Genomic DNA, 114896 nt, shown 5'->3' on the forward strand with positions numbered 1-114896 from the left:
GGGACAAGGCCCGAAGGGCCGCCGATCCGGGGCCTACCCGCATCGCAGCGAGCGTCAGGATCGCCATTTATATCAAAGCCTTGCGACAAGTCGCCCACAGAGTGGGTCCCGGCTCTCCGCTGCGCTCCGGCCGGGAATGCGGCCCTTCGGGGGCCCGTTCCAGCCGGCCGAAGGCAGTGCGGATTCGGCAGTGGGCAGTGGGCAGTGGGCAGCGGAGAATCTGATACTGGAGCCCCCCTGCCGCAATCTCCCGGCGCATCCCCGGACAAGGCCCGAAGGGCCGCCGATCCGGGGCCTACCCGCATCGCAGCGAGCGTCAGGATCGCCATTTATATCAAAGTCTTGCGAAAAATCGCCAACAGAGTGTGTCCCGGCTCTTCGCTGCGCTCCGGCCGGGAATGCGGCCCTTCGGGGCCCCGTTCCAGCCGGCCGAGGGCAGTGCGGATTCGGCAGTGGGCGGTGGAGCGCCTGATGCTGGAACCCCTGCCGCAATCTCCCGGCGCATCCCCGGACAAGGCCCGCAGGGCCGCCGATCCGGGGTCCACTCGCTTTTCAACACGAAATTTTTCAATAGTTTACCAGATTATCCCCATGCCTGACGCCCGTTAGTCCGCCTTTTCCCCACTGCCCACGCCCGCCGCCCCGCCACGATGCCGGCCGAATTCCCCCGCACACCGAAGGCCATGACGCTGATCGCGCGACGTCTTCTGCTCGGTTTCGCCCTCCTGTTCCTGCTGCCGCTCGGCGCGCATGCGCTCTGGCATTGGCAGCGCGGCTGGCCGGCGAGTTGGACGGCGGCCGACTGGTCGTCGACTGGGCTCCTGCCGGCGGCCACCGCCGAAGCACCCGCGCTGGTGCGCATCTATGCGGCGCGGACCGGCCGCTGGCGCGGCATCTTCGCGGTCCACAGCTGGATCGTGGTCAAGACCGCCGGCGGCGCCTACGAGCGCTACGACAAGCTCGGCTGGGGCCGACCGATCCGCGTCAACGCCTACGCGCCCGATGCCCGCTGGTACGGCAACGATCCCGAACCGGTCTATGCCGCCGACGGCGAAGCCGCCGCCCGGCTGATCCCCGAGATCAGGGCTGCGGTGGCCGCCTACGGCTACCAGCGCCTCGGCGACTACCGTCTCTGGCCCGGGCCGAATTCCAACACCTTCGTAGCCAGCGTACTGGCCGCCGTCCCGGCAATCGAGGCCGCCCTGCCGCCGACCGCGATCGGCAAGGACTTTCCCGCCGACGGCCGCTGGTTCGGCCTCACCCCCACGGGCCTCGGCCTGCGGCTCAGCCTCGCCGGCTATCTCGGCGTGACCATCGGCTGGATCGAGGGCCTCGAGATCAACATACTCGGCGCCGTCGCCGGCCTCGACATCCGCCGCCCCGCCCTGAAACTGCCCGGCTGGGGCCGGATCGGGATGTAGGCGCGGACCGCGAGGCCCAGGGGAGCGGCAGCTTTATGTTCTGTACGGACCGCGCGGAGGGATCACCGGGTCTCAGGACGGCTCAGGCGCCCGCAGCCGAACCGGCCAGGCGTCTTTTGATTTCGAGAATATATTCAATACCTTGTCGAATTCGCGAGCAGAGTGGGTCCCGGCTCTCCGCCTTCGGCTGCGGCCGGGATTGCGGTTTGAGTGTGCGGTTGGGAGACGCAGTCATCCACCAAAGGGCCCGCGGTCGCATCCCCGGACAAGGCCCGAAGGGCCGCCGATCCGGGGCCTACTCGCCTCACCGCGGCATCAAAATGACCGGGTCGGCGCAAAAACCTGCGCTACATGCCAGGGAAATAATGCCAAGCCGATCCTCACGACGGCCATGGTTCACGCTCCCGTCAATGCGCTTCGTCCCAGTTCCGCGCCGCGCGGGCGTCGACCTGCAGGGGCACGCCGAGGGTGACGGCGGGGTGCGGGGCCTCCTCCATCACGCGGCGGACGACCGGCAGGGTCGCGTCGACCTCCGCTTCGGGCACCTCGAAGATCAGTTCGTCGTGGACCTGCAGCAGCATCGCGGCCTTGAGGCGGGCGGCGTCGAGGGCGGGCTCCATGCGGATCATGGCGCGGCGGATGATGTCGGCGGCGGAGCCCTGGATCGGGGCGTTGATGGCGGCGCGCTCGTTGAAGGCGCGCACCGACGGGTTCTTGGCGGCGATCTCGGGATAGTGCGCCTTGCGGCCGAAGATGGTGGTGACGAAGCCGTCGCGCCGGCAGGCAGCCTTGGTCGCCTCCATGTAGTCGCGGATGCCCGGGAAGCGCTCGAAATACTTCTTGATATAGGCGCCGGCCTCCTCGCGGCCGATGCCGAGCTGGTTGGCGAGACCGAAGGCCGAGATGCCGTAGATGATGCCGAAATTGATCGCCTTGGCGCGGCGGCGGACCATCGGATCCATGCCGGCGACGGGCACGCCGAACATTTCCGACGCCGTCATGGCATGGATGTCGATGCCGTCCGCGAAGGCGCGCTTCAGGGCCGGGATATCGGCCATGTGGGCGAGCACGCGCAGTTCGATCTGGCTGTAGTCGGCGGAAACCAGCGCGAAGCCCGGCGCGGCCACGAAGGCGGTGCGGATCTTGCGGCCTTCCTCGGTGCGCACCGGGATGTTCTGCAGGTTCGGCTCGGAGGAGGAGAGCCGCCCGGTCGTGGTGGCGGCGAGCGCGAAGGAGGTATGGACCCGCTTCGTCTCGGGATGGACGTAGCCCGGCAGCGCGTCCGTGTAGGTCGAACGCAGCTTGGAGACCTGGCGCCAGTCGAGGATCTTGCGCGCCAGTTCGACGCCTTGCCCAGCCAGCTCCTCCAGCACGTCGGCGCCGGTCGCCCAGGCGCCGGTCGGCGTCTTCTTGGCGCCCGGCAGGCCCATCTTGCCGAACAGGATGTCGCCGAGCTGCTTGGGCGAGCCGAGATTAAAGGCGCCGCCGGCGAGTTCGTGCGTCTCGGCTTCGAGCCGCGCCATGGTCTGCGCGAAATCGCCGGAGAGCCGCGACAGGATCTGCCGGTCGATCGAGATGCCGCGCATCTCCATCCGCTTCAGGACATCGACCAGCGGCCGTTCCAGCGTCTCGTAGACGGTCGCCATGCGTTCCGAGACCAGCCGCGGCTTCAGCACGCGCCACAGCCGCAGCGTCACGTCGGCATCCTCGGCCGCATAGGCGGTCGCGCGGTCGAGCGGCACCTTGTCGAAGGTCACCTGCGCCTTGCCGGTGCCGGTCACCTCCTTGTAGGCGATCGGCTTGTGGCCGAGCAGGCGCTCGGACAGGTCGTCCATGCCGTGGGTGGCGCGGCCGGCATCGAGCACGTAGGAGATCAGCATGGTGTCGTCGGCGCCGACGATCGGCGCCCCGTGCCGCTCCAGCACCATGGCGTCGTACTTCAGGTTCTGCGCCACCTTCAGGATCGAGCGGTCGGCGAGCAGCGGGCGGATCGCCGCGATCGCGTCGGCGACCGGGATCTGCTCGGGCCGGGTCTCCTGATCAAACAGGCCGGCGCCGCCGGCCGTGTGCAGCAAGGGCACGTAGCAGGCCTCGCCGGGGGCGACGGCGAGCGAGAAGCCGACCATGTCGGCCTGCATGGAATCGAGCGAATTGGTCTCGGTGTCGATCGCCACCACGCCGGCCTCGACGGCGCGCTCGACCCAGCGCTGCAGATCCTCCAGCCGGGTCACGCAGGCATAGCGGTCGGTCGCGATCGGCCCGACATGTCCAGCCTCGGCGCGCGCGGCCGCGAGTGCGGCGGGCGTCATGCCGGTCGCGGCCGGCGCGGCGGCGGTGGATGCGGACGGAGCTGATGCAGGCGGGGCGGGGGCGGCCTTGGCATCTTCGGCGGATCGCCCCTCGGCCTGCGCCCCGGCGTCGGCCGGCACGGCGGCCGGATCGGCGCCCTCCCCGGCTGCGGCGCCGCCCGGCGGCCAGTGCCGGATGGAGACCGGCGACGGTGCGATACCGGCCGGCTCGCAGCCGGTCGCCTCGGCGACGCGGCGGGTCAGGGTGGTGAATTCCATGGTCTTCAGGAAGGCGATCAGCTTGGCGCCGTCGAGCGGTGCCACGGCCAGATGGTCGATCGGATGGTCGAGCGGCACGTCGTCGCGCAGCGTCACCAGGACCTTGGAGATGCGCGCCTTCTCGGCATTCGTGACCAGCGCCTCGCGCCGCTTCGGCTGCTTGATCTCGCCGGCCCGCGCGAGCAGGGTTTCGAGATCGCCGTATTCCTCGATCAGCTGCGCCGCGGTCTTGATGCCGATGCCCGGCACGCCCGGCACGTTGTCGACCGAATCGCCCGCCAGCGCCTGCACGTCGACGACCTTCTCGGGGCCGACGCCGAATTTCTCGATCACCTCGGCGCGGCCGATCCGGCGCTCCTTCATGGTGTCGTACATGATGACCCGCGGCCCGACGAGCTGCATCAGGTCCTTGTCGGAGGCGACGATGGTCACGTCGGCCCCGCAGGCGACCGCCTGGCGGGTATAGGTCGCGATCAGGTCGTCGGCCTCGAAGCCGATCTGCTCGATCGAGGCGACGTTGAAGGCCTCGACCGCCTGGCGGATCAGGCCGAATTGCGGGCGCAGATCCTCCGGCGGCTCGGGCCGCTGCGCCTTGTACTGGTCGTAGAGCGCATTGCGGAAAGTGACCGAGGAGGCATCCAGCACCACCGCCACATGGGTCGGCTTGACCCCGACCTCGGTCTTGTCGGCCTCGCGCAGGAGCCGCCAGAGCATGTTGCAGAAGCCCGACACCGCACCGATCGGCAGGCCGTCGGACTTGCGCGTCAGCGGCGGCAACGCGTGATAGGCGCGGAAGATGTAGGACGAGCCGTCGACCAGGAAGACATGGTCGCCGGCCTTGACGGCACAGGGTTCGGCACCGTTGCGCAGCGGGGCGGCGGCGCCCACGGGCGCGACGGGAGCGGGGTCGGAAGGAGCGTCGATCATGCCCGGATCATAGGGGCGCCGGCGCGGATTGGAACCCGGGGCCGCGCCGGCCGCATCCTTAACCCCCCCTTAATTCGCCATCTTTAGCGTTCACCTGACCGCGCCCGCGCCGACCTCCTCTCCTGCGAGACGGAGGCCGCCAGCGGGCGGGGCGACACCGACAGCCGGCGCGGCACGAGACTGGCCGAGCCGACGGGGAGGGGCGGACGGAAAGACGCGAGGGGAAGATGGTCGCGCGACGCATCGAGCGGCAGGCGGAGCCGCTCTTCGACGACCCGGGCTACGAGCCCGATCGCCTCGACCTGCGCCTGTCCTCGGAGGATCGTCCCTCGTCGGTCGGCCCCGGCGCCGTGCGCCGGCGCGCCCCGCGCGAGGCCGGCTCCGGCCGCCTGGAACCCTCCGTCTCGTCCTACGATACCGACGTGGTCGCCCAGCGCGACGGCGGCCGCAGCCGCGGCGGCCAGCGATCCAGAAGCCACGACGACGCCGACGATCGCAACGAGGCCCCGCCGCGCCGGCGCCCGCCTTCGGGTGGCGCGGGCGGAAGTTCCGGGGGCGGCGGCGGATCGGGTCCGCGCAAGCCCGCCGCGCGCCGCCGGCGCAGCCTGATCGGCGGCATCGTCTACTGGTCCTGCGTGATGGGCATCTGGGGCGTGATCGGCGCCGGCGCCATCGTGCTCTATTACGGCTCGCGCCTGCCGCCGACCACCGAATGGGCCGTGCCGAAACGGCCGCCGAACATCCGCATCGTCTCCTCCGACGGCACGCTGATCGGCAATCGCGGCGATACCGGCGGCGAGGCCGTGCGGCTCGCCGACCTGCCGCCCTATCTGCCCAAGGCCGTGATGGCGATCGAGGACCGCCGCTTCTACAGCCATTTCGGCATGGATCCCTGGGGCCTCGCCCGCGCGGTCGCCGTCAACCTGACCTCGCGCGGCGTGGCGCAGGGCGGATCGACGCTGACCCAGCAGCTCGCCAAGAACCTGTTCCTGACCCCGGACCGAACCTTCGGCCGCAAGGTGCAGGAGGTGATCCTGTCGCTCTGGCTGGAGCGGGAATATTCGAAGGACCAGATCCTCGAAATGTATCTGAACCGGGTCTATATGGGCGCCGGCTCCTACGGGGTCGATGCCGCCGCCCGGCGCTATTTCGGCAAGTCCGCCAAGCAGGTGAACGTCATGGAGGCGGCCATGCTGGCCGGCCTCCTGAAGGCGCCGTCGCGCTATGCCCCGTCCAAGAACCCGCAGCTCGCCCGCGCCCGCGCCGAGACCGTGCTGGCCAGCATGGTCGATGCCGGCTTCCTCGCGCAAAAGGACCGCGAGGCCGCGCTGAAGGCGCCGCAGACCATCTTCGACCGGCCCAATACCGGCACCGAGAATTATGTCGCCGACTGGGTGATGGACCTCCTGCCCGCCTATGTCGGCTCGATCGACCACGACATCGTGGTCGAGACGACCATCGACCAGAACCTGCAGCTGATCGCCGAGGCGGCGCTGCAGGGCGGGCTGGCGCAGTATGGCGACGCCAAGGACGTGAACCAGGGCGCGCTGGTCTCGGTCGACCCGTCCGGCGCCGTGCGCGCGCTGGTCGGCGGCGTCGACTACCAGAAGAGCCAGTACAACCGCGCCGTGACCGCGCGCCGGCAGCCCGGCTCGGCCTTCAAGCCCTTCGTCTATCTGGCCGCCGTGGAGACCGGCCTGACGCCCGAGACGGTGCGGGTCGACGAACCGGTCAGCTTCAAGGGCTGGAGCCCGAAAAACTACGAGAAGGGCTTCCGCGGCCCGATGCAGCTGAAGGACGCGCTGGCGCAGTCGATCAACACCATCGCGGTCAAGCTCGCCGTCGAGGTCGGGCCGAAGAAGGTCGTCTCGGTCGCCGAACGGCTCGGCATCACCTCGCCGCTGCAGCCGACCGCCGCCATCGCGCTCGGTTCCTACGAGGTGACGCCGCTCGAGATCACCGCCGCCTATGTGCCCTTCTCGAACGGCGGCTACGGCGTCAGCCCGCATGTCATCCAGCGCATCCGCTCGCAGGGCAAGGTGCTCTACGAGCGGCGCGGCTCCGGCATCGGTCGGGTGATCGACCCGGGTCCGCTCGCCGCCATGAACACGATGCTCTCGGAGACGCTGATCACCGGCACCGCCAAGAAGGCGCAGATCGCCGGCTGGCCGGCCGGCGGCAAGACCGGCACCAGCCAGGATTTCCGCGATGCCTGGTTCATCGGCTACACGGCGCTCCTGACCACCGGCGTCTGGCTCGGCAACGACGACGGCACGCCGACCAAACACGCGACCGGCGGCTCGATCGCCGCGACCGTCTGGCAGCGTTTCATGCTGGAGGCCCATCGCGGCAAGCCGGTCGCCGACATCCCGGGCACCTGGCGGCGCAACCAGCCGATGGCGACCGATTCGGTCGTGACCGGGGCCGTGCCGACCGCTCCGTTGCCGGGCCTGCCCGCCGCGTCGGGATATGCACCGACCCCGACGGTCGCACCGGCCCCCGCCGCCTATGCGCCGGCACCCGCGGCTCCCTATCCGCCCGCCCCCTATCCGGCGCAGGGCTATTCGAATCCGAACCCGAATCTGGCCGGCCAGGGCTTGCCGCCACCCCCCGCTCCGGTGCCGCAGCGGACGCAGCAGCGCCCGCCGGCGCCGATGGGCGGCGTCGACGACTTCCTGAAGCGGATGTTCGGCGGGTAGGCGGGCGCGCCGCCGCGGGCGGCGGCCCCTCTACTGGCGGACGACGTCCTCAGCCGCCTCCATGTTGAAGGCGGCGGCCATCAGGGCGCGCGTATAGGGGGTCGACGGGCTGGAGAAAATCTGCTCGGACGGCCCCTGCTCGACGACCTTGCCGTCCTTCATCACGATCACCTCGTTGGCGAGCGCGCGCACGACGCGCAGGTCGTGCGAGATGAACAGATAGGCGAGGCCGTGCCGCCCCTGCAGGTCGCGCAGGAGATCGACCACCTGCGCCTGCACCGACATGTCGAGCGCCGAGGTCGGCTCGTCGAGCATGATGAATTTCGGCTCCAGCACCAGCGCGCGCGCGATCGAGATGCGCTGGCGCTGGCCGCCGGAGAATTCGTGCGGGTAGCGGTGGCGGGTCTCCGGGTCGAGGCCGACCTCCTGCAACACGCCGACGACGCGGGCGTCGCGCTCGGCCTCGGTCAGGTGCGGCATGTGGATGTCGAGACCCTCGCCGATGATGTCGGCGACCGACAGGCGCGGCGAGAGCGAGCCGAACGGGTCCTGGAACACCACCTGCATGTTGCGCCGGAGCGGCCGGACCGCGGCCGAGCCGAACCCCTGGATGTCGCGGCCCATCACGACGATGCGGCCCGTGGACGAGATCAGCCGCAGAAGCGCGAGGCCGAGCGTGGTCTTGCCCGAGCCGGATTCCCCGACCACGCCGAGGGTCTGGCCCTCGCGGATCGCGGCCGTGACGCCGTCGACCGCCTTGATGTGGCCGATGGTGCGCCGGAGCAGGCCGCGCCTGATCGGGAACCAGACCTTGAGGTCCTCGACCGCGGCGACGACCGGCTTGGAGCGGTCGGTCGACGGCGGATTGCCGCGCGGTTCGGCCGCGAGCAGATGCTGGGTATAGGGATGCTGCGGATTGGCGAAGACGGTCTCGACCGGCCCGGCCTCGACGATGCGGCCCTTGGTCATGACGCAGACGCGCTGGGCGTATTTGCGCACGATGCCGAGATCGTGGGTGATCAGCAGCACCGCCATCTCGGCGCGCGTCTTGATGTCGTCGAGAAGCTTCAGGATCTGCGCCTGGACGGTCACGTCGAGCGCGGTGGTCGGCTCGTCGGCAATCAGCAGATCGGGCTCGTTGGCGAGCGCCATGGCGATCATGACGCGCTGGCGCTGGCCGCCGGACAGCTGGTGCGGGAAGGCCGCAAGCCGCTTCTCCGGTTCGGTGATGCCGACCTTGGCGAGCAGGTCGAGCACCTTGGCGCGCGCATCCGCCTCGCCGAGACGGCCGTGCAGGCGCAGGATTTCGGCGACCTGCTGCTCGACCGTATGAAGCGGGTTGAGCGAGGTCATCGGCTCCTGGAACACCATGGTGATCTCGTTACCGCGCACCGCCCTGAGGTCCGCCTCGCTGGCGGCGAGCAGGTCGCGGCCCTTGAACAGGACCTTGCCGGCCGGATGGCGCGCCGCCGGATAGGGCAGCAGGCGCGGGATCGACAGCGCCGTCACCGACTTGCCGGAGCCCGACTCGCCGACCAGCGCCAGGGTCTCGCCCTTGGCGAGGTCGAACGAGATGCCTTCGGCCGCGACCGTGTCGACGCCGTTCTGGCGGAACACGACGCCGAGATTGCGCACGGACAGGAGGGGAGCGGTCATGGTGGATCCTCTCGCGGCCGTCACTGGAAGGTCTTGCGCGGATCGAAGGCGTCGCGCACCGCCTCGCCGACGAAGAGCAGCAGGCTCAGCATGATCGAGATGACCGCAAAGGCGGTCATGGCGAGCCAGGGCGCCTGCAGGTTGTTCTTGCCTTGCGACACGAGCTCGCCGAGCGACGGCGAGCCGGGCGGCAAGCCGAAGCCGAGGAAGTCGAGCGAGGTCAGGGTGGTGATCGAGCCGTTGAGAATGAACGGCATGAAGGTCAGCGTCGCCACCATGGCGTTGGGCAGGACATGGCGCCACATGATCGCGACGTTTCCGGCACCGAGGGCGCGGGCGGCGCGGACATATTCGAAGTTGCGCGCGCGCAGGAATTCCGCGCGCACCACGCCGACCAGCCGCGTCCAGGAGAACAGCAGCAGGATGCCGAGCAGGATCCAGAAATTCGGCACGAACACGGAAGCGATGATCAGCAGCAGGTAGAGTTCCGGCACCGACGTCCAGATTTCCAGGAAGCGTTGGAACAGAAGGTCGGTCCAGCCGCCGAAATAGCCCTGCACGGCGCCGGCTGCGACGCCGATGATCGACGAGATGATGGTCAGGATCAGGCCGAACAGCACCGAAATCCGAAACCCGTAGATCACCCGGGCGAGCACGTCGCGCGCCTGATCGTCGGTCCCGAGCCAGTTCCAGTTGCCGACCACGCAATTCGGATCGTCGGCGCCCTTAATGTAGCGCGAGCAGCGCTCCTGGCGGTCATACATCCAGGACGGCTTGGCCGGCGCCGGATTCGGAATGTCGCCGTTGACGGTGTTGTAGGAGTAGCGGATCGGCGGCCACAGGGCCCAGCCGTTGTCCGCGATCTCCTTCTGGATGTCCGGATGGCGATAGTCGGTCTTGGCCAGGAAGCCGCCGAACTTCTCTTCCGGATAATCGACCAGCACCGGGACCAGAACCTCGCCCTTGTAGTGAACCAGGATCGGCTTGTCGTTGGCGAGAAACTCGGCGAACAGCGTCACCACGAACAAGATCGAGAACAGCCAGAGCGAGACGTAGCCGCGCCGGTTGCGCTTGAAATTCTCCCAGCGGCGGCGATTGAGCGGGCTCAGGCGCGCGCGCGCCGGTGCGGCGGTCGGCCGGGAGACGGGGATGGCGGCGGGGGTCCGGGCATCCATGACTCAGACCTCCCGCGATTCGAAATCGATCCGCGGATCGATCCACGTATAGAGCAGGTCCGAGATCAGCGAGACGACCAGACCGACGATCGAGAAGATGAACAGCGTGGCGAAGACGACCGGATAGTCGCGGTCGACCACCGACTGGAAGCCGAGCAGACCGATGCCGTCGAGCGAGAAGATAGTCTCGATCAGGACCGAGCCGCCGAAGAAGGCGCCGATGAACGCGCCGGGAAAGCCGGCGATGACCAGCAGCATGGCATTGCGGAAGACATGGCCGTAGAGCACGGCACCCTCGGACAGTCCCTTCATGCGCGCCGTCGTGACATATTGCTTGCGGATCTCGTCCAGGAAGGAGTTCTTCACCAGCATCGCCGACGAGGTGAAATGGCCGATCGCCATGGCGGTGATCGGCAGCACCAGATGCCAGAAATAATCGGCGATCTTGGCCGGAACGCTGAGCGAGGCGAAATTGTCGGAGGTCAGGCCGCGCAGCGGGAAGACCTGCCAGAAGGACCCGCCCGCAAACAGCACGATCAGCATGACGGCGAACAGAAAGCTCGGGATCGCGTAGCCGATCGCCAGCGCGGCGCTGGTCCAGATATCGAAGCTGCTGCCGTCCTTGACCGCCTTGTGGATGCCGAGCGGGATCGAGACGGCGTAGCCGATCAGCGTCAGCCACAGCCCGAGCGATATCGACACCGGCAGCTTTTCCTTGATCAGCTCGAGCACCGAGATGTTGCGATAGTAGCTCTCGCCGAAATCGAAGCGGATATAGTTCCACAGCATCAGGACGAAGCGCTCGTGCGCCGGCTTGTCGAAGCCGAACTGCTTTTCGAGCTTCTTGATGAACTCGGGATCGAGGCCCTGGGCGCCGCGATACTTGTTGCCGCTGTCGCCACCGGCGCCCGGCTGCCCGCCGCCGCCCGGCTGGCCCTGGAAATCCGAGCCGCCGCCGGAGATGCGCGAAGTGGCCGAGACATCGGTCCCGGTCAACTGCGCGATCACCTTGTCGACCGGCCCGCCGGGGGCGAACTGCACGATCACGAAGGTGACCAGCATGATGCCGAGCAGGGTTGGGATCATCAGCAGGATGCGTCTGAAGATGTAGGCGGCCATTCAGAGTCCCTTGCCGAGCGTTTCGGCCTTGTCGCGGTTCACCCACCACGTGGTCTCGATGCCGCGAGCATAGCGCGGTTTTACCGATGGGCGATCATAGAGGTCCCACATCGCGATCCAGTGCGACGCCTTGTGCCACTGCGGGATCCAGTAACGCCCCGCCCGCAGCACCCGGTCGAGCGCCCGGCAGGCGACCGTCAGCTCCGCACGGGTTTCGGCGCCGAGCGCCTTCAGGATCAGCGCATCGACCGCCGCGTCGCGGATGCCGCCGATATTGCGCGAGCCCTTGCGATCGACCGATTCGGAATGCCACGCCTGACGGATATCCTCGTCCGGCGTCGGCGGAAACGAACTGCGCCGCGTGATCACGTCGAAGTCGAACTCGTCGACGCGCTTCTGATATTGCGACGGATCGACCACGCGCACGCTGGCATCGACCCCGAGGCGCTTCAGATTTTCGAGATAGGGGCCGGTGACACGCTGAAAGGACGTGTCGCTGTCGAGAAACTCGACCGTCAGGCTTTCGCCGGCCGCATTGCGCAGGACGCCGTCGCGGGCGGTCCAGCCGGCTTCGGCGAGGAGTTTCGCGGCCTGGCGCAGCAGGGTCCGGTCGCGCCCGGTGCCGTCGGTGACCGGCGCCGTCCAGGGTTCGCCGAAGACCTCGTCCGGCACCTTGCCGCGGAACGGCTCCAGCAGTGCCAGCTCCTCCGGCGACGGCGGGCCGGAAGCCTCGAACTCGGTGTTCACGAAGAAGGACGAGATGCGCCGGTAGCTGCCGAAGAAGACGTTCTTGTTGGTCCATTCGAAATCGAACACCAGCCCGAGCGCCTCGCGCACGCGGCGGTCGGCGAATTTCGAGCGGCGCATGTTCAGGTACCAGCCCTGCGCGCCGGACGGCGAGCGATCCTCCAGTTCGAAGCGGACGACCTTGCCGTCGGCGAGCGCCGGGAAGTCGTACTGCGTCGCCCAGACCAGCGAGGTGAACTCCTCGCGCAGGAAGTAGAGCCCGGCCTTGAACGCCTCGAAGGCGGCGGTGCGTTCGCGGAACATCTCGTAGCGGACGATGTCGAAATTGTTGTGTCCGGCCGCCACGGGGAGATCGCGGCCCCACCAGTCCGCCACCCGCTCGTATTCGATGTAGCGCCCGGGCTCGAATCGCCCGACCCGGTAGGGACCCGAGCCGAGCGGCGCCTCCGTGGTGGTCTGCTCGAAGTCCCGGGTCGCGTACCAGGCCTTGGAGAGGATCGGCAGGGTGGCGACGATCAGCGGCAGCCCGCGCGAACGGGTCGGCGCGAAGCGGACCACCACGGTATCGGCCGCCTCGGCTTCGACCTCGCGCATGTCGCGCAAGGCGAGCGAGACCGACGGGTGCCCCTTCTCCTTCAGGGTCGTCAGCGAAAAGGCGACATCCTCGGCGGTGATCGGCGTGCCGTCATGGAAGCGCGCCTCGGGGCGCAGGCGGAACACGAAGGTGGCGCCTTTGTTGCGCACCGTGGCACTCCGCGCCACATAGCCGTAGACCGCATCGGGCTCGTCGAGCGCGCGGGTCATCAGGCTGGCAAAGGTCCGCTCCATGCCGACCGGCGCGTCGCCCTTCAGGATCAAGGTATTGAGCGTGTTGAAGGTCGACGGGTTCTGGTTGTAGGCCCATTGCGACGGCACGGTCACCAGACGCCCGCCCTTCGGGGCCACCGGATTGACGTAGTCGAAAGACCGGAAATCGGCGCCGTATTTCAGATCGCCGAAGATCGACAGGCCGTGGGTTTCGATCTCGTCCGCCGCCCAGGCCCAGGGCACCGGAACAAGCGCGGCGCCCGCCGCCGCCGAGAGGCCGGCCAGAACGCCGCGCCGGTCCCATCCGCCGCCCATCAACGACCACCCGTCTTGGCGGCCTTCTCGGCGTCCCACCACCAGATGGTCGGGAATTGCGGCTCGGCATAGTAGGGCAATGTCTCCGGCCGCGAGAAGCGGTCCCAGCGCGCCATGCGGCTGAAGCGGTAGGTCCAGCCGGGCACGATATAGTGGTTCCAGACCAGGAGCCGGTCGAGCGCCCGGGTTGCAGCCTCCAGTTCGGCACGGTCCTTGGCATAGATCACGCGCTGGATGACATAGTCGATCGCCGGATTCCGGATGCCGGCATAGTTCCGCGACCCTTCGCGATCGGCCGCACCGGACGAAAAATACTCCAGCTGCTCGTTGCCGGGAGACAGCGACTGGCCCCAACCCGTATAGATCATATCGTAGTCGCGCGAGCGAAGCCGGTTGATATATTGCGATGAATCGATGTATCGGACCGCCAAGTCGATGCCGATCTTGGATAGCTGCTGACGATAGGGCACCGCAAAGCGCTCAGAGCTCGGGCTGTTGATCAGGAACTCGATCTTGAGCGGCTCCTTGGTCTTGCCATCGACCAGGCGCGTGCCTTCGGTGACGTAGCCGGCCTCGCGCAACAGGCGGACCGCCTCGCGCAGGTTGTTGCGTTCCTGCGCCGGATCGTTGGTCACCGGATTCGTGAACGCCTTGGTGAAGACCTCCTCGGGGACGGGTCCCTTGGTCTTGGCCTCCTGGAGAATATCGAGTTCACTCCCCGCCGGGACGCCCGACGCCGCCAGATCCGAACCGAAGAAATAGCTGTTGATGCGCTCATACTGCCCGAAGAAGACCGTGCGGTTGATCTCCTCGTAGTTGAACGCATAGCTCAACGCCAACCGCACGCGCGGATCCTGGAACTTCGCACGCCGAAGGTTCATCACGAAGCCGACGCCGACGCCGCGACCGCGCTCCTGGAACTTCTCCAGGATGACGCGGTTCTCCCGCACGGCCGGGAAGTCGTAAGCCGTCGCCCAGTTCTTGGCCACGTTCTCGAACCGCACGTCATACTGGTCGCCCTTGAACGCCTCCAGTTCGACAGTGTCATCCCGATAGTATTCATAGCGGATCTCGTCGAAATTATTCTGCCCGATGCTCACCGGAAGAGACTGGGCCCAATAATCCTTGACGCGTTCGTAAACCACCCGCTTGCCAGGATCGAAGGACTTGATCTTGTAGGCGCCGCCACCGAGCGGCGGCTCGAGCGTCGTCTTGCCGATATCCCGCTTCTGGCCGTCCGGACCGACACCTTCCCACCAATGTTTCGGCATCACGGACAACTGCCCGACGATCTGTGGCAGCTCGCGATTGCCCTTTTCGTCGAAGCGGAAGGTGACTTCGCCCGGACCGGAGGCCTCGGCCGAAACCACATGGCGATAGTAGAAGGCCTGTTGCGGCGAGAATTCCTTGAGCTTGTTGAAGCTCCAAACGACGTCCTCCGCCGTCAGCGGCTGGCCGTCGTGCCAGCGCGCCTCTGGACGCAGCCGGAAAGTGACCCAAGCGAAATCGTCCGGATACTTCACCGCCTCGGCGATCTGCCCGTATTCGGTCGAGATCTCGTCATAGGCAGAGGTCATCAGACTGTCGTAGATCAACCCGATCCCGGCGGCGACATTGCCCTTCGGCAAGATGGCGTTGAAGCTGTCGAAGGTGCCGTCGGTCCCCATGCGCAGCACCCCGCCGCGCGGCGCCTTCGGGTTGACATAGTCGAAATGCTTGAAATCGGCCGGATATTTTACGCTGCCCATGAGCGACAGGCCATGCCGCCATTGCGGCTCCTCCGCGTGCAGGGCGGGCGCCGACATCAGGCCGGTCGACAGAACGGCGCCGAAGACCAGGAGACGCAGGGCGGTCACCGGAGACCGCGGGTGACGGACGGGGGCGGCGAAACCTGCGGCGATCTTCGACTGGCGCATCGGCGAGGGGCACTCCGTTCGGTCAGGGCGGGTCCACGGCGCCGGTCGGATACCGCGGAACGATGCATGGGATATTAGACGCCCCGGCACCGTTTCCACATGGGGTCACGACATTATGACGAATTTTCGCAGCCTGCCGCGGCACCCGGCCGCTCCGGGCCGCTTCTCGACCGCCGCCTGCACGAAGCCGATGCGCCAGAAGGCGCAAAAATAGAAAAGGCCGGCACGACGGCCGGCCTTTCGCATGACGTCCGTGGCCGCGAGGCCGCCGGCTCAGGGCAGCGGCACCGGATTGTCCGACAGCGAGCGCAGATAGGCGATCACGGCGGCACGCTCTTCCGGCTTGGGCAGGCCCTTGAAGCTCATCTTGGTGCCCTTCACGACACCCGCCGGATTGGCCAAGAACTCGTCGAGATGGGCGAAGTCCCACTTCTGGCCAGCCGCGGCGCCTTCTTTCATGCCGGCCGAATAGGCGAAGCCGTCGGCATGGCCGAGCGGCCCGCCGACGACACCCCAGAGATTCGGGCCGGTGCCGTTCTTGCCGCCCTTTTCGGGGTTGTGGCAGGAGCTGCACTTGCCGAACACCTTCTTGCCGTCGTCCGCGGTCGCGGTCTTCAGCCGTTCGGCGATCGGGGTGGCGGCCACGGCCGCGCTTTCGGCCTGTCCGCCGCCGGCGGCGGCGCCGGCCTCGGCGGTCGCGACCTCGAAACCCGCCTTGGCCGGAACCGGCGAATCGAAAATCACGTCGGAGAGCACGCCGAGGCCCAGGGTGAACAGGCAGGTGCCCAGCACGGCGCCGGCGATCTTGTTAAGCTCGAAGGAATCCATCGGATCGAAGCTCCGGTCATCCGGTCGGGGTCTTGAGGGCCGCCCAGGGGCGGGCGCGCGACAGCGGGCACCGCCGGACGGCCCGGGTTCCAGGGCGGGCGGAAACTACCAGCTTTCCCGCCGGCCTCTCCATACGTATAAAGCGGCCGCGGGTCCAGACCCAGCGACACTTCCGTCTAACCGTTCTGCGCCGAAAGCGACCCTTCATGTCCGACCGCGCCGTCGTCCTGATCCCCTCCCGCATGACCGCCACGCGGCTGCCCGGCAAGCCGCTCGCCGACATTCTCGGCACGCCGATGATCGTGCATGTCTGGCGGCGCGGCGTCGAGGCCGGCATCGGCCCGGTCGTGATCGCCTGCGACGACCAGCGCATCGCCGATGTGGTGATCGCGGCCGGCGGCGAAGCCGTGCTGACCGATCCCAACCATCCGTCCGGCTCGGACCGCATCTTCGAGGCGTTGAACCGCTACGATCCGGACGGGCGTTTCGACGTGGTGGTCAACGTGCAAGGCGACCTGCCGACCATCGAGGCCGCCGCCGTCAAGGCCGCCTTCGCGCCGCTCGACGATCCGGCGGTCGACATCGCCACCATCGCGGCGGAGATCACGGTCGAGGAGGAGAAGACCAATCCGAATGTGGTCAAGGCCGTCGGCACGCCGATCGGGCCGGATCGCCTGCGCGCGCTCTACTTCACCCGCGCCACCGCCCCGACCGGCCCCGGGCCGCTCTATCACCATATCGGCCTCTATGCCTATCGCCGCACGGCGCTCGAACGCTTCGTGACGCTGCCGCCCTCCCCGCTCGAGAAGCGCGAGAAACTGGAGCAGTTGCGGGCGCTGGAGGCCGGCATGCGCATCGATGTCGGCATCGTCAACACCGTGCCGCTCGGCGTCGACACGCCCGAGGACCTGCACAAGGCCCGCGCGCTGCTGTCGCGCTGACCGTCTCCGATCCCCTATCCAGCATCGCAGTACCCGGAGGACTCCCCGATGACCGGCCGCAAGAAGATCGTTTTCCAGGGTGAGCCCGGCGCCAACTCGCACATCGCCTGCCGCGAGGTCTATCCGGACTACGAGGCGGTGCCGTGCCAGACCTTCGAGGACTGCTTCGCGGCGATCCAGTCGGGTGCGGCCGATCTGGGCATGATCCCGGTCGAGAATTCGATCGCCGGCCGCGTCGCCGACATCCACCATCTGCTGCCGCAGTCGATGCTGCATATCATCGGCGAGTATTTCCTGCCGATCCGCCACCAGCTGGTCGGCCTGAAGGGCGCCCGCCTCGCCGACATCGTCTCCGCCCAGAGTCACCCGCAGGCGCTCGGCCAATGCCGCCAAAGCCTGCGCCAGCTCGGCCTCGCCGCCATCGTCGGCGCCGACACGGCCGGCTCGGCCCGCCAGATCGCCGATGCCGGCGACCCCACCCGCGCCGCCATCTCGTCGCGGCTCGCGGCCGAGATCTACGGCCTCGACATCCTCAAGGCCGATATCGAGGACGACCAGCACAACACGACCCGCTTCATCATCCTGTCGCCGGAGGACCTGCGCGCCGCGCCGGGCGTCGGGCCGATCATGACCACCTTCGTGTTCGAGGTGCGCAACGTGCCGGCCGCGCTCTACAAGGCGCTCGGCGGCTTCGCCACCAACGGCATCAACATGACCCGGCTGGAAAGCTACATGGTCGGCGGTACCTTCACGGCGACCCAGTTCCTGGCCGACGTGGAAGGCCATCCGGACGAGATCGACCTCGGCCGGGCCCTGGAGGAACTGTCCTTCTTCGCCTCCGCCCGCATCCTCGGCGTCTACCGGGCGAGCCCGTTCCGCGCCCGCGTCAAGGATATCGAGAGCGCCCGCCTGCGGCCGGCCGTGCGCGGCATGTGACCGGCCCGAACGACGGGCAAGACGGCCCGGCCCGGGGCGCCCGGACTGGGCGGCTCAGCGGCCGGTGCCGTTGAGCGGGTTGTCCGGGTCCCACCGGTAGCGCACCGTCTCGAAGCGCAGCGCGCGGGCGTCGAACATCAAGAGCCGGCCGACCAGCGGCTCGCCGATGCCGGCGACGAGCTTGATCGCCTCCAGGGCCTGCAGCGACCCCATCGTGCCGGTCAGGGCGCCGAGGATGCCGGCGACCGCGCAGGACGGCACCAGGCCCTCCGGCGGCGGTTCGGGGAACAGGCAGCGATAGGTCGGGTTCGGCCGGCCGTCCGGCCCGGCACGATGCGGCATCAGCGTGGTGAGCGAGCCGTCATATTCGGACACGGCCGCCGTCACCAGCGGCCTTCCCGCATGGAAGCAGGTGTCGGAGACCAGGTAGCGGGTGGCGAAATTGTCGGAGCCGTCGATCACCAGGTCGTAGGCGTCGACCAGCGCCGGCGCATTGCCGGCATCGAGCCGCACCGCATGGGTCTCCACATGGACGTGCGGGTTGACGCGCCCGATCGCCGCGGCGGCACTTTCCACCTTCGGACGCCCGACATCCGGCGTGGCATGGATCACCTGGCGCTGCAGGTTGGAGAGGGAGACCGCGTCGTCGTCGACAATGCCGAGCGTGCCGATACCGGCGGCCGCCAGATAGAGCAGCACCGGCGCGCCGAGCCCACCGGCGCCGATCACCAGGATGCGCGCCGCCTTCAGCTTCTGCTGGCCCGGTCCGCCCAGGTCGCGCAGCACGATGTGGCGGGCATAGCGCTCCAGTTCCTCCGGCTCGAACATGCGGCCTCCCTTCCCGATGGGGTCCGATCGCCGTGCGGTTGCCGGCGGCCTCGCGCCTCCCCTGACTGCATCTCCCGAGGACGCTGCCGGAATGGCACCGCCGACAGTTCCGCACGGCCCGACGGGCGAAGCCCGAAGCCCAGCGTTCAGTCCGCGCTCCGCGGCGCCTCGAAGCGCGCACCGAGACCGGTCATCAGACCGAGGAAGGACGGGAAGCTGGTCGCGATCGTGGCGGTGTCGTCGACCGTGACCGGCGCCTGCCCGGCCAGTCCCATGACCAGGAACGACATGGCGATGCGATGGTCGAGATGGGTCGGCACGGTACCGCCGCCGATCCGGCGGGTGCCGCCGATCACCTTGAGGCTGGTCTCGCCCTCCTCGACCGGGACGCCGTTGGCGGCCAGCCCATGGGCGACGGCGGACAGCCGGTCGCTTTCCTTGACGCGCAGTTCCTCGAGCCCATCCATGAAGGTGTCGCCCTCCGCGAAGGCCGCCGCAACCGACAGGATCGGGTACTCGTCGATCATCGAAGGCGCCCGCTCCGGCGGCACGGCGACCCCCTTGAGCCGGCTCGACCGGACGCGCACGTCGCCGATTCTCTCGCCGCCGGTGACGCGCTCGTTCTCGATGGTCAGGTCGGCGCCCATCTCCAGGAGCGTGGTGAAGAGACCCGTGCGCAGCGGATTGAGCAGCACGTTCTCGACCGTGACATCCGATCCCGGCACGATCAGGCCCGCGACGATCGCGAAGGCGGCCGAGGACGGGTCGCCCGGCACGGTGATCGTCTGCGGCTTCAGGCTGGGCCGCCCCTGCAGGCGGATGACGCGCTCGCCGGCCGGACCGGCGGTCACCTCCAGCGACGCGCCGAAGCCGACCAGCATGCGCTCGGTATGGTCGCGGGTCGCGACCGGTTCGATCACGGTCGTCACGCCGGGCGAATTCAGGCCGCACAGCAGCACGGCCGACTTCACCTGCGCGGACGGCACCGGCACGCGGTATTCGATCGGAATGACCGTGTCGGGACCGCGCAGCGTCAGCGGCAGGCGGTCGCCCTTGCGGGCGATCACCTCGACGCCCATGCGGCGCAGCGGGTCGAGCACGCGGCCCATCGGCCGGCGCGACAGCGAGGCGTCGCCGACGAAGGTGGCCGCCACGGCATGGCCGCCGACGAGGCCCATGGTCAGCCGGGACCCGGTGCCGGCATTGCCGAAATCGAGCACGGATTCCGGTTCCAGCAGACCGCCGACGCCGAGCCCGGAGACGCGCCACAGCCCCTCCCCGTCGCGCGTCACCGTGGCGCCGAGCGCCCGCATGGCGGCGGCCGTGCCGAGCACGTCCTCGGCCTCCAAGAGGCCCTCGATGCGCGTCTCGCCGACCGTGACGGCGCCGAACATCAGCGAGCGATGCGAGATCGACTTGTCGCCGGGGACGCGGATGCGGCCGGTCAGCGGGCCGGAGGCCAGGGCGGAAAGAGGCGTGCCGGCAGAAGCATGGGCCATGGTCGGCTCCGGAAGGGCGCGTGGGTCGTCGGGATCGGGCGCCGTCCTATCATGCCGGCCCGGCCCCGTCATCCGCCCGCTGCACACGGGCACCGGCCCGACGCAGCGGCAGGCGGCTGCGGCGGACGCCGCACGGCCGGCGTCGCGGGGGCCGGGGCCCGGACATGCCGGCAGCCTCGGCGGAGTTTGCACGCGGCATTCGGCATCGCCGATCCCGGCCGCGGATTTCCGCGCATTTCCGTTTTGACAGGGCGCCTGCCAGCGACTATGCCGTGATTTCCTTTTGACCACCCGACATCCCGGAGAGACGATCCGTGGCCAAACCCGAGCTCGGAACCAAGCGGCTCTGCCCGAACTGCGGCACCAAATATTACGACCTGAACCGCGATCCGATCCTCTGCCCGAAATGCGGCACCCTGTTTACCGTGGCGGCCGTCGTGTCGCGCGCCAAGGCGGCCCCGGCCGTCGAGGAGGCCGAGGAAGAGGTCGACGAAGCCGCCCCGATCGAATTCGTGCCGCTTGAGGAAGCGGAAGCGGACGAGAGCGCGGACGAGGCGGTGCCCGGCATCGAGGACGAAGAGATCGCCGATATCCCCGACGACGAGGACGACACCTTCCTCGAGGCGGAGGAGGACGACGAGATCGACGGCATCGACATCGATGTCGCCGGCGAGGACGAAGAGCGCTGAGCCCGGGCGGGGCCAGAGGCCCCGCTCCGCCGACCACGGCGGCCGGCCATGCCAGGTCTGCCGGTCCTGCCGGCTGCCCTGATCGCCATGGCGGTCCCGCGGGCGAACACGGACGACGGATCGCGTGCGGACCAGATGGCGCGTGATCCGGGTATGGCAGCCGGAAAGCCTGTGGAAAACTCCGGACACCGCAGCCGGCACCGGACGGCAACGGCCAAAACCGAGGCATTCCGCGCCGTTCCGACGCTTCGAGCACCCGCTTCCCGGCCGGATCGGGTTCGAAACCGCCCTTCGGAACGGGCTCCTCGCCTGAGAAATTCCGGCAAAGTGAAATAACCTCTTGATCGACGGCGAGCTTCGGCTTACACACCGCGCCGTCAGCCGGGCCCACCCAAGACCCGGTTCGAGAATGTGGGGCCATAGCTCAGTTGGGAGAGCGCTTGAATGGCATTCAAGAGGTCAGGGGTTCGACTCCCCTTGGCTCCACCAATTCTCCAGACAAGCATCAGATAGATAACTCCGGTATCTAGAACCGTCGCGGCGGTCGCTAACGACGGGTCCGATCGCGATAGTGTGCTCGGAATCACGAAGCCTGCCTTGTCGAGCCTCAGCGCAGTTGCAGTGCTATCCATGACGGGCAGTGATCTGCCCGAGGCCATGGTCCGGGGCGCGAACGGCTAGATCCCCACAGCGGCTGTCGTCGCAGCGTCCGATGGTGCCGTATCCCCGGTCTCCTCCTACGCCGGCGATTTCGACCGCGTCTATGCCGTGCTGTCGAGCCGGTCGCGACAGTACGTACCCGATCTGCCGCTGCAAGCATCGCGCATCACCGCGGCGGTCAAAGCGGCCCAATTCGCTTGCTCGCGTTTGCGGCGCTATTGATGCGACTGCCCAGTTCCGTCGATCGGCAGTTCTTGCACTGCCGCCCCCTCCCGGCCCCCTTTCGAGAATGTGAACGGAACTTTTGCTGCGCTGCAGCATTGTCGCATTGCGTTTATTTCGAATATCCCTCACAATCGTTATCGTCAGGGAGCGAACGATGACCGTACCAGCAACAGCCACAGAACTTGGCGCTCGCTTGCCCAACGCAGGAGAAAAGGCAGCCGCCAACCAGCTTCGGAAAATTCTTGCGGCCAAGCTTGCCGCGGGAGAGGAAGGCGCACGCCTGAACGTCATCGACGAGGGCAAGCGTCTCGACATCACTCTGACGCCTGCGCTTTCAGGCCTGCTGATGGATCTGCTCCGACATGTCGGAAGCGGGAATGCCGTTACGCTGGTGCCTGTAAGCCAGATGCTCACGACTCAGCAGGCAGCCGATATCCTCAATGTATCTCGACCTTTCTTCATCAAGCTGTTGGAAGAAGGGCAAATCCCTTTTGAACTGGTCGGTCGCCATCGGCGGGTAAAAGCTGAAAACCTATTCTCTTACAAGGCGCGCCGTGACCAGAAGCGAGGCGAAGCGCTGTCGGCCCTAGCCGAGATGGATTCGGAGCTGATTTAACGCATGTTTGCGAACCGGTTCACCGCATTCATCGACGCCTGCACACTGGTGAGTGCGCTGAAACGGAATCTGCTCCTAACCCTTGCGGAAGCCGAGTTCTTCCGAGTTCGATGGTCCGATACCGTTCTTGACGAGACGGAGCGGGCATTGGTGGCAATACACTCGAAGCGCGGAATCGAAAATGCTGCCGAGCGCGCAAAACGTGCTCGTGAGGCTATGGAAAATGCATTTGAGGACGCAAACGTAGGAAAATTTGATAATCTCCGCCTGCCTTGCATTAGCTTGCCAGACCCTGGCGATACTCATGTGCTTGCCGCCGCAGTCAAAACCCGCGCAGACGTGATAGTTACTGAAAATCTGAAGGATTTTCCAGAAGAAATACTTGAACCACTTATGATCGAGGCCCGGTCGGCTGATGCCTTCATTGCTGACACGATTGCCCTCGACCCCGGTCGGGCGGTGGCAGCAATCCGAACGATGCGGATGCGGCTTAAGAATCCAGCAAAGACAGCCGAGGTTCTGTTGATTGATATGGAATCGGAGGGACTTGTGGAGACAGTCGACGTTCTACGTCCGCATGTTGCCTCGCTATAAAAGGTGGGGTGATGACCACCCCTGAATTGCCGATGGACGGCTTCCATCGGCGCCGAACCGAGCAGGCCGAGCCGGTCCGCGACGAGCCGCCCTACCGAAAGCCGGGGTGCATGTCGGTTTACAGGAGGACCTTCGACGAGCACCAGCCGCGACGTCGTTCGAGACCGGGCGGGGGACCTCGACCGCTGGCGAGAGTTGGGCCTGGACGGCAGGGGAGGCGGCAACCGTCGGGATTTCCAGAGGCTGTCCCCTGCCCGCAGGGGTCCGCTCTGAAATCTCCAGGGCGGATTGGTATCTTAAAACGTCCGCGGAATGGTCGTCACCGTTGCCTTGAGGTTCGGCGTTCGGCTTTCCATTCCCAATTCTCCTGCTCGGTCGCGCTCCCCGTTCGGGCGACAAGGACCACATCGTGCCGACCGTAGAGGTAGGCCTCGACTGCAGGCAGGAATCATCTGCTCGTCAACGGGGTCGATTTTCGGGAGACCTTTCACCCCCGGCAAAGAGGCGAATGCCGGCCACTCCCGCGCCTGGAAGGTCCGAAAATGCGGATGGCGATTTCGGCTTCACTGGGATGGCGATGCGTGTTGTCGCATGTGCCGTTCCGCCTGCCCGCCACCCTTGGCCATCTCCGCAGAACTGCCGATCCTCGTGAAGATTGACGCACGAGGGAACAGTTGCCAGCGGCATCCTATGCCGCACGCACCCTTGGTGAAACTGACCCATAGCGCTTTCTTCCGGCCGAGGTAGCAGACTGCCCCCTCAAGGCCCGGGATCAAACACCTACCCGCCGCCGGCGAGATCGTCGAACAGGGTCGGCTGGCCCATCTGACCGCCCTTGAGCATGATTTCCAGACCGTCCATGTCGGCCCGGTCGGCATGGGTGCGGCAGAGGGCGGCGCCGGGGCCGAGCGTGGCGATATGCGAGAGGCCCCAGAGGCCGAGCGCCTGGATGGCGAGGCTCGACGTGTCGCCGCCGGCGATGCAGGTGCGGGCGGGGCGGATGCGGTTCAGGACGGCTGCGGCGAGGCGCGCGGTGGCCTCCGCGACCTGAAGCGCCCCGAGCCGGGGCTGAGGATCGGTGCCGACCTCTGCAGCCCCCGCGCCCGCCTCGGCGGCCTCGGCCTCGGGCAGAGCGGTCGCGGCGAGCATGTGGCGGCCGGCGGCGAGGCCCTGCGCAATACGGGCGGCCTGCGCGTCGCGATAGGCCGCCTCGGCGATGAGCCGGGCCACATCCAGCGCGACCGTCTCGTAGCGCGTCGCCTGCGCCGTCTGGGCCCGGGTGACCGGCGACAGGCTGCCGACCAGCACGAAGACCGGGCCGGCCGCCGCGGAGGGGCCGGGTATGGGCGGGCTGAGCATGGGCGGGTTGAACATGGGCGCCCCGCGGGTCCCGGCCCAGGCTGCCGGCCAGGCGGCGGCGAGCGCACGGGCGACGCTGCTGGCGCCGACGGCGACCAGCGGGGCCCGTCCGGCCCAGTTCCACAGCACTTCGCCGATGGTGGCGAGGTCCTGCTCGCGCGATACGTCGAACAGCAGGTCCGGATGCGTCGCCGCCAGCGCCGCGACCCTGTCGACCGCCTCGGCGGACGGCAGCGCATAGGTCGGGTAGTCGACGAGACCCAGCCTGCCGAGGCCTTGGCGGGCGAGATGCCGGCGCAGGTCGGCCTCGTCCATCGGCGTGACCGGATGCCGGCTCATCGTCGGGTGCCGGTCGATGCGATAGGCTTCGCCGCTCGCCCCGGCAGTGGCGAAGAGCTGGCCGAACAGGCAGTAGCGACCGAGATTCGGCTGGCCGCCGACGATCGGCAGGTTCGGATGCGGAAAATGCGGGCGGAGTGCCGACACCGCCGCGCCGATGCTGCCGACCTGCGGCGCGCTGTCGAAGGTCGAGCAGCATTTGTAGTGCAGCACATCGACGCCGAGGCCTGCGAAGAAGCGGCCGGCCGGGTCCAGTTCCCGCGCCATCGCGATCGGGTCGAGCGACCGGGTCGCACCGGCCAGGCCGACCGCGTCGAGCGGGCCGAGCGCGGCGAGCCGCTCCGGCTCGGGAATGCGGGTCAACAGGACGGCCCGGAAGCCGCGTTCGGCCCAGGTCGCCAGCGTATCGCTGGCGCCGGTGAAATCATCCCCGTACCAGCCGACGCGCGGGTTTCCCGCCGACCGCGCCTCGTCCGTCATCCGCGGGCTCCGCCGAAGAACGCCAGCGCGCGCCCCAGTTCGGCATGCTCGCATGCGGCCTCGTCGAGCGCGCGGCCGGCCGCAACCGCCGCCCAGGCCTGGCGGATGCTGGCCACCCCCGCGGCCGGGCCGTCCGGATGCGCCATGATGCCGCCGCCGGCCATGAACAGAAGGTCGGCATGGCCGACCGCCGCGTGAGTCGCGGGCGCCGTGCCGGCCCATTGGCCGGACGAGAAGGCCGGCAGGACGCGATCGTCGGCGCCGTCGGTCAGCGGTGCCACGCAGTCGCGCGCCGAGCCGACGACCTCCTCGTCTTCCTGCGCGAACTTGCCCTGCAGGCCGTGGACATGCATGTGATCGACGCCGGCCAGCCGCCAGAGCGTCTGATAGGCCTGGAACGAAATGCCGAGCAGGGGATGCCGCGAGACCGCGCCGTAGCCGTTGCGGTGGCCGTGGACGACCAGATCGGTCGAGCGGCGCAGGGTCTCGATCGCCGAGAAGCCGCACCAGTTGAGGCTCGCCATCACGCAGGTGCCCTCCTCCCGGGCGACCAGGTCGGCATGGCGGCGCATCGCGTCGGTTTCGTCGGTGATGTTGAAGGCGACCATCACGGCCTTGCCGGTGCGGTCGCGGTGGCGCCTGACGGCCGCCATGACGGCCGGGATGCGCTCGGCGAGCGGCGCATGGTCTGGATCGGCGGCGATCTCGTCGTCCTTGATGAAATCGAGTCCGGCCGCGCAGAGCTGGCCGACCAGGGCGCCGGTCTCCGCCGCGCTCAAGCCGACATTGGGCTTGATGATCGAGCCGACCATCACGCCCGCCGGCACGCCCGTCAGCCGCCGGGTGCCGGCAATGCCCTGCGCCGGCATCGGAAAGCGCCGCCGGAACGACCAGGGCAGACGAAGGCTCTCCAGGCGGAGCCCGGTCACCTCGCCGAGATCGTAGAGATTGCCGGCAACCGTTGCGGCGAGCGTGGCCAGGTTGGCGCCGACATTGGCGACCGGAAAGGACAGCGTCACCCGCGCCCGTCGCCAGGGGCCGCCGATGCCCTTGCGGCCGAGCCAGGCATTGGGCAGGCTCGGCGCCGCCGCCGGTTCAAGCTCCTCGACGCCGATGATCGCCGCGCGGGCCCGGTCGCGCAGCGCGTCGGTCTCGCCCTCGACACGGATGAAGGTGCCGCAGCTCTGCTCGCCGGCCATGATCCCGGCAACTGCCTCGGGATCGAGCGGCGTCTCGATCAGGTAGCGCGCCTCGAAGCGCTCGGATGCATGCGGCACAGGCGGCGCCCTCAGAGCTTGGAGAGGTCGGGGAAGGGCCGCACCGGGTCGCTGCCGTCCCAGGCCTCGGAGGCCTCGCGGATCAGGCGGAACATCTCGCCCTTCGGTCCGGCGACCTCCGACAGTTCGATCACCGTGCCCGGATGATACTCGGTATCGAAATAGACGAAGCGGCCGCGCGCGCCGACTTCGCCGCTCATCACCGCCTTGAAGCCCTGCGCGGTCAGACGTTCGAGGTCGGCGTCATAGTCGGAGGTCCAGTAGGCGACATGCTGCAGGCCGGTATGGCCGGCGGCGCGGAAGTCGCGATACATCGACGGCACATCGTTGCGGCACTGGATCAGTTCGATCTGCAGCGGGCCGGAATTGGCCAGCGCGACCGAGTTGTGCGGCTCGTAGGCGACGCCGCGATACTGGTAGTTCCGGATCGGAACCTTCGGATTGTAGAAGAACGGGCCGACCCCGAGCACGCGGCTCCAGTAGTCCATGGCCTTTTCGATATCCGGCACGACATAGCCGGCCTGGCGGATATGGCCGAAGAAGCGACTCATCGGGAGATGCCTTCCAAAGAGGGAGCCGAGGGGGAGCGGATCAGAATTTCAGGAAGCCGGTCGACAGCCACGGCACGGCGGCGACGACCAGGAGGCCGAGGATCAGGGCCAGCATGTAGCCGCCGATATGCCGGAGGCCTTCGTCCGGATTGACCTTGGAGATCGCGCAGGCGCCGTAGTAGCCGACGCCGAAGGGCGGGGCGAAAAGGCCGATGCCCATGGCCAGGATGACCACCATCGCGTAGTGCACCTCGTGCACGCCGACCTGGCGGGCGATCGGGAACAGCAGCGGCCCGAACAGCACGATGGCCGGAATGCCCTCCAGCACGCTGCCGAGGATTACGAAGGCGACGATCGACACGGCCAGGAAGCCCCAGGCCCCGCCCGGCAGGGCCGCCATGATGCGTCCGAGATCCTGCGAGAAGCCCGACTGGGTCAGCCCCCAGGCCATCGCGGTGGCGCAGCCGACGATGAAGATGATGGCGCCGGTCAGCGAGGCGGTTTCGATCAGCATCGGGCCGATCCGGCGCCAGTCGAAGCGGCGATAGACGACGAGCCCCATCACCACCGAATAGGCGATGCCGATGGTCGAGACCTCGGTGGCGGTGGCGACGCCCTCGACGACCGCGGCACGGATGACGAAGGGCAGCGCGATCGCCGGCAGCGCGACCAGCGCCAGCTTCAGGATCTCGGGCGCCGGTACCCGCGCGACATGGCTCAGATCCTCGTGCCGGTAGCGGCGCCAGACGACGACGCAGAGCGCCAGCCCGAGCACCACCGCCGGCAGCATGCCGCCGGTGAACAGGGCCGCGATCGAGACGCCGGTGACCGAGCCTATGGTGATCAGCACGATCGAGGGCGGGATAGTCTCGGTCTGCGCGCCGGTGGCCGAGAGCAGCGCGACCAGGTCGCCAGGCTTGGCGCCGCGCGCCTTCATCTCCGGGAACAGCACCGGGGCGATCGCCGCCATGTCGGCGATCTTCGAACCGGAGATGCCGGAGACGAGATACATCGCGCCGATCAGCACATAGGAAAGACCGCCGCGGACATGGCCGAGCAGGCCGGCGAGAAAGCGGATCATGGCGGCCGCCATGCCGGTCATCTCGATCAGGAGGCCGAGAAAGACGAACAGCGGCACGGCCAGCAGGATCAGATGGCTCATGCCCTCGTCGAGCCGGCCGACCATGACCAGGAGCGGCGTCGAGGTGGTCAGCGCCAGATAGCCGAAGGTGGCGAGCGCGAAGGAGAAGGCGATCGGCACGCCGGCGAAGACGTTGGCGGCGACAACGCCGACGAAGAAGATCACCAGGTTGAGCTTGCCGAGCGGCTTCAGCACCGGCCCGGCCCACCAGAACAGCACGATCAGACCGGCCGCGACCAGGATCGCGGCGAGTGCGGGGCCGCGCGCATGCAGGCGGACGAAGCGGGCGAGCGCCGCGGCAAGCATCAATCCGATGCCGGTCGGGATGGCGGCCGCCCGCCAGGCGTTGCTGATCTCCAGCGCCGGGGTGACGATGAAGCCCTCCTCCTGCGCGTAGTCGAGCGCATGGTGGAAGATCAGGAGCAGAAACGCGATCGACGCGGCCAGCGCCAGCGCCTCCAGGAAGGCCCGGGCACCCGGCGAGACCCGGGAGACCAGCCCGGTCATGCGCATGTGCTCGCCGCGCCGCAGCGCCACCACGGCGCCGAGCATGGAGAGCCATAGGAACAGGATCGAGGCCAGTTCGTCGGACCAGACCAGCGGCGTGTGGAACAGGTAGCGGGCGGTCACGCCCGCCGCCAGGATGGCGATCTCGATGAGAACGATCGCGGCCGCCACCCCCTCGACGGCGGTGCCGATGATGTGATCGGCCCGCGCCGCGAGCGCGGCAAGGCCGGTCGGCGCGCCCGTCAGGGCGACGCCGGAGGGGCCCGCGGTGGCTGGGCGCGCGGCGGCGTGCATGTCCGTCGTCCTCGGTTCGAGCATGGGGCGGCGGCGTCAGGCGAGCTTGCCGACCGCGCCTTCCAGCAGGCCCCAGGCCTCGTCGCCGAAGCGGCCCTTCCATTCCGCATAGAAGCCGGCCTCGCGCAGCTTGGCGCGGAAGCTGTCCGGGCTGGTGCGATTGAAGGCGAGGCCCTTGGCCTCCAGGTCGGCCTGCAGGGTGGCGTTGAGCTTGCGGATGTCGTCGCGCTGCTTCATGCCGGCATCGTTGATCGCGCCGGCGACGATCTTCTGCAGGTCTTCCGGCAGGCCCTTCCAGGCGCGGCCGTTGGCGATGAACCAGAAGCCGTCCCAGATGTGGTTCGACAGGGCGCAGGCCTTCTGCACCTCGTAGAGCTTGGCCACTTGGATGATCGGCAGCGGATTCTCCTGGGCGTCGACCACCTTGGTCTGCAGCGCGGAATAGACCTCGGAGAATTGCAGGCTGGCCGGCGCGGCGCCGAGGCCCTTGAACATCGAGATCGACAGCGGGCTGACCGGCACGCGGATCTTGAGGCCGGCCATGTCGGCGGCGGTCTGGATCGGCTTGCCCGAGGTGGTCATCTGGCGGAAGCCGTTGTCCCACATCTTCTCGAAGGCGTAGAGGTTGACCTTGGCGATCTGGGCGCGGACATGGGCGCCGACCTTGCCGTCCATCGCGCCCCAGACCTGGTCGTAGTCGGCGAAGGCGAAGCCGACCGCGTTGATCGCCGCCGCCGGCACCAGGGTGGCGATCACCAGCGCGGACGGCGTGAAGAAGGTGATGCCGCCGCTGCGGACCTGCGAGAGCATGTCCGTGTCGCCGCCGAGCTGGTTGTTCGGGAAGATCTGGATCTGGACCCGGCCGTTGGTCTCGCGGGCGATCCGCTCGACGGCCTCCTGGGCGCGCACATTGAGCGGATGGGTGACCGGGAGATTGTTGCCGTATTTCAGATCGAATTCGGCGGCGCGGGCGATACCCGGGCGGCCGAGAGCGACGACGGCCGGCGCGGCAGCCAGCGACTTCAGAATGGTGCGGCGGGTCAGGATGGCCATGGGCACGTTCCTCAAGGTTATGATTGATTATGATGGTTCTTGATCCTCTTCCACGATATGTATTGATCGTGTAACGCGTCAAACGTCGTTTTTGATGGATTTTGATCGGATCTCGATGCCGGACTTACCCCCCTCGCCGCCGCGCCCGGGTCGGCCGCGCCAAAGCCGCCTGCCGCGCATCGCCGATGTGGCACGCCTGTCGGGTGTCTCGACGGCGACCGTCGATCGCGTCCTGAACGGACGGCCCGGGGTCCGGGCGCCGACGGTGCAGCGGGTGATGCGGGCGGCGGCGGAAATCGGCTATGCGGTCGAGCTGCCGCCCGATCCGGCCGCATCGCTGCAGCCGATGCGGCTCGCCTTCGTCCTGCCCGCAGGCACCAACCGCTTCCTGGCCGGCCTCGGCCGCCTGATCTCGGGGGCGGCCGACCAGCTCGCCGGCTTCAACATGCGGGCGCGGGTCGACTTCATCGAGAGCTTCAACCCGGACCTGCTCGGCCGGCACCTGAAGGAGCTCGGCCGCGATGTCGACGGCGTCGTCTTCATGGCGATCGACCATCCGGCGGTGCGCGAGGCGGTCAACGCCCTGGCCGACCGCGGCGTGCCGACCGTGACGCTGATCTCCGACATCGGCCATGCCCGCCGCGCCGCCTATGTCGGACTGGACAACCGGGCGGCCGGCCGCACCGCGGCCTATCTGATGGCCCGCTTCATCGGCCCGCGCCCGGCCAAGGTGGCGATGATCGCCGGCAGCCTCAGCTACCGCGCCCATGGCGAGCGCGAGATGGGCTTCCTGCACATGTTCCAGGAGGCCTATCCGGCCGTCGAGGTGGTCGGCCTGCGCGAGGGCTACGACGACCAGGCCAAGAACCATCGGCAGACGAAGATGCTGCTCGCCCGGCATCCGGATCTCGCCGGCATCTACTGCATCGGGGGCGGCCCGGAGGGCATCGCCAAGGCGTTGAAGGAGGCCCGGCGCGACAGCGACGTGGTGCTGATCGGCCACGGCCTGACGCCGGAGGTGCGCGAACTGCTGGTCGACGGCACCATGGACGCAGTGATCACCCAGAACCCGCACGGGTCGCTGATGAGCTGCGTCTCGATCTTCGCCAACATCCGCGCCGGCCGTCCGGCCCAGGACGGCGTCGAGCCGGCCCGCTCCGAGGTGGTGTTCCGCGAGAACCTGCCGTGATGCCGACGGCGCCGTCAGGTGACCGCGGACGGCCGCGTCGGACCGGCAAGGCACAGATCGATCAGCCGGGCGACCCGCCACGCCGCCTCGTCGAGCGCGGCGGTCAGTTCCGCTTCAGGCAGAGCCGGCGTCATCGCAGCGGCAAGACGCCGCAAATCCGTCTCGCTCTCGGCCGAGGCGGCGAGACTGAGCAGAACTGCCGCCGTGTCCGCCGTCGACGGCACGGCAGTCGGCAATGGCCGGGCGGTCCGGGCGGCGCGCCTGCGGCGGACGGCCCGCCCCGACGCGGCAAACCAAGTGGCCGAAATGCGATCGATGTCCGTCATGGAGCCCTCCGCTCGGTTGCGGCGGAGAGCGCGGCAGGATGGCGCGGCGGCGGACGCAGAACCGCGGGAAGCGGATGCGCGTCGTCGACGAAGCCTCCGCCGGTGCACCCCGCCCGGACCATGGTTCTTCTCGTGCCACGGCAGGTCTCCTGGCTCGCGGGTCATGACCGGCGCCCCGTCTTCCCGCACCGTCCGGATTGCCCGGACGATGCAGTGACGTTGGTGGAGCGCCGGCTCACCGCCGACAGTTGCGGGGGCAGCTCCGGCATTGTCCGCCGTGACGGACGCACCGGATTCCCTCTTAGCCTTCGCGACGGGATCGCGAAGGACCGTGACGCCCGACCGTAGGCGAGGCCGACCCGCATGGTCAATGCGCAGGCGGCGATGAATCGGCGCCGACGACGGCCGCGCAGGGCAGACCTGCAGGCGGCACCGGCTGCTCCGGGCCGGCGGGCCGGGCCGCCGGAGTGCTGGACGGGCGGCGTTTCCCGGCTACTCTCGCGGACCCCAGGCGGAGCCCGCGCATGTCCGAATCCTCTTCGAAACGCCGCGTCGTGCTCGGCTTCGTCGGTACCGTGCTGGATGCCGGGCGCGCCGACCGGCGCTTCGACAAGTGGCGGCCGACCGTCGCCATGTGTTGCCATCCGAGCCTGCCGATCGACCGTTATGAACTGTTGCGGGATGCCCGCCATGCCGAACTGGCCGAAACGCTGGCGGCCGACATGCGGGCCGCCTCGCCGGCGACCGAGGTGCGTCAGGTCGAGATGAATCTGACCGACCCCTGGGATTTCGAGGAGGTCTTCGCCGCGCTGCACGACTATTGCCGTGCCTATCCTTTCGAGCCGGACGCCGAGGATTACCTCGTCAACATCACCACCGGCACCCATGTGGCGCAGATCTGCTGGTTCCTTCTGGCCGAAGCCCACTATGTGCCGGGTCGCATCATCCAGCTGACGCCGCCGAAGCGCTGGAAGGACGGCGCGCCGGGCGGCTACACCATCACGGATCTCGACCTCTCCCGCTACGACCGGATCGCGCGACGGTTCCAGGCCGAAGCCATCGAGGCGACATCCTTCCTGAAATCCGGCATCGCCACCCGCAATCCGGCCTTCAACCGGATGATCGACCGCATCGAGCAGGTCGCGCTGCGCTCGCGTGCGCCGCTCCTGCTGACCGGGCCGACCGGGGCCGGCAAGTCGCAGCTCGCCCGGCGCATCTACGATCTGAAGAAGACGCGGCGGCAGGTCGCCGGGCCGTTCGTCGAGGTCAATTGCGCGACCCTGCGCGGTGACAGTGCCATGTCGACCCTGTTCGGCCATGTCAAGGGCGCCTTCACGGGTGCCGTGACCGAGCGGGCCGGGCTCCTCAGAAGCGCCGACGGCGGCATCCTGTTTCTCGACGAGATCGGCGAGCTCGGTCCCGACGAACAGGCCATGTGCCTGCGCGCCATCGAGGACAAGCGCTTCCTGCCCGTCGGCGCCGACCGGGAGACGGCCAGCGACTTCCAGCTGATCGCCGGGACCAACCGCGATCTCGGCCCCGCCGTGGCGGCCGGTCGCTTCCGCGAGGACCTGCTCGCCCGGCTCAATCTCTGGACCTTCGACCTGCCCGGCCTGAAGGACCGGCGCGAGGACATCGAACCCAATGTCGACTTCGAACTGAAGCGCCACGCCGAGCGCGAAGGCGTCAACGTCACCTTCAACCGGCAGGCGCGCGCCCGCTACATGGCCTTCGCGCTGTCGCCGGACGCGCTGTGGTCGGCGAATTTCCGCGATCTCGGCGCCTCGATCACCCGCATGGCAACGCTCGCGCCGGGCGGCCGCATCGACGAGGCGGTGGTCGAGGAGGAGATCGACCGATTGAAGGCAACCTGGCACGGCCAGCGCCGCGACGGCCCCGAAGCCCGGCTTGCCGGCCTGCTCGATGCCGACCGGCTCGCCAGGATCGACCCGTTCGACCGCTTCCAGCTGGCGGAGGTGATCCGCATCTGTCGCGACAGCCCCAACCTCAGCGCCGCTGGCCGGACCCTCTTCGCCGCCTCGCGTCTCGACAAGGCCTCCTCCAACGACGCCGACCGCCTGCGCAAATACCTCGCCCGGTTCGACCTCGACTGGGCGACCGTGACGGAGCGTGGCGGGTAGGCGCGCGCCGCACCGCCATCCGGGCGGGCGCGAAGGGAAGATGCCGTCCGGAGATCCCCTCCCGCCATCCCCCCCGCCCCCGCGGCTCCTTCCCCTTCGCCCCCTTGGGGGAGAAGGTGGCCGAAGGCCGGATGAGGGGGGATTCCGCAGCGGATTCCACACCACCGGTCCGAGGCAGATCGAGGCGCTACCGCCTGAGCAGCGTAGGTTGCGATCCCGTCCCCCTCATCCGCCCTGCGGGCACCTTCTCCCCCCTTCAGGGGGAGAAGGGGAAGCTCTTGAGAGATCATCGAATTGGACTTCTCGCCATCCCCCCGCCCCCTCGGCGCCTTCCCCTTCGCCCCCTTGGGGGAGAAGGGGAAGCCATTGGGAGATCTTGCGAAATCGACCTCTCGCCGACCCGGATCGTCAGATCGAGTCCTTGAGGACCTGGGCGAGGGTGCCGATCAGCTGGTCGATCTCGGCCTTGGAGATGATCAGCGGCGGCGACAGGGCGATGATGTCGCCGGTGGTGCGGATCAGGATGCCGCGCTCGAAGGCGTCGAGGAAGCAGGAGAAGGCGCGCTTGGTCGGTTCGCCCGGGATCGATTCCAGCTCGATGGCGCCGATCAGGCCGATATTGCGCACGTCGATGACATGCGGCAGGCCCTTCAGCGACTGCAGGGCGTCCTCCCAATAGGGCGCGAGTTCGGCGCCGCGGGTCAGGAGGCCGTCCTCCTTGTAGGTCTCCAGCGTGCCGAGGCCGGCCGCGCAGGCGATCGGGTTGCCCGAATAGGTGTAGCCGTGGAAGAACTCGATCAGGTGTTCCGGCCCGGTCATGAAGGCGTCGTGGATCTTCGACTTCACGAACACGCCGCCCATCGGGATGACGCCGTTGGTGATGCCCTTGGCGGTCACGATGATATCCGGCGAGACGCCGAAATAATCGGTCGCGAAGGGCGTGCCGAGGCGGCCGAAACCGGTGATGACTTCGTCGAAGATCAGCAGGATGTCGTGCTTGTCGCAGATCGCGCGCAGGCGCTGCAGATAGCCCTTCGGAGGAATCAGCACGCCGGTCGAGCCGGCGACCGGCTCCACGATCACGGCCGCGATGGTCGAAGCGTCGTGCAGGGTGACGAGACGCTCCAGATCGTCGGCGAGATCGGCGCCATGCTCGGGCTCGCCGCGGGTGAAGGCGTTGCGGGCGAGATCGTGGGTGTGGCGAATATGGTCGACGCCGGTCAGCAGCGTGCCGAACATCTTGCGGTTGGAGACGATGCCGCCGACCGAGATGCCGCCGAAATTGACGCCGTGATAGCCGCGCTCGCGCCCGATCAGGCGGAACTTGGAGCCGTTGCCCTTCACGCGGTGATAGGCGATCGCCATCTTCAGCGCGGTCTCGACCGATTCCGACCCGGAATTGGTGAAGAAGACATGGTCGAACCCTTCCGGCGCGATGTTGACCACCTTGGAGGCGAATTCGAACACCTTCGGATGGCCCATCTGGAAGGCGGGCGCATAGTCGAGCTCACCGGCCTGGGCACGGATCGCCTCGACGATCTTCGGCCGGTTGTGGCCGGCATTGCAGCACCAGAGACCCGCGGTGCCGTCGAGCACGCTGCGGCCGTCATCGGTGCGGTAATGCATCCGATCGGCCGAGACGAGCATGCGCGGCGTCTTCTTGAACTGCCGGTTCGCCGAGAAGGGCATCCAGAAGGCTTCGAGATCGTTGGTGCGGTGCTGGTAGTTCATCGGGACCTCCCGCGGCGCCGCCATCCGTCCGGCGTCCGCCATGAATGTCGCGCGTCCGGAACCGGTTCCGGCCGCATGATCGAGATCGCGAACAGTACCGGACCGGCAAAGCCCGGTCCACGGCTTGGCGCTGTTCAGCCCGTTCCGTATATTGAACGCATGAACGGATCGGACGGCGATATCGACATCGGCCTGCGCCTGCGCGACCTGCGCGCCCGCCACGGCCTCTCGCAGCGCGCGCTGGCCAAACGCGCCGGGGTCTCCAATGCGACCGTGTCGATGATCGAATCGAACCGGGTCAGCCCGTCGGTGGCGGCGCTGAAGCAGGTGCTGTCGGGTTTTCCGATGGGCATTGCGCAGTTCTTCTCGGCCGAGGAGCCGGAACGCGAGAAGGTGGTGTTCCGCGCCGAGGAACTGACCGAACTGGCCGGCGGCGCGGTCTCCTACCGGCAGGTCGGCTCGGACCTGTCGGGCCGCGCGCTGCAGATGATCCACGAGCGCTACCGGCCGGGCGCGGAATCCGGCAAGACCATGCTGACCCATCAGGGCGAGGAGGCCGGCATCGTGATCCGCGGCCTCATGCAGCTCGATGTCGACGGCGAGCGCTTCGTGCTCGGCCCGGGCGACGCCTATCTGTTCGACAGCCGCCGACCGCATGCCTTCCGCAATGTCGGCGACGGCGACCTGGTCCTGGTCTCCGCCTGCACGCCGCCGAGCTTCTGAGCGCCGCCCGCCCGTGGCGGGCGGGACCTCAGGCCATCCGGCTCGGGCGCACCACGACCCGGCTGCCGACCGGCACGCGCCGGTGCAGGTCGATGATGTCGTGGTTGAACAGGCGGATGCAGCCCGACGACACGGCCTGGCCGATGCTCCACGGCTCGGTCGTGCCGTGGATGCGGTAGAGCGTGTCGCGGTCGCCCTGATAGAGATAGAGGGCGCGCGCGCCGAGCGGATTGTCGAGGCCGCCCGGCATGCCGTTGGCATAGGGCGCGGCGCGCGGATCGCGCTTGACCATCTCGGCCGGCGGCGTCCAGGTCGGCCAGGCGGCCTTGCGCCGGATGGTCGCCTCGCCGTTCCAGGCGAAGCCGTCGCGGCCGACGCCGATGCCGTAGCGCATCGCCGTGCCGCCCTCGCCGACCAGATAGAGATGGCGCTGGTCGGGATCGACCACCACGGTGCCGGCGCGCTCCGCACCGTCGAAGGCGACCTGCTGGCGCAACCAGCGCGGTTCGATCTTGGCCACGTCGAGGGCCGGGATCGGGAAGGGCTCGTCGTCGATCGGCCCATACATGGCCGCGTAATAGGGATCGACCCGCGGCAGCACGGCCGCCGGCATCTCGAGCGGCGTCTGTTCCAGACGCGCGGTCTGGCATCCGGCCAGCGCCAGCGGCAGCCCGGCCAGAAAGATCCGGCGCGACAACAGCAATTGTCGGCGCCCCGCAGCGGCCGTCTCGAAAACGTCGGTCATGGCAAACCCCTCCGGTCCATGCAATTCAGTCACAAGCCTTAACGCCACAGGGGTTGGTCCCGATCCGCGCAGAATTGCGGCGATTTCGGGAAGCGCCGCCGCTATGGCTTCGCGGCAACAGCGATCGGGTGACATATTCGTTTGATTTCGTTACTGATTCCTGATCGGCGGCAGCGGCCGGGCCCGCTGGTGACAGCATCGTGAACACGGCTGCCCGTCCGGCTCGCCGGAAACGACGGTCTTGCCACGCCCGAAGCCATGCCGGGAACGACGACGAAGCCCGCCCGGCGCCGTTCAACCGGCGTGAACAATGAGTTTGCCGCGGCGGGCTTTCCGCCCGCCACCGGTGGCGCCATGTTCCGCCCGACCGAACGCCCCCGAAACGGTTGGGTGCGCTCCCCGGCGGAGACGAACGATGACCAAAGTCCTGGTGCTCTACTATTCTTCCTACGGCCATATCGAGACCATGGCCAACGCGGTCGCCGAAGGCGTGCGCGAAGCCGGCGGCGAGGCGACCATCAAGCGCGTGCCCGAACTGGTGCCGCGCGAGGTCGCCGAGAAGTCCTATTTCAAGCTCGATCAGGCGGCGCCGATCGCCACCGTCGACGAACTGCCCGAATATGACGCGATCATCTTCGGCACCGGCACCCGCTTCGGCAACATGACCGCGCAGATGCGCAACTTCCTCGACCAGACCGGCGGGTTGTGGGCCAAGGGCGCGCTGATCGGCAAGGTCGGCTCGGTGTTCACCTCGACCGCGACGCAGCATGGCGGCCAGGAATCGACCATCCTGACCTTCATCCCGACCCTGATGCATCACGGCATGGTGGTCGTCGGCCTGCCCTATTCGTTCGGTGCGCAGACCGGCCTCGGCGAAATCCTCGGCGGCTCGCCCTACGGCGCGGCGACCATCACGGGCGGCGACGGCAGCCGCATGCCGTCGGAGACCGAACTGGCCGGCGCGCGCTTCCAGGGTGCCCACGTCACCCGCATCGCCGCCAAGCTCGCCGCGGCCTGATCGCTCCGACCGGCCCGGCGAATCGGCCGGGGAGAAACCAGTGAGCGCGCGACGGGAAACATTCCGTCGCGCGCGGACATGCATTAGCGTCGCGCCATGAACGACGCCTCCCCGCCGGATGCCACCGGCATCGCCCCCTCTGGCCCCAGCAGCCCGATTCCTTCCGGCGATGCCGAAGCCGGCCATGTCACGCCTTCGATGGCGCAGTTCATCGAGATCAAGGCGGCCAATCCGGACTACATCCTGTTCTACCGGATGGGCGACTTCTACGAGCTGTTCTTCGACGACGCCGTCAAGGCGTCGCGCGCGCTCGGCATCGTGCTGACCAAGCGCGGCAAGCATCTCGGCCAGGACATCCCGATGTGCGGCGTGCCGGTCTCGCGCGCCGACGAATATCTGCAGAAGCTGATCGCTCTGGGCTTCCGGGTGGCGGTCTGCGAGCAGCTGGAGGATCCGGCCGAGGCGCGCAAGCGCGGCGCCAAGGCGGTGGTCCGCCGCGATGTGGTGCGGCTGGTCACGCCCGGCACGATCACCGAGGAGAATCTCCTCGACGAAGGCCGCGCCAACCATCTGCTGGCGGTCGCCCGCGTCCGCGGCGGCAGCGAAGACGAGGCCCGTTTCGGCCTCGCCTGGGCCGACATCTCGACCGGCGCCTTCCGCCTCGCCGAGACCGACCGCAACCGCCTCGCCGCCGATCTCGCCCGCATCGATCCGACCGAGATCCTGGTCGCCGACCGGCTCTACGAGGACGACGACCTGAAGCCGGTCTGGCGCCTGCAGCGCGCCGCCGTGACGCCGGTCTCCGCCGCCCTGTTCGACGGGGCGACCGCGGCCGACCGGCTCGGCGCCTATTTCGCGGTTGCGACCGTCGACGGTTTCGGCAGCTTCTCACGCGCCGAGACGATCGCGGCGGCCGCGATCGTCGCCTATGTCGAGAAGACCCAGCTCGGCCGCCGCGCCCGGCTCGACGTGCCGGCGGCGGAGGGCAGCGCGAGCGTCATGCTGATCGACGCCGCCACCCGCGCCAATCTGGAACTGACCCGCACGCTTTCCGGCGACCGGCGCGGCAGCCTGATCGCCGCCATCGACCGCACCGTCACCGGCGCCGGCCAGCGCCTGCTGGTCGAGCGGCTGTCGAGCCCGTCGACCGTGGTGGCCGAGATCGAGCGGCGGCTCGATTCGGTCGCCTGGCTGGCCGACGACACGCTGCTGGCCGCCGAACTCCGCGCCGCGCTGCAAAGCGCGCCCGACATGGTCCGTCCGCTCGGCCGGCTGGCGCTGGAGCGCGGCTCGCCGCGCGATCTCGGCGCCATCGCGGCCGGCCTCGCCGCCGTCGCGGCGATCGCGGCCCGGCTCGACGCCGCCGCGCTGCTGCCCGACGAGATGGCCGAGGCCCGCGACGCGCTTCGTCAGGCCCCGCACGACCTCGCCGCCCTGCTCGCTTCGGCGCTCGCCGACGAATTGCCGCTGTCGAAGCGCGACGGCGGCTTCGTGCGCGCGGGCTATTCCGCCGCTCTCGACGAATGCCGCGAGCTGTCGGCCGATTCGCGCCGCCTGATCGCCCGCCTGGAGGCCGACTACCAGCTGGAGACCGGCATCCGCTCGCTGAAGATCCGGCACAACAACGTGCTCGGCTTCTTCGTCGATACCACCGCGGTCCATGCCGAGAAGCTGATGACGCCGCCGCTCTCGGCGCGCTTCATTCATCGGCAGACGCTCGCCAACGCGGTCCGCTTCACCACCGTCGAATTGTCCGATCTGGAAGCCCGCATCGCCTCGGCCGGCGATCGCGCGCTCGGGCTGGAGCTCGAAGTGTTCGACCTCCTGGCCGCCAGGACGGTGGAAGAAGGCGAGGCCATCCGCCGGGCCGCCGAGGCGCTGGCCGTGCTGGACGTGAGCCAGGGCTTCGCCCATCTGGCCGGCACGGACGGCTATGCCCGCCCGACCGTCGGCGACGGGCTCGATTTCCGCATCGTCGGCGGACGCCATCCGGTCGTCGAGCAGGCCTTGCGGCGCGAAGGCGGCGATGCCTTCGTGGCCAACGACTGCGAACTCGGGCCGACCACCCGCGACGGCGACGGCCGTCTGGTCATCCTGACCGGCCCGAACATGGGCGGCAAGTCGACCTGGCTGCGCCAGAACGCGCTGATCGCGATCCTGGCCCAGGCCGGCGGCTTCGTCCCGGCCGCGGAGGCGCGCATCGGCGTGGTCGACCGCCTGTTCAGCCGGGTCGGCGCGGCCGACGACCTCGCCCGCGGCCGGTCGACCTTCATGGTCGAGATGGTCGAGACCGCCGCGATCCTCAATCAAGCCGGCCGGCGTTCACTGGTCATCCTGGACGAGATCGGCCGCGGCACGGCCACCTTCGACGGGCTGTCGATCGCCTGGGCGGCGATCGAGCACCTGAACGCGACCAATCGCTGCCGCGCCCTGTTCGCGACCCACTACCACGAGCTGACCGCGCTCGCCGAGCGCCTGCCGCGCATCGTCAACGCCACCGTGCGGGTGCGCGAATGGAAGGGCGACGTGGTCTTCCTGCACGAGATCGTGCCCGGCGCCGCAGACCGGTCCTATGGCATCCAGGTCGCCCGGCTGGCCGGCCTGCCGGCCTCGGTGATCGAGCGCGCCCGCCTGGTGCTGCGCCAGCTCGAAGAGCATGACCGCAAGCGGCCGGGCCTGACCCTGATCGACGACCTGCCGCTGTTCTCGGCCCTGAAGCCGAAGGCCGCCGAACCGGCGCCGGACCCGAAGCCCCAGCCGAAGCCGGCCGAACCGGCCCTGCCGCCCGGCGCCGCCGAGGCCCTGGCCGAGCTCGCGGCACTTGTACCCGACGACCTCTCTCCGCGCGAGGCGCTCGAAGCGCTCTACCGGCTGAAGTCGAAGCTGCGCAAGGGGTGAGCCGGCCACGCCGCGTGACGTGGCTCAGTGCCCTGCGCGCCGCCGAACACGACCTCATGTGTCGGTGTGCACGTCGTCCCAGTCTTCGTTCTGATAGCGAACCAGCCAGTTCAAGGCCCAGTGCCGTTCCAGGCAGACCCCGCCTTCGAGATCGGCCGTCTCGGTATCGCCATGGAGTGAGGCGTTGCGCACCGCCCAGCGGCATCGATAGACGAGGTCGAGCGCATCGAGGATTTCGGACATCGGCCGCAACGCCGGGACGCCCCGCTCCGCAGTGTCGACCGCCGCAGTGAAGACCGCCGACGGGTCGCAAAGGGAGGCCGGCCATTCCGATCGCCCGGTTTCGACGCCCAATGCCCAGAGGAGTTCCTGGGCAGCTTCGCAGCGCCATGAGAACTGGGTCGTATCGAGCCCGCCGGGCGACGGGTCGTCGAAATAGGCCGCCTCCCGCGGAGAGAGCCGTTCCCGGACCCGAAAATCCGCAACGAACAGATCGAGTTCGTCCCCGCCGAGAGCCTTCCAGGATACGGCCGACAGCGCCAGGATCCGATCGAGCACCTCGGTGGCCGAACGGAGTTCGACCTCGCTTTCGTCGTCTATGTACGGCAGGCCGGGGTTGATCGTGACGCCCTGCGCCTGAAGACGCGCCTCGGTGCCCGCCTTCCGCGCGATTTGCGCAGGCGTGAAAACAAATTCCGACGGTTCTTCCCCGAACAGAATCCGACGGATGAGGCGGACGAGGGACGATCCGGCCATGCACGCTTCCGGAAAGGCGCGCCCTCCGGGCGCACCGAAATGCGTCGTCAAGAATTCAACCGTACCAGAGGTTGTCGACGGGTGCAAAGCCCCTCATTCGCAGGCCGGCCGGCGTTCGCGGCCAAATCGGAGAGCAGCGCACCAACTGCGGCTACCCGCTCAAGACGATTCCCGGACCTGTCGTCGTTCTCGCAATCCCGCCGGCGGCCCCTGATACAGGCCGCGCGGCGGAGGACCTTCTGCTCAGGCCGCCCGGCGGAAGACCTCCCGTTCAGGCCGCCCGGCGGCCGGCGTCGGCGCCGTAATAGTTGATGTAGCGCGGCGAGATGGTCTCGACCGGCATGATCATGCAGATGTCGGTCGTGCCGAACTGGTGGTCGACCACCGCGCCGTCGCCGATCATGGCGCCGAGGCGGAGATAGCCCTTGATCAGCGGCGGCATGGCGGCGATGGCCGCGCGTGCGTCGATCGCCTCGGGCGCGAGGCGGTTCATCTCGACATAGCGGCCCGGCAGGGCGCGGACGCGCCAGTCGAGCGTCGCGCGTGCCTTGTGGTGCAGGAAGGCGAGCGGCAGGGCCAAGCGGTGCGGATTGGTGCCCTCGAAGCTGGCGCAGCCGATCATCACGTCGATGCGGTGGCGCAGCACATAGGCCCAGACGCCCTGCCAGAGCAGTTCTACGGTGCGCTTGCCGCGGTAGTCGGGCAGCACGCAGGAGCGGCCGAGTTCCAGGAAGCGCTTCGACCGGTGGCGGTCGAGCAAGGCACGCAGATCGAATTCGTTTGCCGTATAAAAACCGTCGTGGCGCTCGGCCACATCCTGGCGCAGCAGGCGATAGGTGCCGACGATGCGCGGGGCGCGGCGGCCGAAGGCGCGCGGCTCCTGGGCGTCATGATCGACCACCAGGATGTGGTCGCAGATCGGATCGAAGGCATCGGAGTCGCGCCGCGTCATCAGCGTGCGGGCGTCGGCGATCGCGGCCATCTCTTCGTAGAAGACCCGGTAGCGCAGTTCCTGGGCCCGCTTGACCTCGCCGACGGTGCGCGCGAGGCGCACTTCGAGCGAACCGATCCGGCCGAGGACGGGGTCGCCGCCGCCGTCGGGCAGCGGCCCGAGCGGCGCCCTCAGGCGCAGGCCGGGCATCACATTGATCTGGGCCCGGGGCAGATGCCGGAACGGCATCATGTTGGAGACCAGCGCGAGACCCGGAACCTTGGCAAGACCGGTGACTCTGGAAGGCGTCGGCATGTGTTCCCCAATCCGGCCGCTGCAATCCCGATCGCTCCGGGGCAGCGCCCGAAGAAACGGGGCTGCCGGGGCGACGCGATCGCGACCCTGCGATTTGTACTCCCACCAGGAAAGCATGCCCAGTCGACAGGATCATGACAGCGCGCAGAAACAGATCCCCATCGAAAGAGCAATTCAGCCGGCTCATCAACCCTGCGCGCGCGGTGCCAGCACGATCTGATCGAGGACGGCCGACAGGGTTTGCGGCTCGACCGGCTTGATGAGACGCGCGTCGGCGCCGGCCTGGCGGACATCGCGGTCGACCTCGGGCGCGGTATCGGCGGTGACCGCCAGGATGGCGACGCGCGGCCGGCCGGCGGCTGTCTCGGCCGCCCGGATCGCGCGGATCGCCGCATAGCCGTCGAGGCCCGGCATGTGCAGGTCCATCAGGATGGCCTCGAACGGCATGCCGGCCCGCGCCGCCGCCGCGACGGCCTCGACCGCCAGAGCTCCGTCGGAAACCGTGATCGTCTCGTGGCCGAGGCTCGCGAGCAGGGCCCGGGCCAACAGCGCATTGATGGCATTGTCGTCGGCGACCAGGATGCGCAGCGGTCCCGTGCCGGCGCGCTCGGCGCGGGCGGCGGGAACGCGGATGTCGGTCGCGTCGTTGGCGATGGCGCGCCCCTCGGCCAATGCGGCCACCACCATGGCGAGCGAACGCTGGCGTACCGGCTTGACCAGCCAACCGCCGAAGCCGCCGGCCTTCAAGCGCTCGAGCGCGGCGCGATCGGCCGGCGCGACGATGACCGCGGCCGGCGGCCGGTTGCGTCCGAGCGCGGCGAGCAGGCGCCCGGCGTCGAAATCCGCCCGGTGATCGACCAGCAGGGCGTCGTAGCCGCCGCCTGGCTCGGCCAAAGCGGCACGCGCGGCCGTCGCATCGACCGCCAGCATGGCGTCCGCACCGAGATCGGCGAGCCGGCGGGACAATTGGACCGGGTCGATCAGCCCGGGCGAGACCACCAGGATGCGGCGGCCGGCCAGCGGCCGTGCCGGGGTCGGCGGCTCGGCGATCGGCAGGTCGAGGTCGAAGGCGAAGCTGGAACCCCGCCCGGGCTTGCTCTCGACCTCGATCCGACTGCCCATCCGCTCGATGATCGCCCGCGAGATCGCCAGCCCAAGGCCGGTCCCGCCATATCTTCGGGCCGGGCCGCTCTCGGCCTGCTCGTATTCGTTGAAGATGCGATCGAGATGCTCCGGCGCGATGCCGATGCCGGTATCGGTCACCTCGAAGCGCAGGCACGCCCGATCGGCGCGCCCATCGAGGCGCGCGACCGTGACGGCGACGCCGCCGCGCTCGGTGAACTTGACCGCGTTGCCGGCGAGGTTGATCAGGACCTGCCGCAGCCGGGCCTCGTCGAAGACCAGCCGCAGCGGCACGTCGGCGGCGACATGGGCGGCGAGTTCGATGCCGCGGGCCTGGGCACGCGGCGCGACCAGTTCGATCACCGCCTCGACCATCGGCTCCAGGCCGGCGGGCGCCGGCGCCAGATCCAGGCGGCCGGCCTCGATCTTGGAGAAGTCGAGCACGTCCTCGACCAGCGACAACAGGGCCTCGCCGGAGGTGCGGATGGCGCGCAGATAGGCCTGCTGCTCGGAACTGAGCTGGGTCTCGGCCATCAGGTCGGCCATGCCGACGATGCCGTTGAGGGGCGTGCGGATCTCGTGGCTGGCCATGGCCAGAAAGCGCGACTTGGCCGCACTCGCCGCCTCGGCGAGGTCGCGCGCACGGCTGAGTTCGGTCTCAAAGGCGCGCCGGTCGCCGACATCCCGCAGGGTGATCTGGATTTCGTCGCCCTCGCCGCCGCGCCCCGCGACCGGGCTTTCGACCAGCGCATACCAGGCGGCCCCCGCCGTGGTCCGCATCAGCCGGTCGCCGGCCGCCATCGCCGCTTCGTGGCCCGGATCGAGACCGAACCGGTGCAGCAGCGCGTCGGCATCCGCACCGACGACCGCCGGCCCGTCGACCCCGAAGGTCGTCGCAAAGGCCTCGTTGACGAAGCGGACGCGCCGCGCCGCGTCGCAGCGCAGGATCAGGTCGCCGGCCGCCTCGGTGACGGACCGCCAGCGCTCCGCCTCTTCGCGCAGGGTCCAGACCTCGTCCTGGAGACGCTCGATCCGGGCCGCCAGATCGCGCCGCTCCGCATGGGCCGGCCGGGTGAGCCTGGCTGCCGCCGCCCAGACCGCGCGGCGCACACGCGCCTGGCGCAGATCGGCAGCACCGGACCGAGGTTTGGCGGCTTTCGCACTCATGGCGGAACGATAGCCGGGCGAACTTGCCAAAGCCTTGACGCCGCGCCGGATCCGGCGGGCGGCAGGGCGCGCAGGACGCATACGGCTTCGGCGAGGGTTCCGCTCAGGTCCGGCCGGAGTTCGATCCCTTGCCGTCGTCGGTCAGATACTCGGTCGGGAAGCGCAGCGTCCAGCGGATGCCCTCGGGGTCGAAAACCAGCTCCGAGGTACCGTCGATGGCGCGCGGCACCAGCCGCTCGATCATCATCCGCCCGAACCCCTTGCGCCGCGGCTCCTCGACCGGCGGGCCGCCCTGCTCCTTCCAGGTGATCTCGAAGATCTGTCCGCGCTCGGCCGCCGTCTCGGTGGCGCGCACGCCCCAGCGCACGGCGATGCGGCCGTCGGCGGTCGAGAGTGCGCCATACTTGGCCGCATTGGTGGCCAGCTCGTGCAGGGCGAGCGCCACGTTCTGGGCCGCTTCCGGCTTCAGCATGACACGCGTGCCGCCCTCGTCGAGGCGATCGCCAGATGTTTCCATGACGTGGCCGAGCTGGCTCGCCACCAGTTCGTCGATTGAGGCGCCGCGCCAGCTTTCGTCGACCAGGATGTCGTGCGCCCGCGCCAGCGCCTGCAGACGCGCGCCGAAGCGGTCGACGAAGGCTGGCATGTCGTCGACCGTCTGGGCGGTCTGGCGGGCGATCCCCTGCACGACGGCCAGAAGGTTCTTCGACCGGTGGGTCAGTTCGCGCATGACCACCTTGAGCTGCTGCTGGTATTCCTTCTGGCCGGTGATGTCGATCGCCACACACATGACGCCGGCGATCCGGCCCCGCTCATGGAACGGCTCGATGCGCAGATCGAACCAATGCAGCCCATCGCCGATCTTGATCGAGACCTCGGCGCGCTCCGGCTCGGCCGTCTCCAGCACCCGCCGCTTCAGGGGGATCACGACGCGCGCGGTCGCCTCCGGCAGGGCGGCCTCGTCGTCGCGGCCGAGGAAGTCCTCGGCCGTCATGCCCAGCGGCGGGTTGTGCATCCAGGTGTAGCGCAGATCGCGATCCTGCCGGAACATGGTGATGTTGGAGCCTGCCAGCGCGGTGTCGAAACGGGCATTGGCCTCGGCCAGCGCCTGCGTGACATGCTCCAGCATTTCGGCGCGGCGACGCTCGTCGGTGATGTCGACCACCACCAGCGTGACCCCCTCCGGCGCCCGGCCGCCCGGGCAATAGGGCGAGACATGGACCCGCAGCCAGACGCGCCCGCGCTGCCGATCCTGCGTCTCGATCTCCGTGCTGGCCGGTTGGCCCGCATTGATCACGCCGACCTTGACCGTGCGCATATGGGCCGCGGCGGCGGCATCGAGAATGTCGTCGTCGGTCCGGCCCATCATGGCCTCCGGCGCAAGACCGAGCGGCGGATTGTGGATCCAGCGGTAGTGCAGGTCCCGGTCCTGGGTGGCGACAGAGATGCGCGAGCCCGACAGCGCCGCCTCGAACCGCTCCTTGGCCTCCGCCAGTTCCCGGGTTCGCGCCTCGACCCGGCCCTCCAATTCGGCATTCAAGGTTTCCAGCCGGTGGTTCGCGTCGGCCAGCGCAGCCCGGGACGGCATCGCCAATACGCCGGGGAGAATCCGCCAGGCGGCCACCACGGCGCCGAGGGTCACGCCCGCGAACAGCGCGTTCATGACGATGTGCAGGCCGTAGACCGGCCGCCAGAGCGTGGCGACGCCGGTCAGTTCGGTCGCAGCGCCGGCGATCAGAACGATCAAGACCATCCGGGCGAGCCGGCGGGTCTCCGCCGTCACATTGCACCGGCCGCGCAGGAACAGCGCGATCGCGACGGCGGCCGCGATCAGCGTGGCGGCGACGGTCAGACCGGCCAACGCCGCCGGCTGCACCAGGGCGGCACGCCAAGCCATTCCCGCGCCGACCGCGGCGAGGGATTCCGAACCGAAAAGAAAATCAACGATTCCGTGCAAGACAAATCACCCCGGTGCACCCGTCCAGCCCGGTGCCATTGCGAATGCGGCCGGCCGCGCCAACCGATCCAAGCCAACGCAAACATCCCCATTTCCCGACGCGGTCCGGGGGCACTGCGGTTCGAACGCATGAGGCCGCCATCGGTTCCATGCCGTTGCGCGGATTTGCCGCTCCCCGCGGACCGCCGAAACCGGGCGCGGTCCGAGCCCCCTGCGCAAGGCGCGCGTTCCGGACGGCCGGTCGGATCGCGGGCCAGGACAGGACGGGTTAGGACAGGACGCGCTTTCCGTTTCCCCGCGCCATGGTCTAGGTGTTGTCTCCCGCCACGCCCATCATCCGACAGGCCTGCCATGTCCGCCCTCCCCGTCGACCCCGGAATGCTCCGCTTCTACGAGGCGCTGTCCAGCCAATCCCCGCCGGAGAGCACGGACTGGCCGTTGCCGGAGCAGAGGCGCGGCTGGGAGGCGGTCTGCCGGTCGTTCCGTGCGCCGCACCCGGCCGGGCTGTCGGTGGAGACCATCGCGGTGCCGGGACCCGGCGGCCCGATCGCCGTGCGCCTCTATCGCCCGGAGGGGGCGGCGCCAAAGGCGGGCGTGCTCTACGGGCATGGCGGCGGCTGGGTCCTGGGCAGCCTGGAGACCCATGACGACATGTGCGCCGAACTCGCCGCCGGCGCGGGCGTCGTGGTGGCGGCGGTCGACTATCGGCTGGCACCGGAGCACCGCCATCCGGCCCAACTCGACGACATGCTCGCGGTTCTCGCCTACCTGCGAGCCGAGGGCGCCCGACACGGCATCGATCCCGCCCGCATCATCGGCGCCGGCGACAGCGCCGGCGGCCAGCTCACGGCCGGCGCCACCCTGCACCTCAGGGCGACCGGCGCGCCGCAGCTGCTCGCGCAAGTCCTGATCTATCCGGTGCTCGGCGCCGACACCGAGACCACGTCCTACCGTGCCAATGCCGAGGCGCCCTGCCTGACCCGCGCGGAGATGATCTACTTCCTCGAAGCCTTCCTGGGGCCGAGGGGCGCCCCCGGCTGGACGGATGCGCGCGCAGTGCCGCTGCTGGCGACCGATCTTTCCGGGCTGCCGCCTGCCTTCGTGATCGTGGCGGAGCACGACCCGCTGTGCGACGACGGCGTCGCCTTCCACGAACGTCTGCTGGCCGCCGGAGTTCCGTCCACGCTGCGGCGCGAGCCCGCGCTCGCCCACAGCTTCATGCGCGCGCGCCACCACTCGGCGCCGGCGATGGACGCCTTCCGCGCGATCGCCGCGGCCGTGGCCGCGTTCGCCCGGGACCCGACCGCTCCGGTTTGACCGCAAGCAGCCGAATGCGTAGGGAAGAAGCCGGTCTTTGCGTCATGGTGCGGACAGCACCCGACTCGACCCTTGGAGGTTAGAATATTAAGCAATTGTAAATCGGCCGGGGGGCCATGCCGATTCGAACGTCGCCGGCAAGCAGGGCCTGTCCAGCCCGTTGCGGCGCAGCGACTTGAACGAGGACCTTGCCCCTGATGCCGCCTACAGACGACCAGCAGCGCTCGACCCGGCTCTATTTCGGTTTGCGGGAGCGCCTGCTCGACCTCTCCAGCCGGAACCGGATGTTGAACTATCCGGTTGGGTCCCGCTCGCGCCGGCAGGTCGTGATCGTCGACGAAATCATGGAGGACGTCCACCGTCTGCTCGTCTCCGACGGCGTGACGCTCGATCTCGAACCGCTGCCGCGTCCGCAGGATGCGCCGGACGACGAGGAAACGGCGGACTTCAGGACCGCGCTCGACCATGCCCGCGTCGGCGATGCCGTGCATATCGCCGAATCCCTGGCGATCGAGGCTGCCGGCCGCGACGACGATGCCGCGCTTGCCATGCTCGACCGGGCCTTGCGCGACCGGGTCCGGGTCGAACTCGGCCTGCCCCAGCGTGACCGTCGCGTCGAGACGGACCGCCTGGCCCAGGCGCGGCGGCTCGGCATCGAGCCCAATCCGGATCTGCCGGCCGCCGGCTACAAGCCGAGCCACACCGACCGCAATCTCCAGACCCTCAAATATCCCGACGAGCTCGACGCCACGCTCGACCGGATCTGCGCCGATGCCAGCCTGGCCGAACAGGAAACCGGGCAATCCGATCTCTACCTGGCCTTCGGCTTCCTGCAGCGCTTCGAAAGCGACAGTTCGGAACGCAAGCTGCTCGCGCCTCTGGTCCTGCTGCCGGTCCGGATCGAGGCCCGGACCACCGACAGCGGCCGCACATGGTCTGTCCTGGCGATCGGCGCGGCCGAGATCAACGCCAGCCTCGCCCGACTGATGGAGCGCGATTTCGGCCTGTCCCTTCCGGAATTCGAAACCGACGAGGACGGCACCGGCTCGATCGAAGCCTATCTGGAACAGGTCCGCATCGCGATCGAACTGATGCGACGCTGGCAGGTCCGGCGGACCATGGTGCTCGGGCATTTCCCGGTCGGCCGGCTGGCCATGTATGCCGATCTCGATCCGACCGCCTGGAGCCATCCGCCGGCCGGACGGCGACTGGTCGACACCGTGCTCGCCGGCACCGACGAAGGCCGCTGGGATGCGGAAGCATCGGTCCTGTCCGACCATCCGATCGACGATCCGGACGCGGAGACGGTCGTCCCGTATCTGATCCACGACGCGGATGCCAGCCAGCACAATGTCCTGGTCGACGCGACGCGCGGCCGCGACCTGGTCGTCCAGGGGGGCCCGGGAACCGGCAAGTCCCAGACGATCGCCAACATCGTGGCCAATGCGCTCGGCAGCGGCAAGACGGTGCTGGTTCTGGCCGAGAAGCAGGGCGCCCTGGAGACGGTCCGCCGTCAGCTCGATGCGGCCGGCCTCGGCGACTTCTGCCTTTCGCTGCATTCGGAACGCGCGAGCCCGCAGCGCGTCGTCGATGCCTTGCGCCGCCGCGCCGAATTGGGCTGGGGCCGCGCGCCGCGGGCACAGCCGATCCTGCGCGACGCGACGATGGACGAAAGCCGCCGCGAGCTCGACCGCTATGTCGAAGCCCTGCATCAGGAGGGCGACGACGGCCGCACGCCCTACGAATTGATCTGGAACGCGATCGCCGGCCAGAACCGGCATGCCGACGTGATCCAGGCGCTGCGCCGCGTTTCGCTGCCCAAGTCCCTCCTCGACAGCGGCATGCGCATCCTGGAGGCCGTCGGCAAGCTCGAGGTCTACGCGGCCGCCGCCGAGTCCTTTGCGCGCGACTACGGCCATCCGGCCCTGTCGCCCTGGTCGCAGACCGTGCTGGCCGACATTTCCGCCGCCGATATCGGCCGGCTCAAGGACCTGCTCGGCGAGATGCTGGCGGCGACCGGTGCACTCTGCGACATCGCCGAGGAGGCCGCCGCCTTCGGGGCGCGCTCGATCGCGGATCTGCAGTCGATCGTGACGGCCGACCGCATGCTCGGCGTGCCGCCCGATACGCTGAGCCAGCCCGAGCGCTTCGTCGACCTCGATCACGACGACGTTTTCCGGATTGCCGGTCTGCGCGAGAAGCTGAAGCAGGTCGATGCGGAACTCGCCGCACGGCCGAAGGTCGCCGGCATTCCCCTCGAGGTGCTGGCGCGCGCCAGCGCCATGGTCACGGCGGGGCTCGACGGTCGCCTGCTCGATCTCAACCCGGATGCGGCACGGGTCGAGGCCGACCGCTGCATCGCCGACGGCCGCCGCCTTGCCGGCGCCATCGACCGCATGCTGCCGGCCGTCGACATGATCGGGCTGGACCGCCAGTCGCCGCTGGCCGAGATCGATACGCTCGCCCAGGCGATCCAGTTCCTGTCCCGTGCCGAGCCGGGGCGCCGCAGCCTGCTCGACCGCTTCGCCCTGATCGAGGAGCGGGAATTCCTGTCCGTGCGGCAGCGCTGGCTGGATGCGGTCGATGCCGAGACAGACTGGCGGACCGCTTTCGTCGCCTATGGCGAAGAGCCCTGGCCGACCATCGCCGAGATCGAAGCCTGCGAGGCGACCCTGAACCGAAGCGGCTTCGCGCGCCGGTTCGGCCTGCGCGGCAGCTCCGAAAAGACGGCGCGCGCCCTGCTCGCCCGCCTGGCCGGGCCGGACGGCATCGTTCCCGATGCCGAGGAACTGGCCCAGTTCATCATCTATCTCCGCTATCTCGCCGCCTTCGAGAACGATCCGCAACTCGCCGCCCTGTTCGGCCCGGCCTGGGCCGGGCTCGGCACGCCGATGGAAGAGTGCGCCATCATCCGTCGCGACTTTCGCGCCGCACTCGCCGAACGCCCCGGCAGCGCGCGCATCGCAACGCTGGTCGTGGGCGCCGGCCCCGGCGTGATCTCGCGCCTCGCCGACATGGCCGCCGCCGCGCAGGCGTTCCGGAGCCTGCCCGAATCCCTGCTGAAGCGCTATGGCACGGGCGGTCTCGGCACCATCCTGTCGGCCATCGAGGCGGAGCGCGATAGTTTCTCGGCTCTGATCGACCTCGATCCGGACCGCGAACTGAGCGGCATCCCGGTTCCGATCCGCGACATTGCCGACACACACACGCGGCTGGAACGACGGGCAAGCATCGTCGAGGCGATCGGTCCCTCGCAGCTGGCGCAGGACTGGGACCATCTGTTCCCGGACGGCACGGGCATGGCCGAGGTCGCCCGCGCCAGCGAATGGGTCAAGACGGTCGGCCACCTGCGCTCGGTGCGCTCCTCGACCGGTCGGCTCGATCTCGAATGTCTGTCCGGTCCCGAGGCCCCCGCCATGCGGCGCCGGCTTGCGGATCTGGCAGCCCGCCTGGAGCCGCCGCTCGGACGGTTCGGACACCTGAAGGCGACCATCGAGGCGGAATTCGGCCAGCTTGGCCTCAATCTGTCCGAACCCACCGCCGTGCTCACCCGCGTCGACACGCTGCTTGGACGCAAGGCGGAGCTGAACAGCTATCTGGCGCTCGGCCGCCTGCGCCGCGAACTGGCCGAGGCCGGTGCCGGCGAGTTTCTGGAGACCTGCGATCGCGCCCGGGTCGCACCCGAGCGGCTGCCGATCCTGTTCGAGACCCTCGTGGCGCAGCGCCGTGCCGACAATGCCCGGCGCGGATCGCCGGCGCTGTGGCAGGTCACCGGCGTCGCACTGGAGGCGCGGCGGCGCACCTTCGCGGACCGCGACCGGCGTCGGCTGCAGTCGGACCGCGAGGCGATCGTCGCTCGCCTGCTGCAGGCGACCCCGCCGGTCGGCTCGATCAGCGGCATGCGGACGGGCTGGACCGAAATGGCCCTGCTGCGCAACGAGTTCGGCAAGCAGCGCCGCCATCTGCCGGTGCGCACGCTGCTGCGCCGGGCCGGACTGGCCGCGCAGACCCTGATGCCGTGCATCCTGGCCTCGCCGCTCTCGCTCGCCCGCTATCTGGAACCCGACCGGCTCAGCTTCGATCTTCTGGTGATCGACGAGGCCTCGCAGATGCCGGTGGAGAACGCCCTCGGCGCGTTGGCCCGGGCACGCCAGCTCGTCGTCTTCGGCGACACCCGCCAGCTGCCGCCGATGGAGCCGGCGACATCCGAAGCGCATGGATTCGAGGACGAGGCCGACGACCGCTTCGACGACGACGCGGTTTCGGTGCTGGATGCCTGCCGGCATGGCATCGGGCAGGTCCGCCGGCTGAAGTGGCACTACCGCAGCCGGGCGGAAAGCCTGTTCGCCTTTCCGAACCGGGAATTCTACCAGGACAGCCTGACCACCGTTCCCGAGCCGCGCACCGACGCCTTCGCGGTCGACCTGATCCGCGTCGACGGCGCCTGCCACTACCGCCGCAACGTGGCCGAGGCGGCCCGCATCGCCGAGGAGGCGATCGGCTTCATGCGCCGCTTCGCCGCCAGCGGTTCCGAGACCATGCCGACGCTCGGCATCGTCGCCGCGACCGCCGAGCAGCGCGACCTGATTCTGGCCGAGTTGCGTCGCCTGGAAGCCGGCGACGGCGCCGTCGAGGTCTATCGAATGAAGGCCGCCAATCTCGGCGAGCCGGTCTTCGTAAAGACGATCGACAGCGTCCAGGGCGACGAGCGCGACGTCGTTCTGATCTCGCTGACCTTCGGGCGCGACCGCAGCGGGGCCGGCCTTGGCCCGCGGCTCGGTCCTTTCGAGGGGCGGCTCGGCGCCCATCGCCTGAACGTGCTGGTGACCCGCGCCCGGCGCCGGATCGGGCTGTTCGCCTCCTTCGGCGCCGAGGATGTCGCAGCCACGGACACGAGCGGACCGGGGCTTGTCGCCCTGAAGCGCTTCCTCGACCATGTCGAGACCCGCGGCCGGGCCATCGCGGCTGCGGCCGCGCTGGCGCCGGACGGGGACTTCGAACGCGAGATCGGCCGGCGTTTGACCGACCGCGGCTATCAGGTCGCCACCCGGATCGGCCTGTCGCACCGGCGGGTCGAACTGGCCATCCGGCATCCGGACCGGCCGGATCGCTTCCTGTGCGGGCTCCAGGGCGATGGCACCGACTATGCGCAGGTGAAGAGCGCACGCGACCGCGACCGGATCGGCGACGAGGTGCTGCGCCTGCGCGGCTGGGACCTGATCCGGCTGTGGTCGACCGACTGGCTGGAGGACGCCGAAGAGGAGACGGAACGCCTCGTCCGGCGGCTGGAACAGATGCGCAGTATGGCGTCACCCGCCGATATCGAGATCGCCTTCGGCCGTCGCCTGGCCGATCTCGACCGCGAGGCGGCGCCGGCAGCGCCCTTCGACGAGGCGACCATCCGGCTCGTCGCGATGAGCGGCGATCCCGGGCCGAGCGGCTTGTTCGGCTTCAACGAGGGCGGACGCGGCGGCGGCCCCGACATGCGCAGCGATCGCGACCTCGCCCGCGCGCTGGTCGATTTCCGCGAGCATGTGATCGCCCGCCGGATGCCGCGTTTCGACCGCGAGCGCTCGATCCTGCGCGACACGATGATCGAGTTCCTGATCGACAGCCGCCTCGACGACCCGAATGACTGGGATCGCTCGGTACCCGGCTACCTGCGTGCCGGTACCAATCCGGCCGAGCGGCGGATGTTCCTGCCGGAAATCTGCGGCATCCTGGACCGCCGCGTGCGCGGCCAGGGCCTGCGTCTGGCCGCCTCGCGCGGTCTGCCGGTGGTCCCGCGCGACGAACCGGCGCTCTCCGCCAACGAGGACCGTTCGGGCGCCTGAACCCGAACGGCGGGTCGGAGGCATCCGGGTCCGACCGGATCCTTCCCGGGTCGGACCGCCCCGACGGCCGCTTCGCCGGCTTCAGTGTTCCGGACGGATGCCGTCCGGGGCATGCGACAGGCGGTCCATCAGCGCCAGCAGGACGCCGGTGACCACGAAGACGACATGGATGATGGTCATCCACATGATGTCGCGGTCGGAGTATTTCGCCAGTCCCATGAAGACCTTCAGCATGTGAATGCCCGAGATGGCCACCATCGAGGCGATCAGCTTCAGCTTCAGCGCGCCGAAGTCGACCTTGCCCTTCCAGTCCGGCGCATCCTCGTGATCGCCGACATCGATCTTGGAGACGAAATTCTCGTATCCGGAGAAGATTACGATCAGCAGCAGGTTGCCGGCGAGCGACAGGTCGATCAGCGACAGGATGCCGAGCACCACGTCGGCCTCCCCGGCTCGGGTGAGTTCGACCGCGAAATGAAAAAGCTCCTGCATGAACTTGATCAGAAGCCCGACCAGCGCGAAGACCAGGCCGACATAGAAGGGGGCCATGATCCAGCGGCTGGCGAAAAGTCCGCGTTCCAGATTCCGTTCGATCATGCTGCCTCCGATCGGCGTCGCCGGCGAACCTCGCCGCGACGTCGTCCATGGTCCTGGTTCCGACCCGCCACCGACCGGTTCGCGGCCATCGGCGCGACCTTCGGCAATCTCCCGCAGCGATACCGGCTCGCCGGCCATGCGCCAAGCCCGAAACGGCGGCAGACGGCCGAGGCATCGCGTGGCCGTGACCGAAGCGGGCGGAGCCGTTCAGGCGTCGGTCAGGAGGCCGTCCAGTTTCTGCAGGAAATGCTTGGTCTTGTCGCCATAGAGTTCGGCGCCGAGTTCGCAGGCGCGCCGGGCGAGCTTGCGGCGGCGGCGTTCGGCCTCTTCGGCCAGGTGGCGGGCGACCTTCTTGGAGCCCGACACGTCCGCCTCCTTACCCAGCCGACGGATCAAAAGGGCGAGATCGTGCTCGTCGCCGAGCAGTTCGCCGAGTTCGTCGAGATCGCCGACGATCGACCGCGACGTGACGGCGGTACGCCCGACGACCAGCAGGGACAGGTGCCAGCGGTGCTTCACCTGCTTGCGCCAGTCGTGCAGCACGTCCTCGCCGCCCTCCTCCTCGGCCTTGCGCCAGTCGGCCCGCCCCCGGCGATAGGTCTCGCCGAGCGCCTCGACGAACAGCCGTCCGGCCGCGGGCGCAAGCGGCAGGGAGGCGGCATCGGCCTCCGCGATGCGCAGCAGAGCCGCAACGCGGCTGGTGTCGGGACGCTGGGCATGGGCAATTTCCGCCGTCCGGCTCAGGCGCCCGATCAGGACGCCGGCGCCGTCCTGCGGACGGCGGTCATCCAGCTTCTGCGCCGAGGCGACCATCGCGTCGGCATCGCGGGCGGCGGACAGGTGATCCGCCGCATCGCGCAGCACGTCGCGGCGGCGCCGGTAGTCCTCTCCGATCAGCGGGCGGAAGACCAGAAGCACGCTGCGGGCGCGCTTCAGGGCGCGCCGCGCACGATGGACCCCCGCCGCCTGTTCGGCGCGCGGGACCGCGACCGCCGCGCGGGCGAGCGCGATCTCGCCCATCATGATCCGCTTCAGGCCGGTCGCGAAAGATTCATGCGGATCGAGACGGAACGGCATGGGCATGCGGTCTCCGATCGGCGGAGCCGCCGTCCGTTCAGGCGTCGACTCCGGTTCCGATCGGACAGGAAACGCCTGTGCCGCCGAGGCCGCAATAGCCTCCGGGATTCTTGGCGAGATACTGCTGATGGGAGGCCTCGGCATAGTAGAAGGGTGGCGCCGGTGCAATCTCGGTGGTGATGCCGCCCCGGCCCGCCGCCTTCAACGCCTGACCGTAGGCTTGCTTCGACGCCTCGGCGGCGGCGGCCTGAGCCTCGGTGGTCGTGTAGATGGCCGACCGGTACTGCGTCCCCACATCGTTGCCTTGGCGCATGCCCTGGGTCGGGTCATGGCTCTCCCAGAATAGCTTCAGGAGGGCCGCATAGGAGATCTTCGCCGGGTCGTAGACGACTTTCACGACCTCTGTGTGACCGGTCATTCCGGTACAGGTCTCCTGGTAGGTCGGGTTCGGCGTCACGCCGCCCTGATAGCCGACCGCCGTCGTCCACACGCCCTCGCCGGCCTGCCAGAACTTACGCTCCGCGCCCCAGAAGCAGCCGAGCGCGAAATAGGCGACCTCCATCCCGTCCGGATAGGGACCATGCAGCGCATGGCCGTTGACGTAATGGGTCTCGGCGGTCGGGATCGCGGCGGCGCGGCCCGGCAGGGCGCCATCCGCGGTCGGCAGATGCAGCTTCTTGTTGAAGATGTCGATCAGAAACATGGATCGGCTCCTTTCTGGCGGCGACGCGACGGTCCCCGCAGAGGTCGGGACGGATTTCGGATCCCCGCGCGCGGCGCGAAGTCCGGCAGACGAAAGAAAACGGCGGGGCGGCGAGGGCCGGCGGCGGATCAGAGTACGAAGGCGGCGCGCCGACGCCGGCTGCCGATCGCCACCAGCGCCAGGCCGACGGCGAACAGGACGGTCCAGTTCGGCAGCGCGAGGATCAGCCGGAACAGGCTGTCCCAGACTACAGCCGGCACGGCGGCCTTGGCGGCGGCGAAGCTGGCCGGCGCGAGATCCGACCAGACCGTGCCGAGCGGCGTCAAGATCAGCTTTCCGGAGGCGATGGTCTTCATGCCGTCGATGACCACGCCCACGATCGCGCCGGCGACGATCCAGAGGCCGATCGAGCGAATCAGGAACGTGATCATGGCACCTCCTCAGACCTCGCCGCCCGGCGCCGTCGACCGGCTATCCGACAGAGGCAGCCGCCTGGATCGAATTCAACCGTTTTAGCGCAACCCGGCGGAATCGCGAAGCTTTGCAAACGACCGGTTCCGTCGTCCGGCCGATTTCGCCAAGACGGAACATGCGCTAAAGCCCCGACACTAGCACTCGATTCGTACCGGCATGACCGCTACGGTGCCAGAGATAATGTCTGCCGATCCGCCCTGCAACGCGACCGGGCCGTAACGCCTGCGTGACGGGCGGCCAACGGCGACAAGAGACCAGGCGAGGGGAGCCAACCGATGTCCGAGATCGATACGCCTTCAAATCCGGAACCGGTCCGGCTGAGCGAACTCGAGGAGGCCGCGCTCTTCTTCCACAAGAACCCCCGCCCCGGCAAACTGGAGATCCAGGCGACCAAGCCGCTCGGCAATCAGCGCGACCTCGCGCTCGCCTATTCGCCCGGTGTCGCGGCACCCTGTCTCGCCATCGCCGCCAACCCGGCCACGGCCTACGACTATACCGGCCGCGGCAACCTGGTCGCGGTCATCTCCAACGGCACCGCCGTGCTCGGCCTCGGCAATATCGGCCCGCTCGCCGCCAAGCCGGTGATGGAGGGCAAGGCGGTCCTGTTCAAGAAATTCGCCGGCATCGACGTGTTCGACATCGAGATCGACGCCATGGAGGTCGATCTGATCGTCGACACCGTGGCGGCCCTGGAGCCGACCTTCGGCGGCATCAATCTCGAAGACATCAAGGCGCCGGAATGCTTCGAGGTCGAGCGCCGGCTGCGCGAGCGGATGAACATACCGGTCTTCCACGACGACCAGCACGGCACCGCGATCATCGTCGGCGCCGCGATCCTCAACGGCCTGGAACTGGCCGGCAAGAGCATCGCGCATGCCAAGATCGTCACGTCGGGCGCCGGCGCGGCCGCGCTCGCCTGCCTCAACATCCTCGTTTCCCTCGGCGCGCGGCGCGAGAACATCTGGGTCACCGACATCGAGGGCGTGGTCTACGAGGGCCGCACCACCCTGATGGACCCGCTCAAGGCGACCTATGCCCAGAAGACCGACAAGCGCCGGCTCGCCGATGTGATCGACGGTGCCGACGTGTTCCTCGGCCTGTCCGCCGGCGGGGTGCTGAAGGCCGACATGGTCGCCCGCATGGCGCCGCAGCCCTTGGTCATGGCGCTCGCCAATCCGGCGCCGGAGATCATGCCCGAGGAGGCCCGGGCGGTCCGCCCCGACGCCATGATCTGCACCGGTCGGTCGGATTTCCCCAACCAGGTCAACAACGTCCTCTGCTTCCCCTACATCTTCCGCGGCGCGCTCGATGTCGGCGCGACCACCATCGACGAGAATATGAAGCTCGCCGCCGTGCGCGCCATCGCGGCGCTGGCGCGCGAGGAGCCTTCGGACGTTGCGGCACGCGCCTATGGCGGCGTCACCCACACGTTCGGGCCGAACTATCTGATCCCATCGCCGTTCGACCAGCGGCTGATCCTCCGGATCGCGCCGGCGGTCGCCCGCGCCGCCATGGAGGCGGGCGTCGCGACCCGGCCGATCACCGATTTCGACGCCTATATGGACCGGCTGAACCGCTTCGTGTTCCGGTCGGGCCTGGTGATGAAGCCGGTCACGGCGGCCGCCAAGCAATCCAAGGTGAAGTCCCGGATCATCTATTCCGACGGCGAGGACGAGCGGGTCCTGCGCGCCGCGCAGGTCATGCTCGAGGAGCAGGTCGGCGTGCCGATCCTGATCGGCCGGCCGCAGGTGATCGAGAACCGATTGGAGCGCTACGGCCTGCGCATCCGGCAGGGCGCCGACTTCTCGGTGATCGACCCGAATTCCGATCCCCGCTTCAAGGACTATGTCGACCTCTACTTCTCCAAGGTCGGCCGCAAGGGCGTCAGTCCCGAGGCGGCCAAGACCATCGTGCGCACCAACGCCACCGTGATCGGCGCGCTGGCGGTCGAACGCGGCGACGCCGACGCGCTGATCTGCGGCATCGACGGCCGCTTCGAACGGCATCGCCGCAACGTCCTCGACGTGATCGGCGTGGAATCGATCGACACCGACTTCTCGACCGTGAGCCTGCTGATCAACAGCCGCGGCGCCTGGTTCCTGACCGACACCTACTGCACCGACACGCCTTCGCCCGTCGAGATCGCCGAGGCGACCATCCTGGCGGCAAACCATATCCGCCGCTTCGGCCTGGTGCCGAAGGCCGCGCTGCTCTCGGCGTCGAATTTCGGCACCCGCGACATCGCCTCCGCCAAGCGCATGCGCGAGGCTCTGGCGATCATCCGCGAGCGAGCGCCCGACCTCGAGGTCGACGGCGAGATGCACGGCGATTCGGCGCTATCGCCGGATATCCGCGAGCGCGTCATGCCGACATCCTTCCTGTCCGGCGAGGCCAATCTGCTGGTCTTCCCGAACCTGGACTCAGCCAACATCGCCCTGAACCTGATCAAGTCGATGACCGAGGCCCTGCATGTCGGCCCGATCCTGCTCGGCGCGGCGAAGCCGGCCCATATCCTGACGCCCTCGGTCACGTCGCGCGGCGTCGTCAACATGTCGACGCTGGCCGCCGTCGAGGCGCTGGCCCGCAAGCGCTGAGGCACGCAGGAAAGGAACCGGAGGCCATGGCGGTGACCGAGGCGACGATCGATCGGCAGACGGTGCCCCATCGGCCGAATCCCCTGCTGACGGCCGTCGAGACCCCGCCGATCCCGACCGCCCAGGCCTGGATGGCCGCCTATGACGGTCGGGCCGGGCCGTTCCTGAACCTGAGCCAGGCGGCCCCCGGCGATCCGCCGCCGGCCGAACTGCTCGCCCGCCTCGCCGAGGCGGCCGGGGCGCCGGAGACGACCCGCTACGGGCCGATCCCCGGCGAACCCAACCTCCGCGCCGCGCTCGCCGCCGAGATGACCGCGCTCTATGGCGGACCGGTCGATGCCGCCGACGTCGTCATCACCTCAGGCTGCAATCAGGCCTTCTTCGCCGCCGCCCTGACGGTCGCCCGCGCCGGCGACGAGGTCATCCTGCCGGCACCCTGGTATTTCAATCACAAGATGATCCTCGACATGCTCGGGATCGTCGCGCGGCCGTTCGCCCTGAAGGCCGAGGACGGCTTCGAGCCCGACCCGGCCGCAGCCCGCGCGCTGATCGGGCCGAAGACCCGGGCGATCGTGCTGGTCAGCCCGAACAATCCGACCGGCGCCACCTGCCGTCCGGAAACCATCGCGGCCTTCGCCGATCTGGCCGAGGAAGCCGGTCTGTTCCTGATCCTGGACGAGACCTATCGGGACTTCCTGCCCGAGGGGCGCGACCGTCCGCACGATCTTTTCGCCGCCGGCCGCAGCCGGGCGGCGCTGATCCATCTCTACAGCTTCTCGAAGGCCTATTCGATCCCGGGCCACCGGCTCGGCGCGCTGGTCGCCGCGCCGGTCCTGATCGAGCAGGTGATCAAGGTTCAGGATTGTCTGCAGATCTGCGCGCCGCGCGCCGGCCAGGCGGCGATCGCCTGGGCGATCCCGGCGCTCGGCGGCTGGCGGGCCGCGAACCGGCGCATGATCAACCGGCGGGCGGCGCTGTTCGCCGACCGGTTGGCCACGGTGCCGGGCTGGCGGGTCGAGGCGGCCGGCGCCTATTTCGCCTATGTGCGCCATCCGGGCCGACAGCCGGCGCTCGCCGTCGCCGAACGACTGTGCCGGGAGCGCGGCGTGCTGACCCTGCCGGGCTCCTGGTTCGGGCCCGGGCAGGAGGGTCATCTGCGCATCGCCTTCGCCAATGTCGACGACGCGGCGCTCGACCGCATCGCGGAACGCTTTCTGGAATTGGACTAAACGGGCTATACCGATCGGAACAACGGCCGAGGCGGCCGGCGGTCCCGGCGGGAGTCGGGGCGCTGCCGCCATAACGGGGCCGGGATCGTTCCGACCGGCTCGCTCGCCCGGACGACATTTCAACCGGGAGGCGGCATGGAGCGGTTCCTGATCGTCGATGACCATCCGCTGTTCCGCGAGGCACTGCGCAGCGCCATCATGGCGGCCCATCCGGCGGCGGAGATCGTCGAGGCGACCGGCATGGACGAGGCGCTCGCCCTGGCGGGCATGCCGGGTGCGGCCTTCGATCTCGCCCTGCTCGATCTGTCCATGCCGGGCACGACCGGTTTCGACGGCATCCTGCAATTCCGGTCACGGTTTCCGCGCCTGCCGCTGGTCGTCGTCTCCGGCCTCGACGATCCGCGCATCGTGCGCGAAGCCTTGGCCTACGGGGTGTCCGGCTTCGTCCCGAAGGCGTCCGGAAAGGCCGAGCTGGTCGCGGCCATCCGGACCGTCATGGCGGGGGGACTGCATGCCCCGCCCGATGCTCCGGGTGCCCCCCCGCAGGCCATCCCGGAGGACGACCGCGAACGGCTGGTCGAACGGCTGAAAACGCTGACCCCGGCGCAATTCCGCGTCCTGCAGATGATCCGCCAGGGCCTGCTCAACAAGCAGATCGCCTACGAACTGCAGGTCGGCGAGACCACCGTGAAGGCGCATGTCTCCGAGATCCTGCGCAAGCTCGGCGTGATCAGCCGGACCCAGGCGGTGATCGAAGCGTCCCGGATCGATTTCGAACGGATCACCCTGGAGCCCGGCGACGACCGGCAGGCTTGATGCAAAATTGTTGAGCCGGCATGATTTTAGCTGCCGGTAACTGCCGATCGGCTTGTCGATCTTGATATTGGTCGGCTTATCGACAGTCAAAGACATCAATTGTTTTTCAGACTGTCATTCCGCCTTCATGGCGCCTCGCAATGTATACACTTACAACATTGCGGGAGATGAACCATGAACTATCACAAACTCATGGGCGATTTCAGCCGATTGGCCGGCCTCGACGATGTGGAGTTCGAGGACGCCGGCGGCTATTTCGAGATCGGCGGCCAGCCGCTGTTTCTGGCGCACGAGGCGGCCTTCGGGCGCATCACCCTGTCGGCGCCGGTCGCCACGCTCAAGGCGTCGGAGAGCGATCTGGCGGGGCGCCTGCTCGAGCTCAATCTGATGCTGATGCGCAGCGGCGGCTACGCGTTCGGCTACGACCCGGAGACCGCGACCTGCCTGCTGGTCGCCAGCCATCCGATCGCCGCGCTCGACGCCGCCGGGCTCGACGCGGCGATCAGCGCGATCGTCGCCAAGACCGAAGCCGCCCGGGGGCTCGTCCTGCTCGGGCTCGAACTCGACGACGTGGCCGATGCCAAGGCGCTGAACGACCTGATGTCCCGACAGGAAACGACGCTCATCCGCGCTTGAACGGGAGACAGGCCATGGCTTCGATTCTCAACACCCCCAGCATGGCGCAGCTGAAGCAGGTGATCAGCACCTCGCAGGACAGCAGCTTCGTGACGAAGTCCGGCGGGACGCTGACCAAGCCGGACTTCGCGCTTGGCTATACGACGAAGCGCGAGGAGGTCGCCTACAGGAAGCTGTCGGACACGCCGACAGTCAAGTCGCGCGGCGGCGTCGAATTCGGCAAGAAGTCCGGCGTCACGATGGAGACCGTGGTCGCGCTGAGCATGCGCTTCAACACCGGTGCGGCCGAATTCGGCAAATCCCTCCTCAAGGAAAAGCTGATGGATCTTCGGACCAACGGCACCAGCGAATTGGCCCAGCGTCTCTCCCATCTGTCGGAATCCGAGATCGACGAAATGGTCATGACCTTCGCCAACGACAAACCCGAACTGTTCCTCGGCGTCGGGGGCTCGGCGGCCGAGATGCTGTCGAAGGTCGCCGTCAAGACCAAGCACGGCGAGGGCATCGTGCCCCTGAAAAGCCTGGAGACCGATGAGAATCGGGGCGTCGTCAAGGGCGTCCAGCGGGTCACGATCGGCGACCTCAAGGACGTCATCGGGGTCATCGACCGGACCATGAACGCGTCGATCGAAAACCAGCTGCCCGGCTTCGCCACCAAGTGGCTCGACAAGCACGACGAGGCCAATCTGCGCCTCAGCCCCGGCAAGGCCGACGAACTCCTGTCGAATCTCGACCGCCTGTGCGGGATCGAGCGGGACCCGATCGCCTCGCTGCGCCTGTCCAACCACCAGGCCCAGGACCTGCTGTCGACCCTCGACCGGATCGGCAGCTGACCGACCGGCCGCCTGACCGGCCGCGCCTCAGAGCTTCCGCAGTCGAACCTGTTCGATCCGGTGGCTCTTGCCCTTATACAGAATGAGATGGGCGCGCGGCCGGGTCGGGAAGATGGTTTCGCGCAGGTTGACGAGGTTGATGTTGTTCCAGAGATCGTTGGCGATGGTCAGCGCCTCGTCGGTCGAGATCTTGGAATAGCGGTGGAAATAGCTTTGTGGATCGCGGAAGGCGGTCTCGCGCAGGCTCATGAACCGCTCGACATACCATTGGTGCAGGAGCGGTTCCTCGCTGTCGAGATAGATCGAGAAGTCGAAGAAGTCCGAGACGAACGGCACGGCGTTGCCGTCGCGCGGCAGCTTGGTGGTCTGCAGGACGTTGAGGCCTTCGAGGATCAGGATGTCGGGCCGGTCGATCGTGACCTTCCCGCCGGGCACCACGTCGTAGACCAGATGCGAATAGACCGGCGCCTCGACATGGGCCTTGCCGGCCTTGATGTCGGACAGGAACTTCAGCAGAGCCGGGATGTCGTAGCTCTCCGGGAAGCCCTTGCGGCGCATCAGGCCTTCGCGCTCCAGCACCGCATTCGGGTAGAGAAACCCGTCCGTGGTGATCAGGTCGACCTTCGGGCTCGAGGCCCAGCGCGACATCAGCGCCCTGAGGACGCGCGCGGTGGTCGACTTGCCGGCCGCCACCGAGCCGGCCAGGCCGATCACGAACGGCACCTTGCCGTCGCGCACGCCGAGGAAGCGGCTGGTGACGTGGAACAGGTTCTGGGTCGCCTCGACATACATGGAGAGGAGGCGCGACAGCGGCAGATAGATGTCGACGACCTCGTCCAGCTGGATCGGGTCGTTGAGCGAGCGGAGCCGGGCGAGATCCTCCGCCGTCAGCGTCAGCGGGGTTTCGCCGCGGAGGTTGGACCACTCGGCGCGGTCGAACGTCCGGTATGGCGTCGCCTCGGACCCGCGAAGACGGGCGATGGCTTCCGGCGACAGCATCGGTGCCGGAATGTCTTGTGCAACTGCGATCGTCGAGCCTCGGTCCACGTCCGATGCTCCCTTTCGTCGACCGGCCGCGCCGTCGCCGGCGGACCCCCTGCCCCTGACGGCCTGCAAGGCCTGCCGCCGCACCCGATCCGGACGATCGCCCGAAGGACATCGTCCGGTCCGCTTCGACCGGCGGACGCCGGCCGCGACACCCCGTCCGGCGGTCTCACTCCGCGGGCCGGGACGCCTTTTCCTCAAGCCCGGTTCTCACCGTGCGGCTTTCCAGTTCGGCATAGACCTCCGCGAGCGGTACCTCCGCCGCGCGGAGCACCACCAGCAGATGAAACAGCACGTCGGCGGATTCCTTGACCAGTTCGATCCGGTCCCCCGACACCGCCGCCAGAGCGGCTTCGACGCCCTCCTCGCCGAGCTTCTTGGCGCATTTCGCCATGCCCTTATCGAGAAGCTTGCGCGTGTAGGATCCGGGATCGCCCGATCCGGCCCGTACGGCAATGATGGTTTCCAACGCGTCGAGGGTAAAGCCGGACATTCGGACTAGTCTCCGGGCGCCAAAACCGCCCTTGCTGCCGCTTCTTAAGCGTTTCGCCGTCAGGAGTCGAGTCGCATTGGTATACCAGATGCCAGCATATGTTCCTTGGCCTGCCGGATGGTGTAGGTGCCGAAATGGAAGATCGAGGCGGCCAGCACCGCGCTGGCATGGCCTTCCCGGATGCCCTCGACCAGATGGTCGAGCGTGCCGACCCCGCCGGACGCGATCACCGGTACCGACACCGCATCGGCCACAGCGCGGGTCAGTTCCAGGTCGAAGCCGGCCTTGGTGCCGTCCCGGTCCATCGAGGTGAGCAGCAATTCGCCGGCACCGAGACCGACCACTTCGCGCGCATAGCCGATCGCGTCGATGCCGGTGCGGTTGCGCCCGCCATGGGTGAAGACCTCCCATTTCGGCGGCGCGCCCGGCTCGGAAACGCGCTTGGCATCGATGGCGATGACGACCGACTGGCCGCCGACCTTGCGCACTGCGTCGGCGACGAACTGGCGGTCCTTCACGGCGGCCGAGTTGATCGACACCTTGTCGGCGCCCGCCTCCATCAGGTTGCGGATGTCGTCGAGTGTGCGGATGCCGCCGCCGACCGTGACCGGCATGAAGCAGACCTCGGCAGTGCGGCGCACCACGTCGAGGATGATGCCGCGATTCTCGTGGCTCGCCGTGATGTCGAGGAAGCAGAGTTCGTCCGCGCCGGCGGCGTCGTAGGCTTCCGCCGCCTGGACCGGATCGCCGGCATCGACCAGGTCGACGAAGTTGACGCCCTTGACCACCCGACCGTCCTTGACGTCGAGACAGGGAATGACGCGGGCTTTCAGCATGGCGGGTCCGTCGGCAGGTCGGGTCGCCGGACGCGACCGCCCGGCCCCCGTGTCCTATACGACGCCGGCTCCGGAGGCCAGAGCACCGCTTCCGATCAGGCGGCCATCATTTCAGGCGGCGGGCGCCGTGATCCGGTCGGCGTGCTTGGTCGGCCCCGACGGACCGCTGGAGGCGAAGAACCGTGTCGCACTGGCCTCGGGCTCGGCGAAGACGGCCAGTCTGTCGGCCAGCGCCGCCCGGCCTTCGGCCCCGCCGTGGAAGCGCAGGATGCGGGCCTGTCCGTCCGGCGCATAGCCGAGGACGGCGACGGCGGGGTGATCGGTCGCCGACAGGGCGGCGACCATTTCGGCATCCTCGCGCTCCAGGAACCAGAAGGAGAGCGGTGCGGGGCGGGTGGGCTCTTCGGGGCGGCTGATCAGGAGAACGCGGAACCGGTGGTCGCGCACGTCGGTCTTCCTCTGCTCGCGGCACGGGCCTCGAATGCCCGTCTGCCTATGCGATTCCCATGACGGCGGCATGAAGCCCGCTCGGCGGCCTGAAGCCGCTCGGCGGCCTGAAGCCCGCTCGGCCCCCGCCACCGCCGCTCCCCCAACGCGCGCACTGCCGGGGTGGTTCCGACACCTTCGGGCGGAAGAGACCCGGTTCGGCAACGATCGGTCAGCACATGCGGCGAAACCGGGGCGAAGCGGTCGGCCGGGCGCGGGATCGTGACCATGGCGAGGCAGACGCGACCGCTCGGCACATGCCTCATCTGTCGACTCGTGTGTTTTACTCATCGGCGAAATGGTCGAGAAATGTCTCTCGGTTACCTTGTTGTACGATTCCAGCGCCGCCGGCCCTTTCAGACAAGGCCAGGGCGCCAAGCGCCTCTCCAGGACCCCCATGAGCCCCCCGCCTGCCGCCGCCGCGACCCTAGCCGATCTCGAATCCGGGATCGGCCTGGTCGCCCGTCCCGCCCGGATACCGCCGCGTCCCGCCGCCGCACCGGCTGCCCCCGTCGCGACGGCACCGCGCGAGCGGGCGTTGTTCGGGATCGGGCTGATCATACTGTCGACAGTTTTCTTCTCGTCGACGGACGTGATCGCCAAGATGCTGACGGCCCAGATGCCGGCGATCGAGGTCGCCTGGATCCGCTATGCGGTCTTCGTCGCGATCGTGCTGCCCTATGCGGTCGCGGTGCGCGGCACCGGCGCCCTCTCCACAGCGCGGCCGGGCCTGCAGATCCTGCGCGCGCTCGGCATGGTCGGGTCCTCGGTGCTGTTCATCGGCGGCCTGCGTTATCTCCAGGTCGCAGACGCGACGGCGACCAACTTCATCGCCCCGGTCTTCATCACCGCCCTGTCGGTGATCCTGCTGCGCGAGAAGGTCGGCATCCGCCGCTGGATCGCGACCGCGGTCGGCCTGATCGGCGTCCTGATCGTGATCCGGCCCGGGCCGGACGTGTTCCAGTCCGCCGCGCTGATGCCGGCCGGCGCCGCCCTGGTCTGGGCCTTCGCGGCGATCGCGACCCGCATCATGGCCGGCTCGGAACGGCCGGAGACGACGCTGGTCTGGTCGGCGGGGGTCGGCTTCCTGGCGCTGAGCGCCGCCGTGCCCTTCGTCTGGGTGACGCCGACCCAGTCGCAGATCGAACTCGGCATCCTGATCGGGATCGGTTCGACCATCGGCCACGGCATCCTGGTGATCGCCTTCCGGCACGCCTCCGCGTCCGTGCTGGCGCCGTTCAGCTACACGCAGCTGATCTGGGCCTCGATCTTCGGCTTCATGGCCTTCGGCGCGCTGCCGACCGCCTGGACCCTGATCGGCGGCGCGATCGTGGCGGCGAGCGGCCTTTACATCGCCCATCGCGAGCATATCCGCGCCCGGGACGCCCGCCGGGCGGTGGCCTGACCGAGCCTTTTGCCGAGATCCGACGGATGCGCCGGCCGGACCCGTTCCGGCCGGCTTTCGTTTGGCGCGCCGCTTCCCGCCGGGGGTCGGGGACCCCGGACCCGGCGCGCGGTTCGGATCACATGGCGTCGTAGTCGATCACCACATGCGGGCTGGTCGGGTGCGACTGGCAGGTCAGCACGAAGCCGGCCTGCAGTTCCCAGGGTTCGAGCGACCAGTTCGCATCCATCTCGACCGCGCCCTCGAGCACCTTGGCCCGGCAGGTGCAGCACATGCCGCCCTTGCACGAATAGGGCGCCTCCAGCCCGGCGCGCCGTGCCGCGTCGATCAGCGTCTCGCCGGCCGCGACCTCGATCCGGGTGCGCCGGCCGTCGAGCCGGATCTCCGCCGTCGCCGCGCCGCCGGCCGCAACCGCCTCGGCGTCGGACCCGACCCGGGTCGCCACCGGCCGGGCATCGGCCGCCGGGGTGAACAGTTCGACATGGATGCGGTCATGGGCGAGGCCGAGCCCTTCGAGCGTGGTGCGCGCCGCCTCGACCATGTCCTGCGGGCCGCACAGGAAGGCGAGATCGACATGCCCGTCCGGACAGGCGCGCCGCACGATGGTGGCAAGCTTGTCGGCATCGATGCGGCCCGACAGCAGCGGCACGTCCGCGCTCTCGCGGGTCAGCACATGGAACACCGTCAGCCGGTCGAGATGGCGGTCCTTCAGGTCCTCGATCTCGCCGCGGTAGATGATGTCGGCCGAGGTCCGGTTGCCGTCGACCAGCACGAAGCGGCTCTTCGGCTCGCGCGCCAGCACCGACTTCATCAAGGACAGGATCGGCGTGATGCCCGAGCCGGCCGCGACCGCCAGATAGGTGCGCTCGGCCTCGGCCTCCAGCGGCACCGTGAAGCGGCCGGACGGCGTCATCACGTCGAGCCGGTCGCCCGGCTTCAGAGCCGCGCAGGCGAAGCCCGAAAAGCGGCCGCCCTCGACCTTCTTGACCGCGACGCGGATGTCGCCGTCGTCGAGCCCGGACGAGATCGAATAGGAGCGCCGCACCTCCTCGCCGTCGATCTCGGTCCTGAGCGTCAGATACTGGCCGGGCGAGAAGCGATAGGCCTCATCGAGATCGGCCGGCACCTCGAACAGGATCGACACCGCATCGCGGGTCTCCGGGCGGACATCCTTGACGGTGAGCGTGTGGAAGCGCGGGATCATCGAAGACCTCAAGGGGTGGCGGCGGCGTGACGCGTGTGCGGAAAGCGGGACCGGGGCGTGGCGCCCGGCGGGCAGTCGCCCGCTGGCGGGCAATGGCCCGCGGGCGGGCGAAAGCCCGCGGGCGGGTGCCGGCCCGGGCGGCTCAGATGCATTTGAAATAGTCGAACGGTTCCCGGCAGGCGCGGCAGCGGTAGAGCGCCTTGCAGGCCGTCGAGCCGAATTCGGAGATGCGCTCGGTCTCCGGCGAGCCGCAGTGCGGGCAGGCAACGGCCGTCTCGCCGAACAGGGCCCGCCGTCCGCCGGCGCGGCCGACCGGCGGCGCGATGCCGTAGCCGGCAAGCGCCCGGCGGCCGGCCTCGGTCATCAGGTCGGTCGACCAGGCCGGCGACAGCACGGTCGTCACCCTGGCGCCCGGAAAGCCGGCCGCATCGAGCGCGGTCTCGATCTCGACCGCGATCATGTTCATGGCCGGGCAGCCCGAATAGGTCGGCGTGATCACCGCCTCGACCCGGCCGGCCTCATCGAAGCGGATGTCGCGCAGCACGCCCAGATCGGCGATCGACAGCACCGGGATCTCCGGATCGACCACGCCGGCGGCGGCCGCCCAGGCGCGCGCGCGGCGCTCGTCCGCGGCGGCACCGGCGACGCCGGCCGGAACCGCGGGGGAGACCGGCGCGGCCGCCTCGGTGGAGGAAATGGCGGGTTCCATGGCGACCTCCGCCCTACCAGGTGGCGCCCGGATGGGCCCGGGCGAGCGACTGCATGACGGCCAGCATCGAGCCGAGATGCTCGGTATGGACGCCGCGGCGGCCGCCGGTCTGCATCCAGCCGTCGCGCGGCCGGTCGAGCGTGGCTTCCTCCAGAATGGTGTCGACGGTCCGCGACCATTCGGCCTTCAGCGCCGCCCGGTCGACCGCGATGCCGGCCTCGGCCAGCGCGCGCTCATCATCGGGCATCTCGAACATCTCGCCGGTCCAGGGCCAGAGCTCGTCCAGCGCGGCGATCGAGCGCCGGCGGCTCTCGTCGGTGCCGTCGCCGAGGCGGACCAGCCATTCGGCAGCATGGCGCAGATGGTAGGAGACCTCCTTCTCGGCCTTGGCGGCGATGGCGGCGAGCGTCGCGTCGCGCGAGGCGGTCAGGGCGGTCCAGTAGGGCAGCATGAAGGCCGAGACCAGCGCCTGGCGCACGACCGTGAAGGCGAAGTCGCCGTTCGGCAGCTCGTTGACCAGCAGGTTGCCGAAGGCCGCCTCGTCGCGGAAATAGGCGAGATCGTCCTCGCTGCGGCCGCGGCCTTCGACCTCCCCGGCATAGCTGTAGAGCACGCGGGCCTGGCCGATTAGGTCGAGGGCGATGTTGGCCAGCGCCATCTCCTCTTCCAGAGTCGGTGCCCGGCTGGTCCATTCCGAAAGCCGGTGACCGAGCACCAGGGCATCGTCGGCGAGGCGGAGCGTGTAGGCGAAAAGCGGCGTCGACATGGTTCGTCCCTGCCTTCGGCGAACGGATGGAAAGCGCGTGTTCGGCTACGTCCCGCCCACGGCGCGCCGGCACGATGCCGACGGCAGGGCGCTGGCCGGCCATATGACGGCCGGGCGCAGAGACCGGGTCGGAACGCCGGACGGGTCCGGGCCGGGACGCGCGATGCGGTACGGCGCCGGCCTCAAGGCCGGGGCCGCGGCCCGGTCACATATGCCCGACTTCCTCGGGGATCTCGTAGAAGGTCGGGTGCCGGTAGACCTTGGAGGCGGTCGGCTCGAACAGCATGTCCTTGTCGGCCGGATCGGAGGCGACGATCGCCGCCGACGGCACGACCCAGATCGAGAGCCCCTCGCCGCGGCGGGTATAGACGTCGCGCGCGGCGATCAGCGCCATCTCGGCGTCGGGCGCATGGATCGAGCCGCAATGCTGGTGGGCGAGCCCGTTGCGGGAGCGGATGAACACCTCCCAGAGCGGCATCTTCTTCTCGGTCATCGTCATGTCCTCCCGGCCGTCTGGCGCGGCTTTTCGAATGCAGATCGGGTGATCGGGATCACTCGGCCGCGACGCGCCAGGCCGCCGCCTGACGCTGCCGGCGCTTGTCGGCATGGGCGAGCGCCGCCTCGCGCACCCAGGCGCCGTCGGCCTCGGCCTTGCGCTTGGCGGCCAGGCGCTGCCGGTTGCACGGGCCGTCGCCGGCGACCACGCGGGCGAACTCGCTCCAGTCGATCTCGCCATGCTGCCAATGGCCGGTCGCCTCGTCGAAGGCGAGGTCCGGGTCGGGGAAGGTCAGGCCCAGGAAATGGCCCTGCGGCACGGTCGCGTCGATGAATTTCTGGCGCAGCTCGTCATTGCTGAAGCGCTTGATCTTCCAGGCCATGGTCTGGCCGGAATGGACCGACTCCGTGTCGGACGGCCCGAACATCATCAGGCTCGGCCACCACCAGCGATTCAGCGCGTCCTGCGCCATGGCCTTCTGCTCCGGCGTGCCGCGGCACAGCGTCAGCATCAGCTCGTAGCCCTGGCGCTGGTGAAAGCTCTCCTCCTTGCAGACGCGGATCATCGCGCGCGCATAGGGGCCGTAGGAGCAGCGGCAGAGCGGGATCTGGTTCATGATCGCCGCGCCGTCGACCAGCCAGCCGATCGCGCCGATATCGGCCCAGTTCAACGTCGGATAGTTGAAGATCGAGGAATATTTCGCCTTGCCGGAGACGAGCTGCTCGACCAGTTCCTCGCGGCTGACGCCGAGCGTCTCGGCGGCGGCATAGAGATACATGCCGTGGCCGCCTTCGTCCTGGACCTTGGCCAGCAGCGCAGCCTTGCGACGCAGCGACGGGGCGCGCGTGATCCAGTTGCCCTCTGGCTGCATGCCGATGATCTCGGAATGGGCATGCTGGGAGATCTGCCGCACCAGCGTCCGGCGATAGGCCGCCGGCATCCAGTCGTTCGGCTCGATCTTCTCCTCGGCGTCGATGCGGGCCTGGAAGCGGGCTTCGAGGACCGAATCCTCGGCGGCGGCCTGCGGGTCGAGCGTGTTCAGCGCCTGGGTATACATGGGCGTCCTCCTCGCCTGCCGCCTGTCCCCGGCGACCTGGAATTAGTATATGTCACGAAATTTCGATCTTCAAGCGGTTTTCTGTAACATATCGACACCCGCGGACAGGCGCCCTCGGCAGTGGGCGCCGGCATTCAGATCGACAGATCAGACCGGAGGGAAGCGGCGGGCGAGGCGGTCGTCCGGCGGCGGCAGAGGGCCGTCGAGGCTCTTCGCCTCGCGATCGAGCCAGGCCTCGGCGGGCGCCAGCACGCGGCCGTAGAGTCGCCCGGCCAGCGCACGGGCGGCCCGGCCCGGCCAGTCGGCGGGCAGGATTTCGGCCGGCAGCAGCGGGTCGCGCAGGGCGAGGCGGCGGAATTCGTGCACCACCGCGATCCGGACCGCCAGCGCCTCGATCGCCACCAGGTCGGGACCCGCCGCGACGGCCGCCTCGACGGCCGAAAAATCGGCCAGGAACTGCCGGTAGGCCTGCGCCACGCCTTCGAGCGGCCAGAGCCCGGCGGCATAGCGCGGCGCTTCCGCGGGCGGTCCGGCGGCGTCCAGGCAGGCGCAGGCCGCCAGATCGGGCAGGCGGCCGGAATAGAGCCGGCCGTCCGCGCCGAGCGGCGCCATGGCGAGGCCGGGCGCGACCAGCGCGAAGCCCTGCCGGATCAGGGCCGCGCGGGTCTCCGCCAACGCCTCGCCGGCCGGCGCCAGGAAGGCGAGCCGCCAGCGCCCGTCCCAGGGCCGCTCGACGAAACGATAGATCTGCGGCGCGACGCGACGGGTATCGGCCTCCGCGGCCGGGCTGAGCGAGGCGAAGCTGTTGCGCCCGACGCGGATGCGCTCGAGCAGGCCGTCGGCGGCGAGCCGGGTCAGCGCGGTGCGCACGACGCCGGCATCGAGCCCGAGCGATCCGGCCATGTCCTGCAGGCTGCCGACCCCGATCGAGCCGCCGCGCGGCGAGATGCAATCGCCGAACATGGTGACGATCAGCGACCAGGCGCGGATCGGCGTGCGCCGGTGCAGCACTTCAAGCGCCAGCGCAAGGGCCGGATGGCGGATGGCCGGCAGCACGGCGCCGACCGGCAGGGCGCGCTCAGGCACGGCCGAGCCTGTCGGCGATCAGGGCGACGATGCGGTCGGCGACCGCCGCCTTGGGCAGGTCCGGCCAGTCCTCGATGCCCTCGCGCGCGACGATCCGCACGGTGTTGCGATCTCCGCCCATGATGCCGGTCTCCGGCGACACGTCGTTGGCGACGATCAGGTCGGCGCCCTTGCGCTCGAGCTTGGCGGTGGCATTGGCGATCAGGTTCTCGGTCTCCGCCGCGAAGCCGACGACGAGGCGCGGCCGCAGCGTCGGGTGCCGGCCGACCGTGGCCAGGATGTCGGGATTCTCGACCAGATTCAGGGCGGGCGCCCCGGCCGGCCCCTTCTTGATCTTCTCGTCGGCCTCCGACGCCACGCGCCAGTCGGCGACCGCCGCCGCCATCACGGCCACGTCGGCGGGAAGCGCGGCCTCGACGGCGGCCAGCATCTCGCGCGCGGTCTCGACATGCACCACCATGACGCCGGGCGGGTCGGCGATGGTCACCGGGCCGGCGACCAGCACGACGGTCGCGCCGGCCGCGGCGGCCGCGGCCGCAATGGCATGGCCCTGCTTGCCGGAGGAACGGTTGGCGATGTAGCGGACCGGATCGATCGGTTCGTGGGTCGGCCCGGAGGTGATCACGATGCGCCGGCCGGCAAGCGGACCCGGCCGCGTCGCGATGGCCGGATCGGCGGCGAGCAGCGCCTGTCCGGGGAGGCGCCGCGGCGACAGCATGGCCTCGATGGCGGCCAGGATCTCCATCGGCTCGGCCATCCGGCCGGGACCGAATTCGCCCCGCTCGGCCATGGCGCCGACATTCGGACCGACCATCGCGATGCCGTCCGCGGCCAACCGGTCGCGATTGCGGCGGGTCGCCGGGTGGTCCCACATGCGCGGATTCATGGCCGGCGCGACCAGCACCGGCTTGTCGGTGGCGAGCAGGATGTTGGCGGCGAGGTCGTCACAGATCCCGTTGGCCATCTTGGCGATAAGATTGGCGGTCGCCGGCGCGACCACGATCAGATCGGCCTCGCGCGACAGGCGGATATGGCCGATCTCGTGCTCGGCGGTCAGGTCGAACAGGTCCGCATGGACCCGGTCCTCGGTCAGCGCCCCAACCGAGAGCGGGGTGACGAATTCCTTCGCCGCCGCGGTCATCACCGCGCGCACCTTGGCGCCGCGCTCCTTCAGCCGCCGGATCAGGTCCAGCACCTTGTAGGCGGCGATGCCGCCGCCGATGATCAGTAGAATGCGCTTGCCCTGCAGCATCGTCGCTCCGGTTCGGCCGGGAGTTCGCGGGCGCGCATCATAATGCGGTTCGGGGCTTGGTGGAAACCGGATCGCCATCCGGACGCCCATCGAAACAACAGCTTGCTCCCCATCGACGATCATCCGCAAAGCCGCGGCGCGGCCGGCAGCATCGACAGGTTTGCGCCCCTCACGCGTTGGCGAGGATCATGTTGCGGACGTTGGGATAGATCTGGCCTTCCCATTTGCGGCCGGAGAAGACGCCGTAATGGCCGACGCCGGCCTGCATGTGGTGGCGCTTCAGGAAGGGGCGCAGGCTGGAACAGAGGTCGTGGGCAGCGACCGTCTGGCCGAGCGCGCAGATGTCGTCGCGCTCGCCCTCGACGGTCAGCAGCGCGGTGCGCCGGATCGCCTTCGGATTGACCGTGCGGCCGCGGAAGGTCAGCTCGCCCTTGGCGAGCAGGGCGCGCTGGAACACGAAATCGACCGTCTCGATGTAGAATTCCGCCGGCAGGTCGAGGACCGCAAAATATTCGTCGTAGAAGGTCTTGATCGCCTCGGCCTCGGCGGTCTCGCCGCGCGCCAGATGATCGTACAAAGCCTGGTGCTGCTTGACGTGGCGCTCCATGTTCATGGTCATGAAGGCCATCAGCTGGATGAAACCGGGATAGACCCGCCGCCCGCCGCCGCGATGGCGCGCCGGCACGCTGGCGAGCAGCGTGTCCTCGAACCAGCGGATCGGTTTCGAGGTGGCCAGTTCGTTGACCTTGGTCGGGTTGATGCGGGTATCGACCGGCCCGGCCATCAGCGTCATGGTCTTCGGCGTCGCCGGATTGTCGTCCTCGGCCATGATGGCGGTGGCGGCCAGCACCTGGACGCAGGGCTGGCAGACGGCGATCACGTTGGCGCCGGGGCCGAGCACCTCCAGGAAGCGGATGACGTGCTCGACATAGTCCTCAAAGCCGAAGCGGCCGGCCGAGACCGGCACGTCGCGGGCATTGTGCCAGTCGGTGATGTAGACGTCATGATCGGCCAGCAGGGTGCGCACGGTGGCGCGCAGCAGCGTGGCGAAATGGCCCGACAGCGGCGCCACGAGCAGCACCTTGGGCTGGACGATGTCGACATCCTTGCGGAAGCGCAGCAGCGTGCCGAACGGCGTCGAGAAGGTCGCCTCCTCGGTGACCGTCGCCTCGCGGTTGCCGGTGGTCACGGCGGTGATGCCGTAGTCCGGCCGGTGATGCGACATCCGCATCCGGCTGACCATTTCCCATTGGGCTGCCATGCGCCGTGATCCCGGCAGTCCCCCGGCGCGCGCCCAGTCGCCCCAATAGTCGAGCGCTCCGGCCGCCGCGGCACGGATCGGCTCCATCAGGTCGTCCTGGCACTGGTAGGCGAAATAGAGCATCCGGCCCAACCCCCTGGAGCGCCCGGCGTCCGGCGGACGCTGTCGGGCGATCTACCGATATGATGCCGCAGCAGGTTTCCGTGGCCCGGCGATCCCGCCCGGCCGCCGGGTGTTGCGGCGTCAGACCCGCGCTTACGCATTTGCCCGCTGGTCTCATGTGGAAACGCTAGTGCAATTCTTTTTGCGCTGCGAGATAATTCTCAGCGCACCTGCTCACACGGGCGCAGCGCGGCGCGAGGGCACGGGGCCACCGCCACCAGGGGAACGACATGGCACGGGCGACACTGACCATTTCGAGCAAGAACTATTCGTCCTGGTCGCTGCGCGGCTGGCTGCTCTGCCGGATGGCCGGCCTCGACGTGCAGGAACAGGTGATGCCGCTCGACGATCCGTCGACCAAGGCCGAACTGCTGCTTCTGTCGCCGTCCTTCCTGGTGCCCTGCCTGACCCATGACGGCGCCCGGGTCTGGGATACGCTGGCGATCGCCGAATATCTGGCGGAGCTGAAGCCCAAGGCCGGCATCCTGCCGTCCGACCGCATCCAGCGCGCCCATTGCCGCGCGATCGCCGGCGAAATGCATTCCGGCTTCTACAATCTGCGCTCCGCCCTGCCGATGAATCTTCGAGCCCACTATCCCGACTTCAAGGTCTGGAACGGCGCGCTGCCGGACATCGACCGGATCGTCACCATCTGGCGCGAATGCCTGACGGCCTCCGGCGGGCCGTTCCTGTTCGGCGCCAAGCCGACCGTCGCCGACGCCATGTACGCGCCGGTCTGCACCCGCTTCGTCACCTACGACGTGAAGCTGGATGCGCCCTGCAAGGCCTATTGCCAGACCATCCTGGCCTGGGCACCGATGGCGGAATGGATCGCGGCGGCCAAGTCCGAGCCGGAGGAACTGGAAGAACTCGACGTCGAATTCTGAGCACCGGGCCGCAGCAAAGGCCCGGCCCATCGGGGCTTGGCCAAGTCCCGGCCTGGCGGGGCCAGACCAGTCCGCCGATATTTCGTCCCGCCGGCATGCCCACCTCCGAACCTTTTCGCCGCTCGCGGGTTGATGATCAGCGGCGAAGGCGAGGCCCTTTCGCCCCGGTCTCGCTGTTCCTATCCGGGTGCGCCCTGCCGACCCAATGGCGTGCCCGCTTCCTCCCGGCACCTTCCTGATTCTCAAAGCCTTTTCCTGACGGCACGGCCGGCGGCACACCCATTGGCCGCGGTGCGGTCGCCCTCCGATACACGAAGCCCGACCCGCGCGGCGACCGCGCGCCCCCCTGGGATCGCGACCGCCATCCGGCCGCCACCGCACGCACGCCTCGCCAAGCTCCCATCGCCGGTCGACCGGCCGCCGCTTTCCGACAAGGACGTCACCATGGATCCCTGGACCCGCCTGTTCTTCGACACGACGCGCTTCATGATGGGTGCGCAGGCGGCAAGCCTCAACGCCGCAGTGACCATCACGCATCGCCTGCCGCATTTCGCCGCCCTGGCCCTGAACCCGACCCGACCGCCGAGTGCGGAGGTCAAGCGCGCCGCCTCCGAGAAGATGACCGCCGCCTGGCAGGGCGCCCTCGCCGGCGGCGCGGCGGCACAACAACTGGCCATGGACTACGCCATGGGCCGCCTGCGTCCGGAACATCTGCCCGGCCGCTCGCTCGCCATCGCCGAGACGGCGCTCCGCCCGGCCCTCAAGCGCGTGCGCTCGAATGCCCGGCGGTTGACGCGAAGCTGATCGGTTCGAAGCCGGCCGACACGGCGACGACGCAGGAGACGGGGCACGGACAGGCCGGGACGTGGCCCCGATCGGCCGGCCCCGCCCTGCCCGTGCGCGTCGCGGGTATCCGCGCGCCCGGAGCGGCACGGAGATGACGCGCCTGCCCGGCAGGCCCGAATCCGAAGGATTTGAAGTATTCCATAGTCCGAAATTAACATTCCTGGGCAAGACTACCGCGCGTCGGCTCAAGACAAAGCGGGAGGCGCAGTCCGGTGAACCACACTTCCTTCCTGCCGGACCGCGCGCAGAACATTCCCTTGGCGGCTCTTCTGGGCGCCCTGAGCTATGCGCTCGACCTGACCGAGGGGCAACCGGTCGGCCATTGCGTTCGCTCGACCTGGATCGGCATGCAGGTCGGCCGCCGGATGGGGCTGCCGGAAGACCAGCTCTGGGACCTCTACTACACGATCCTGCTCAAGGACCTCGGCTGTTCCAGCAATGCGGCGCGCATCTGCGAACTCTACCTGTCCGACGACCTTGCCTTCAAGCGCGACGCCAAGACGATGGGGTCGAGCCTGCCCAAGGTGCTCGGCTTCATCCTGTCCCATACCGGCCGGCGCTCCGCCCTCGGCGACCGCCTACGCGCCCTGCTCAACATCATGCGCGAAGGCGAGACCATCGTCGACGACCTGATCCAGACGCGCTGCCATCGCGGAGCGGCGATCGCCCGCAGCCTGCGCTTCCCCGCCGGCGTTTCCGAAGGAGTCCATTCGCTCGACGAGCACTGGGACGGCCAGGGCCGGCCGGACCGCCTCGCCGGCACGGCCATCCCGATCAACGCGCGGATCGCACTCCTCGCGCAGGTCGCCGACGTGTTCCACTCGGCGGCCGGCCGCGAGGCGTCGCTGACCGAAGTGCGCGCCCGCAAGGGCAACTGGCTCGACCCGGAGGCGGTCGCCTGTTTCGAAGCCGCCGCGGCCGACCCGGCCTTCTGGGCGACGCTGGCCTCGGAGGGCATCGCCGATGTGGTCTTCGCGCTGGCCCCGGCCCGGAGCACCATCACGGTCGACGAGGACTATCTCGACGACATCGCCCGCGCCTTCGCGCAGATCGTCGATTCCAAGAGCCCGTTCACGTCCGGCCATTCGGAGCGCGTCGCGCTCTATGCCGATCTGATCGCCGCCGAGATGGACTATCCGCCGGCGCGGCGACGCTGGCTGAAGCGGGCCGCCCTGCTGCACGATATCGGCAAGCTGGGCGTCTCCAATGCCATCCTCGACAAGAACGGCAAGCTCGACGACGAGGAATGGCGCCAGATGCGCCGCCACGCCGCCCTGTCGGAGGAGATCCTGTCGCGCGTGCCGGTCTTCTGCGAGATGGCCCGCATCGGCGGCGCCCATCACGAACGCCTCGACGGCAGGGGCTATCCGCGCGGATTGCGCGGCGACGAGATCGAGGAGGAGACGCGCATCGTCTCGGTCGCCGACGTGTTCGACGCCCTCACGGCGGACCGGCCCTACCGGGCGGCCATGCCGGTCGCGAAGGCTTTCGGAATCATGCGCGCCGATGCCGGAACGGCCTTCGACCCGGCCTGCCTTGCCGCCCTGGAGCGGGCGATCCAGGCCTCCGAGGGCCGGCTCGCCCTCGTCGCCTGATCGCGGCGGCGGCCTGCGGGGCCGCAGACGCGGATCACTGCAGCATATGGGTCATCAGCGCGCGCAATTCCGCCGGCTTGACCGGCTTCAGCATCAGTTCCGCGCTGGAGGCGGCCGCCTGCTGGGCAACCTCGTCGCCATGGTCGGCGGTGACCACGATGGCCGGAATGTCCCAGCCGAAGCGCCGGCGCAGCACCCGGATCGCCTCTATGCCGGTCCGGCCGGCATCGAGATGGTAGTCGGCCAGAACCAGATCCGGCGCCCGGCCCTCCGCCTCGAAGGCGGTCACCACCGCGTCGATGCTGCGCCCGGCCGCGACCCGGCAGGACCAGCGTTCCAGCAGCGCCGTGGTCGCCTCGCGCACCGCCTCGTCGTTCTCGACCAGCGCGACCAGCGCCCCGGACAGGCCGAAGCCTTGCAGCGAGCGGGTCATCAGGTTCTCCAGAGCCACCGGCAGGACCGGTTCGGCGCGCGGCAGGACCAGCGAGAAGACCGTGCCGCGGCCAACCGTCGAGGTCAGCGACAGCAGGTGACCGAGCGCACCGACCAGGCGCTGCACGATCGACAGGCCAAGCCCGAGGGCGATCTCGCCATCGTCGGCTTCGGTGCCGCCGCGGTGGAATTCCTCGAAGATGGCCAGATGCCGGTCGGGCGGGATGCCGGCGCCGGTATCGACCACGTCGATGCGCAGATGGTCGGGTCCGCGTGCCCGCACCCCGACCAGCGCACCGCCGCGCTCGGTGTAGCGCAGCGCATTGGAGACCAGATTCTGCAGGATGCGGCGCAGCATGACCGGATCGGTCACCGCCCAGGCGGTGGTCGGCGCGATCACCAGGCGCAGGCCCTTGCGGCGCGCGATGGGGCGGAAATCCGATTCGAGTGCTGCCAGCACCTCGGCGATCGGCACCGCCGTCAGGTTCGGCACCATCACGCCGGCATCGAGCTTGGACATGTCGAGCAGCGTGCGCAGCAGGCTCTCGATCGTGTTGAGCGATCGGTCGATCTGGCGGACGAAGCGGCGGCCCTCCTCGGAGACGCGGGTGTCCGAAAGCGCCGAGACCGACAGGCGTGCCGCATTGACGGGCTGCAGGAGATCGTGGCCGGCCGCCGCCAGGAAACGCGTCTTGGAGCGGTTGGCCTCTTCGGCGGCATCCTTCGCAGTCTTCAGTTCCTCGTTGGTGCGCTCCAGCTTGCGCAGCGTCCGGGTCAACTCGTCGGTGCGCTCGCGGATCTGCCGTTCGAGGCCGATCGCCGTCTGGAACAGCGAGAAGGCCGAGCCCTGACTGTCCATCGACCGCTCGACGCGGTCGATCAGCACCGAATTGACCTTCTCGAGCCGGGCGACCCGCGTCTCGAGTTCCGCGATCCGGACGGCGGCCGGATCGGCAGGCGAGCGACTGCTTTCGCTCACCGGAGCGCCTCCCGGCGTCCGATTGCCACCCCGGTGAAGGTCTGGTTCAGATGCATGGTGCGGTACTGTTCGCCATAAGTGTTGAAGCCGACCACCCTGTGCTTCAGGTAGAGATCGTTGACCTGCCGGATGACCTGCCGGTTCTGGGCATCGAGGCGGCGCAGTACACAGTCGAAACCGATCAGAGCCTCGATCCCGCCGACCGCCTTGTCGACCTCGCCGAGGGCGCGGCCGAGCGCACCGACCAGATCGACCGGCCGGGCCGCGGTCAGCACCACGCCGGTATCGATGGCGCAGAAGAAGGACAGGCTGCCGTCCTCGTTCATCTTCTGGATCGAGCGCGAATAGTATTCGCCGCCGACCCGGACCAGGACCGGATGGGAGGCGAAGGAGAGCGGACCGAGGGTGGCGCCATCCAGGCCGACCGCCTCCGCATAGGCGAGCGAGGCCGGCTCGGCGTTGATCTCCGACACGGTGCGGGTCTCGCCGTCGCATTCGGTCACGACCAGCTTCACGTCGGTCGGCTCGAAATGCTCCGAGCGGATCAGTTCGAAGGGGTGGTCGGTGTGGATCAGGACCAGGATCCCGGCATTGTTCCAGGCCCGGCCGTCGTGGAACACCCAGGTATTGCGGAAATCCAGTCCGTCGCCGCAGGAGCCGCCGACCAGCGGCATGTTGTCCAGACAGCGCTGCAGCGCGGCGACCACCACCTCCTCGCGCCGGCACATCCCGTCCAGAAAGGTCATCGCGAAGGTGGCACCCTCGGCAAGGCCGGCGGTCCGGCGGGCGAGGCGCGACTGCAGCGGCCAGACGATTTCCGGCCCCTGCTCGACCGTGAAGCTGCGCAGGTCCGGCAGGAGTGCGGTTTCGACGACGAAGCCGTCGCGCGGCAGGGCCACGACCACGAGGCTGCCCTCGTCCAGGCCTTCGGGGCCGATCTCCCCGGCCGTGGTGCCGCCGGCATAACCGATGCCCGGAAACCGCTCCGTCAGCCCGGCCGCAAGGCCGGCGGGATCATAGACCGGGCTGGCGAAGACCAGCAGGAAGCCGATGGCACCCGGATCGCCGAGAACGCCGGCGATCTGGTCGAGCGCCGTGGACACGCCATCCGCATGGGCCGACGCGGTCATGATTCCCCCGGACGATCGCGCCGGCCGGGCCGCAACGGCGGTCATGCCGCCGGCAGGGCCGGCCCCGGCGGCGACGCCGGCCGGACCGGTCGCGATCCCGCTCTCAGCCTTCATATCGTCCGATCCCTGGCGTCTCCCGGCAGCCCGCTTCTGCGTCGCGCCGCCGCCCGGCCGCGTGCGGGCCGAAAAATGTAACAGATCCGGCGCAGCCGGGCCAAGCCGGCGCCGACCGAAAGTACAATTCCCGCTCGCCGGGGCCGGACATAACCTCCGGCCCGCATTGCAGTCGTCGTCTCCGGCAGGCACTGTCGACCCGGCGCGCGGCGTCAGGCAGGGCGCGGGCGATGGCGGCCCTGGGCACAGGGCTCCGTGGGAGACGGAGCTCCGGTGGGACGGGAGCATCGCGGGGGGACGCGACGGCGGCGCGCCGCAATGCCAAGAGGGATGCCGGCACGACGGCATCTGAATTTGCGTGACGGGAGGATGTCCGATGGAAATGTCCGGCGAGTACCGGATCCCCGCCCCGCGGGAGAAGGTTTGGGCGGCGCTCAACGACCCTGCGATCCTGAAGGCCTGCATTCCCGGCTGCGAAAGCCTGGACATGGCTTCGCCGACCGAGATGACCGCCAAGGTCGTGGCCAAGATCGGCCCCGTGAAGGCGACCTTCACCGGCAAGGTTCATCTCAACGACATCGTGCCGCCGGAGAGCTACACGATCTCCGGCGAGGGCCAGGGCGGCGTCGCCGGCTTCGCCAAGGGCGGCGCCGACGTGAAGCTGACGCCGGACGGCGCCGGCACGCTGCTGGTCTACCACGCCAAGGCGCAGATCGGCGGCAAGCTTGCTCAACTCGGCGCGCGGCTGATCGATTCCACCGCCAAGATGATGGCCGACCAGTTCTTCGCGAAATTCGCCGAACTGGCCGGCGGCGGTGCCGAGGACGAAGCCGACACTGCCCCGGCCGCCGCAGCGGGCGCAGCCGCGGCGGTCTCCGCCGCGCCGGCACCGGCTGGCACTGCGGCTTCGGCGGCTTCGGCAGCCCCGGCTCCGGCGGCAACGCCCGCGGCCGCGCCGCGGACCAGCGCCTCCCCGGCCGGCGCCGCGACCCCGTCGGCCAAGTCCGGCGGGATCCCGTCGGCCAAGTCCGGCGGGATCCCGTCGTGGATCTGGATCGTCGCGGCCCTTGCGCTGGCGCTGATCGTTTGGAAACTTAAGGCCTGACGGCGGTCTCGCGCCCGGGAGGGCGGGATCGATCGACAGGCAGACAACGACCGTGAGCCCGAAGGGCGACGGCGCCCCGGGCCAGATAGGGAGGAGTTCGAATGACGACCGTTTCCATGACGGTGAACGGGCGGCAGGTCTCGGCGGATGTCGAGGACCGTACGCTGCTCGTCGACTACCTGCGCAATGCGATCAACCTGACCGGCACGCATGTCGGCTGCGACACCTCGCAGTGCGGCGCCTGCGTGGTCCATGTCGACGGCCGCGCCGTCAAGTCCTGCACCATGCTGGCCGTCCAGGCGTCCGGCTCGGCGGTGACCACCATCGAGGGTCTCGCCACCGGCGACGAGCTGCACCCGGTCCAGGCCGCGTTCCGCGAACATCATGGCCTGCAGTGCGGATTCTGTACGCCCGGCATGATCATGACGGCGGTCGACATGATCCGGCGTCACGGCGGCCAGCTCGACGAGGCGACCGTCCGGCACGAGCTGGAAGGCAACATCTGTCGCTGCACGGGCTACCACAATATCGTGAAGGCCATTCTGGACGCCGCCGCCAAGATGCAGATGCCGGCCGCCGCCGAGTAACGGCGCGCGAGCGGTCGACCGGTCCGGTCGCCGGACCCGCCTGGCCCGCGCGCCGATCGTTCGGCGACACGGGTGGCGGTTCTGGGAGGCCGCCCAGCCGAAGGCGCGGGTGATCGCGCGCGGGGCGCGGGCGGGTCCGGGGCCGTGAACGGCCGACATGCGACTGCACTGGCCATGCGAACAAGCCGACGGTCATGTCGGCAATATTGGGATCGGTCCTGGGAGGGACGATATCATGGGTATGGAAGGGATCGGACAGCGCGTCGTCCGCAAGGAAGACAAGCGCTTCATCACCGGTAAGGGCAAGTATACCGACGACGTGAAGCTGGTCGGCATGACGCACGCCCATTTCGTGCGCTCGCCCCACGCCCACGCCAAGGTCGTTTCGATCGATTCCGCCGCCGCCCTGGCCATGCCGGGCGTGATCGCGGTGCTGACCGGCGCCGAACTGGTCGCCGACCGCATCGGCAACCTGATCTGCGGCTGGATGGTCCATTCCAAGGACGGCAGCCCGATGAAGATGGGCGCCTATCCGGCCATGGCGCCGGAGACGGTGCGCTATGTCGGCCAGGCGGTCGCGGTGGTGATCGCCGAGACCAAGAACCAGGCCCGCGATGCGGCGGAAGCGGTCGCGGTCGAGTATGAGGAACTGCCGGCGGCCACCACCGTCGCCGCCGCGCTGGCCCCCGACGCGCCGCAGCTGCACCCGGAAGCGGCCGGCAACCGCGTTTACGAATGGTCGATCGGCGACAAGGCCGCGACCGAAGCCGCCTTCTCGGGTGCCGCCCATGTGGTGTCGATGGACATCACCAACAACCGCCTCGTCCCGAATCCGATGGAGCCCCGCTCGGCGGTGGCCAACTACGATTCCGGCGACGACGCGCTGACGCTCTGGACCACCTCGCAGAACCCGCATGTGGCCCGGCTGGTGCTCTCGGCCTTCTACAACATCGCCCCGGAACACAAGCTGCGCGTGATCGCGCCGGATGTCGGTGGCGGCTTCGGCTCGAAGATCTACATCTATCCGGAAGAGATCGTCTGCCTCTGGGCGGCGCGCAAGGTCAACCGGCCGATCAAGTGGACCTCGGACCGCACCGAGGCCTTCCTGACCGATGCCCACGGCCGCGACCACATCTCCAAGGCCGAGATGGCCTTCGATGCCGACCACAAGATCCTCGGCCTGCGCGTCCACACCTACGCGAATTTCGGCGCCTACATGTCGCTGTTCTCGTCGTCGGTGCCGACCTATCTCTACGCCACGCTGCTCTCCGGGCAGTATGTCATCCCGGCCATCTATGCCGAGGTCGACGGCGTCTACACCAACACGGTGCCGGTCGACGCCTATCGCGGCGCGGGCCGCCCCGAGGCGACCTATCTGCTCGAGCGCATGATGGAGACCGCGGCGCGTCAGTTCGGCCTCGATCCGACCGATCTGCGGCGCAAGAACTTCATCACGAGCTTCCCGTACCAGACGCCGGTCATCATGACCTACGACGCCGGCGACTATAACGCCTCGCTCGACGCGGCCCTGAAGGCGGTCGACTATGCCGGCTTCCCGGCCCGCAAGGCGGCGGCGGCGGCGCGCGGCAAGCTGCGCGGCATCGGCTTCTCCTGCTACATCGAAGCCTGCGGCATCGCCCCGTCCAAGGCGGTCGGCTCGCTCGGCGCCGGCGTCGGCCTGTGGGAATCGGCGGAAGTGCGCGTCAACCCGGTCGGCACCGTCGAGGTCCTGACCGGCTCGCACAGCCACGGCCAGGGCCACGAGACCACCTTCGCGCAGCTCATCTCCGAGCGGCTCGGCATCGGCATCGACCAGGTTTCGATCGTCCACGGTGACACCGACAAGGTGCAGTTCGGCATGGGCACCTACGGCTCGCGCTCCGGCGCGGTCGGCATGTCGGCCATCGTCAAGGCGATGGACAAGGTCGAGGCCAAGGCGCGCAAGATCGCCGCGCATCTGATGGAAGCCGCCGAGGGCGACATCGTCATCGAGGGCGGCGAGTTCAAGGTCGCCGGCACCGACAAGAAGATGCCCTTCGCGCTGGTCGCGCTGGCCGCCTATACCGGCCACAACCTGCCGGACGGCATGGAGCCGGGCCTGAAGGAAGGCGCCTTCTACGATCCGACCAACTTCACCTTCCCGGCCGGCACCTATGTGTGCGAGGTCGAGATCGATGCCGATACCGGCAAGACCGAGGTGGTCAACTTCGTCGCCGCCGACGATTTCGGGCGCATGATCAACCCGATGATCGTCGAGGGTCAGGTCCATGGCGGTCTCGCCCAGGGCATCGGCCAGGCACTGCTGGAAGGCACGGTCTATTCGGACGACGGTCAGCTGATGACCGCCTCCTACATGGACTACTGCATGCCGCGCGCGGACGACCTGCCGTCCTTCGACCTGCACCACACCACGACCCTGTGCCCGGGCAATCCGCTCGGCATCAAGGGCTGCGGCGAGGCGGGCGCGATCGGCTCGCCGCCGGCGGTGATCAATGCGATCACCGACGCGATCGGCCACAACGACATGTCCATGCCGGCGACCCCGGCCAAGGTCTGGGCCGCGATCCACGGCCGGGCCGCTGCAGAGTGATCTGATCCCGTCTGGCCGCCGGCACCCCCGGCGGCCATTCTCCCATTCCCGGCGCCCGCCGCGCGCGCTCTCGGATCTGCCGAGACCCCGGCCGGACGCGGAACCGAACGTTCCGGAGGACAGCATGTACGCCACCAATTTCAGCCGCGCCGCGAATCTCGCCGACGCCAGTGCCAAGATGGGCGCGGCCACCGACGGCAAGTATCTGGCCGGCGGCCAGACCCTGATCCCGACCATGAAGCAGCGCCTCGCCGCGCCGAGCGACCTGATCGACCTGACCCGCATCCCGGATCTCTCCGGCATCAAGGCCGATGCCGACACCGTCACGATCGGCGCCGCCACGCGCCACTACGATGTCGCCACCTCGGCCACCGTTCGCGGTGCCATCCCGGCCATCGCGGCGCTCGCCGCCGGCATCGGCGATCCGGCCGTGCGCCACATGGGCACGATCGGCGGTTCGATCGCCAACAACGACCCGGCTGCCGACTATCCGGCCGCCGTACTGGCGCTCGGCGCCGGCATCATCACCGACAAGCGCACCATCTTCGCAGAAGCCTGGTTCCAGGGCCTGTTCTCGACGGCGCTCGGCACGGACGAGATCGTCAAGGCGATCCAGTTCCCGATCCCCGCCAAGGCGGCCTACGCCAAGTTCCCGAACCCGGCCTCGCGCTATGCGCTGGCCGGCGTCTTCGTCGCCAAGATGAAGAACGGTTCGGTCCGCGTCGCCGCGACCGGCGTCGGCGAGGGCGGCGTGCTGCGCTTCCCGGCGCTCGAAGCCGCCCTGCAGGCCAACTGGTCGGCCGCCGCCATCGCCAACGTCGCCGTCTCGCCGGAAGGCCTGCTCTCCGACATCCACGGCTCGGCCGAATACCGCGCCAACCTGATCAATGTCATGGCCCGCCGGGCCGTGGCTGCCGCCGGCTGAGAACGCCGTACCGCGGAATGGCGATCCTCGAAGCCGCCCGGCCCGCCGGGCGGCTTCTTGCATCGGGACAGGGGGCGGGTCCGCGCCCGGCGCCGACCGTCAGTCGACCGTACGGAACCCGGTCTCGGCGACGAGGCCGCCCTGCCGGTCGAACACCACGATCTCCAGCGCGATGCCGGTCCCGACCAAGGGCCGCGCCGCCGTCGCCCAAGCCGCCTCCGCGACGAGACGGCCGAGATCGAGGCTGGCGGCCCGCGCCATCTCCATGACTTCGAGCGCGCTGTTGGCACCCCGCGCGGCGGCGACCAGGTCGGCCGCGGCACCGGCCTCGGCAAGGCGTCCGGCCAGCCAGTCGAGATCGACGGCGCCGCGCTTGGAATGGAGATCCAGGAGGCCCTGGCCGAGCTTGGCCATCTTGGCGAAGCCGCCGCACACCGTGACCCGGGCGACCGGGTGGGCGCGAATGTATTTCAGCATGCCGCCGACGAAGTCGCCCATGTCGATCAGCTGGACCTCGTCGAGCCCGTGCAAGACCCGCACTGCATCCTCCGAGGTCGATCCGGTCGAACCCGCGACGTGATCGAAGCCCATGGCGCGCGCCACATCGATGCCGCGGTGGATCGAGTGGATCCAGGCCGCGCAGGAATAGGGCACGACGATCCCGGTCGTCCCCAGGATCGACAGCCCGCCGACGATGCCGAGCCGGCCGTTGAGCGTGCGCTCGGCCAGCCGCGCGCCGCCCGGGATGGCAATCTCGATCTCGACATCCCCCGACACAACATCGCCCGACACAACGTCGCCCGATAGAACATCGCCGGAGCGGCCGAGCCGGCCGGCGACCTCGGCGATCGCCTCGCGCATCATCCGCCGCGGCACCGGGTTGATCGCCGGCTCGCCCGGCGGGATCGGCAGGCCCGGCCGGGTCACCGTGCCGACGCCCTCGCCGGCCCTGAAGGTCACCCCGGACCCGACCGGACCGAAGCGCAAAGTGGCGGTGACCAGCGCGCCATGGGTCACGTCCGGATCGTCGCCCGCATCCTTGACAATGCCGGCCCGGGCCCAGCCGGCCCCATGCTCCTGCAGGGCCAATGTGAAGGCGGGCGTCTCGCCGCCGGGCAGCCGGATCGACACGGGGTCCGGGAAGGCGCCGGTCAGCAGCGCCTCGCAGGCGGCCTTGGCGGCGGCGGTCGCGCAGGCGCCCGTGGTCCAGCCGCGGCGCAACGCGGTGCCGGCCGGCGGCTCGCCCGTCTCGAGCGTCGGGTCCGGCGTCGCATCCGCGTCGTTCGGGTCGGGATTTGCGCTTTCGTCCATCGGCTTCTCTCCTATAAGAAGCCGGATGCCGGGCAAAGCCGGCAGAGGGCCATTTGCCGCGCCGGCACCACCGCCGTCGAAAGGCCCGTCCCCTCTCCATACGCCAAGACACCCGACCGAACCGATGACCGATCTCGACGCCCTCGTGCCGAACCTTCCCGTCTTCGAGCCGGGCACCGTCTGGCTGGTCGGCGCCGGGCCGGGCGATCCGGGCCTGTTCACGCTGGCAGGCCTGCATGCCATGCGCCAGGCCGACGTGATCGTGCATGACGCGCTGGTCGGCGACGGCGTCATGGCGCTCGCCCCAGCCGGCACGGAACGGGACTATGCCGGCAAGCGCGGCGGCCGGCCCTCGCACAGCCAGGCCGACATCACCGAGCGGCTGATCGCCCATGCCCGCGCCGGCAAGCGCGTACTGCGCCTGAAGGGCGGCGACCCGTTCGTGTTCGGGCGCGGCGGCGAGGAGACGCTCGCGCTGGCCGCGGCCGGCATCCGCTTCCACATCGTGCCGGGCATCACCTCGGGGCTCGCCGGCCTCGCCGCGGCCTCGATTCCCGCGACCACGCGCGGCACCAACCATGCCGTCATCCTGATGACCGGGCATCCGGCGGCCGGCGCGGAGGGCCCGGCCGCCAGCCATGCCGACTGGCCGGCCTTCGCGGCGACCGGCGCGCCGCTGATCCTCTACATGGCCATGACGCATCTCGACGCCATCGCCCGGCGCCTGCTCGAGGGCGGCATGGCGCCGGACACGGCGGTCGCTGTGGTCACCGACGCAACCACGCCGCGCCAGCGCGTGCTGGTCACCCGGCTCGAAACCTGCGCGGCCGATGCCGCCGCCGCCGCCCTGAAGGCGCCCGCCATTGTGGCGATCGGCTCGATCGTCGGTCTGCGCGCCACCCTGGCGCCGTTCGCGATCGGGCCTGGCGCGCCCGAACCGGAAAACGGCGCATGACCGCGCCCGGCCTCCTGGTTGCCGCGCCGCGCTCGGGCAGCGGCAAGACCACCGTGACGCTCGGGTTGATGCGCGCACTGGCCCGGCGCGGCCTGGCGGTCGCCGGGGCCAAATGCGGCCCGGACTATATCGATCCGGCCTTCCACCGCGCCGCGACCGGCCGGCCGAGCCTCAATCTCGACGCCTGGGCGATGCCGCCGGACCTCGTCGCCGTGCTCGCGACCGCCACCGGCGCGGGCGCCGATCTGGTCGTCGCGGAAGCCCTGATGGGCCTCTTCGACGGCGTGCCGGCCGGCCCCGGCCGCTCCGGCGCCTCGGCCGACGTGGCGGCGGCAACCGGCTGGCCGATCCTGCTGGTGCTGGACATTTCCGGGCAGTCGCAATCCGCTGCCGCGGTCGCACTCGGCTGCGCCCGCTACGACCCGCGCCTGCGCATCGCCGGCGTGATCCTGAACCGCGTCGGCTCGGAGCGGCACCGCCGCCTCGCCACCGACGCGATCGAGGCGGTCGGCCTGCCGGTGCTCGGCAGCCTGCCGCGCTCGGACGCCGTCGTCCTGCCCGAGCGCCATCTCGGCCTCGTCCAGGCCGAGGAGACCGCCGGCCTCGCCGCGATCCTCGACCGCATGGCCGATCTCATCGAGGCCCATGTCGATCTCGACCGCATCGTCGCCGCCGCTGCGGGCACGGTGACGGACACGGGCGCCGGCGCCCGCGAGGCCATGCTGCCGCCGCCCGGCCAGCGGATCGCCGTGGCGCGCGATGCCGCCTTCACGTTCCTCTACGGCCATCTGGAGCGCGGCTGGCGGCTGGCCGGCGCCGAGATCGCCTTCTTCTCGCCGCTCGCCGACATGGCCCCGCCGGACGACTGCGACGCCTGCTGGCTGCCGGGCGGCTATCCGGAACTGCATGCCGGCCGGCTCGCCGCCGCACGCGGCTTCCGCGACGGCCTCGCCCGCTTCGCCGAGACCCGGCCGGTCCATGGCGAGTGCGGCGGCTACATGGTGCTCGGCCGCAGCCTGACCGATGCCGACGGCGTCGCCCATCCCATGGCCGGCCTGCTCGACGTGGCGACCAGCTTCGCCCGGCGCCGCATGACGCTCGGCTACCGCACCGCGACGCTGCTCGCCGACGGCCCGCTCGGCCCGGCCGGCACGGTGCTGAAGGGCCATGAATTCCATTACGCGACCATCGCGGATCCCGGCACCGACCCGGCCTTCGCGACGGTCACCGACGCCTACGGTTCCGCCCCCATCCCCGCCGGCAGCCGGCGCGGCCCGGTCTCGGGCAGCTTCTTCCACGCCATCGCGCGCGGCTGATCATGCCGCTGCGGCCGCACGCCGGCCGGGCCGACGCTCTTCAGGACCGGGCGGCCTGCCCTCTGGCGACCCACGCTCAGGCCCTCCGCCTTCAGGCCGGCGGCTCGAACAGGCGTCGGACGATGTCCGGGGTCTCGTGCGGCGCCGGGTCCCATTTGTAGACCGCGCTGGTGCGCGCCACCAACGCCCCGTCGGCCTTCGCCACCAGCGCCTGGGTGAACAGGAACTGCCGGCTGGAGCGCAGCAGGTCGGTCCTCAGTTCCAGGAAATCGCCATGTCCCGCCGGGGCGATGAAGTCGACCGTCAGCGAGACGGTGGCGGCGAAGCGATCATGCATGCCGACCGTATAGCTCGCCGCCAGCGACTGCAGGTCGGCGAGCCCCGTGATCACCGCGCCGTGGCAATAGCCGCGCACGCTGACATGGATGTCGCGCAGCGGCAGCCCGATCAGCGGCCGGCCGGCATCGACGCGCGCATAATAGGGCCCGACCGCCGCCGTGAAGTCATCGGGCAACGGCATGATTCGATAGTCGGCATGCGGCAGGGCCGCCTCGCAGCCGCGCGCACCGCCGAGGCGATCCGGCCGGGACGGCTCGAGGATTTCGTTTCTGCTCACGGCTCGCCTGCCCCCGGTCCGTCTCCCCCGCCTGCGACCTGTCGCACGCGACCCCGCCTCCCGGCATCCGGGCCGATACGATCATGGCCGCCCGCCGATGAAAAGGCGGCCGAACGGTCGGGTCCGGCGGTGCCGGGCCTTCGCCGATGAGGGATCGGCCGCGTTTCCGGCGGTGCGGGGTGCGGGCCGGGCGGTGCGCTGGAGCGGCCGCACCGGTTCGTGCAGGCCGGACGCTCCGATCGCGCAAGGCAAGGTCCGATCGGAGCAACCGGCTCCGAGCGGGAAAGATTTCCGAAGACAAAGGCAGGGCGAGCATCATCGGGTTCCGTCGGATCCGGCGATGCTCCCGGAGACCGCTGCCCCGGTCGCGCCCGGCGCGTCGGCATCCGGCGCCCGTGCCGCGGCCCTGCGGTCCCGCGCCCCCGCCCGTCCCCGCTTGATGATGCCGCTGCCGACCAGGATCGGGGCGCCGTCGACACGGCAATCGCCGGTCAGAACGATCTCGGTCGTGTCCATGCCGGCGACGGCGATGCGGCAGACGACGAAATCGCCGCAACGGGCCTCCCGCAGGAACTGGCAATTGAGCTGGATCGTGGCCAGCATGGCCTGCTCCCCGGCGACCCGGTAGCTGGCGACCCCGACCGCATGGTCGAACAGGGCCAGCAGCAGACCGGCCGCCGCGGCGCCGCCGCGTGTCAGATGCTGCGGCGCGATTTGGACGGCGATCAGCTCTTCGGGACCGTCCACGCGCCGCCAGAGCGGGCCGATATGGGCGACGAAATCTCCATAGGGGTCGGGATGCCAGCCCTGCGCGGCCGGGTCGAAGCCGGCCGCATCGGATCCGGTGGGGCGCCGTCCGGCCGGACTCCATCCCGCGGACTCCGCATCCCGCCCGGATCCCCCGGCCGCCTGCACCTCGCCATCGCTCACGATTCGCGCCCCTCCGGCACCGATCAGGACCCGCCCAGGGTGCGCTGCCGCCTGCGCCCCGGCAAGCCGCCCGAACGGATGCCCACAATCTCCCGGAAGCGGCCGACCGCCGACGCCGAAACGGCCCATGTGGCGTGCCCCGGACGCCGCCGCCTGGCGCTCCCGGCGGCGCTCCCGGTGGCGCCGGCGCCACGATCCGCACCCCCGTCCGGAAAGGTTCCGAACCGGCCATGATCGGGCTTGCCATCCCGAATCTCTCTGTGTAGGTTCCGCCGCCTGTCGACCGGGTCTTCTTGCGGAGAGGTGCCAGAGTGGTCGATTGGGACGGTCTCGAAAACCGTTGTACGTGCAAGCGTACCGTGGGTTCGAATCCCACCCTCTCCGCCATTACCACAAGCGTTACTGTCTCTCTCGGCGGATTTGACCGTCAAAATCGGCAGTCTTCCTGCGGATTTTACGGATAGCTCATGACTTCTTGCACAAGGGAGGGCGCGCAATTCTCGCTCTCTCGTGGCTTTCTCTCTGAAGCTCCTGACTTCTCGATTTTAGTACGGATATGCAAGCGTTTGCACTGACTCGTTTTTTCCAATCGGTTTTGCCGTACTTTTGTAGTCGCCGTTCTCTTTCCAAGACGGACCGGAATCGGAATCAGTCACTGGAATTGAACGCCATTCTTGGTTCGCTGGGATACTCGCCCCGAAGAGTCGCCAGAACATCAGCCTCATCGCTGCTCGGTAGTGCCGGGGCTACAAACTGGTGAGCAACAAGGACGAGTGGGGCTACGCCATCGCTCTTTCAAGCCTCTGCTTGCGCGTTGACCAATCCGGCAGGACGAGACCCAATAGCTCAAAAAACTCTGCCCCGTGGTGTGGCACGGCAATGTGGCAAAGCTCGTGCGTGATTACGTAGTCAATCGCGTCTATGGGCGCCTCGATTAGGCGCCGATTGAGCAGAAGGCGCGATCCTGGTGACATCGAACCCCACCGCTGCCGGAGTTGGCGCACAATCAAGCCTCTGGGGCGGAAGTCTTCAGGGACCGGGAAGCGCAGCAGATTGACTTCTAGGCGCTCTACGAATTTCACATGAGCCCGCTGCCGATACCAACCCTCGACAAGTTCGCGGGTGACCTCAGTCCGTTCGGGCCTGTGGGTTTGGACCACGATGAAGCCACGGACGAGCTTCACCGCCGCCTGAACATGGGGCACTATCTTCAATCGATACTGGCGTCCGAGATAGAGATGGGTCTCGCCAGCCACATACTGGCGATCCGGGGTGCGCGGCAGGAACTGGATGAAATACCGCTGCTGACGCTGAATCCACGCGGCGCGCTTGCGCACTTTCTCCTCGATGGCCGCCAGTTGAGCATCCTGCGGAACAGCGACCACAACAGAGGCATCAGGCTCTACGGCGATTTCCAGCGTCGTCCGGTCGCGGCGCACGACAGAGAAATCGATCCGGTGTTCACCATATCGGATGCTGTGTCGTTCCGGCATCATCCAGGAAACCGCGCTCGGGCCAGGCCCATGATACTGAGTTCAAGATCGTCCATCACCTCGACCGTCAGCTCGATGCCGCGCTCATCGCGAAGGACGTCAAAGAAGTAATCGTCGATGGCGTTGCGCATCTTGTTCTGAGCGATGTCGTTGGACCAGACGTCGACGATGTGATGGGACTTGATAATGTCGATGATCGTGAGCGCAATGGCGGCTACCTCATCTGACGCGACCGGTTTACCGTCGGCGGTCGCGAGCACGCCCTCAAGGATCCCGAAGAACGCCTGCCCATCGTCGTTGCCCTTGATCGCATCCGGCACCTCGCGCCCCCGGTCCTTGCGGGCGACCTTGCTGGCCAAATCGACTACGTTCTTGAGGTAATCGCGCTCGGAAATCCTTTTGGCCCGATAGTCGCGGATGGTTTCCTCCAGCAGCTCCGAGAAGCTGCGGTAGAAGGTCGGGTCCTCGTCCATCTTTTCCGTGATGGTCCGTCGCGTCGCGCTTGCTATCCGGTCCGCCCTCGACGCCTCGGAGACGCCCGTTTCCTCAACCACAGCCTTCAGGGCGTCCGGGTCGTTGATGTTGACCATCTCGATGATCGTTTCGGCCGGCATGGCAACCACATGGTCGTCCAGCAGCTTCTGGATCTTTGGCTCGAACTCCTTGACGTCGACGGTCTCTTGGTAGCGCAGTTGAACTGAACGCCGCAGCTCGGAGAACTGCTTCCAGTCCCTCTTCATGGAATCGATCTTCGCCTCGTCGAAGACGTCGAAGAGCTTGTCCGACGACAGCGAGATATGAAGGCAGCGGCTGAACGCCTTCAGTCGTTCATAGAATTCCTGCCGGATAGCTTCATCTGCCAGGAACTGCTCGAACTGCTCCATGTCCTTCTTGTTCTTGACCGGCTTGAACAGGTCCCAAAGCTGATCGTGCAGCTGATGAAGCTTTCGGATTTCCTCGCGCACGTCGTGGACTGTGCCGGCGAGATCGGTGGCGTCAAAGCCCTCGAAGGCGCTGTAGGTCGTCAGCGCCGTGTCGAGTTCTCCGAGCAGCCCCTCGAAGTCGATGATGAAGCCGAACTGCTTCTCGGTCACACCGTCTTCGTAGAGCCGGTTCACGCGGGCGATCGCCTGCAGAAGGTTATGTTCGCGCAGCGACTTGCAGACATAGAGCACAGTGTTGCGTGGCGCATCGAACCCGGTCAGCAGCTTCGACACGACGATGAGGATCTCCGGATCGCCCGAGCCCTTGAATGCATCGATGATTTGCCGGGTATATTCGTCCTCGGTCTTGTACCGGGCGATCATTCGCGCCCAGAATCCGCGCACAAGGTCCTTCGACTCCTTGTCGACCTCCTCGTTGCCCTCGTTGTCATCGGGCGGCGAGATGACGATTTCGCTGGTGACGTGCCCGATCTCGTCGAGCACCTCCTTGAAGCGGACTGCTGCCGCCTTGGACGGAGCCACAAGCTGCGCCTTGAATCCCGTGCCTTGCCAGTGTTGGCGGAAGTGCTCCGAGATGTCGAAGGCCTTCGCCCGGATCGCTTGGCCTGTTTTCGACAGTGCATCCATGCGGGAGAACTTGCGCTTAAGGTCGGCCTTCTGGCTGGAGGTCAGGCCCTCGCTGATTTTGTCAAACCACTTGTCGATCACGCCGCCATTGACCTGTTGTTCGACAAGCCGTCCCTCATAGAGGAGCGGCACGACGGCTCCGTCCGCAACAGCCTCGTCGATCGCGTACTTGTGGATGAGGCCGCCAAAGGTGGAGAGGGTGTTCTTCTCCTTCTTCAGGAGCGGCGTTCCGGTGAAGCCGAGATAGCAGGCCTTCGGCAGCAACCGGCGCATCCGCGTTGCGAACTGGCTGTGACCGCCATAACGGCCGGTCTGTGAACGATGGCTCTCGTCGACCAGGACGAAAACGTTGGCATCCTCGTCGACGTCCTCCGCAGCTTTGGCGGCCGTATCGAACTTGTTGATGATGGTCGTCACGAGCGGTGTCCGGTCGCGGATCAGCTCGATCAGGCGGGCGCCGCTGGTTGCCCGCACGGGTTCCAGTTCGCAGGACTTGAAGGTGTCCTTGATCTGCTTGTCGAGATCGTCGCGGTCAGTGACAATGAGGATGCGCGGATTGGGGATGGCCTTGTCGAGTGCGAGAGAGCGCCCCAGCATCACCATAGTCAGCGATTTGCCCGACCCTTGGGTGTGCCAGATCACGCCACCCTTGCGGCGGCCGTCCAGATTGAACTGGCGGACGCGTTCGACAGCCTTCCGGATCCCGAAGAACTGCTGGTGGCGCGCGACCTTGCGTGCGCCGCCATCGAACACGGTGAAGCGACGGATCAGGTCCAGCAGGCGTTCCGGCCGGCACATCGCATGGATTGCTCGGTCCTGTGCCGTGATCGCGCGCGCACCTTCGGCGGCCAGGGCTTCGAAATGAGCGCGGGCAAAGGCGAAGTCGCCCGAGAAGATCGCGTCGGCCTCCGCCGCGGTGAGCGGCCGATTGGCCAGCGGATCGATGAACTCGTCCCGGTCTTCCTCGTCCCGCCACGTCTGCCAGAACTGCCGCGGCGTGCCCACGGTTGCGTAGCGCGCCTCGACACGGTTCATCACCATGAGAAGCTGCGCGAAGTGGAACAACTGCGGGATGTTGTCCTCGTTCTGATAGCCGATCAGCTGGCTACCGGCCTTCTTCAGGCTCTCGGTCGGCCGCTTGTTCTCGATCACGAGGAACGGAATGCCGTTCACATAGGCGACGATATCGCAACGCTTGGTCTGGGTGCTGGCCGTCCGCTCGACGGAGACTTCGGCCGTCACATGAAAGACGTTGTTCGATGGGGTTTCCCAATCGACGTAGCGGAATGAGTAGGACTTCGAGTCTCCCTGGATCGTCTTGGTGATGGTCGTGCCAAGGACGAGGGTGTCGTAAATGTCCTGGTTGGTGCCGCGCAGTCCCTTTTGCCGGTCGGGCGTGGGCTTCAGCCGCCGGATGGCTTCGTGCGCATCCTCGAGGTCGAAGGGATACTCCCGGCCGCGATGGGTGAAGCTGTTGATCCGCAGAAGCTGGTCCGCAAGAACGTCGTCGAGCACCACGTTGCGCAGACGACCGGCGCGGAGGCGCACATCCTCCGCCTGGGAGAGCGGCTTGAACCCCAGCGCCACCAGGAGCTGCAGGGCAGGGATCTGCGACTGATGCTTCTCGGCGGCATCGAAGGTCATGGCTTCCACTCCGCATGCTTCGCCGCCCTGTAGAACTTCACGCAGGGGGCATCCGGGCAGCGGCCGAGCGTCTCGCGCGCGGGTTCCAGAATGGCTACAAGCTCGGCGTAGTAGTCCTTCTCGCCTGCCCACGCTTCCGCGACGGTCTGCAGCTCCAGATGCCGCCGATAGACGTAGGAGATGGCGTCGGCCACCTGCACCATCGAGGAATGGTCGGACTTGATCGCGAAGGCGGTGTTGATGATGTGGTCGAAACGATCCTTCTTGCTGCGCTCCAGCCAGACCGTTTTCCCACGCTTCTTGCCTTGCGTCCGATAGAGGCCATCGAACCAGGCATCGCCCTGATACAGCCCGTCCGACAGCTTCGGCATCTCGCTCTTGTTGTCGTCCATGATGACGACGGTGAGGCCTTTGCTGTTCTTGACGCCCTGCATCCTCTTCTGAACAAGGCACGCCGTGAACATGGCTGAGGCCAGCCAGTAGTTCGTGCCGAAAGGCTGCCCATGGCCAGCGGCCGCGGCTGCATCGAATGCCCCATAGGAAAGCGCGTATCCGAAGACCTTGCCGCCATTCTCGACAGCCAGCTCGCAGACCGTCTTGAGGAAAGCCTTGCGTTCCGTCGCATCAACCTCGCGCCACCCCCCCTTGCCGTTGATGAAACGGCTGGTCTTGAAGTCCGCGCGGTTGCCGGGATGGAGCGCAAAGAGGGCTTCCAGCCGCCGGTCGAAATCCTCGGTCATCTTGCGCAGCTTGTAGGCGTCGACCATCAGCCCCGTCATGACGAACACATCGCCCTGATCGCGGGCGCCGCTTTCGTCGATGTAGATGAACTTCATGGGCTGACCCTCCATTCGCCCGTCAGCAGCTTCTGCATCAGGCCGCGTTTCTGGCGGGTGAGGGCTTCAAGCTGCTTTCCGATCACCACCCCCTCTGCGGTCAAAGCATCCAGCAGATCGGCCTGCTTTTCTTGATCATCTATGGGCGGAAGGAAGACCCTAATCTTCGAGAAGGCCGGAAACTTCAGGTTCCAAGTGTCGCTCGTCAGGCCTTGGGAGTAGCGTTCGAAGTCGAAGACCATCCGGCGCGACTTAAAGAGGTGCGCGGCGTAGCGTCCCAAGATCCGGGCATGGATCGGCGTGACGACCGTATAGGCGGGGCTGATGATGCCACGAAGGGTAGACAAGCCCGAGACGCCCTGCCACATGCGCATTGTATTGTAGCCGATGTCACCAGGCAGGATGAGCTTGTATTTCGACTTGTCGTCGGTCGAAGTGTCCTTGCGGCCAACATCGTCACGGTCAATTACACCGCCGTTCATGGTGATGCTGAGGAGTCGGTCGTGTTCCTCGCCGGACTGGTTACGTTCACGGAAAACGTCGCCGAGCTCGAACTCTCGCCATGTATTGGGCCGACCATGGAAGGTCGGATGGCAGGGGTCAAAGAACCGTCTTGCCAGTGCTTTGTATCGACCCTCGTTAGCCGCCCGCAGCGCCTCCAGCTTCTCGATGGCCTCATCCCATGTCCGCAGGATTTCGACGATCTTGCGCTGTTCGGGGAGTGGGGGCAGGAGAACGAGCATCTCCTTGTAAGCGCCTACATTGAAGTGCTGAAGAGCGAGTCCGCCCTTGTTCCCGAGGACATGCTGCTTGCCGACAGCCGAGTTGGTGTATTCGGCAAGGTACTCGGGGAGAACTGCCTTGGGGTTCGGACGTGCAAACACGACGTCGATGCAGTTGGACCCTTGGAACTCGGGCGTGACGACACAGGCTGTTCCAGGAGCCCCAGACCTAACGACAAGCACGTCGCCAGTTCTCAAGCACGACTTGGCGTTTGCTGCATGTCCTTCAGGGGATAAGTACACCCAGTTCTCATCAACGATCCTGTTCTCCGCTACGTTAGCAGAACGAAATGCGCGGACTCCTTGGCCCTCATCGACATAATATTGTGACGGCTTGATAACGATGCCGACGCTTACGCGTTCGCAGATTTCTTCGACAGGCTTTTGTTTCCATCCCTCAATCATCGCTGCCGCCCTTCTTCCGCTCTTTGGCGGCCTTCTCCAGCTCCTCCAGCTGAGCGATGTCCGCCTCATCCGCCGCCAGCGCCTCGGCGGCGCGGCGGTTGGCGTCGAACACCTCGAACCGCTCGACTGCCAGCTTCTGCGCCACGTCCATCCGCAGCCGGCCGGCATGGGTCAGCACGTCGCGCTCGTTGAAGGACAGGAAGGCGTCGAGCTTGTCGGCCCATTCGGCCATGCTGACCGGGCGGCGGCGCCTCGCCTGGTCCTCGGCGTAGTCGAGGTACATCACGACGATGCGGTTGAGTTCCTCGACCTCCTCTGCCTTCAGGTAGTTCTTGGCAGTGCCGACGTCGCCCTTGCGCACAACCGAGCCTTTCCAGCTGGTCAGGCCCATGTTGGGGGCGCTCGGATCGCTGCGGTTCTCGATTAGCTCGGCGGCCGTCTTGCCCGTGACCGCCCAGAGCATCTTGTTCTGCACCTTCTTGAAGAAGGCCTGCGCCTGGTCGGACGTCTTGTCGTAGTCGATGGCGGTCGTGTAGAGGTCGCGCACCTTGTGGTAGAAGCGCTTCTCCGAGGCGCGGATGTCCCGGATGCGGGCAAGCCACTCATCGAAATAGTCCCATTGCTCGGCCTGCTTCAGCCGAGCATCGTCCATCGCGAAGCCCTTGACCAGGTACTCGCGCAGGACGGTGGTGGCCCACCGGCGGAACTGGGTTCCCCTCGGGGAGCGAACGCGGTAGCCGACCGCCAGAATGGCGTCCAGATTGTAGACCTTGGTGCGGTAGGCCTTGCCGTCCGCGGCAGTTGTCAAGGATTCCTTGACAACTGACTCCGCCGCCAGCTCTCCCTCGGACAGGATGTTGTTGATGTGGAGGCTGACATTCTGCTTGGAGGTGTCGAACAGCTCGGCCATCTCCAGCTGCGTCAGCCAGACCGTGCCGTCGATGGCCCGCAGGCCGATGATCGCGGCGCCGTCCTCGGTGCTGTAAAGGATCAGCTCGCCCTCAGACATCGACGCCCAACTCCTTCAGGTAGCCGGCCATCTTGCCCCGCACCTCGACCAGCTCTGCCTCGATCGTGTTGATCTGCTTCTGCAGAGCTGCGACGTCGATTTCCTCTTCAGCCTCGAAAGTGTCGACATAGCGAGGGATGTTGAGGTTGAAGTCGTTTTCGGCGATCTCCTTAAGGCTGGTGCGGTGGGAGTATCTCGGTGTCTCGGCCCGCGCAGCGTAGGTTTCCAGTACCTTGTTGATATGCGCCTCATCCATCACGTTCTGGGTCTTGCCCGGTGTGAACTCCTTGCTGGCGTCGATGAACAGGACGTCGCGGCGGTCCTCGTTGGCGCCGCCCTGTTCGCGAGAGCGGTCGAAGACCAGAATGGCCACTGGAATGCCCGTGGTCGTGAACAGGTTGGCGGGCAGGCCCACCACCGCGTCGAGCAGGTTCTCCTCGATCAGCGCCTGGCGGATACGCCCCTCGGCCCCACCCCTGAACAGCACGCCATGCGGAACGATGACGGCCACCCGGCCGCTCTGGCGCTTGGCGATCTCGATCATGTGGGTGATGAAGCCATAGTCGCCTTTGGACTTCGGCGGGATCCCGCGCCAGTAGCGCTTGAACTGGTCGGTATCCGCGTTCTCCGCGCCCCACTTGTCGAGGCTGAACGGCGGATTGGCCACCACCACGTCGAACTTCATAAGGTGGTCACCCTCGACCAGCGCAGGACTGTTGAGCGTGTCGCACCACTCGATGCGCGCGGCATCCTTGGCGTGAAGGAACATATTCATCCGCGCCAGAGCCCAGGTCGCGCCGTTCACTTCCTGGCCGTAGAGGGCAAAGTTCTCGGAGCCGACTTCCTCGGCTGCGCGGATCAGCAGCGACCCGGACCCGCAGGCAGGGTCGCAGATCGTATCGCCCGGCTTCGGGGCCGCCAGCTTCGCCAGAAGGCGTGAGACAGCGGAGGGCGTGTAGAACTCGCCGGCCTTCTTTCCTGCGTCGGAGGCAAAGCGCGAGATCAGGTAGATGTAGCACTCGCCGATAATGTCTTCGGTCACGCGGCTGGGGCGCAGGTCGAGCGCAGGCTTGGCGAAGTCCTCCAGCACGTTCTTGAGGCGGCGGTTGCGGTCCTTCACGCGACCGAGATTGGCCTCTGAGTTGAAGTCGATGTTGCGGAACACGCCTTCGAGCTTGGCGCGATTGGCATCCTCGATCCGCTCCAGCGCGATGTTGATCCGCTCGCCGATATTGGGTTCGTTCCGGGCCTCGTAGAGGTCGTAGAAGCTGGCGCCTTCGGGTAGGACGAAGCGCTCGCGCTCCAGCCTGCGCCGGATCCGGATTTCATCTCCGCCATACTGCTTGCGATAGGTTTCGAGGTGATCCTTCCAGTGATCTGAGATATATTTCAGGAACAACATCACGAGGATGTAGTCCTTGTACTGACCGGCATCGACGACACCGCGGAATGTGTCGCACGCGGCCCAGGCCGTCTGATTGACCTGTTGCTGTGTGAGTTGATCGGTCATTTGGACGTCCTTTCCATCCCAATGGTGGGGCTAGTCCTGTTTGCTCTCTCGACGAGGATCAGGCTGATCATCTGTTTTCGCGTCTCGGCGGCGAGCTGTGAAAGCGCGCGCTCCCGCTCAGCCAAGGCGTCGACCGCGACGATCTTTTCTTGAGTTTCGATGTCCGGCACATCGAGGTCGAGGTTGTCGAGACTGGATCGGGGTATCATCCGGATGTTCGTGCCCCGGGCCGCAGCGTCGAAGTGGCGCTGTGCCGGGGGCTGATTGATCGCCCATGCCAGATACTCCGGCGTCACGACGTCACGATTCGGACGCAGGACCATCAGAGGGAGCACTGCAAGAGCGGGTTCCTGCAAACGCTCGTCCAGGGCGGAAGCCGTGTTGCGATCACCCCGCGATCGAAACAGGACGTCGCCGGCGCGGACGAAGTACCGGTCTGCCAAGTCTTCCAGTTGGACGCGAGTGAGGCGATCCGGGTCGATGCGGCCTTCCGGGGAAATGTCCCGCAACTGGATCGCGAGCACGCCCCCGGCGGCCAACGGCTCCAGTCTGCCGCGAGCTGTGTAGCCGGTGTGGATGGTGCAGGTATCAGCAAGGCGCATCGAAAATCCTCTGTAACTTTCGCTACAGAAGATAGGCACTCACCATGTTGCCGTCGATCCCGCGATCGCTGTAGGACATCCTACTGCGTAGAATACGAAAAATTAGAGGTCCGGCGAGACCCGCGATGCCAGTTTGGTATGCAGAAACGAGAGCTTTTGAGCTTCCCACTCCACCGGGAACGGCGCCAGAAGGTCATCCAGCTGCATCGCCGCAGGTTGCCACCCGTCGAGCACCGACACGACGATTTCCGGCGCCAGCAGAGTGAGCCGAAGCAGGCGACTGACGTAGGACGGGTTGATCCGCTCGGCCGTGGCAAGCTCGTCGATGGTCGCGTAGGCGCCAGTTTCGAGCAGCTTCCGCCACCGGAATGCGCGAGCGATCGCCTTAACCAACACATTGTCGACCTTCGGCCCGGCGGGCGCCCAGTCGGCGCCATCCGGAGCGAGGACCAGCTTCCGCCCACCGCGCTTGCGCATCTTGATCGGGATGCTGATCGTGATCGTGTTCGTGCTGGGGTCAAGGATCGCCGTCATGCCGCGACCCTTTCGGTTCCGGTCTGCCGCGCCGCCATGTCCGCAACCACGCTGCCGATGCCGTCGGCCCGGAACCGAACACGGACATCGGCCAGACCGACGTCGACCCGCGCCACCAGGAGCTGGACGATACGGGCCTGCTCGGCGGGGAAGAGTTCATCCCACAGCGGGTCGAACCGGATGAGTGCGTCGCGAACGTCGGCCTCGGCAACCTGGCCGCCGCCACGTCGGGCGGCTGCCCAGGCGGATACGATCGCTTCCGGTGATCTCAGCAGGCAGCGCAGCTGGGCGATGACGGCGCCCTCGATCTCTGCGGCGGGTAACCTGGCCGACGGAGACGGCCCGCCGGCATTCTTGAGAACGCTCTGGCTGACATAGTACCGATAGAGCCGCCCGCCTTTCCGTGTGTGGGTCGGCGACATCGCCCGCCCGTCCGGACCGAAGATCAGCCCCTTCAGCAAGGCCGGCACCTGCGCCCGCGTATTCGCCGCGCGCTTGCGCGGGCTCTCGCCCAGGATGGCGTGGACCTTGGCCCAAAGCTCCGGCGGCACGATCGCCTCGTGCTCTCCCGGATAGGCGGTGCCCTTGTGAACCGCCTCGCCCAGGTAGACCCGGTTGTTCAGCGTCTTGTAGAGGAACCCCTTGTCGACCAACCGGCCGCGCTTCGAGGTCACACCCTCTGCGACCAGAGTCTTGGCCAGGGTCGTCGCCGAGCCGATGGTGACGAAGCGCTCGAACAGCGATCTGACAGTCTCCGCCTCGGCCGGGTTGATGATCAGCTTGCGGTCCCGGACGTCGTAGCCGAGCGGCGGATGCCCGCCCATCCACATGCCGCGTCGGCGTGAAGCGGCGAACTTATCGCGGATGCGCTCGCCGATCACCTCGCGCTCGAACTGGGCGAAGGAAAGCAGGATGTTGAGCGTCAGCCGCCCCATGGAGGTTGTGGTGTTGAACGACTGGGTCACCGACACGAAGGTCACGTCATTCCGATCGAAGACATCGACCAATTTGGCGAAGTCCATCAATGCGCGCGAGAGCCGGTCGATCTTGTAGACCACGATGATGTCGACGAGGCCCTCCTCGATATCGGCTAGGAGCCGTTGCAGTGCCGGCCGCTCGAGCGTCCCGCCGGAGATACCGCCGTCGTCGTAGCGGTCGCGGACAAGGATCCACCCTTCAGCCTTCTGGCTGGCAATATAGGCCTCGCAGGCCTCGCGCTGGGCGTCGAGGCTGTTGAACTCCATGTCGAGGCCTTCCTCGCTGGACTTGCGGGTATAGACGGCACAGCGCCGCTTCAGCACCACGGGTTTCGTCATGCTGCCGTCCTCCCCGTCTTTAGGCCGAAGAAGACGAGACCGTTCCAGCGCGTACCCGTGATCGCGCGTGCGATCGCCGAGAGCGACTTGTAGGGTCGGCCCTGGTACTCGAAGTCCTGATCGCGGACCGTGACACAGTGCTCGATGCCCTGGTACTCGCGGATCAGCCGCGTTCCAGAGATCGGCCGATCGTCGGCGCGCTTCTTGCGGACCGCGATCTTGCCGCCGTCGAGCTGTTCGCCGAGCGCCTCGAGGCGCTTGATGGTCGCGGACTTCAGCCCACCGTAGGCTAGCTCCTGGATGCGATAGGCGAGCCGGCTTTCGAGGAAGCGTCGGTTGTAGGGCGGCGGCTCGGCGTTGAAGAGCTTGCGCCATTCGGCCTTCAGGTCCGGTGTGGAAGTGGTCTTCAGGGCCGCGACGCGCACCAGCACCCCGTCATCCTTCATCATGCCGTTCTCCTTCTGTGGGCGGTTTCATGACGCCATCGGTCGTCGGTGAAGTCGACGGAACTTTCTCCTGTTCGTTCAGATGTTTGGCTTGACTGGCGGGCTCGCTCGCGGAGGCGGAGAATGCCGCGGGCGAGGATATCGGCGACCTCGGCGAGACGCTCGGCGGCGGTCATACGATCGGGGTGGAGGGCGTTGGTCATCGGAGCCGTTGGGTGTGGGGGGCGTTCCCCATTTTGTAGCGATCCACCCCCCTCGATCCTTCCGGCAATCGTCCCCGTCCATGCGGATTTCCGGCAAGCGATTGGTCGCATTCGGCTTTTCGCGACAGACTCACCGGGACGATGCAAGGCCCGGCGCATCAAAAGCCCGGAAGATGAGCTAAAACAAAGGCTTGCCGACAATCTTGTGACCGCGCGCAATTCCGGCTGGACTCGTTCGACGGGTCATGAGAACAAATTAGGAACAAGAACCGCCGGAGCCCGCGATGCCGATCACCGCCGACTACCCTCACCACGCCGATACCGCCGAGCCGGTCACCATGACGGCGCCGCAGATCTGGGCGGTGGCGAACCGGGTCCGCCGCCAGGTCCATGCCGATCTGGCCGAGCGGGCGATCGATGTCGGGGCGATCATCGATGGTGCGTCCGGGTTCAGCATCAACGGCATCGCGTTCGACGCCTTCTGGGACCTTGATCATGCGGTCGCGAACGAGGCCGGCGACGAGGTCATGGGCACGACCGAGTATGATCCGGCCGATCCGACCAGCATCATGGTCTCGATCAACGGGCCGGTGCTCGCCGGCCGCGACGACCTGCTGCGCTCGACGGTCGCCCATGAACTCGGCCACGTGGTGTTCGAGGCCCCGGCCTGGATCGCCAAGGCGACCGGGCAGGTCAGTGTGAGCTACTGTGCCGAGGGATCGACGATGGGGCGGCTCGCCGAACTGCCGGTGTCGCGCCGGACCAACCTGACGGCCCACGAGATCCGCGAGGCGCGGGCCAATGAGTTCATGGGCGGCTTCCTGGTGCCGCCGCAACTCGCCAAGGTCGACCTTCTCAGGATCGCCAAGCGGTCCCGGATGAAGCCGTCGCCGCGGCCGTCGGCGATCCTGCAGGGGCCGGCGTTCGATGCCGAGGCGATCGACGGCAGTGCCGGCGAGGACCTGCTGTTCGAACTGGCCGAGCGCTACCGGGTCTCGGAGGCCTTCATCCGGGTCCGCCTGTCGCGCTATGACCTGCTGCGCACGGAGTTCTCCCATGGTCGTTAAGAAGAAGCTGGTCCGACAGCAGGACCTGACCGGGTTCGGTCCCTGGGTTCGGCGCGAGCGCGAGAAGCTCGACATCCCGCTCAATGTGTTTGCGCGTGAGATCGATATCTCCCCGGCCTATTGGTCGCGCATCGAACGGGGCCTGGAGAACGCGCCGAAGGACGAGCTGATCCTGGCGGCCTGCGAGCGGCTCGGGCTCGACACCGACCAGGCTTTCGTCGAGGCCCAACGCCTGCCGCCGGATGTGCGCGACGACATCTCGACGGCGCTCAGGGCTTATCGCGAGTTCAAGAACAGGCCGCGCTGAAGCGCGTTCGCCGTCTCCTCAAGGATCATCGATGAGAGCCGTGCCGGACCTCCGGCGCGAACGCAGAATTGCGCGTCTCGTGAACGCACAAGACCAGGATCCGCCCCTGTGATGAGCCCACATCCTTCGACCCTTGCCGCTGGTCAGTCCCCGCCGCTCGGCGACGCCGATCTCGCCGTAATGCGATCCGCGGCCGCCTACCAGGCGCGGCGGATCGCCCGCACCATGCGTCTGCCCCGTCATGCGATCGAGGACATCGAGCAGGATATCCTGCTCACGATCCTGACCCGCCGGTGCTACTTCGATTGCCGTCGCGGCCCATGGGTGCCGTTCGTCCATCGCGTCGCCGCCCAGGCCGCCCAGCAGGTTGCCGACACCGTCGCCACCGAGCGGCGGCGTCACATTGGCTCGCTCGACGAACCGCTGGACGAGGACGGGGCGACCCTTGCCGAACGTCTGGTCGATCCCACGCCTTTCGCCGATCCCGTGGTCCAGCTGATCGCCGGCCGGGTCATCGACGGGCTTCCGCCGCGCCTGCAATGCATCGCCTGGGCGGCGCTCGCGGCCGAGGGCGACTACGGCGAAGCCGGACGCGCGACCGGCCTGTCGCCGGTGAGCTTCCACCGCGGGATCGCCGAGGTGCGGCTCCGGCTGCGCCGCCACGGCATCGGTCCCGACCTTAGTATGCATGATCTGTCAGAGGCTTGAGCGGAATCGACTGGGCCGTTGCGCTTTGTTGTCAATCTCAGCCTCGCCGATCGCTACCTTCATGAGTGAACCGATCACCGCGGAAGAGTGAGGCACCGCCGAGCGGCGCCGGATCATCCGCACCATCGAACCCGTCCATCCCCCGGATCAACCCATGACCGGCGCAGCGCGCCCGTCGACGAGGAAGGCTTGTCCCATGCGCCGTTCTCCGCTCCTGCTCCGTCCCCTCGCCGAGCTGGACCTCGCGCCCTTCGCCATGCCGCTCGACGTGACCGGCTTCTGCGATTGGCTCGCCGACGCCGAAGCCGGCTCTGCTGTCGCCTATTACCGCGGCCATCTGGTCTTCGACCGGCTGCCGGAGAAGAGCGGGCTCTCGGCGCAGAAGCGCCATGCCCTGGCGGCGGTCGCCGACCGGGTCATGAGCGCGGCCACGAATGGCTTCTGCTTCCCCGTCCAGCGCAGGCTCGGACAGAACGACTGGCTTTACATCGCCGTCCGCGCATCGCGGCTGCGGTCCGCCTCGAGGCCGGCGCTGCGCATCGCGGGACCCGTCGCTGCCGTCGCCGCCAACGACTTTGTCCCGTCCCCGGTTCCCCTCGTTGCCGCCTGAGAGGTCTGCCCATGATCGCCGTCGCAGTCCTGACCGACCATATCCGTGATCTCGATACTGGCGCCGTCGCAGCGCTGACCACCCCGGAGCTTGCCTGCATCGCCGACGATCTCGCCGAGCAGAAGGCTTCCCTCAATCTCGTTGAGGACAAGCTGCGCGCTGCGCTCGATCTGAAGTACGGCGCCCGCGCCGCCCAGCGCCGGGCCGAGGAGGCCAAGGACACCGGCACGGTCCGGTTCGAGGATAACGGCTTCGTCGTCGTCGCCGATCTGCCGAAGCGGGTGAAGTGGGATCAGGCGAAGCTCCGGCACGCCGCCGAGATCATCCGGGCGAGTTGGGGCGACGACCCGGACGCGTACATCAAGACCAAGCTGGAGGTGTCGGAGGCGGCTTTCGCCCATTGGCCGAAGCCGCTGAGGGACGTGTTTCTCCCGGCCCGGACGGTGGAGACCGGCAAGCCGAGCTACCGGATCGAGACCGCCGGCGAGGCCGAGCGCTCGGCCGGTCGGTCCGAGCCGCACGCGGCCTGAACCGAGCGCGAACCGGCACCACCCAACACCCGCTCGCCCGACAACGGCGGGGCGGCCCTCTCCGCAAGGACGGGCGGGCTTCCCCTTCGGCGCCTGGTCAACGCCCCGCCGCCCCAATCCCAGTCCCAATCTCAATGCCCCATTCTCGATCAGGGAGACCTCGATGGCCATTCGCATCGTCACCGCCGACGAGCGGCTCTCGGCCGCCGCCAACAAGACCTCCTTCGCGATCTTCGGCCCGCCCGGTGCCGGCAAGACGACGCTCCTGAAGTCGCTGCCGGCAGACAGTACCCTCTGCCTCGATCTCGAAGCCGGCATGAAGTCGGTTCAGGACTGGCCCGGCGCCAGCATTCCGATCCGTTCCTATGCCGACTTCCGCGACATCGTCGTGCTGGCAAGTGGGCCGGACCCGGCGGTGGCCCCGAACGCCACCTACAGCGAAGCCCACTATGTCCATGCCCGGGCCGTCCATGGACCGAGCGGGCTGGAGGCTTTCATCGCGTCGAAGGCAATCCTGTTCGTCGATTCCATCACCGACCTCAGCCGCCAGGTGATGACCTATGCCAAGCAGCAGCCCGAGGCCTTCTCGGAGCGCACCAGCAAGCCGGATATCCGCGGCGCCTATGGGCTGCTCGGCCGCGAGATCATCCACGCGCTGAAGATGCTCCAGCACGCGCCGGGCAAGACCGTCATCTTCGTCGGCGTGCTGGAGAAGGTGACCGACGAGTTCCATGTCGCCAGCTGGCAGCCCCAGATGGAGGGCAGCAAGATCGGCCGCGAACTGCCTGGCATCGTCGACCAGGTCATGACGCTGCACTTCTTCTCGGGCGCCGAGAACGAGTTGATCTTCGACGAGAAGGGCACGGTCCGCCGCCTGGTCTGCCGGGCCGGCAATCCCTGGGGCCTGCCGGCCAAGGATCGCAGCGGACGGCTGGCCGAGACCGAAGCCCCCGACCTCGGCGCCATCTTGGCCAAGATCAATGCGGTCCCGACCGTGTCGCCGCTCGCACGAAGCGCGTCCGTCAGCATGACGCCGTGATCGCCGATCCCTTCGGTTCATTTGTCCCAACCTTCTATGGGAGCCTCCATGTTCGATCTCAACGATGCGCAAGCGCAGATGCCGCCCGTCGGCGACCTGATCCCGGACGGGACCTTCGCCAAGGTCAGGATGACCATTCGGCCCGGCTTCCTCGATGGCGCCACCCCGCTCGACGCCGGCCTCCTGAAGGCGGGCCGAGAGCCCGATACCCGCATGCTCGACGCCGAGTTCACGGTGGTCGAGGGACCCTTCGTGCGGCGGAAGTTCTGGCAGAACTTCACCGTCGCCGGCGGCAAGCTCGACGAGAAGGGCGTGTCGAAGGGCTGGAACATCGCCAAGGCCAGCTTCCGTGCCATGGTGGACAGCGCGCTCGGGCTCGACCCGAAGGACCTCGGGGAGGCCGCCAAGGCCAAGCGGCGCTTGCGGGGCCTGCGCGATCTCGACGGCATCACCTTCGTCGCCCAGATCATGATCGAGCCGACCACCAACCCGGCCTACAAGGACCAGAACCGCCTTGCCCATGTGGTGACCCCGGATGAGCCGCAGTATGGGCCGGTCATGCGCGGCGAGACGATGCCGCCCGAGCCGATCAACGCCAAGCCACGCAAGGCGCCCGAGACGGTGCCGTCCGCCGACATGCCATGGGCGACCCCGGCCGCAGCTGCACCGTCGGCGCCTGCATTCGCGGCCCCGACCGCGGCCCCATCCCCTGCCGCGCCCGTGGCTGTACCCCCCGCAGCTCCGGCCTGGCTGACCCCGTCAAACCCGGCGCCGGCCCCAGACGCCGCCACGGCGCGTCCGGCTTGGCTTTCTGGCTGAGGGCGGTGTCGATGACCGATGATGAATGGCAGGCGCATGTCACGCGCGAGGCGGCGAAGGCGATCGGTCAATGGCTAGAGGCACGCGGCCGCCTGCACCAGCCTCTGCGCGCGCTCAACTTTCGGGAGCTGGAGGCCATGGCGGACGCGGCGATCGCACGCTTCATCGTGCTGGCCTCCCACAAGATCAGGGACCGGTCGAAGGCAGACCCCCGCCTCGTCGACCTCCTCCTCGCCGGATAGACCTCTGCGCGCTCTGCTCCCGTCAATCCCGCGGCTTCGGCTTCTGCCTCCATCTGCGCTTCGACCGATATCCGGACCACCGCTTCTGTTCGCAGGCCTGCCTGAAGGCCGGCACCCGCCTCGCCCGGAGGAGCAACGGCATGATCGACAAGTCCCCCATGGAGCGGCAGGCGATCCGCGACGCCCGCCAGCCGCTCGCCGAAGCGCTCGGCGAGCTCGGGCTGCTCGCCGCCTTCCAGGATCGCAGCGCCGGCGAGATAGACCGCCTGATCGAGGCCTGCATCGACGGCTTCCAGGCGTCCATGCGCGCCCAGGCCGATGCCGGCGTCGCCCCGTTTTGACCGGAGCCGCCATGCTCGACCTGAACCACGGCTCGGGCGCGACCTACGGAGCGCAACGCCACGCGACCGCCGTCGTCGAAGCCGTCAATGCGGCGATCGATGCCGCTCTTCTCACCCGCCACCGGACCGAGCCCCCACGGCGCTATGTCAGCACCTCCGGCCTCGGCCGACCCTGCCTGCGCCAGATCCAGTTCGATACGCTGAACGTTCCCAAGGATGAGGGTCGCGACTTCGAGCCCGCCACCTTGCGCATCTTCGAGGCCGGCCATCGCGGCGAGGATGTCGTTGCCGATTGGATCCGCGCCGCAGGCTTCGACTTGCGCACCCACCGTTCCGACGGTCGTCAGTTCGGCTTCTCCGCGCTCGACGGCCGCTTCCGCGGGCATATCGACGGCTGCCTCGTCGCCGGCCCGGTCGGGATCGCCTATCCGGCGCTGTGGGAGAACAAGGCCCTTGGGGCTGCCTCCTGGAAGGACGTGGTCAAGCGCGGCGTCGTCCTGTCGAAGCCGGTCTATGCCGCCCAGATCGCCCTCTATCAGGCCTATCTGGAACTTCCCCATCCGGCCCTGTTCACGGCGCTGAACCGCGACACCTGGGAGCTTCACGCCGAACTCGTGCCCTTCGATGCCGCGCTCGCCCAGCGCATGAGCGACCGCGCCGTGACGGTGGTGCGCGCCAACGACCACCAGGAGCTTCTGCCCCGGGCGGCGCGGGAACGCTCCTCGGTCGTCTGCCGTGGCGGGCGCGCCGGCGACCACTGGCATCCGTCCTGCGCGTGGATCGATCGCTGTTGGAGGCTCGCGCCATGACCGACCTGACCCCTTCGGACGCACAGGCCCGTGCCATCGCGGCGATCAAGACCTGGTTCGAGACGCGAGCCCACGAGCAGCCGGTGTTCCGGCTCTTCGGCTATGCCGGGACCGGCAAGTCCACGGTCGTGAAGTTCGCGCTCGACGAACTCGGGCTCGATCCCCACCGCTCCTCGCGCGATGGCGGCTCGCTTGTGCCCGGCGTCGTCACCGCGACCTTCACCGGCAAGGCCGCCCTGGTGCTCCGGCGCAAGGGCACACCGGCCCGCACCATCCACAGTCTGATCTACAGCGTGGTCGAGGCGACCGATGCGGAGATCGAGACCGCCATGGCCGGGATCGAGATGGCCGCGGCCGCCGCCCGGTCGCTCTCCGGCTTTGAGCGGATCGCCGCCGAAGCGGCCATCGAGGCGCAGCGTCTATCGCTCTCGGCGATGAAGAAGCCGCGCTTCGCCCTGAACCCGCAGAGCGACGCGGCGCATGCCCGCCTCATCGTTCTCGACGAGGTCTCCATGGTCGGCGAGGACATGGCGCGCGATCTGATGAGCTTCCGGACCCCGATCCTGGTCCTCGGCGATCCGGGTCAACTGCCGCCGATCCATGGCGAGGGCGCCTTCACGCGCGATGCGCCCGACATCATGCTGACCGACATCCACCGGCAGGCGGCCGAGAGTGCCATCATCCGCGTCGCCACCCTGGCCCGTCACGGCGAGCCGATCGGCTTCGGCCGTTACGACGATCATGTCTGCAAACTCCGCAAGCAGGAGGTCACGCCCGCCGAGGCGCTCAAGGCCGGCCAGGTCATCTGCGGCCTCAACGCCACGCGGCGCCAGCTCAACAACGCCATGCGGCATGCCGCAGGGCTCGGCCTCGGGACGCTCCCGACCGGACCGGCTGAGAAGATCGTCTGCCTGAAGAACCAGAACGACCTCGGCCTGATCAACGGCATGTTCCTGACGCTGACCGACATCGTCGACGACGGCAGCCTGCACGTCTCGGCCCGGGTCACCGACGAGGACGGCCATCCGGTCGGGGCCCCGGGGCCCGACGGTCGGCTCGCGCGGTTGCGCATCTACAAGGGCGACTTCGAGGATCACGCCGCCTTCGATCCCACCCGGCACGACCGGGACTGGAAGGCCAAGCGCGGTCTCGTCGAAGCGACCTTCGGCTGGGCGATCACGGGCCACAAGGCGCAAGGCTCGCAGTGGGAGACGGTGATCGTCTGGGACGACGGTCTCGGCCGGACCGATCTCGATCGACGCCGTTGGCTCTATACCGCGGTCACCCGTGCCGAGCGGGGCCTCGTCATCTTAAGCTGAGGGGCTCGATGCTCGACCTCAACGATGTCTGGACGCCGCCCGTCCGGATCGATTGGCGCCAGGTGCGCGAGCGTCTGGAAGCGACGGCGGCCGATTGGCTGCCGGCGCTTTTTCCGGCTGCGCGCCTTGCCGCCGACCGCAGCCACATGCGTGTTGCAGACCTCTCCGGCCGGCCGCCACGACGGGAGGGGTCTTGCGTCATCCATCTCGTCGGTCCCTATGCCGGCTGGGGCTTCGACCACGCCACCGGCGAGAGCGCCGGGCCGATCGACCTGATCCATCATGCGACCGGGCTTGCTCAAGGAGCTTTGTTCGAAGAGGCCACCAGACTGGCGAAGCTCGATGCGCCGCTCCCGGCGCCGCGGCCGCTCGTCACCAAGCTCGATCCGGGACCGGAGATCGCGCGCATTCTCGCTGGCTGCCGTCCGGTCGCGGGGAGCATCGGAGATGCCTACCTTCGCGCGCGCGGCCTGACCGATCCAAAGTCGCCCGATCTCTTGTTCCACCCCGATCTGACCGACTACGAGGGCCGACGCGGCTGGCCCGGCCTCGTCGCCCGCCCGCGCGATGCTTTCGGCGAGCCCGTCGCCGGCATCCACCGCACCTTCCTGCTCGAGGACGGGTCCGCCAAGGCGCCGCCGAACAAAAAGATGCTGGGCTCCGTGGCCGGCGGTTCCGTCCGGCTGAGCCCGATCGGTTCCGACGGCCGCATCGGCATCGCCGAGGGCATCGAGACCGCGCTCGCCGCGGCTCACCTGTTTGGTATGCCGACCTGGGCGGCTCTGTCGGCCGACGGCTTGCGCCGCTGGGTCTGGCCCGAGGGATTGACCCACGTCACGATCTTTGCCGATGCCGGCGCGGCTGGCCGACAAGCCGCCGCGATCCTGGCCGACCGACTGAACCTTGCAGACATCCCCAACACCATCGTCGTCCCGCTTCACGGCGACGACTTTGCCGACGATCTTGCCCGCGGGGCGACAGCCGCGGACTATGGTCCCCATCCTGCGAATCCTCCGCCCGGGCCAACCGCACTCGCCTCGACCGCGAGCTTCGAGGCCGAGTTGGAAGCGACCGCCCGCGCGCTCACCCGCCCGCCCGATCTTGCCGCGCTCGGCGCACTCCTCGCCCGTCTCGTCGTCGCTCGCCTCGATCCCGTTCCAGAACGCCAGATCCTGGCTGCGATCCGGACCTCGACCGGGATCGCCGTCTCGATCCTGGAGAAGCAGATCGGCGAACTCCGCCGCCGCCTCAATGCCACCGGCGACGTGCACCGCACCCTGCCGCGTCCCGCCTGGGCGGGCCGCCTCCGCCTCGATCTCTCCGGCACGCCCGAGCGCAATGAGGCCAATGTCATCACCGCGCTCACCGCCGACGAGGCCTTTGCCGGCGCCCTCGTCTTCGACGAGTTCCGGCAGGAGATCGTCGTCAACCGGCGCCTGCCCTGGGACGAGCACGACCACGGCCGCCCCCGCGCCTGGTCGGATGCCGACGACGTCCGCTGCGCCGAATGGCTGCAGCGCCGAGAGATCAACGTCGCCCCGGTCGTCGTCGGCCGCAGCGTCGCTGCGGTTGCCCGCGACATTCGCGTCCATCCGGTTCGCGACTATCTGCGCGCCTTGCGCTGGGACGGCATGCCCCGCCTTGAGCGCTGGACCCTCGACTATCTCGGCGCCGACGACACCGCGCTCGCCCGCGCCTTCGGATCGCTGTGGATGATCTCCGCCGTCGCCCGCGTCATGCGTCCCGGCGCCAAGGTCGACCACATGCTGATCCTCGAAGGCCCGCAAGGCGCCCGCAAATCCTCCGCCCTCAAGGCCCTCGCCGGCGCCGACTGGTTCACCGATGAGCTCGCCGAGATCGGCTCCAAGGACGCCGCCCAGCAGATGCGCGGCATCTGGATCATCGAGATCGCCGAACTCGACGCCATCGGCCGTGCCGAGGTCTCGCGCATCAAGGCCTTCCTCACCCGCACCGTCGACCGCTACCGGCCGCCCTACGAGCGCTACGTCGTCGAAGTGCCGCGCCAGTGCGTCTTCGCCGGCAGCGTCAACCCCGACACCTACCTGCGCGACGAGACCGGCAACCGCCGCTTCTGGCCCGTGCGCTGCGGCCGCATCGACCTCGCCGCCCTGGCGCGCGACCGCGACCAGCTCTGGGCCGAGGCCGTCGCCCGCTTCGATGCCGGCGCCATCTGGTGGCTCGACGACCCCGGCCTCATTGCCGCGGCCAGCGCAGAGCAGGAAGCGCGCTACCAGTCCGATGCCTGGGACGACCTCATCGAGGCCTGGCTCACGACCGAGACCCACCGCGTGAATCGCGGCTACAACGGGTTCGACGACTGGCGCGATGAGACCGTCGAGCGAGCCTCGCCGCTCACCGACGTCGCGATTGGCGAGATCCTGCGCGACGCCATTGGGATCGAGCCGGGGCGGTGGACCAAGTTCGACCAGATGCGTGTTGCGGCGTACCTGAAGGCGAACGGGTGGACCAGGTATCAGCGGCGGCTGGGCGACGTGAGAGAATGGCGGTATCGCAAAAGTTGATTGCCAGTGACGTGCTCCCCGTTTTCCTGCCGGTCATAAGTTTGGTCCGGCGGTGATTTGGCCCTGATCGGGCCGGCTGGCGAAGACCGACGGTGCGAGGCCGCCGAGGCTCGAATGGGGGCGGAGGGTGTTGTCGTCGATCCACTAGTTTTCGATGATCCGTCTCGCCTCGGGCCGAGCGAGGAGAAGACATGCTCGTTCATGCATTCGTTTCGGAGCCGACCGTTCAAGCTCTCGGCGAAGGCATTCTTGCCCAGCGCGATGTAGTGCCACTCGATCCGGATCGCCTCGCGGAAGCGCAGGACGGTATGGCTGATGAATTCGGTGGCGTTGTCGCTGAC

The 114896-nt window shown here is 68.4% G+C and carries 93 protein-coding genes, 2 tRNA genes, 1 pseudogene and 1 riboswitch (1 of these 97 cut by a window edge); of the genes and pseudogenes, 43 read left to right on the forward strand and 53 right to left on the reverse strand.

Translation table 11 applies throughout. The features are described from left to right. The first annotated feature begins 683 nt into the window (after window positions 1-683). Window positions 684-1421 (forward strand): DUF3750 domain-containing protein, encoded by a 738-nt coding sequence (locus tag KL771_RS19925; RefSeq protein ID WP_261970272.1) that lies wholly within the window; start codon window positions 684-686, stop codon window positions 1419-1421. Window positions 1422-1828: 407 nt separating this feature from the next. Here the strand turns inward: KL771_RS19925 and polA are convergent, their stop codons facing one another. Further along, on the reverse strand, window positions 1829-4915 hold the full coding sequence (gene polA / locus KL771_RS19930; protein WP_261970273.1) for a DNA polymerase I: 3087 nt from the start codon (window positions 4913-4915) through the stop codon (window positions 1829-1831). A gap of 227 nt (window positions 4916-5142) precedes the next feature. Here polA and KL771_RS19935 point away from each other — a divergent pair, with 227 nt between their 5' ends. Beyond that, window positions 5143-7614 carry a transglycosylase domain-containing protein gene (locus tag KL771_RS19935; protein WP_261970274.1) on the forward strand — a complete coding sequence of 824 codons (2472 nt, stop codon included), beginning with the start codon at window positions 5143-5145 and terminating at the stop codon, window positions 7612-7614. 30 nt (window positions 7615-7644) lie between these two features. On the opposite strand, the gene KL771_RS19940 is transcribed toward KL771_RS19935, so the two are convergent. The 6 genes from KL771_RS19940 to KL771_RS19965 all read right to left on the reverse strand — a co-directional run bounded on the left by KL771_RS19940 (window position 7645) and on the right by KL771_RS19965 (window position 16177). After that, the gene (locus KL771_RS19940) at window positions 7645-9270 is read right to left on the reverse strand and encodes an ABC transporter ATP-binding protein (RefSeq protein WP_261970275.1); all 1626 of its coding nucleotides are present in this window, start codon (window positions 9268-9270) and stop codon (window positions 7645-7647) included. Window positions 9271-9290: 20 nt separating this feature from the next. Beyond that, window positions 9291-10445, reverse strand: a complete 1155-nt coding sequence (locus tag KL771_RS19945) for an ABC transporter permease (RefSeq protein WP_261970276.1) — start codon at window positions 10443-10445, stop codon at window positions 9291-9293. Window positions 10446-10448: 3 nt separating this feature from the next. After that, window positions 10449-11564 (reverse strand): microcin C ABC transporter permease YejB, encoded by a 1116-nt coding sequence (locus tag KL771_RS19950; RefSeq protein WP_261970277.1) that lies wholly within the window; start codon window positions 11562-11564, stop codon window positions 10449-10451. Further along, window positions 11565-13433, reverse strand: coding sequence for an extracellular solute-binding protein (locus tag KL771_RS19955; RefSeq protein ID WP_261970278.1), 1869 nt, complete (start codon window positions 13431-13433; stop codon window positions 11565-11567). Further along, window positions 13433-15349 carry an extracellular solute-binding protein gene (locus KL771_RS19960; protein WP_261970279.1) on the reverse strand — a complete coding sequence of 639 codons (1917 nt, stop codon included), beginning with the start codon at window positions 15347-15349 and terminating at the stop codon, window positions 13433-13435. Before KL771_RS19960 ends, KL771_RS19955 begins: the two co-directional genes overlap by 1 nt. Window positions 15350-15622: 273 nt before the next feature. Then, complete coding sequence (locus KL771_RS19965; RefSeq protein WP_261970280.1) at window positions 15623-16177, reverse strand: c-type cytochrome; 555 nt, start codon at window positions 16175-16177, stop codon at window positions 15623-15625. A gap of 206 nt (window positions 16178-16383) precedes the next feature. Between KL771_RS19965 and KL771_RS19970 the strand changes: the two genes are divergently transcribed. Both KL771_RS19970 and KL771_RS19975 read left to right on the forward strand, forming a co-directional pair. Beyond that, window positions 16384-17118 carry a 3-deoxy-manno-octulosonate cytidylyltransferase gene (locus KL771_RS19970; protein ID WP_054358934.1) on the forward strand — a complete coding sequence of 245 codons (735 nt, stop codon included), beginning with the start codon at window positions 16384-16386 and terminating at the stop codon, window positions 17116-17118. A gap of 48 nt (window positions 17119-17166) precedes the next feature. Then, on the forward strand, window positions 17167-18054 hold the full coding sequence (locus tag KL771_RS19975) for a prephenate dehydratase (protein ID WP_261970281.1): 888 nt from the start codon (window positions 17167-17169) through the stop codon (window positions 18052-18054). A gap of 54 nt (window positions 18055-18108) precedes the next feature. On the opposite strand, the gene KL771_RS19980 is transcribed toward KL771_RS19975, so the two are convergent. Both KL771_RS19980 and aroA read right to left on the reverse strand, forming a co-directional pair. Continuing rightward, window positions 18109-18882, reverse strand: coding sequence for a HesA/MoeB/ThiF family protein (locus KL771_RS19980; protein WP_261970282.1), 774 nt, complete (start codon window positions 18880-18882; stop codon window positions 18109-18111). Between the two features lie 146 nt (window positions 18883-19028). Next, window positions 19029-20381: a 3-phosphoshikimate 1-carboxyvinyltransferase gene (aroA, locus tag KL771_RS19985; RefSeq protein WP_261970283.1), complete on the reverse strand. Its 1353-nt coding sequence runs from the start codon at window positions 20379-20381 to the stop codon at window positions 19029-19031. Between the two features lie 314 nt (window positions 20382-20695). Here aroA and KL771_RS19990 point away from each other — a divergent pair, with 314 nt between their 5' ends. The 4 genes from KL771_RS19990 (at window position 20696) to KL771_RS20005 (ending at window position 23165) form a co-directional block, all read left to right on the forward strand. After that, the gene (locus tag KL771_RS19990) at window positions 20696-21070 is read left to right on the forward strand and encodes a TIGR02300 family protein (protein WP_261970284.1); all 375 of its coding nucleotides are present in this window, start codon (window positions 20696-20698) and stop codon (window positions 21068-21070) included. A 413-nt stretch (window positions 21071-21483) separates the two neighbouring features. Continuing rightward, window positions 21484-21559, forward strand: a tRNA-Ala gene (locus KL771_RS19995). Window positions 21560-22109: 550 nt separating this feature from the next. Continuing rightward, complete coding sequence (locus tag KL771_RS20000; protein ID WP_261970285.1) at window positions 22110-22571, forward strand: excisionase family DNA-binding protein; 462 nt, start codon at window positions 22110-22112, stop codon at window positions 22569-22571. 3 nt (window positions 22572-22574) lie between these two features. Next, a complete protein-coding gene (locus KL771_RS20005; protein WP_261970286.1) occupies window positions 22575-23165 on the forward strand; it encodes a PIN domain-containing protein in 591 nt (196 codons plus the stop codon). 780 nt (window positions 23166-23945) lie between these two features. Here the strand turns inward: KL771_RS20005 and KL771_RS20010 are convergent. Genes KL771_RS20010 through KL771_RS20030 form a run of 5 tightly spaced genes read right to left on the reverse strand, consistent with a single transcriptional unit; the run spans window position 23946 to window position 30166 of the window. After that, complete coding sequence (locus tag KL771_RS20010; RefSeq protein WP_261970287.1) at window positions 23946-25343, reverse strand: four-carbon acid sugar kinase family protein; 1398 nt, start codon at window positions 25341-25343, stop codon at window positions 23946-23948. Continuing rightward, window positions 25340-26620 carry a ribulose-bisphosphate carboxylase large subunit family protein gene (locus KL771_RS20015; RefSeq protein ID WP_261970288.1) on the reverse strand — a complete coding sequence of 427 codons (1281 nt, stop codon included), beginning with the start codon at window positions 26618-26620 and terminating at the stop codon, window positions 25340-25342. Before KL771_RS20015 ends, KL771_RS20010 begins: the two co-directional genes overlap by 4 nt. Window positions 26621-26631: 11 nt before the next feature. Then, complete coding sequence (locus tag KL771_RS20020; RefSeq protein ID WP_261970289.1) at window positions 26632-27171, reverse strand: VOC family protein; 540 nt, start codon at window positions 27169-27171, stop codon at window positions 26632-26634. Between the two features lie 40 nt (window positions 27172-27211). Beyond that, complete coding sequence (locus tag KL771_RS20025; protein WP_261970290.1) at window positions 27212-29113, reverse strand: TRAP transporter large permease; 1902 nt, start codon at window positions 29111-29113, stop codon at window positions 27212-27214. A 36-nt stretch (window positions 29114-29149) separates the two neighbouring features. Next, on the reverse strand, window positions 29150-30166 hold the full coding sequence (locus KL771_RS20030) for a TRAP transporter substrate-binding protein (protein ID WP_261970291.1): 1017 nt from the start codon (window positions 30164-30166) through the stop codon (window positions 29150-29152). A gap of 115 nt (window positions 30167-30281) precedes the next feature. Between KL771_RS20030 and KL771_RS20035 the strand changes: the two genes are divergently transcribed. Then, window positions 30282-31355 carry a LacI family DNA-binding transcriptional regulator gene (locus KL771_RS20035; protein WP_261970292.1) on the forward strand — a complete coding sequence of 358 codons (1074 nt, stop codon included), beginning with the start codon at window positions 30282-30284 and terminating at the stop codon, window positions 31353-31355. Window positions 31356-31369: 14 nt separating this feature from the next. On the opposite strand, the gene KL771_RS20040 is transcribed toward KL771_RS20035, so the two are convergent. Further along, on the reverse strand, window positions 31370-31681 hold the full coding sequence (locus KL771_RS20040) for a hypothetical protein (RefSeq protein ID WP_261970293.1): 312 nt from the start codon (window positions 31679-31681) through the stop codon (window positions 31370-31372). Window positions 31682-31803: 122 nt separating this feature from the next. Then, a riboswitch (cobalamin riboswitch) is annotated at window positions 31804-32030 on the reverse strand. A 175-nt stretch (window positions 32031-32205) separates the two neighbouring features. Between KL771_RS20040 and rtcR the strand changes: the two genes are divergently transcribed. Further along, window positions 32206-33822, forward strand: coding sequence for an RNA repair transcriptional activator RtcR (gene rtcR / locus KL771_RS20045; protein WP_261970294.1), 1617 nt, complete (start codon window positions 32206-32208; stop codon window positions 33820-33822). Between the two features lie 408 nt (window positions 33823-34230). Here rtcR and KL771_RS20050 read toward each other — a convergent pair whose 3' ends face one another. Continuing rightward, window positions 34231-35553 (reverse strand): aspartate aminotransferase family protein, encoded by a 1323-nt coding sequence (locus KL771_RS20050; protein ID WP_261970295.1) that lies wholly within the window; start codon window positions 35551-35553, stop codon window positions 34231-34233. Window positions 35554-35712: 159 nt separating this feature from the next. On the opposite strand from KL771_RS20050, the gene KL771_RS20055 reads away from it, so the two are divergent. Then, window positions 35713-36276, forward strand: a complete 564-nt coding sequence (locus KL771_RS20055; RefSeq protein WP_261970296.1) for a cupin domain-containing protein — start codon at window positions 35713-35715, stop codon at window positions 36274-36276. 28 nt (window positions 36277-36304) lie between these two features. Here KL771_RS20055 and KL771_RS20060 read toward each other — a convergent pair whose 3' ends face one another. Next, window positions 36305-37021 (reverse strand): L,D-transpeptidase, encoded by a 717-nt coding sequence (locus KL771_RS20060; RefSeq protein ID WP_261970297.1) that lies wholly within the window; start codon window positions 37019-37021, stop codon window positions 36305-36307. A 415-nt stretch (window positions 37022-37436) separates the two neighbouring features. On the opposite strand from KL771_RS20060, the gene wrbA reads away from it, so the two are divergent. Next, the gene (wrbA, locus tag KL771_RS20065) at window positions 37437-38039 is read left to right on the forward strand and encodes an NAD(P)H:quinone oxidoreductase (protein ID WP_054358947.1); all 603 of its coding nucleotides are present in this window, start codon (window positions 37437-37439) and stop codon (window positions 38037-38039) included. Window positions 38040-38135: 96 nt separating this feature from the next. Then, window positions 38136-40937: a DNA mismatch repair protein MutS gene (gene mutS, locus KL771_RS20070; RefSeq protein ID WP_390867288.1), complete on the forward strand. Its 2802-nt coding sequence runs from the start codon at window positions 38136-38138 to the stop codon at window positions 40935-40937. A gap of 54 nt (window positions 40938-40991) precedes the next feature. Here mutS and KL771_RS20075 read toward each other — a convergent pair whose 3' ends face one another. From KL771_RS20075 to KL771_RS20090, 4 genes are all read right to left on the reverse strand, one after another. Further along, on the reverse strand, window positions 40992-41693 hold the full coding sequence (locus tag KL771_RS20075; RefSeq protein WP_261970298.1) for a DUF4272 domain-containing protein: 702 nt from the start codon (window positions 41691-41693) through the stop codon (window positions 40992-40994). A 271-nt stretch (window positions 41694-41964) separates the two neighbouring features. Beyond that, window positions 41965-42834, reverse strand: a complete 870-nt coding sequence (locus KL771_RS20080; RefSeq protein WP_261970396.1) for a GNAT family N-acetyltransferase — start codon at window positions 42832-42834, stop codon at window positions 41965-41967. Between the two features lie 291 nt (window positions 42835-43125). Beyond that, complete coding sequence (locus KL771_RS20085) at window positions 43126-45228, reverse strand: ATP-binding protein (RefSeq protein WP_261970299.1); 2103 nt, start codon at window positions 45226-45228, stop codon at window positions 43126-43128. Between the two features lie 103 nt (window positions 45229-45331). Continuing rightward, on the reverse strand, window positions 45332-47125 hold the full coding sequence (locus KL771_RS20090) for a sensor histidine kinase (protein ID WP_261970300.1): 1794 nt from the start codon (window positions 47123-47125) through the stop codon (window positions 45332-45334). A gap of 411 nt (window positions 47126-47536) precedes the next feature. On the opposite strand from KL771_RS20090, the gene KL771_RS20095 reads away from it, so the two are divergent. Further along, window positions 47537-48502, forward strand: a complete 966-nt coding sequence (locus KL771_RS20095) for an alpha/beta hydrolase (protein ID WP_261970301.1) — start codon at window positions 47537-47539, stop codon at window positions 48500-48502. 197 nt (window positions 48503-48699) lie between these two features. Next, window positions 48700-54336, forward strand: a complete 5637-nt coding sequence (locus tag KL771_RS20100) for a DUF4011 domain-containing protein (protein WP_261970302.1) — start codon at window positions 48700-48702, stop codon at window positions 54334-54336. 81 nt (window positions 54337-54417) lie between these two features. Here KL771_RS20100 and KL771_RS20105 read toward each other — a convergent pair whose 3' ends face one another. From KL771_RS20105 to KL771_RS20120, 4 genes are all read right to left on the reverse strand, one after another. Further along, on the reverse strand, window positions 54418-54933 hold the full coding sequence (locus KL771_RS20105; RefSeq protein ID WP_054358954.1) for a TIGR00645 family protein: 516 nt from the start codon (window positions 54931-54933) through the stop codon (window positions 54418-54420). A gap of 207 nt (window positions 54934-55140) precedes the next feature. After that, window positions 55141-56016, reverse strand: coding sequence for a CHAD domain-containing protein (locus KL771_RS20110; protein ID WP_261970303.1), 876 nt, complete (start codon window positions 56014-56016; stop codon window positions 55141-55143). Between the two features lie 31 nt (window positions 56017-56047). Further along, a complete protein-coding gene (gene msrA / locus KL771_RS20115; RefSeq protein WP_261970304.1) occupies window positions 56048-56713 on the reverse strand; it encodes a peptide-methionine (S)-S-oxide reductase MsrA in 666 nt (221 codons plus the stop codon). Between the two features lie 128 nt (window positions 56714-56841). Next, the gene (locus KL771_RS20120) at window positions 56842-57144 is read right to left on the reverse strand and encodes a hypothetical protein (protein WP_261970305.1); all 303 of its coding nucleotides are present in this window, start codon (window positions 57142-57144) and stop codon (window positions 56842-56844) included. A gap of 318 nt (window positions 57145-57462) precedes the next feature. Between KL771_RS20120 and KL771_RS20125 the strand changes: the two genes are divergently transcribed. The 5 genes from KL771_RS20125 (at window position 57463) to KL771_RS20145 (ending at window position 63295) form a co-directional block, all read left to right on the forward strand. After that, entirely contained in the window at window positions 57463-59781 is a 2319-nt protein-coding gene (locus tag KL771_RS20125) for an NADP-dependent malic enzyme (RefSeq protein ID WP_261970306.1), read from the forward strand. 26 nt (window positions 59782-59807) lie between these two features. After that, complete coding sequence (locus tag KL771_RS20130) at window positions 59808-61010, forward strand: aminotransferase (protein ID WP_261970307.1); 1203 nt, start codon at window positions 59808-59810, stop codon at window positions 61008-61010. Window positions 61011-61145: 135 nt separating this feature from the next. Continuing rightward, a complete protein-coding gene (locus KL771_RS20135) occupies window positions 61146-61826 on the forward strand; it encodes a response regulator transcription factor (protein WP_261970308.1) in 681 nt (226 codons plus the stop codon). A gap of 174 nt (window positions 61827-62000) precedes the next feature. Further along, on the forward strand, window positions 62001-62462 hold the full coding sequence (locus KL771_RS20140; RefSeq protein ID WP_261970309.1) for a type III secretion system chaperone: 462 nt from the start codon (window positions 62001-62003) through the stop codon (window positions 62460-62462). A 14-nt stretch (window positions 62463-62476) separates the two neighbouring features. Continuing rightward, window positions 62477-63295, forward strand: a complete 819-nt coding sequence (locus KL771_RS20145; protein WP_261970310.1) for a hypothetical protein — start codon at window positions 62477-62479, stop codon at window positions 63293-63295. Window positions 63296-63322: 27 nt separating this feature from the next. Here KL771_RS20145 and coaA read toward each other — a convergent pair whose 3' ends face one another. From coaA to KL771_RS20165, 4 genes are all read right to left on the reverse strand, one after another. Continuing rightward, window positions 63323-64294: a type I pantothenate kinase gene (gene coaA, locus KL771_RS20150; RefSeq protein ID WP_261970397.1), complete on the reverse strand. Its 972-nt coding sequence runs from the start codon at window positions 64292-64294 to the stop codon at window positions 63323-63325. Window positions 64295-64508: 214 nt separating this feature from the next. After that, a complete protein-coding gene (locus KL771_RS20155; RefSeq protein ID WP_261970311.1) occupies window positions 64509-64832 on the reverse strand; it encodes a phosphoribosyl-ATP diphosphatase in 324 nt (107 codons plus the stop codon). Window positions 64833-64891: 59 nt separating this feature from the next. Beyond that, a complete protein-coding gene (gene hisF / locus KL771_RS20160; RefSeq protein WP_261970312.1) occupies window positions 64892-65668 on the reverse strand; it encodes an imidazole glycerol phosphate synthase subunit HisF in 777 nt (258 codons plus the stop codon). Between the two features lie 111 nt (window positions 65669-65779). Continuing rightward, window positions 65780-66115, reverse strand: coding sequence for a hypothetical protein (locus tag KL771_RS20165; RefSeq protein WP_261970313.1), 336 nt, complete (start codon window positions 66113-66115; stop codon window positions 65780-65782). Between the two features lie 436 nt (window positions 66116-66551). Here KL771_RS20165 and KL771_RS20170 point away from each other — a divergent pair, with 436 nt between their 5' ends. Continuing rightward, window positions 66552-67559, forward strand: a complete 1008-nt coding sequence (locus KL771_RS20170) for a DMT family transporter (RefSeq protein WP_261970314.1) — start codon at window positions 66552-66554, stop codon at window positions 67557-67559. 118 nt (window positions 67560-67677) lie between these two features. Here KL771_RS20170 and paaE read toward each other — a convergent pair whose 3' ends face one another. From paaE to KL771_RS20210, 8 genes are all read right to left on the reverse strand, one after another. Further along, on the reverse strand, window positions 67678-68763 hold the full coding sequence (gene paaE, locus KL771_RS20175) for a 1,2-phenylacetyl-CoA epoxidase subunit PaaE (protein WP_261970315.1): 1086 nt from the start codon (window positions 68761-68763) through the stop codon (window positions 67678-67680). A gap of 142 nt (window positions 68764-68905) precedes the next feature. After that, entirely contained in the window at window positions 68906-69472 is a 567-nt protein-coding gene (gene paaD / locus KL771_RS20180; RefSeq protein WP_261970316.1) for a 1,2-phenylacetyl-CoA epoxidase subunit PaaD, read from the reverse strand. Window positions 69473-69485: 13 nt separating this feature from the next. Then, window positions 69486-70238 (reverse strand): 1,2-phenylacetyl-CoA epoxidase subunit PaaC, encoded by a 753-nt coding sequence (gene paaC / locus KL771_RS20185; protein WP_261970317.1) that lies wholly within the window; start codon window positions 70236-70238, stop codon window positions 69486-69488. Between the two features lie 205 nt (window positions 70239-70443). Further along, window positions 70444-70731, reverse strand: coding sequence for a 1,2-phenylacetyl-CoA epoxidase subunit PaaB (paaB, locus tag KL771_RS20190; protein ID WP_261970318.1), 288 nt, complete (start codon window positions 70729-70731; stop codon window positions 70444-70446). A gap of 58 nt (window positions 70732-70789) precedes the next feature. Next, entirely contained in the window at window positions 70790-71791 is a 1002-nt protein-coding gene (gene paaA, locus KL771_RS20195; protein ID WP_261970319.1) for a 1,2-phenylacetyl-CoA epoxidase subunit PaaA, read from the reverse strand. Window positions 71792-71938: 147 nt separating this feature from the next. Further along, window positions 71939-72877 carry a PaaX family transcriptional regulator C-terminal domain-containing protein gene (locus tag KL771_RS20200; protein ID WP_261970320.1) on the reverse strand — a complete coding sequence of 313 codons (939 nt, stop codon included), beginning with the start codon at window positions 72875-72877 and terminating at the stop codon, window positions 71939-71941. Further along, on the reverse strand, window positions 72870-74129 hold the full coding sequence (gene coaBC, locus KL771_RS20205) for a bifunctional phosphopantothenoylcysteine decarboxylase/phosphopantothenate--cysteine ligase CoaBC (protein ID WP_261970321.1): 1260 nt from the start codon (window positions 74127-74129) through the stop codon (window positions 72870-72872). The genes KL771_RS20200 and coaBC overlap by 8 nt, the downstream gene beginning before the upstream one ends. Before the next feature lie 169 nt (window positions 74130-74298). Further along, on the reverse strand, window positions 74299-75513 hold the full coding sequence (locus KL771_RS20210) for a polyhydroxyalkanoate depolymerase (protein WP_261970322.1): 1215 nt from the start codon (window positions 75511-75513) through the stop codon (window positions 74299-74301). A gap of 269 nt (window positions 75514-75782) precedes the next feature. Here KL771_RS20210 and KL771_RS20215 point away from each other — a divergent pair, with 269 nt between their 5' ends. From KL771_RS20215 to KL771_RS20225, 3 genes are all read left to right on the forward strand, one after another. Next, window positions 75783-76439, forward strand: coding sequence for a glutathione S-transferase family protein (locus tag KL771_RS20215; RefSeq protein WP_261970323.1), 657 nt, complete (start codon window positions 75783-75785; stop codon window positions 76437-76439). Window positions 76440-76883: 444 nt separating this feature from the next. Then, window positions 76884-77243, forward strand: a complete 360-nt coding sequence (locus tag KL771_RS20220) for a hypothetical protein (protein ID WP_261970324.1) — start codon at window positions 76884-76886, stop codon at window positions 77241-77243. Between the two features lie 254 nt (window positions 77244-77497). Next, the gene (locus KL771_RS20225; protein WP_261970325.1) at window positions 77498-78880 is read left to right on the forward strand and encodes an HD-GYP domain-containing protein; all 1383 of its coding nucleotides are present in this window, start codon (window positions 77498-77500) and stop codon (window positions 78878-78880) included. A gap of 34 nt (window positions 78881-78914) precedes the next feature. On the opposite strand, the gene KL771_RS20230 is transcribed toward KL771_RS20225, so the two are convergent. Both KL771_RS20230 and KL771_RS20235 read right to left on the reverse strand, forming a co-directional pair. Next, entirely contained in the window at window positions 78915-80291 is a 1377-nt protein-coding gene (locus KL771_RS20230) for an ATP-binding response regulator (RefSeq protein WP_261970326.1), read from the reverse strand. Next, a complete protein-coding gene (locus KL771_RS20235) occupies window positions 80288-81421 on the reverse strand; it encodes an FIST N-terminal domain-containing protein (RefSeq protein ID WP_261970327.1) in 1134 nt (377 codons plus the stop codon). The genes KL771_RS20230 and KL771_RS20235 overlap by 4 nt, the downstream gene beginning before the upstream one ends. A gap of 490 nt (window positions 81422-81911) precedes the next feature. Between KL771_RS20235 and KL771_RS20240 the strand changes: the two genes are divergently transcribed. From KL771_RS20240 to KL771_RS20255, 4 genes are all read left to right on the forward strand, one after another. Further along, window positions 81912-82640 (forward strand): SRPBCC family protein, encoded by a 729-nt coding sequence (locus KL771_RS20240; RefSeq protein ID WP_261970328.1) that lies wholly within the window; start codon window positions 81912-81914, stop codon window positions 82638-82640. 101 nt (window positions 82641-82741) lie between these two features. After that, window positions 82742-83227, forward strand: coding sequence for a (2Fe-2S)-binding protein (locus KL771_RS20245; RefSeq protein ID WP_261970329.1), 486 nt, complete (start codon window positions 82742-82744; stop codon window positions 83225-83227). A gap of 235 nt (window positions 83228-83462) precedes the next feature. Continuing rightward, window positions 83463-85817 (forward strand): xanthine dehydrogenase family protein molybdopterin-binding subunit, encoded by a 2355-nt coding sequence (locus KL771_RS20250; RefSeq protein WP_261970330.1) that lies wholly within the window; start codon window positions 83463-83465, stop codon window positions 85815-85817. A 124-nt stretch (window positions 85818-85941) separates the two neighbouring features. Further along, window positions 85942-86742, forward strand: coding sequence for an FAD binding domain-containing protein (locus tag KL771_RS20255; RefSeq protein WP_261970331.1), 801 nt, complete (start codon window positions 85942-85944; stop codon window positions 86740-86742). A gap of 99 nt (window positions 86743-86841) precedes the next feature. Here the strand turns inward: KL771_RS20255 and KL771_RS20260 are convergent, their stop codons facing one another. Continuing rightward, entirely contained in the window at window positions 86842-88053 is a 1212-nt protein-coding gene (locus tag KL771_RS20260; RefSeq protein WP_261970332.1) for a cobalt-precorrin-5B (C(1))-methyltransferase, read from the reverse strand. 124 nt (window positions 88054-88177) lie between these two features. On the opposite strand from KL771_RS20260, the gene cobA reads away from it, so the two are divergent. Together cobA and KL771_RS20270 are read left to right on the forward strand one after the other, a co-directional pair. Continuing rightward, window positions 88178-89008 carry a uroporphyrinogen-III C-methyltransferase gene (cobA, locus tag KL771_RS20265; RefSeq protein ID WP_261970333.1) on the forward strand — a complete coding sequence of 277 codons (831 nt, stop codon included), beginning with the start codon at window positions 88178-88180 and terminating at the stop codon, window positions 89006-89008. After that, window positions 89005-90324, forward strand: coding sequence for a cobyrinate a,c-diamide synthase (locus KL771_RS20270; protein ID WP_261970334.1), 1320 nt, complete (start codon window positions 89005-89007; stop codon window positions 90322-90324). Before cobA ends, KL771_RS20270 begins: the two co-directional genes overlap by 4 nt. A 91-nt stretch (window positions 90325-90415) precedes the next feature. Here KL771_RS20270 and KL771_RS20275 read toward each other — a convergent pair whose 3' ends face one another. Continuing rightward, window positions 90416-90940 carry a PaaI family thioesterase gene (locus tag KL771_RS20275; RefSeq protein ID WP_261970335.1) on the reverse strand — a complete coding sequence of 175 codons (525 nt, stop codon included), beginning with the start codon at window positions 90938-90940 and terminating at the stop codon, window positions 90416-90418. Between the two features lie 315 nt (window positions 90941-91255). Continuing rightward, window positions 91256-91870 carry a hotdog domain-containing protein gene (locus KL771_RS20280; protein WP_261970336.1) on the reverse strand — a complete coding sequence of 205 codons (615 nt, stop codon included), beginning with the start codon at window positions 91868-91870 and terminating at the stop codon, window positions 91256-91258. A 297-nt stretch (window positions 91871-92167) separates the two neighbouring features. Between KL771_RS20280 and KL771_RS20285 the strand changes: the two genes are divergently transcribed. Next, a tRNA-Ser gene (locus tag KL771_RS20285) sits at window positions 92168-92257 on the forward strand. Between the two features lie 392 nt (window positions 92258-92649). Here KL771_RS20285 and KL771_RS20290 read toward each other — a convergent pair. The 10 genes from KL771_RS20290 to KL771_RS20335 all read right to left on the reverse strand — a co-directional run bounded on the left by KL771_RS20290 (window position 92650) and on the right by KL771_RS20335 (window position 104021). After that, window positions 92650-93366: a M48 family metallopeptidase gene (locus KL771_RS20290; protein WP_261970337.1), complete on the reverse strand. Its 717-nt coding sequence runs from the start codon at window positions 93364-93366 to the stop codon at window positions 92650-92652. Next, window positions 93363-96578 (reverse strand): type I restriction endonuclease subunit R, encoded by a 3216-nt coding sequence (locus KL771_RS20295; RefSeq protein WP_261970338.1) that lies wholly within the window; start codon window positions 96576-96578, stop codon window positions 93363-93365. The genes KL771_RS20290 and KL771_RS20295 overlap by 4 nt, the downstream gene beginning before the upstream one ends. Next, on the reverse strand, window positions 96575-97414 hold the full coding sequence (locus KL771_RS20300; protein ID WP_261970339.1) for a DUF3800 domain-containing protein: 840 nt from the start codon (window positions 97412-97414) through the stop codon (window positions 96575-96577). The genes KL771_RS20295 and KL771_RS20300 overlap by 4 nt, the downstream gene beginning before the upstream one ends. Further along, window positions 97411-98601, reverse strand: a complete 1191-nt coding sequence (locus tag KL771_RS20305) for a restriction endonuclease subunit S (protein WP_261970340.1) — start codon at window positions 98599-98601, stop codon at window positions 97411-97413. Before KL771_RS20305 ends, KL771_RS20300 begins: the two co-directional genes overlap by 4 nt. Continuing rightward, window positions 98594-99610, reverse strand: coding sequence for a virulence RhuM family protein (locus KL771_RS20310; protein ID WP_261970341.1), 1017 nt, complete (start codon window positions 99608-99610; stop codon window positions 98594-98596). Before KL771_RS20310 ends, KL771_RS20305 begins: the two co-directional genes overlap by 8 nt. Beyond that, the gene (locus KL771_RS20315; RefSeq protein WP_261970342.1) at window positions 99603-101120 is read right to left on the reverse strand and encodes a type I restriction-modification system subunit M; all 1518 of its coding nucleotides are present in this window, start codon (window positions 101118-101120) and stop codon (window positions 99603-99605) included. The genes KL771_RS20310 and KL771_RS20315 overlap by 8 nt, the downstream gene beginning before the upstream one ends. Beyond that, window positions 101117-101722, reverse strand: coding sequence for a restriction endonuclease subunit S (locus tag KL771_RS20320; protein ID WP_261970343.1), 606 nt, complete (start codon window positions 101720-101722; stop codon window positions 101117-101119). The genes KL771_RS20315 and KL771_RS20320 overlap by 4 nt, the downstream gene beginning before the upstream one ends. A 102-nt stretch (window positions 101723-101824) precedes the next feature. Further along, on the reverse strand, window positions 101825-102256 hold the full coding sequence (locus KL771_RS20325) for a hypothetical protein (RefSeq protein ID WP_261970344.1): 432 nt from the start codon (window positions 102254-102256) through the stop codon (window positions 101825-101827). Further along, window positions 102253-103572, reverse strand: a complete 1320-nt coding sequence (locus KL771_RS20330) for a recombinase family protein (RefSeq protein ID WP_261970345.1) — start codon at window positions 103570-103572, stop codon at window positions 102253-102255. Before KL771_RS20330 ends, KL771_RS20325 begins: the two co-directional genes overlap by 4 nt. Continuing rightward, the gene (locus tag KL771_RS20335; protein ID WP_261970346.1) at window positions 103569-104021 is read right to left on the reverse strand and encodes a DUF2924 domain-containing protein; all 453 of its coding nucleotides are present in this window, start codon (window positions 104019-104021) and stop codon (window positions 103569-103571) included. Before KL771_RS20335 ends, KL771_RS20330 begins: the two co-directional genes overlap by 4 nt. Window positions 104022-104505: 484 nt before the next feature. Between KL771_RS20335 and KL771_RS20340 the strand changes: the two genes are divergently transcribed. From KL771_RS20340 to KL771_RS20395, 12 genes are all read left to right on the forward strand, one after another. Beyond that, on the forward strand, window positions 104506-105288 hold the full coding sequence (locus KL771_RS20340) for an ImmA/IrrE family metallo-endopeptidase (protein WP_261970347.1): 783 nt from the start codon (window positions 104506-104508) through the stop codon (window positions 105286-105288). Further along, window positions 105278-105595, forward strand: a complete 318-nt coding sequence (locus KL771_RS20345) for a helix-turn-helix domain-containing protein (RefSeq protein WP_140939955.1) — start codon at window positions 105278-105280, stop codon at window positions 105593-105595. Before KL771_RS20340 ends, KL771_RS20345 begins: the two co-directional genes overlap by 11 nt. A gap of 111 nt (window positions 105596-105706) precedes the next feature. After that, a complete protein-coding gene (locus KL771_RS20350) occupies window positions 105707-106303 on the forward strand; it encodes a sigma-70 family RNA polymerase sigma factor (protein ID WP_261970348.1) in 597 nt (198 codons plus the stop codon). Window positions 106304-106499: 196 nt separating this feature from the next. Then, the gene (locus tag KL771_RS20355; protein ID WP_261970349.1) at window positions 106500-106913 is read left to right on the forward strand and encodes a hypothetical protein; all 414 of its coding nucleotides are present in this window, start codon (window positions 106500-106502) and stop codon (window positions 106911-106913) included. 11 nt (window positions 106914-106924) lie between these two features. Continuing rightward, a complete protein-coding gene (locus KL771_RS20360; RefSeq protein WP_140939952.1) occupies window positions 106925-107443 on the forward strand; it encodes a hypothetical protein in 519 nt (172 codons plus the stop codon). A 163-nt stretch (window positions 107444-107606) separates the two neighbouring features. Next, complete coding sequence (locus KL771_RS20365; protein ID WP_261970350.1) at window positions 107607-108482, forward strand: ATP-binding protein; 876 nt, start codon at window positions 107607-107609, stop codon at window positions 108480-108482. A gap of 48 nt (window positions 108483-108530) precedes the next feature. Continuing rightward, complete coding sequence (locus tag KL771_RS20370; protein WP_261970351.1) at window positions 108531-109301, forward strand: hypothetical protein; 771 nt, start codon at window positions 108531-108533, stop codon at window positions 109299-109301. 11 nt (window positions 109302-109312) lie between these two features. Further along, window positions 109313-109543 (forward strand): hypothetical protein, encoded by a 231-nt coding sequence (locus KL771_RS20375; protein WP_261970352.1) that lies wholly within the window; start codon window positions 109313-109315, stop codon window positions 109541-109543. 140 nt (window positions 109544-109683) lie between these two features. Next, window positions 109684-109884: a DUF6511 domain-containing protein gene (locus tag KL771_RS20380; RefSeq protein WP_261970353.1), complete on the forward strand. Its 201-nt coding sequence runs from the start codon at window positions 109684-109686 to the stop codon at window positions 109882-109884. Between the two features lie 11 nt (window positions 109885-109895). Beyond that, window positions 109896-110693, forward strand: a complete 798-nt coding sequence (locus KL771_RS20385) for a hypothetical protein (RefSeq protein ID WP_261970354.1) — start codon at window positions 109896-109898, stop codon at window positions 110691-110693. Next, window positions 110690-112012 (forward strand): ATP-dependent DNA helicase, encoded by a 1323-nt coding sequence (locus tag KL771_RS20390; protein ID WP_261970355.1) that lies wholly within the window; start codon window positions 110690-110692, stop codon window positions 112010-112012. Before KL771_RS20385 ends, KL771_RS20390 begins: the two co-directional genes overlap by 4 nt. 8 nt (window positions 112013-112020) lie before the next feature. Beyond that, the gene (locus tag KL771_RS20395; protein ID WP_261970356.1) at window positions 112021-114555 is read left to right on the forward strand and encodes a VapE domain-containing protein; all 2535 of its coding nucleotides are present in this window, start codon (window positions 112021-112023) and stop codon (window positions 114553-114555) included. A gap of 33 nt (window positions 114556-114588) precedes the next feature. Here KL771_RS20395 and KL771_RS20400 read toward each other — a convergent pair. Continuing rightward, window positions 114589-114896 (reverse strand): annotated as a pseudogene (locus KL771_RS20400) (integrase core domain-containing protein); its annotated part runs 57 nt beyond the window's last position; the annotation flags it as partial.

Origin of the sequence: Prosthecodimorpha staleyi (assembly GCF_018729455.1) — a bacterium.
In the GTDB taxonomy this organism is placed as follows: domain Bacteria; phylum Pseudomonadota; class Alphaproteobacteria; order Rhizobiales; family Ancalomicrobiaceae; genus Prosthecodimorpha; species Prosthecodimorpha staleyi.

Bases quoted from the DNA above. Each gene is read 5' to 3' on its own strand.
- KL771_RS19925 (WP_261970272.1), top strand. From the start codon at position 684: ATGACGCTGATCGCGCGACGTCTTCTGCTCGGTTTCGCCCTCCTGTTC.
- polA (WP_261970273.1), bottom strand. From the start codon at position 4,915: ATGATCGACGCTCCTTCCGACCCCGCTCCCGTCGCGCCCGTGGGCGCC.
- KL771_RS19935 (WP_261970274.1), top strand. From the start codon at position 5,143: ATGGTCGCGCGACGCATCGAGCGGCAGGCGGAGCCGCTCTTCGACGAC.
- KL771_RS19940 (WP_261970275.1), bottom strand. From the start codon at position 9,270: ATGACCGCTCCCCTCCTGTCCGTGCGCAATCTCGGCGTCGTGTTCCGC.
- KL771_RS19945 (WP_261970276.1), bottom strand. From the start codon at position 10,445: ATGGATGCCCGGACCCCCGCCGCCATCCCCGTCTCCCGGCCGACCGCC.
- KL771_RS19950 (WP_261970277.1), bottom strand. From the start codon at position 11,564: ATGGCCGCCTACATCTTCAGACGCATCCTGCTGATGATCCCAACCCTG.
- KL771_RS19955 (WP_261970278.1), bottom strand. From the start codon at position 13,433: ATGGGCGGCGGATGGGACCGGCGCGGCGTTCTGGCCGGCCTCTCGGCG.
- KL771_RS19960 (WP_261970279.1), bottom strand. From the start codon at position 15,349: ATGCGCCAGTCGAAGATCGCCGCAGGTTTCGCCGCCCCCGTCCGTCAC.
- KL771_RS19965 (WP_261970280.1), bottom strand. From the start codon at position 16,177: ATGGATTCCTTCGAGCTTAACAAGATCGCCGGCGCCGTGCTGGGCACC.
- KL771_RS19970 (WP_054358934.1), top strand. From the start codon at position 16,384: ATGTCCGACCGCGCCGTCGTCCTGATCCCCTCCCGCATGACCGCCACG.
- KL771_RS19975 (WP_261970281.1), top strand. From the start codon at position 17,167: ATGACCGGCCGCAAGAAGATCGTTTTCCAGGGTGAGCCCGGCGCCAAC.
- KL771_RS19980 (WP_261970282.1), bottom strand. From the start codon at position 18,882: ATGTTCGAGCCGGAGGAACTGGAGCGCTATGCCCGCCACATCGTGCTG.
- aroA (WP_261970283.1), bottom strand. From the start codon at position 20,381: ATGGCCCATGCTTCTGCCGGCACGCCTCTTTCCGCCCTGGCCTCCGGC.
- KL771_RS20000 (WP_261970285.1), top strand. From the start codon at position 22,110: ATGACCGTACCAGCAACAGCCACAGAACTTGGCGCTCGCTTGCCCAAC.
- KL771_RS20005 (WP_261970286.1), top strand. From the start codon at position 22,575: ATGTTTGCGAACCGGTTCACCGCATTCATCGACGCCTGCACACTGGTG.
- KL771_RS20010 (WP_261970287.1), bottom strand. From the start codon at position 25,343: ATGACGGACGAGGCGCGGTCGGCGGGAAACCCGCGCGTCGGCTGGTAC.
- KL771_RS20020 (WP_261970289.1), bottom strand. From the start codon at position 27,171: ATGAGTCGCTTCTTCGGCCATATCCGCCAGGCCGGCTATGTCGTGCCG.
- KL771_RS20025 (WP_261970290.1), bottom strand. From the start codon at position 29,113: ATGCACGCCGCCGCGCGCCCAGCCACCGCGGGCCCCTCCGGCGTCGCC.
- KL771_RS20030 (WP_261970291.1), bottom strand. From the start codon at position 30,166: ATGGCCATCCTGACCCGCCGCACCATTCTGAAGTCGCTGGCTGCCGCG.
- KL771_RS20035 (WP_261970292.1), top strand. From the start codon at position 30,282: ATGCCGGACTTACCCCCCTCGCCGCCGCGCCCGGGTCGGCCGCGCCAA.
- KL771_RS20040 (WP_261970293.1), bottom strand. From the start codon at position 31,681: ATGACGGACATCGATCGCATTTCGGCCACTTGGTTTGCCGCGTCGGGG.
- rtcR (WP_261970294.1), top strand. From the start codon at position 32,206: ATGTCCGAATCCTCTTCGAAACGCCGCGTCGTGCTCGGCTTCGTCGGT.
- KL771_RS20050 (WP_261970295.1), bottom strand. From the start codon at position 35,553: ATGAACTACCAGCACCGCACCAACGATCTCGAAGCCTTCTGGATGCCC.
- KL771_RS20055 (WP_261970296.1), top strand. From the start codon at position 35,713: ATGAACGGATCGGACGGCGATATCGACATCGGCCTGCGCCTGCGCGAC.
- KL771_RS20060 (WP_261970297.1), bottom strand. From the start codon at position 37,021: ATGACCGACGTTTTCGAGACGGCCGCTGCGGGGCGCCGACAATTGCTG.
- wrbA (WP_054358947.1), top strand. From the start codon at position 37,437: ATGACCAAAGTCCTGGTGCTCTACTATTCTTCCTACGGCCATATCGAG.
- mutS (WP_390867288.1), top strand. From the start codon at position 38,136: ATGAACGACGCCTCCCCGCCGGATGCCACCGGCATCGCCCCCTCTGGC.
- KL771_RS20075 (WP_261970298.1), bottom strand. From the start codon at position 41,693: ATGGCCGGATCGTCCCTCGTCCGCCTCATCCGTCGGATTCTGTTCGGG.
- KL771_RS20080 (WP_261970396.1), bottom strand. From the start codon at position 42,834: ATGCCCGGCCTGCGCCTGAGGGCGCCGCTCGGGCCGCTGCCCGACGGC.
- KL771_RS20085 (WP_261970299.1), bottom strand. From the start codon at position 45,228: ATGAGTGCGAAAGCCGCCAAACCTCGGTCCGGTGCTGCCGATCTGCGC.
- KL771_RS20090 (WP_261970300.1), bottom strand. From the start codon at position 47,125: ATGGCTTGGCGTGCCGCCCTGGTGCAGCCGGCGGCGTTGGCCGGTCTG.
- KL771_RS20095 (WP_261970301.1), top strand. From the start codon at position 47,537: ATGTCCGCCCTCCCCGTCGACCCCGGAATGCTCCGCTTCTACGAGGCG.
- KL771_RS20100 (WP_261970302.1), top strand. From the start codon at position 48,700: ATGCCGCCTACAGACGACCAGCAGCGCTCGACCCGGCTCTATTTCGGT.
- KL771_RS20105 (WP_054358954.1), bottom strand. From the start codon at position 54,933: ATGATCGAACGGAATCTGGAACGCGGACTTTTCGCCAGCCGCTGGATC.
- KL771_RS20110 (WP_261970303.1), bottom strand. From the start codon at position 56,016: ATGCCCATGCCGTTCCGTCTCGATCCGCATGAATCTTTCGCGACCGGC.
- msrA (WP_261970304.1), bottom strand. From the start codon at position 56,713: ATGTTTCTGATCGACATCTTCAACAAGAAGCTGCATCTGCCGACCGCG.
- KL771_RS20120 (WP_261970305.1), bottom strand. From the start codon at position 57,144: ATGATCACGTTCCTGATTCGCTCGATCGGCCTCTGGATCGTCGCCGGC.
- KL771_RS20125 (WP_261970306.1), top strand. From the start codon at position 57,463: ATGTCCGAGATCGATACGCCTTCAAATCCGGAACCGGTCCGGCTGAGC.
- KL771_RS20130 (WP_261970307.1), top strand. From the start codon at position 59,808: ATGGCGGTGACCGAGGCGACGATCGATCGGCAGACGGTGCCCCATCGG.
- KL771_RS20135 (WP_261970308.1), top strand. From the start codon at position 61,146: ATGGAGCGGTTCCTGATCGTCGATGACCATCCGCTGTTCCGCGAGGCA.
- KL771_RS20140 (WP_261970309.1), top strand. From the start codon at position 62,001: ATGAACTATCACAAACTCATGGGCGATTTCAGCCGATTGGCCGGCCTC.
- KL771_RS20145 (WP_261970310.1), top strand. From the start codon at position 62,477: ATGGCTTCGATTCTCAACACCCCCAGCATGGCGCAGCTGAAGCAGGTG.
- coaA (WP_261970397.1), bottom strand. From the start codon at position 64,294: ATGCTGTCGCCGGAAGCCATCGCCCGTCTTCGCGGGTCCGAGGCGACG.
- KL771_RS20155 (WP_261970311.1), bottom strand. From the start codon at position 64,832: ATGTCCGGCTTTACCCTCGACGCGTTGGAAACCATCATTGCCGTACGG.
- hisF (WP_261970312.1), bottom strand. From the start codon at position 65,668: ATGCTGAAAGCCCGCGTCATTCCCTGTCTCGACGTCAAGGACGGTCGG.
- KL771_RS20170 (WP_261970314.1), top strand. From the start codon at position 66,552: ATGAGCCCCCCGCCTGCCGCCGCCGCGACCCTAGCCGATCTCGAATCC.
- paaE (WP_261970315.1), bottom strand. From the start codon at position 68,763: ATGATCCCGCGCTTCCACACGCTCACCGTCAAGGATGTCCGCCCGGAG.
- paaD (WP_261970316.1), bottom strand. From the start codon at position 69,472: ATGGAACCCGCCATTTCCTCCACCGAGGCGGCCGCGCCGGTCTCCCCC.
- paaC (WP_261970317.1), bottom strand. From the start codon at position 70,238: ATGTCGACGCCGCTTTTCGCCTACACGCTCCGCCTCGCCGACGATGCC.
- paaB (WP_261970318.1), bottom strand. From the start codon at position 70,731: ATGACCGAGAAGAAGATGCCGCTCTGGGAGGTGTTCATCCGCTCCCGC.
- paaA (WP_261970319.1), bottom strand. From the start codon at position 71,791: ATGTATACCCAGGCGCTGAACACGCTCGACCCGCAGGCCGCCGCCGAG.
- coaBC (WP_261970321.1), bottom strand. From the start codon at position 74,129: ATGCTGCAGGGCAAGCGCATTCTACTGATCATCGGCGGCGGCATCGCC.
- KL771_RS20210 (WP_261970322.1), bottom strand. From the start codon at position 75,513: ATGCTCTATTTCGCCTACCAGTGCCAGGACGACCTGATGGAGCCGATC.
- KL771_RS20215 (WP_261970323.1), top strand. From the start codon at position 75,783: ATGGCACGGGCGACACTGACCATTTCGAGCAAGAACTATTCGTCCTGG.
- KL771_RS20220 (WP_261970324.1), top strand. From the start codon at position 76,884: ATGGATCCCTGGACCCGCCTGTTCTTCGACACGACGCGCTTCATGATG.
- KL771_RS20235 (WP_261970327.1), bottom strand. From the start codon at position 81,421: ATGACCGCGTCGGCCCATGCGGATGGCGTGTCCACGGCGCTCGACCAG.
- KL771_RS20240 (WP_261970328.1), top strand. From the start codon at position 81,912: ATGGAAATGTCCGGCGAGTACCGGATCCCCGCCCCGCGGGAGAAGGTT.
- KL771_RS20245 (WP_261970329.1), top strand. From the start codon at position 82,742: ATGACGACCGTTTCCATGACGGTGAACGGGCGGCAGGTCTCGGCGGAT.
- KL771_RS20250 (WP_261970330.1), top strand. From the start codon at position 83,463: ATGGGTATGGAAGGGATCGGACAGCGCGTCGTCCGCAAGGAAGACAAG.
- KL771_RS20255 (WP_261970331.1), top strand. From the start codon at position 85,942: ATGTACGCCACCAATTTCAGCCGCGCCGCGAATCTCGCCGACGCCAGT.
- KL771_RS20260 (WP_261970332.1), bottom strand. From the start codon at position 88,053: ATGGACGAAAGCGCAAATCCCGACCCGAACGACGCGGATGCGACGCCG.
- cobA (WP_261970333.1), top strand. From the start codon at position 88,178: ATGACCGATCTCGACGCCCTCGTGCCGAACCTTCCCGTCTTCGAGCCG.
- KL771_RS20270 (WP_261970334.1), top strand. From the start codon at position 89,005: ATGACCGCGCCCGGCCTCCTGGTTGCCGCGCCGCGCTCGGGCAGCGGC.
- KL771_RS20290 (WP_261970337.1), bottom strand. From the start codon at position 93,366: ATGATGCCGGAACGACACAGCATCCGATATGGTGAACACCGGATCGAT.
- KL771_RS20295 (WP_261970338.1), bottom strand. From the start codon at position 96,578: ATGACCTTCGATGCCGCCGAGAAGCATCAGTCGCAGATCCCTGCCCTG.
- KL771_RS20300 (WP_261970339.1), bottom strand. From the start codon at position 97,414: ATGAAGTTCATCTACATCGACGAAAGCGGCGCCCGCGATCAGGGCGAT.
- KL771_RS20305 (WP_261970340.1), bottom strand. From the start codon at position 98,601: ATGATTGAGGGATGGAAACAAAAGCCTGTCGAAGAAATCTGCGAACGC.
- KL771_RS20310 (WP_261970341.1), bottom strand. From the start codon at position 99,610: ATGTCTGAGGGCGAGCTGATCCTTTACAGCACCGAGGACGGCGCCGCG.
- KL771_RS20315 (WP_261970342.1), bottom strand. From the start codon at position 101,120: ATGACCGATCAACTCACACAGCAACAGGTCAATCAGACGGCCTGGGCC.
- KL771_RS20320 (WP_261970343.1), bottom strand. From the start codon at position 101,722: ATGCGCCTTGCTGATACCTGCACCATCCACACCGGCTACACAGCTCGC.
- KL771_RS20325 (WP_261970344.1), bottom strand. From the start codon at position 102,256: ATGACGGCGATCCTTGACCCCAGCACGAACACGATCACGATCAGCATC.
- KL771_RS20330 (WP_261970345.1), bottom strand. From the start codon at position 103,572: ATGACGAAACCCGTGGTGCTGAAGCGGCGCTGTGCCGTCTATACCCGC.
- KL771_RS20335 (WP_261970346.1), bottom strand. From the start codon at position 104,021: ATGATGAAGGATGACGGGGTGCTGGTGCGCGTCGCGGCCCTGAAGACC.
- KL771_RS20340 (WP_261970347.1), top strand. From the start codon at position 104,506: ATGCCGATCACCGCCGACTACCCTCACCACGCCGATACCGCCGAGCCG.
- KL771_RS20345 (WP_140939955.1), top strand. From the start codon at position 105,278: ATGGTCGTTAAGAAGAAGCTGGTCCGACAGCAGGACCTGACCGGGTTC.
- KL771_RS20350 (WP_261970348.1), top strand. From the start codon at position 105,707: ATGAGCCCACATCCTTCGACCCTTGCCGCTGGTCAGTCCCCGCCGCTC.
- KL771_RS20355 (WP_261970349.1), top strand. From the start codon at position 106,500: ATGCGCCGTTCTCCGCTCCTGCTCCGTCCCCTCGCCGAGCTGGACCTC.
- KL771_RS20360 (WP_140939952.1), top strand. From the start codon at position 106,925: ATGATCGCCGTCGCAGTCCTGACCGACCATATCCGTGATCTCGATACT.
- KL771_RS20365 (WP_261970350.1), top strand. From the start codon at position 107,607: ATGGCCATTCGCATCGTCACCGCCGACGAGCGGCTCTCGGCCGCCGCC.
- KL771_RS20370 (WP_261970351.1), top strand. From the start codon at position 108,531: ATGTTCGATCTCAACGATGCGCAAGCGCAGATGCCGCCCGTCGGCGAC.
- KL771_RS20375 (WP_261970352.1), top strand. From the start codon at position 109,313: ATGACCGATGATGAATGGCAGGCGCATGTCACGCGCGAGGCGGCGAAG.
- KL771_RS20380 (WP_261970353.1), top strand. From the start codon at position 109,684: ATGATCGACAAGTCCCCCATGGAGCGGCAGGCGATCCGCGACGCCCGC.
- KL771_RS20385 (WP_261970354.1), top strand. From the start codon at position 109,896: ATGCTCGACCTGAACCACGGCTCGGGCGCGACCTACGGAGCGCAACGC.
- KL771_RS20390 (WP_261970355.1), top strand. From the start codon at position 110,690: ATGACCGACCTGACCCCTTCGGACGCACAGGCCCGTGCCATCGCGGCG.
- KL771_RS20395 (WP_261970356.1), top strand. From the start codon at position 112,021: ATGCTCGACCTCAACGATGTCTGGACGCCGCCCGTCCGGATCGATTGG.